This is a genomic window from Bacteroides sp. AF32-8BH (genome assembly GCF_003435205.1).
Taxonomy (GTDB): domain Bacteria; phylum Bacteroidota; class Bacteroidia; order Bacteroidales; family Bacteroidaceae; genus Bacteroides; species Bacteroides ovatus.
In genome coordinates, this window is the sequence record NZ_QVLZ01000022.1 from 1 (window position 1) to 113,647 (window position 113,647).

85 protein-coding genes and 1 pseudogene are annotated in these 113,647 nt (G+C 44.6%); 33 read left to right on the forward strand and 53 right to left on the reverse strand.

The annotated features are described in order from the left end of the window. Nucleotides 1–116: 116 nt before the first annotated feature. Together DWZ47_RS16285 and DWZ47_RS16290 are read right to left on the reverse strand one after the other, a co-directional pair. Nucleotides 117–656: a GNAT family N-acetyltransferase gene (locus tag DWZ47_RS16285; RefSeq protein WP_008650303.1), complete on the reverse strand. Its 540-nt coding sequence runs from the start codon at nt 654–656 to the stop codon at nt 117–119. A gap of 43 nt (nt 657–699) precedes the next feature. Next, entirely contained in the window at nt 700–1,977 is a 1,278-nt protein-coding gene (locus tag DWZ47_RS16290) for an IgA Peptidase M64 (protein ID WP_004311693.1), read from the reverse strand. A 152-nt stretch (nt 1,978–2,129) separates the two neighbouring features. Between DWZ47_RS16290 and DWZ47_RS16295 the strand changes: the two genes are divergently transcribed. After that, nucleotides 2,130–2,609 (forward strand): Lrp/AsnC family transcriptional regulator, encoded by a 480-nt coding sequence (locus DWZ47_RS16295; protein WP_004297952.1) that lies wholly within the window; start codon nt 2,130–2,132, stop codon nt 2,607–2,609. Nucleotides 2,610–2,612: 3 nt separating this feature from the next. Here the strand turns inward: DWZ47_RS16295 and DWZ47_RS16300 are convergent, their stop codons facing one another. From DWZ47_RS16300 to DWZ47_RS16325, 6 genes are all read right to left on the reverse strand, one after another. Beyond that, complete coding sequence (locus DWZ47_RS16300) at nt 2,613–3,107, reverse strand: dihydrofolate reductase (RefSeq protein ID WP_117513794.1); 495 nt, start codon at nt 3,105–3,107, stop codon at nt 2,613–2,615. A gap of 4 nt (nt 3,108–3,111) precedes the next feature. Next, nucleotides 3,112–3,906: a thymidylate synthase gene (locus DWZ47_RS16305; protein ID WP_117513795.1), complete on the reverse strand. Its 795-nt coding sequence runs from the start codon at nt 3,904–3,906 to the stop codon at nt 3,112–3,114. 39 nt (nt 3,907–3,945) lie between these two features. Then, entirely contained in the window at nt 3,946–5,217 is a 1,272-nt protein-coding gene (gene cls, locus DWZ47_RS16310) for a cardiolipin synthase (RefSeq protein ID WP_004311690.1), read from the reverse strand. Between the two features lie 120 nt (nt 5,218–5,337). Next, nucleotides 5,338–5,667: a DUF5056 domain-containing protein gene (locus tag DWZ47_RS16315; protein WP_004297958.1), complete on the reverse strand. Its 330-nt coding sequence runs from the start codon at nt 5,665–5,667 to the stop codon at nt 5,338–5,340. Then, entirely contained in the window at nt 5,648–6,199 is a 552-nt protein-coding gene (locus DWZ47_RS16320; RefSeq protein WP_004297960.1) for an RNA polymerase sigma factor, read from the reverse strand. The genes DWZ47_RS16315 and DWZ47_RS16320 overlap by 20 nt, the downstream gene beginning before the upstream one ends. Continuing rightward, complete coding sequence (locus DWZ47_RS16325) at nt 6,196–6,975, reverse strand: DUF6249 domain-containing protein (RefSeq protein ID WP_004306807.1); 780 nt, start codon at nt 6,973–6,975, stop codon at nt 6,196–6,198. Before DWZ47_RS16325 ends, DWZ47_RS16320 begins: the two co-directional genes overlap by 4 nt. 109 nt (nt 6,976–7,084) lie before the next feature. On the opposite strand from DWZ47_RS16325, the gene DWZ47_RS16330 reads away from it, so the two are divergent. Next, a complete protein-coding gene (locus tag DWZ47_RS16330; RefSeq protein WP_032849566.1) occupies nt 7,085–8,548 on the forward strand; it encodes a methyltransferase RsmF C-terminal domain-like protein in 1,464 nt (487 codons plus the stop codon). On the opposite strand, the gene DWZ47_RS16335 is transcribed toward DWZ47_RS16330, so the two are convergent. The 6 genes from DWZ47_RS16335 to DWZ47_RS16360 all read right to left on the reverse strand — a co-directional run bounded on the left by DWZ47_RS16335 (nt 8,545) and on the right by DWZ47_RS16360 (nt 17,622). After that, entirely contained in the window at nt 8,545–9,375 is an 831-nt protein-coding gene (locus DWZ47_RS16335; RefSeq protein WP_008776305.1) for a hypothetical protein, read from the reverse strand. The two genes, DWZ47_RS16330 and DWZ47_RS16335, sit on opposite strands and share 4 nt — an antisense overlap. Before the next feature lie 257 nt (nt 9,376–9,632). Then, a complete protein-coding gene (locus tag DWZ47_RS16340) occupies nt 9,633–10,817 on the reverse strand; it encodes a TolC family protein (RefSeq protein WP_117513797.1) in 1,185 nt (394 codons plus the stop codon). 157 nt (nt 10,818–10,974) lie between these two features. Beyond that, the gene (locus DWZ47_RS16345; protein ID WP_117513799.1) at nt 10,975–14,073 is read right to left on the reverse strand and encodes an efflux RND transporter permease subunit; all 3,099 of its coding nucleotides are present in this window, start codon (nt 14,071–14,073) and stop codon (nt 10,975–10,977) included. Nucleotides 14,074–14,151: 78 nt separating this feature from the next. Further along, nucleotides 14,152–15,387 (reverse strand): efflux RND transporter periplasmic adaptor subunit, encoded by a 1,236-nt coding sequence (locus tag DWZ47_RS16350; protein WP_117513801.1) that lies wholly within the window; start codon nt 15,385–15,387, stop codon nt 14,152–14,154. Between the two features lie 88 nt (nt 15,388–15,475). Beyond that, nucleotides 15,476–15,886 (reverse strand): DUF6769 family protein, encoded by a 411-nt coding sequence (locus DWZ47_RS16355; protein WP_004306814.1) that lies wholly within the window; start codon nt 15,884–15,886, stop codon nt 15,476–15,478. 98 nt (nt 15,887–15,984) lie between these two features. Further along, a complete protein-coding gene (locus DWZ47_RS16360; protein WP_004311684.1) occupies nt 15,985–17,622 on the reverse strand; it encodes an ABC-F family ATP-binding cassette domain-containing protein in 1,638 nt (545 codons plus the stop codon). A gap of 119 nt (nt 17,623–17,741) precedes the next feature. Between DWZ47_RS16360 and DWZ47_RS16365 the strand changes: the two genes are divergently transcribed. Further along, nucleotides 17,742–18,140 carry a response regulator gene (locus DWZ47_RS16365; RefSeq protein WP_004297972.1) on the forward strand — a complete coding sequence of 133 codons (399 nt, stop codon included), beginning with the start codon at nt 17,742–17,744 and terminating at the stop codon, nt 18,138–18,140. 244 nt (nt 18,141–18,384) lie between these two features. Here DWZ47_RS16365 and DWZ47_RS16370 read toward each other — a convergent pair whose 3' ends face one another. Next, nucleotides 18,385–19,998 (reverse strand): SusD/RagB family nutrient-binding outer membrane lipoprotein, encoded by a 1,614-nt coding sequence (locus DWZ47_RS16370; protein ID WP_004306816.1) that lies wholly within the window; start codon nt 19,996–19,998, stop codon nt 18,385–18,387. Nucleotides 19,999–20,009: 11 nt separating this feature from the next. Beyond that, complete coding sequence (locus DWZ47_RS16375) at nt 20,010–22,988, reverse strand: SusC/RagA family TonB-linked outer membrane protein (RefSeq protein ID WP_225483732.1); 2,979 nt, start codon at nt 22,986–22,988, stop codon at nt 20,010–20,012. A 333-nt stretch (nt 22,989–23,321) separates the two neighbouring features. Between DWZ47_RS16375 and DWZ47_RS16380 the strand changes: the two genes are divergently transcribed. Then, a complete protein-coding gene (locus DWZ47_RS16380) occupies nt 23,322–23,543 on the forward strand; it encodes a carboxypeptidase-like regulatory domain-containing protein (RefSeq protein ID WP_004297975.1) in 222 nt (73 codons plus the stop codon). Nucleotides 23,544–24,076: 533 nt separating this feature from the next. On the opposite strand, the gene rpiA is transcribed toward DWZ47_RS16380, so the two are convergent. From rpiA to DWZ47_RS16410, 5 genes are all read right to left on the reverse strand, one after another. Then, complete coding sequence (rpiA, locus tag DWZ47_RS16385) at nt 24,077–24,778, reverse strand: ribose 5-phosphate isomerase A (protein WP_117513803.1); 702 nt, start codon at nt 24,776–24,778, stop codon at nt 24,077–24,079. A gap of 353 nt (nt 24,779–25,131) precedes the next feature. Continuing rightward, complete coding sequence (gene trhA / locus DWZ47_RS16395) at nt 25,132–25,782, reverse strand: PAQR family membrane homeostasis protein TrhA (RefSeq protein WP_004297979.1); 651 nt, start codon at nt 25,780–25,782, stop codon at nt 25,132–25,134. Between the two features lie 80 nt (nt 25,783–25,862). Next, complete coding sequence (locus tag DWZ47_RS16400; protein ID WP_117513805.1) at nt 25,863–27,782, reverse strand: transglutaminase-like domain-containing protein; 1,920 nt, start codon at nt 27,780–27,782, stop codon at nt 25,863–25,865. A 19-nt stretch (nt 27,783–27,801) separates the two neighbouring features. Beyond that, on the reverse strand, nt 27,802–29,844 hold the full coding sequence (locus tag DWZ47_RS16405; RefSeq protein ID WP_117513806.1) for a DUF3857 domain-containing protein: 2,043 nt from the start codon (nt 29,842–29,844) through the stop codon (nt 27,802–27,804). A 96-nt stretch (nt 29,845–29,940) separates the two neighbouring features. Beyond that, complete coding sequence (locus tag DWZ47_RS16410) at nt 29,941–30,840, reverse strand: diaminopimelate dehydrogenase (protein WP_117513847.1); 900 nt, start codon at nt 30,838–30,840, stop codon at nt 29,941–29,943. Nucleotides 30,841–31,027: 187 nt separating this feature from the next. Between DWZ47_RS16410 and ruvA the strand changes: the two genes are divergently transcribed. Together ruvA and DWZ47_RS16420 are read left to right on the forward strand one after the other, a co-directional pair. Beyond that, nucleotides 31,028–31,630, forward strand: coding sequence for a Holliday junction branch migration protein RuvA (ruvA, locus tag DWZ47_RS16415; RefSeq protein ID WP_117513809.1), 603 nt, complete (start codon nt 31,028–31,030; stop codon nt 31,628–31,630). 1 nt (nt 31,631) lies between these two features. After that, nucleotides 31,632–32,624, forward strand: a complete 993-nt coding sequence (locus DWZ47_RS16420; RefSeq protein WP_117513811.1) for a DUF3843 family protein — start codon at nt 31,632–31,634, stop codon at nt 32,622–32,624. Nucleotides 32,625–33,024: 400 nt separating this feature from the next. Here DWZ47_RS16420 and DWZ47_RS16425 read toward each other — a convergent pair whose 3' ends face one another. Further along, a complete protein-coding gene (locus DWZ47_RS16425; protein ID WP_004297988.1) occupies nt 33,025–33,861 on the reverse strand; it encodes a hypothetical protein in 837 nt (278 codons plus the stop codon). Nucleotides 33,862–33,956: 95 nt separating this feature from the next. On the opposite strand from DWZ47_RS16425, the gene DWZ47_RS16430 reads away from it, so the two are divergent. Continuing rightward, a complete protein-coding gene (locus DWZ47_RS16430; RefSeq protein ID WP_117513813.1) occupies nt 33,957–35,390 on the forward strand; it encodes a CCA tRNA nucleotidyltransferase in 1,434 nt (477 codons plus the stop codon). Nucleotides 35,391–35,790: 400 nt separating this feature from the next. Here DWZ47_RS16430 and DWZ47_RS16435 read toward each other — a convergent pair whose 3' ends face one another. The 5 genes from DWZ47_RS16435 to DWZ47_RS16455 form a co-directional block, all read right to left on the reverse strand. Continuing rightward, a complete protein-coding gene (locus DWZ47_RS16435) occupies nt 35,791–37,317 on the reverse strand; it encodes an arylsulfatase (protein WP_004326066.1) in 1,527 nt (508 codons plus the stop codon). Nucleotides 37,318–37,366: 49 nt separating this feature from the next. After that, nucleotides 37,367–38,929, reverse strand: a complete 1,563-nt coding sequence (locus DWZ47_RS16440; RefSeq protein WP_117513814.1) for a sulfatase family protein — start codon at nt 38,927–38,929, stop codon at nt 37,367–37,369. Nucleotides 38,930–39,011: 82 nt separating this feature from the next. After that, complete coding sequence (locus tag DWZ47_RS16445; RefSeq protein WP_117513816.1) at nt 39,012–40,175, reverse strand: M24 family metallopeptidase; 1,164 nt, start codon at nt 40,173–40,175, stop codon at nt 39,012–39,014. Between the two features lie 232 nt (nt 40,176–40,407). Then, the gene (gdhA, locus tag DWZ47_RS16450; protein ID WP_004310063.1) at nt 40,408–41,745 is read right to left on the reverse strand and encodes an NADP-specific glutamate dehydrogenase; all 1,338 of its coding nucleotides are present in this window, start codon (nt 41,743–41,745) and stop codon (nt 40,408–40,410) included. A gap of 199 nt (nt 41,746–41,944) precedes the next feature. Beyond that, on the reverse strand, nt 41,945–44,062 hold the full coding sequence (locus DWZ47_RS16455) for a prolyl oligopeptidase family serine peptidase (protein ID WP_117513817.1): 2,118 nt from the start codon (nt 44,060–44,062) through the stop codon (nt 41,945–41,947). Nucleotides 44,063–44,233: 171 nt separating this feature from the next. Between DWZ47_RS16455 and DWZ47_RS16460 the strand changes: the two genes are divergently transcribed. Beyond that, on the forward strand, nt 44,234–47,203 hold the full coding sequence (locus DWZ47_RS16460) for a PEP/pyruvate-binding domain-containing protein (protein ID WP_117513819.1): 2,970 nt from the start codon (nt 44,234–44,236) through the stop codon (nt 47,201–47,203). A 22-nt stretch (nt 47,204–47,225) separates the two neighbouring features. On the opposite strand, the gene DWZ47_RS16465 is transcribed toward DWZ47_RS16460, so the two are convergent. Then, the gene (locus tag DWZ47_RS16465; protein WP_004310069.1) at nt 47,226–48,071 is read right to left on the reverse strand and encodes a helix-turn-helix domain-containing protein; all 846 of its coding nucleotides are present in this window, start codon (nt 48,069–48,071) and stop codon (nt 47,226–47,228) included. 263 nt (nt 48,072–48,334) lie between these two features. On the opposite strand from DWZ47_RS16465, the gene DWZ47_RS16470 reads away from it, so the two are divergent. Beyond that, entirely contained in the window at nt 48,335–49,915 is a 1,581-nt protein-coding gene (locus DWZ47_RS16470) for a PCMD domain-containing protein (RefSeq protein ID WP_117513821.1), read from the forward strand. Between the two features lie 123 nt (nt 49,916–50,038). On the opposite strand, the gene DWZ47_RS16475 is transcribed toward DWZ47_RS16470, so the two are convergent. The 9 genes from DWZ47_RS16475 to DWZ47_RS16515 all read right to left on the reverse strand — a co-directional run bounded on the left by DWZ47_RS16475 (nt 50,039) and on the right by DWZ47_RS16515 (nt 59,732). Beyond that, nucleotides 50,039–50,833 (reverse strand): porin family protein, encoded by a 795-nt coding sequence (locus DWZ47_RS16475; RefSeq protein ID WP_117513823.1) that lies wholly within the window; start codon nt 50,831–50,833, stop codon nt 50,039–50,041. 27 nt (nt 50,834–50,860) lie between these two features. Further along, nucleotides 50,861–52,006: a PCMD domain-containing protein gene (locus DWZ47_RS16480; RefSeq protein ID WP_004310075.1), complete on the reverse strand. Its 1,146-nt coding sequence runs from the start codon at nt 52,004–52,006 to the stop codon at nt 50,861–50,863. A 257-nt stretch (nt 52,007–52,263) separates the two neighbouring features. Next, complete coding sequence (locus tag DWZ47_RS16485; protein ID WP_032855996.1) at nt 52,264–53,214, reverse strand: HipA domain-containing protein; 951 nt, start codon at nt 53,212–53,214, stop codon at nt 52,264–52,266. A 2-nt stretch (nt 53,215–53,216) separates the two neighbouring features. Further along, on the reverse strand, nt 53,217–53,543 hold the full coding sequence (locus DWZ47_RS16490; RefSeq protein WP_004297663.1) for a HipA N-terminal domain-containing protein: 327 nt from the start codon (nt 53,541–53,543) through the stop codon (nt 53,217–53,219). Next, on the reverse strand, nt 53,540–53,758 hold the full coding sequence (locus tag DWZ47_RS16495; protein WP_004297664.1) for a helix-turn-helix transcriptional regulator: 219 nt from the start codon (nt 53,756–53,758) through the stop codon (nt 53,540–53,542). The genes DWZ47_RS16490 and DWZ47_RS16495 overlap by 4 nt, the downstream gene beginning before the upstream one ends. A gap of 162 nt (nt 53,759–53,920) precedes the next feature. Then, nucleotides 53,921–55,381 carry a catalase gene (locus DWZ47_RS16500; RefSeq protein ID WP_004297668.1) on the reverse strand — a complete coding sequence of 487 codons (1,461 nt, stop codon included), beginning with the start codon at nt 55,379–55,381 and terminating at the stop codon, nt 53,921–53,923. 304 nt (nt 55,382–55,685) lie between these two features. Then, nucleotides 55,686–57,020, reverse strand: a complete 1,335-nt coding sequence (locus tag DWZ47_RS16505; RefSeq protein WP_004297671.1) for an NADP-specific glutamate dehydrogenase — start codon at nt 57,018–57,020, stop codon at nt 55,686–55,688. 247 nt (nt 57,021–57,267) lie between these two features. Next, a complete protein-coding gene (locus DWZ47_RS16510) occupies nt 57,268–57,444 on the reverse strand; it encodes a hypothetical protein (RefSeq protein WP_004297674.1) in 177 nt (58 codons plus the stop codon). After that, nucleotides 57,441–59,732, reverse strand: coding sequence for an NADP-dependent malic enzyme (locus tag DWZ47_RS16515; RefSeq protein WP_004306858.1), 2,292 nt, complete (start codon nt 59,730–59,732; stop codon nt 57,441–57,443). The genes DWZ47_RS16510 and DWZ47_RS16515 overlap by 4 nt, the downstream gene beginning before the upstream one ends. A gap of 269 nt (nt 59,733–60,001) precedes the next feature. Here DWZ47_RS16515 and DWZ47_RS16520 point away from each other — a divergent pair, with 269 nt between their 5' ends. The 8 genes from DWZ47_RS16520 to DWZ47_RS16555 all read left to right on the forward strand — a co-directional run bounded on the left by DWZ47_RS16520 (nt 60,002) and on the right by DWZ47_RS16555 (nt 73,368). After that, entirely contained in the window at nt 60,002–60,568 is a 567-nt protein-coding gene (locus tag DWZ47_RS16520; RefSeq protein WP_117513825.1) for an RNA polymerase sigma factor, read from the forward strand. Nucleotides 60,569–60,665: 97 nt separating this feature from the next. Beyond that, on the forward strand, nt 60,666–61,661 hold the full coding sequence (locus tag DWZ47_RS16525; protein ID WP_008776325.1) for a FecR family protein: 996 nt from the start codon (nt 60,666–60,668) through the stop codon (nt 61,659–61,661). A 226-nt stretch (nt 61,662–61,887) separates the two neighbouring features. Continuing rightward, a complete protein-coding gene (locus tag DWZ47_RS16530; RefSeq protein ID WP_032849568.1) occupies nt 61,888–65,130 on the forward strand; it encodes a TonB-dependent receptor in 3,243 nt (1,080 codons plus the stop codon). Between the two features lie 11 nt (nt 65,131–65,141). Continuing rightward, nucleotides 65,142–66,617 (forward strand): RagB/SusD family nutrient uptake outer membrane protein, encoded by a 1,476-nt coding sequence (locus tag DWZ47_RS16535; protein WP_004297680.1) that lies wholly within the window; start codon nt 65,142–65,144, stop codon nt 66,615–66,617. 33 nt (nt 66,618–66,650) lie between these two features. After that, nucleotides 66,651–68,033: a DUF5016 domain-containing protein gene (locus DWZ47_RS16540; protein ID WP_008776328.1), complete on the forward strand. Its 1,383-nt coding sequence runs from the start codon at nt 66,651–66,653 to the stop codon at nt 68,031–68,033. 38 nt (nt 68,034–68,071) lie between these two features. After that, nucleotides 68,072–70,582 carry a family 20 glycosylhydrolase gene (locus tag DWZ47_RS16545; RefSeq protein WP_004310093.1) on the forward strand — a complete coding sequence of 837 codons (2,511 nt, stop codon included), beginning with the start codon at nt 68,072–68,074 and terminating at the stop codon, nt 70,580–70,582. 20 nt (nt 70,583–70,602) lie between these two features. Continuing rightward, complete coding sequence (locus DWZ47_RS16550) at nt 70,603–72,231, forward strand: beta-N-acetylhexosaminidase (protein WP_004306862.1); 1,629 nt, start codon at nt 70,603–70,605, stop codon at nt 72,229–72,231. A gap of 21 nt (nt 72,232–72,252) precedes the next feature. Beyond that, nucleotides 72,253–73,368, forward strand: coding sequence for an acyltransferase family protein (locus DWZ47_RS16555; protein ID WP_117513827.1), 1,116 nt, complete (start codon nt 72,253–72,255; stop codon nt 73,366–73,368). Between the two features lie 126 nt (nt 73,369–73,494). On the opposite strand, the gene DWZ47_RS16560 is transcribed toward DWZ47_RS16555, so the two are convergent. The 3 genes from DWZ47_RS16560 to DWZ47_RS16570 all read right to left on the reverse strand — a co-directional run bounded on the left by DWZ47_RS16560 (nt 73,495) and on the right by DWZ47_RS16570 (nt 77,629). Beyond that, a complete protein-coding gene (locus DWZ47_RS16560) occupies nt 73,495–75,108 on the reverse strand; it encodes a hypothetical protein (RefSeq protein WP_117513829.1) in 1,614 nt (537 codons plus the stop codon). 87 nt (nt 75,109–75,195) lie between these two features. Further along, on the reverse strand, nt 75,196–76,230 hold the full coding sequence (locus DWZ47_RS16565) for an HlyD family secretion protein (protein ID WP_004296729.1): 1,035 nt from the start codon (nt 76,228–76,230) through the stop codon (nt 75,196–75,198). A gap of 79 nt (nt 76,231–76,309) precedes the next feature. Further along, nucleotides 76,310–77,629 (reverse strand): TolC family protein, encoded by a 1,320-nt coding sequence (locus tag DWZ47_RS16570; protein WP_004296730.1) that lies wholly within the window; start codon nt 77,627–77,629, stop codon nt 76,310–76,312. A 452-nt stretch (nt 77,630–78,081) separates the two neighbouring features. On the opposite strand from DWZ47_RS16570, the pseudogene DWZ47_RS16575 reads away from it, so the two are divergent. Then, nucleotides 78,082–78,525 (forward strand): annotated as a pseudogene (locus DWZ47_RS16575) (Bcr/CflA family drug resistance efflux transporter); the annotation flags it as partial. 121 nt (nt 78,526–78,646) lie between these two features. On the opposite strand, the gene DWZ47_RS16580 reads toward DWZ47_RS16575, so the two are convergent. The 5 genes from DWZ47_RS16580 to DWZ47_RS16600 all read right to left on the reverse strand — a co-directional run bounded on the left by DWZ47_RS16580 (nt 78,647) and on the right by DWZ47_RS16600 (nt 86,556). Next, nucleotides 78,647–80,083: a calcineurin-like phosphoesterase C-terminal domain-containing protein gene (locus DWZ47_RS16580; protein ID WP_004310100.1), complete on the reverse strand. Its 1,437-nt coding sequence runs from the start codon at nt 80,081–80,083 to the stop codon at nt 78,647–78,649. Between the two features lie 3 nt (nt 80,084–80,086). Continuing rightward, on the reverse strand, nt 80,087–80,644 hold the full coding sequence (locus DWZ47_RS16585) for a hypothetical protein (RefSeq protein ID WP_182281611.1): 558 nt from the start codon (nt 80,642–80,644) through the stop codon (nt 80,087–80,089). A gap of 69 nt (nt 80,645–80,713) precedes the next feature. Further along, nucleotides 80,714–82,192 (reverse strand): SusD/RagB family nutrient-binding outer membrane lipoprotein, encoded by a 1,479-nt coding sequence (locus DWZ47_RS16590; RefSeq protein WP_117513833.1) that lies wholly within the window; start codon nt 82,190–82,192, stop codon nt 80,714–80,716. A gap of 10 nt (nt 82,193–82,202) precedes the next feature. Beyond that, nucleotides 82,203–85,460 carry a SusC/RagA family TonB-linked outer membrane protein gene (locus DWZ47_RS16595; protein WP_004321754.1) on the reverse strand — a complete coding sequence of 1,086 codons (3,258 nt, stop codon included), beginning with the start codon at nt 85,458–85,460 and terminating at the stop codon, nt 82,203–82,205. A 247-nt stretch (nt 85,461–85,707) separates the two neighbouring features. Beyond that, nucleotides 85,708–86,556 (reverse strand): helix-turn-helix domain-containing protein, encoded by an 849-nt coding sequence (locus DWZ47_RS16600; RefSeq protein WP_004296739.1) that lies wholly within the window; start codon nt 86,554–86,556, stop codon nt 85,708–85,710. Nucleotides 86,557–86,714: 158 nt separating this feature from the next. Between DWZ47_RS16600 and DWZ47_RS16605 the strand changes: the two genes are divergently transcribed. From DWZ47_RS16605 to DWZ47_RS16620, 4 genes are read left to right on the forward strand one after another with little or no spacing between them, the layout of a single operon-like run. Next, the gene (locus DWZ47_RS16605) at nt 86,715–87,917 is read left to right on the forward strand and encodes an efflux RND transporter periplasmic adaptor subunit (RefSeq protein ID WP_004296740.1); all 1,203 of its coding nucleotides are present in this window, start codon (nt 86,715–86,717) and stop codon (nt 87,915–87,917) included. Nucleotides 87,918–87,935: 18 nt separating this feature from the next. Further along, a complete protein-coding gene (locus tag DWZ47_RS16610) occupies nt 87,936–91,133 on the forward strand; it encodes an efflux RND transporter permease subunit (RefSeq protein WP_004306872.1) in 3,198 nt (1,065 codons plus the stop codon). 42 nt (nt 91,134–91,175) lie between these two features. Then, nucleotides 91,176–92,540: a TolC family protein gene (locus DWZ47_RS16615; RefSeq protein ID WP_117513835.1), complete on the forward strand. Its 1,365-nt coding sequence runs from the start codon at nt 91,176–91,178 to the stop codon at nt 92,538–92,540. Nucleotides 92,541–92,550: 10 nt separating this feature from the next. Beyond that, a complete protein-coding gene (locus tag DWZ47_RS16620; RefSeq protein ID WP_004321749.1) occupies nt 92,551–93,159 on the forward strand; it encodes a TetR/AcrR family transcriptional regulator in 609 nt (202 codons plus the stop codon). Nucleotides 93,160–93,262: 103 nt separating this feature from the next. Here the strand turns inward: DWZ47_RS16620 and DWZ47_RS16625 are convergent, their stop codons facing one another. The 6 genes from DWZ47_RS16625 to DWZ47_RS16650 all read right to left on the reverse strand — a co-directional run bounded on the left by DWZ47_RS16625 (nt 93,263) and on the right by DWZ47_RS16650 (nt 97,224). After that, nucleotides 93,263–94,186 carry an Rpn family recombination-promoting nuclease/putative transposase gene (locus DWZ47_RS16625; protein ID WP_083793666.1) on the reverse strand — a complete coding sequence of 308 codons (924 nt, stop codon included), beginning with the start codon at nt 94,184–94,186 and terminating at the stop codon, nt 93,263–93,265. Between the two features lie 109 nt (nt 94,187–94,295). Further along, complete coding sequence (locus DWZ47_RS16630) at nt 94,296–95,300, reverse strand: DUF4373 domain-containing protein (protein WP_008650360.1); 1,005 nt, start codon at nt 95,298–95,300, stop codon at nt 94,296–94,298. Nucleotides 95,301–95,333: 33 nt separating this feature from the next. After that, complete coding sequence (locus tag DWZ47_RS16635; RefSeq protein ID WP_004296748.1) at nt 95,334–95,777, reverse strand: N-acetylmuramoyl-L-alanine amidase; 444 nt, start codon at nt 95,775–95,777, stop codon at nt 95,334–95,336. Continuing rightward, nucleotides 95,774–96,535 carry an HNH endonuclease gene (locus tag DWZ47_RS16640; protein WP_004296749.1) on the reverse strand — a complete coding sequence of 254 codons (762 nt, stop codon included), beginning with the start codon at nt 96,533–96,535 and terminating at the stop codon, nt 95,774–95,776. Before DWZ47_RS16640 ends, DWZ47_RS16635 begins: the two co-directional genes overlap by 4 nt. A gap of 93 nt (nt 96,536–96,628) precedes the next feature. After that, on the reverse strand, nt 96,629–96,859 hold the full coding sequence (locus tag DWZ47_RS16645) for a hypothetical protein (RefSeq protein ID WP_004296750.1): 231 nt from the start codon (nt 96,857–96,859) through the stop codon (nt 96,629–96,631). A gap of 2 nt (nt 96,860–96,861) precedes the next feature. Next, on the reverse strand, nt 96,862–97,224 hold the full coding sequence (locus tag DWZ47_RS16650; RefSeq protein ID WP_004296751.1) for an SH3 beta-barrel fold-containing protein: 363 nt from the start codon (nt 97,222–97,224) through the stop codon (nt 96,862–96,864). A 357-nt stretch (nt 97,225–97,581) separates the two neighbouring features. Between DWZ47_RS16650 and DWZ47_RS16655 the strand changes: the two genes are divergently transcribed. Beyond that, a complete protein-coding gene (locus DWZ47_RS16655; RefSeq protein ID WP_004296754.1) occupies nt 97,582–98,052 on the forward strand; it encodes a hypothetical protein in 471 nt (156 codons plus the stop codon). Between the two features lie 18 nt (nt 98,053–98,070). On the opposite strand, the gene DWZ47_RS31315 is transcribed toward DWZ47_RS16655, so the two are convergent. Next, entirely contained in the window at nt 98,071–98,295 is a 225-nt protein-coding gene (locus tag DWZ47_RS31315; protein WP_004310107.1) for a carboxypeptidase-like regulatory domain-containing protein, read from the reverse strand. Nucleotides 98,296–98,867: 572 nt separating this feature from the next. Between DWZ47_RS31315 and DWZ47_RS16670 the strand changes: the two genes are divergently transcribed. The 8 genes from DWZ47_RS16670 to DWZ47_RS16705 all read left to right on the forward strand — a co-directional run bounded on the left by DWZ47_RS16670 (nt 98,868) and on the right by DWZ47_RS16705 (nt 110,895). Beyond that, the gene (locus DWZ47_RS16670; RefSeq protein WP_117513837.1) at nt 98,868–101,996 is read left to right on the forward strand and encodes a SusC/RagA family TonB-linked outer membrane protein; all 3,129 of its coding nucleotides are present in this window, start codon (nt 98,868–98,870) and stop codon (nt 101,994–101,996) included. 40 nt (nt 101,997–102,036) lie between these two features. After that, a complete protein-coding gene (locus DWZ47_RS16675; protein ID WP_117513839.1) occupies nt 102,037–103,590 on the forward strand; it encodes a RagB/SusD family nutrient uptake outer membrane protein in 1,554 nt (517 codons plus the stop codon). Between the two features lie 20 nt (nt 103,591–103,610). After that, nucleotides 103,611–104,522 carry a putative zinc-binding metallopeptidase gene (locus DWZ47_RS16680; protein WP_004326042.1) on the forward strand — a complete coding sequence of 304 codons (912 nt, stop codon included), beginning with the start codon at nt 103,611–103,613 and terminating at the stop codon, nt 104,520–104,522. A gap of 61 nt (nt 104,523–104,583) precedes the next feature. After that, on the forward strand, nt 104,584–105,894 hold the full coding sequence (locus tag DWZ47_RS16685; RefSeq protein ID WP_117513840.1) for a DUF4302 domain-containing protein: 1,311 nt from the start codon (nt 104,584–104,586) through the stop codon (nt 105,892–105,894). A gap of 1 nt (nt 105,895) precedes the next feature. Beyond that, the gene (locus DWZ47_RS16690; protein WP_117513842.1) at nt 105,896–107,065 is read left to right on the forward strand and encodes a BACON domain-containing protein; all 1,170 of its coding nucleotides are present in this window, start codon (nt 105,896–105,898) and stop codon (nt 107,063–107,065) included. 217 nt (nt 107,066–107,282) lie between these two features. Beyond that, nucleotides 107,283–108,482, forward strand: coding sequence for a hypothetical protein (locus DWZ47_RS16695; RefSeq protein ID WP_117513843.1), 1,200 nt, complete (start codon nt 107,283–107,285; stop codon nt 108,480–108,482). A 65-nt stretch (nt 108,483–108,547) separates the two neighbouring features. Beyond that, nucleotides 108,548–110,347, forward strand: coding sequence for a hypothetical protein (locus DWZ47_RS16700; RefSeq protein ID WP_022200250.1), 1,800 nt, complete (start codon nt 108,548–108,550; stop codon nt 110,345–110,347). A 20-nt stretch (nt 110,348–110,367) separates the two neighbouring features. Next, entirely contained in the window at nt 110,368–110,895 is a 528-nt protein-coding gene (locus tag DWZ47_RS16705; protein ID WP_004296771.1) for a hypothetical protein, read from the forward strand. Nucleotides 110,896–111,091: 196 nt separating this feature from the next. Here DWZ47_RS16705 and DWZ47_RS16710 read toward each other — a convergent pair whose 3' ends face one another. Continuing rightward, nucleotides 111,092–111,343 carry a DUF4248 domain-containing protein gene (locus DWZ47_RS16710; RefSeq protein ID WP_004296773.1) on the reverse strand — a complete coding sequence of 84 codons (252 nt, stop codon included), beginning with the start codon at nt 111,341–111,343 and terminating at the stop codon, nt 111,092–111,094. A gap of 250 nt (nt 111,344–111,593) precedes the next feature. On the opposite strand from DWZ47_RS16710, the gene DWZ47_RS16715 reads away from it, so the two are divergent. Together DWZ47_RS16715 and DWZ47_RS16720 are read left to right on the forward strand one after the other, a co-directional pair. Continuing rightward, on the forward strand, nt 111,594–112,106 hold the full coding sequence (locus DWZ47_RS16715) for an HU family DNA-binding protein (protein ID WP_117513845.1): 513 nt from the start codon (nt 111,594–111,596) through the stop codon (nt 112,104–112,106). A 499-nt stretch (nt 112,107–112,605) separates the two neighbouring features. Beyond that, nucleotides 112,606–113,430 (forward strand): Rpn family recombination-promoting nuclease/putative transposase, encoded by an 825-nt coding sequence (locus DWZ47_RS16720; RefSeq protein ID WP_004310114.1) that lies wholly within the window; start codon nt 112,606–112,608, stop codon nt 113,428–113,430. Nucleotides 113,431–113,647: the final 217 nt, after the last annotated feature.

Genomic DNA, 113,647 nt, shown 5'->3' on the forward strand with positions numbered 1-113,647 from the left:
CTGTAAAATATAAAAGAGGTTGTGCCAACGTTTTGACACAACCTCTTTTTATATATACGTAGCTGGAGTAAGGTTTTCCATTTGTGAAACTAATTTCGAGCTGCTACCTAATTTAATTAGTTGTCTTTTACTCCATATACTTCTTTATGTATTCTCTTTTTGATTGTTTCAAAATCCTTTTCACAATCCAATTCTCCGTGTACCATTAAATACATGGGCAGAAAATCATCTCCGGGCTTGTAAGGAGGTTGGCTATAGTCTTTTTCCCACAGCGTAAAGCCTTGACGTTGATAAAAGCTGATACGTCGTTTTGCCATTTCCTCTATCGGACGTTCTACTTCCAATACGATCGGGCGTTTCAAATAATTGCATAAGTATTCCAGCGTGCGTTTTCCATAGCCTCCATTTCGCAGGGCAGGATTGGTTGCAAAGTGTTCTACATAGTAGAAACTGTCAAAATCCCAATAGGTAATGAAGCCGACTGGCAGGTCATCATCAAAGATGATGTTATTATGAAAGTTGCCCGTACGATCAGTGTACTCGCGCAGTTGTTCCAACTGACGGTACTCTTCCGGTGGAAACGAATCAATTAGAAGCTCTTCCATGAATTTGTAATGTTGCAGATCCGACGTACTAATTGGTTGAAGTCTAATCATGAGGTTTGGGTTTTAAGTTTGACAATAATATAATTGTATTCCATTAAGGAACATAAAATTCAATCATTCGACGGATGGCACGTTGACAAACCGGACAAAACTCCGGATATTCGTTTGTTTTCATGCGACAGTCATAAGCCGGACGATAAATGCCTTTGGCAGAGTAGCCACCTCCTTCATATACTCCTACGGGATATTTCTTTTTTTCAGCAATGGGGGTCGGGATCGGGGTACCTGACGGAAGCATATCTTTCCATTTGGAAGCGAAGTTCACACGTGTTGAAATATTCTGTTCCCATGGTTCGACATCCAGCGGATAAGTATCTGTCATCACATCATCATCATAGAAATATTCGTCAGCTAATCCACCGAAACTGTGTCCGAATTCGTGTACGACTACCGGCTTGAACATCGGGTGATGGGCCGTGGTCAGCGTATACGAATTGTATATTCCTCCACCACCATATACATCCGTGTTAGCCAGGATAATGATATGTTCGTAGGGGATGCCTGCCAATGCATTATGGATAGACTTTACCCGGCTGGTAGTCAGATAACGGTCCGAGTAAAAAGTATCGAAATGGGAGTGAACCGCCGTTTGTTTCCACTGATTTTTGCGGGGAACACTGACACCACTGTCCGTAGAAGGACTGGCTACGGCAACAATATTAAATTTACCCTTCATGGAGCGGAACGGCTCATACGAAAACAAACTTTCGCAGGTACGTTGGGCATCCTGGTAGAAAATATCCATTTCTTTTTCTGTGTATCCTTCTGCAAGGATGGCAACATCTATGCAGTCTTTTTCGTTACCACTTTGAAGCATATACCGATGCGGAGTGACATGTGATACCCCCCGTTTATGAATCAATATATCATCCGGACGCACGATATGTTTATAGGTAGCCAATCTTTTTTTTCGCGGAGAATATAAAGTGACTTCTACCTCCACAGGCTGTTTAGGATAAGGAAGAAGGAAAGTATTCTCAAATCCTTTGGCTGTTTCTTTAGCTTCGTCTGTGGACAGCCACTCTTGAAACAAAGAAGAGAATGACGTTTTGTAGATACACTGTTTGCTGGCAAGGTCTTTCACTATAATTTGTCCGTTGCCTTCCAATGGAAGTTCCGAAAGATGATGTTGACGTCCTGCCCAGGTAGGAAGTTGTGATAGCTCATCCAGATAAATAGCCTGTTGTGTAGCATCCCCGGTAAAGATATAATCCACTCGCAATGTTTTGTTCTGAAAATAATCAGCAAAATTCTGTGCATAACTTCCTATAGAAGTACAGAAACACAGAATAATACAGCAAATATGTTTCATATTAATGGTATATTTATGTTTTTCGCAAAGGTACGAACTATTGTTGACTTATCCGCTTTCTGCAAATAAAAGTAATAGATTATAGTATTTGTTGTCGAAAAATCGCTAACTTTGCATAAAAGATTCATTGATAAAAACAATTTGATTCAAAAATGGGACATCATCAATTAGATGCTTTAGATGAGCAAATTCTGAAACTGATTGCAGGGAATGCGCGTATTCCTTTTTTGGAAGTAGCACGAGCATGTAATGTTTCCGGCGCTGCAATCCATCAGCGTATTCAGAAGCTTACTAATTTAGGTATATTAAAAGGTTCGGAATATGTCATCGACCCCGAGAAAATCGGATATGAGACTTGCGCTTATATTGGTATATATCTGAAAGATCCCGAATCCTTTGATTCGGTAACAAAAGCTTTAGAAGCTATCCCCGAAGTGGTGGAATGTCATTTCACTACCGGAAAATACGATATGTTTATCAAAATTTACGCAAAGAATAACCATCACTTATTGAGTATTATTCACGATAAGTTACAACCATTGGGTTTGGCGCGTACCGAGACATTAATCTCCTTCCATGAAGCCATTAAGCGGCAGATGCCAATCATGGTCGACATAGAAGATGAAGATTAATCGTTATTTTCTCATGTAATCAACAAAAGCATAGGAGCAGAGATGTTTCTCATCCGCAGGATGAGCTTCTCTGCTTTTTTCTTGCCACATCTCTGGCGATACTTCCGGAAAATAGGCGTCGGCTTCGGGAGCCATATCATCTATTTCTGTCAGGCAAAGTTCGTCAGCGAAAGAAATAGCCTGCTGATAAATACTTGCTCCTCCTATAATATAAATGTGTTCCTCCTCTTTACAACTTTGCAAAGCTGCTTCGAGTGAAGGGAAAACTTCCGCACCGGGACATTCTGTAGCCGGGTTGGAAGATAAAACGATGTTTCTGCGATTGGGTAATACGCCTTTCGGTAGTGACTCGAAAGTTTTGCGTCCCATCAGTATGGTGTTTCCGGTAGTTAATGCTTTGAAACGTTTCAAATCATTGGGTAACCAGAAAAGAAGTTTGTTCTCGAAGCCGATAGCCATACGGCGGTCTACGGCAGCAATGATAGATATTTTACTCATAAAGTTACACGGCTACTGCTCCCGCAATATGCGGATGCGGGTCATAGTTCATTAATTCAAAGTCCTCAAATTTGAAGTCGAAGATACTCTTCACATCCGGATTGATCTTCATTTGTGGCAATGGACGAGGTTCACGTGATAATTGGAGCTTCACTTGTCCCAAGTGGTTCAGGTAGATATGTGCATCACCGAAGGTATGAACAAAATCTCCGGCTTTCAGTCCCGTCACTTGTGCCATCATTTGCAGCAATAATGCGTATGATGCAATATTAAAAGGAACACCCAGAAAAATATCTGCACTGCGTTGATACAGTTGCAGGCTCAACCGTCCGTCTGCTACATAAAACTGAAAGAAAGCATGGCAGGGAGGCAAATTCATATTATTCAAATCTGCTACGTTCCAGGCGCTTACAATGATACGGCGTGAATCCGGATTATGTTTGATTGTTTCCACCACTTCACTGATCTGGTCGATAAATCCACCGTTATAGTCAGGCCATGAACGCCATTGATAACCATAAACATGTCCTAAGTCGCCGTTCTCATCCGCCCATTCGTTCCAGATGCGCACTCCATGTTCCTGAAGATATTTCACATTAGTATCACCTTGCAGAAACCAAAGTAATTCGTATATGATTGATTTCAGATGTAGTTTCTTGGTTGTCAGGCACGGGAAACCGTCATCAAGATTAAAACGCATTTGGTGACCGAAAACGCTGATGGTTCCGGTTCCGGTACGGTCACTTTTTTCTGTACCTTCGGTTAGTACACGATTGAGTAAATCCAGGTATTGTTTCATAATGAATAAGTTGTGGTGAAAATGATTCTCCGCACAAAATTACAAAAATGGAGTGAATAAATTAGCAAACCAGCCGACGAACTTCTTCCACGGGGAGCGCTTTTTCCAGAATTCAGGCGTTAGTTGCGTGCAATGCTCGATATCGTTCCGGAACATTGTATTTAATTCACCCGTTATTTTGGTATCAAAGATAAAGGCATTTGTTTCGTAATCATAGCGCAAGCTGCGGCTGTTCAGGTTGGCAGTGCCAACTGTACAGAACAAATCATCCACCATCATTATTTTAGAGTGATGAAATCCACCGTTATACATATAGACAGTAGCTCCTCTTTTCATCAGTTTGTGCAACTTATAAAGTGCGGCATCCGGAGTAAACGGGATATCGGAGGCAGAAGAAACCATGATTGTAACATTTACGCCTCGGTCGATTGTCCGATTCAACGCCTTTTTGATAGAAGAAGTCGGTACAAAATAAGGATTGACGATATGAACATTCTTTTGGGCCGAATAGATGCTCATGGCATAAGCGTGGCTTAACATACGGCTATTCTTTTTCGGGGTACGGTCTACGATTGCTACCACAATATTCGTACTGTCCGTTTGTTCCTCATGTTGGGGGAAATAAGCGGCTCCACCTACATTCTGCTTGGTTTCCTTATTCCAGATCGTTAGGAATATCTCCTGCAGATCATTGACGGCATCCCCTTCAATGCGTGTGTGCATATCACGCCAGGTTCCGATTTTGGGTAGTCCGTTAATGTAGTAATCGGCGATATTCATACCACCGGTATAAGCCACTTTTCCATCGATGACAGCTATTTTCCGGTGATCGCGATGGGCGGCGTGATTGATATAAGGAAAAGTGAATGGATCGAACTTGACAATCTCGATTCCTTGTTCACGTATTTTCTTGAGATGTTTCTTTTTAAGTGGTTTGTTGTTCGACCAGTTTCCGAATGCATCGAACATAGCTCGTACTTCGACCCCTTCTTTCACTTTTTCGGCCAGCAGAGCAAATAAAGCATTGGCGATGGAGTCATTTCGGAAGTTGAAATATTCCAGATGGACGTGGTGTTTAGCTTCCCGGATGGCTTCAAACAAATCGATAAACTTCTCCCGTCCGCTTTTTAGCAGTTTTACCTTATTATTATCAGATATAGGGATTCCCGATTCTTGTAAATAGCGTAGCACAAGGGAATCGCTGGTTAATCCGATTGAGTCCCTGGGATGTATCATCAGACTGTCGATGATACCTGCCTGAACACTCAATATAGGCAGGAACAGAAATAAAATAAATATACGTAATTTCAAAACTCTTCTCACTCTTTTAGTTTACAGAAGAACAAAGATACGATATCTAAGTTTGGGCTCCTTTGCTAACAAGGGCAAATTTATCATTCTTTAACGAAATAACTTCTTTCTAGGAGTTAATTATGCCATCGAAGCAACCTTTCGTGTAGCCATGAATAATAGTACAACAGCTGCGATAATAATTGACTTCGGATCAAGGCTTGAAGTGCCATGATTAATCATACCGATAAATACTTCTCTTATGGTTCCCCAAGTTGCTTCCAATCCACCTAACCATACAAAAAGTGCGGCCGCCACAGTCATCACGAAAGCGCTCCAGATACGAGCCAGGCGATTACTACGATCGGGTAAGTGGTGCATGACACGGCGACTGAATCCGTTATCTGCTATTTCCTGCTTGTTTTCTGCGAAGAAATCGCGCAAGAGCTTATCATTGTCTATTTCTGTCATAACCGTTTTGTTTTAAATACGTTGCTAATTTTTCTTTCCCGCGTGACAGATGGCTTTTCACTGTCCCTGACGGTACTCCTACAATCCCTGCAATTTTGTCGATACTAATGTCCTCCATGTAGAACAACGTGATGCAGGTTCTTTCCACTTCTTTAAGCATTTTGAGTGACTGGTAGACATCCATTTTTTGCCCGATATTCTCCTGTTCGGTGCTGTTGATGGCGTCTATTTCTCTTGTATCCAAGTCGGCTGTCTCTTTCCGGCTGCGAATATAATCATAAAAAACATTATAAGCAATACGATACAGCCACGTAGAGAAACTTGACAAGTTCCGGAAAGAGGCAATGTTCGTATATGCTTTGATAAATGTATCTTGCGCAAGGTCGTCACTCAATTCGCTGTCGCCGCAAGTCAGGTTCAGGAAGAATCGCCGGATGGGCGACTGATACTCCTTCACCAACTGGTCAAAGGCCCTGGTGTTCTTGAACACCACGACCTGTGCGACTAACGATATATCATTGAGTTGGCTCATTTATTCTCGTCGTTCTTTTCTTCGTTTACTCCTTTGTCTTTCTCTTCGGATTCAGAAGGGATGATTTCGAAACTATCGGTTCTAACGTTATTCGGGTTCTTTTTTTCATCCTTATTACCCGTATACATCCGGGTAGCATTTGCGTCTTGAGTCTGTTGTTTACTACCGATAATCCATTGTCCGATACCCATGAATGTAACGAGTAAGCCGATAGCTCCAATTCCGAATTCGCCGGTGATTGCCCAGAGGAAGATGAAAAGACCGATACCCGTAAAGGTGTTCTTGATGCCTTGTGAACGCGAATCGACTGTTTTGTTTTCGCGGATAAACTCTGCCGGAAGCGGTTGGCCGGCAGCAAGTGCCTGTTCGGCAAGGCGATAACGTGCTTTCCGGTTTTTATAACGGAAGAAGAAGATTACAAATAGAATGAATACCGGAAATCCGAATACAGCAATGATTGCAATGATTGCTACCAGAATACCTCCGCCGGCACTAACATTGTGGAAGGGGAAATCGCTGTCATCCGAATCGAATGTGAAGCTGGCTTTGCCATGAGTGGTGCTAACATTACTTGAGTTTGCATTTACGTCTGCAGAATCAGCATCTGCTGTGTCTACACCAATCACTGTGACAGCAGTATTGTTCGTATTTGCTTTATTGTCTTTGGTCACAGTTACTTTTACTTTCCCGATGGAATCACGAACAACGGTGGTCTGGGCAACAGCCAGTGTGCAAGTGGTCAGTACAACCATCAATGCTAATAGAAAATTTTTCATATCAATAGTTTTTTAATTTATTTCTTTATCTGTTAGACGTAGTTAATATCATAGAAAGTTGCAAAGAGACGAAATATTTTTGATATTTGCGGAAATTAATAAACGAAAGATGGAATTACCTGCTTCTTTTATAGACTACACCCGCGCTCTATTGGGCGATGAAGAATACGACAAACTGGCTGTTGCCCTCCAACAGGAACCACCGGTTAGCATCCGGTTGAATCAATTGAAAATCAATCATTCTTTATCGGATAAAGTACCTTGGTCTTCCGAAGGATTCTATTTGGAGGAGCGTCTCACTTTCACGTTCGATCCCTTATTCCATGCAGGCTGTTATTATGTTCAGGAAGCTTCTTCCATGTTTGTGGAGCAGGTACTCCGGCAATATATCACGGGACCGATGAAGATGTTGGATCTTTGTGCGGCTCCCGGTGGAAAATCGACTCATGCCCGTAGTGTACTTCCCGAAGGGAGCCTGTTGGTAGCCAATGAGGTAATCCGGAATCGTTCGCAGATTCTTGCTGAAAACCTGACGAAGTGGGGACATCCGGATGTGGTAGTGACCAATAATGATCCGGCAGATTTTTCGGCTTTACTCTCTTTCTTTGATGTGATTCTTACAGATGTTCCCTGTTCCGGTGAAGGTATGTTCCGTAAAGACCCGGTAGCTGTGGAAGAGTGGAGCCCCGAGAATGTGGAAATCTGTTGGCAGCGCCAGCGACGGATTATTGCAGATATCTGGGATGCGTTGAAGCCCGGAGGTATTCTTATATATAGTACGTGTACATTTAATACAAAAGAGGATGAAGAGAATGCACGTTGGATTCAACAAGAGTATGGGGGCGAACCATTAACTGTGCAGGTGCAGGAGAATTGGAATATAACAGGAGATCTTTTGTCAGATAAAGGGGATCATTCTAAATCTTCTATTCCCGTCTATCATTTTTTCCCTCATAAGACGAAAGGTGAAGGCTTTTTTCTGGTGGCTTTTCGTAAGCCGGAGACGGAAGAAGAGATCCCAGTATCTTCTTCCGCCAAAGAGAAAGCTTTCAAGAAGAAGGATAAGAAAGGAACAGCAGCATCTTCTCCTGTATCGAAAGAATATCTGAATATGGCTAAAAGTTGGTTGAATGATGAAAATTCGGACAAGTATATTTTATTGGCGGAAGGAACAAATATCCGAGCTTTCTCACAGTACTATACTAATGAATTGGCGACGATGAAACAAAGCCTGAAAATTGTGTCGGCAGGGATTGAGATAGGCGAGGTGAAAGGAAAGGATTTGATCCCTAACCATGCGTTGGCAATGTGTACCTCACTTTTATGCCGGGAAGCATTCGCTACGGAAGAAATAAGTTATGAACAGGCCATCACATATTTACGAAAAGAGGCCATTACCTTACCGGTAACAGCCCCTCGTGGATATGTTTTGCTTACTTATCGGCATATTCCTCTCGGATTTGTGAAGAACATCGGCAATCGTGCCAATAATCTTTATCCGCAAGAATGGCGCATCCGTAGTGGATACTTACCGGAAAATATACGCATCTTATCAGAATACGTTACTGATTAAGGCAGTATTCCCGCAGGTATTTCCTGTTGGGAAAGACTAAAGCTAAGCTGTCTGCCTTTTCCGATTTCTGTGCCTTCAGCTATTTCTTCCAGCGTGTAGGAAGGAGGAGGTGCAGGTGATGTCCGCGTTTCTCCAATAGGCGGAGTGTTCCAGTTCAGATTTAGGCTTTTATCCAACCGATGAAATAAGTACGAGTTTCCCCATATTATGAATTTATGATCGGAAACAGGTGTTGCCATATCTTCCGAAAAAGTGAGGGTTAGTGTCATTTTCTTATCGTCTCCTTCTTCTTTTTCCAGTTTGTAACTTCCTTGGGTTATTAATTCAAGTCCGGATGAAAAGGCGGTCTGTTCTCCTTGTTTGAAAAAATAAGCATCCCGTGCGTGGTTGTTAATCAGAAAAATGTCGGAAATACCGGGTAGAAGATTCGCATCTCCGTTGGGTAAGTTAGACAAGTAGCTGCGTAGCAACTCCATATTTTCGTAATTATCGACCACCTTGATTGGTAAAGTGCAGGTTTCTTGTGTGGCGTTGTCTGTTACTGTCAGATAAGTCGTTCCGGTGAGGATACCGGTTACATAAATCATATGTCCGGCAGGTACTCCACTCCAGCCAGTTTCAGTTCCGGCACTTGCGATGCGTGTGTCTTTCACTGCAAGTGAGTAGTCACCATTTCCGCTTTCCAGGCCGAGGTAACGTCTGCCACCCATAGGTACTTCGTATTCACTGTTGTAAAAACGCAGTGGATTGTCGTCATCATCTTTACAGCCACTTAGTAGCGTAAGGATGCAGCATAACATGAATAAATAGAAATGTTTAGGTCTCATAATTCAGATTTTATGTTCGTTGCAAATGTAATGTATTGTTTTGAAATATCCAGTCGGAATTTGAAGAAAAAGAGAGGAGATATATTTAGGCACGAATTACACGGATTAACACTGTTGCTTTATAGTTATGACAATACTAAAGACCGTGAATTCTGTGTAATCCGTGCCTAATTTATTATATAAACATACTTATATAACTTAAAAATAGAAATTAGTATGTTCAGCGTAACCCATACCTAAAGGGTTTTATGTACTATTTATAGCTTGCTTTTGTAAATCCGTGCCATTGCCTTTTGGTACTGATTTTCCAATTGCAGATAATTTTGATGACTTTGATAGATCACCGATACTTCAACGAAGTACTCGATCATACTAATTTGTCCACCTGTCAAAGCTTGTTTCAGCAATGCCAAATCTTGTTGAGACTGGAAAGTCTTGCTATATTCTTCCATTGAAGCATGCAGCGTTTTCGCTTCCCGGTAAAGTTGTGCCAATTCAGATTCCACTTGCAGTGTAGCATTATCCTTTTGCAAGTCGATGTTGAGTGCCTGCGCTTTAGCAATTTTCACCTTATTCCGATTTTCGAAAAGCGGGAAGGAAAAGCCCACCACTACACCGTTGAAAGGCACACCAGTCTCTGTATTCCGACGGTAGCCGAGTTCTAGCTTTGGCAGCCATTGGGATTTATTGACAGCAATCTGTTTACGGGCAACGAGGCTCTCGTTGCCTAGTGCCATTAAGGTACGGTCTGTAGCCATGACTTCTGATTTCAACATTTGGTAATCGCTTGGGAACGGTATAGTCGGATATTGATTTTCTTCGAAAACCACTGGAATATTACCATTCAGCGTATTCAGTTCCTGCTGCTTATTGCGAAGTGCCGTTTCGTTCAGAGACGCTTCCGTTTTGACATTCAACAGTTCCAAGTTGATTTTATTGGTTTCGAGAGCATTTGCATCCCCTGTTTGGAGACGCTTGGCGTACATTTTAGCAAGTTCTTCCGCATTGCGGAGACGTTCCTCCAAAATATGCTTTTGCTGACGAAGCATGATAATGTCCAGGCAAAGTTCTTTTGCCTGTAACAGTTTCTCCTGACGAAAAACATCCGACTGACTGTTAAGAGTTCCGGCTTTCAGACGGTTTAACTTGTTACGTGTGGCGTATAAACTAGGGAAATCAAAGCTTTGTGAAACAACCAGCTCACCGATTGTTTCGCTTTTATCTTTTGCTCCCCATAGATGCGCGTAAGAGAGAGTAGGGTCAGGCAAGTTATTATCCGTTTTGGCTTCCAGCTTCTGCGAGGTAATCAGTTGCTCGTTTGCCTGCAACTCCTTATTGTTCGTTTCGATATTCTTCAATACCTGTTCAATTCCGTTTTGGGCTTGCACTTCACCTATGGTTAAGAAAAGAAGTGCAGCGCTTATGGTCATGATTTGTTTCATTTCTAATTTCTTTATTTATTACAAGCTATTGTTGATAGATACTTTATGATAAGGCATCTATTTGTTTGACACCGAGGAACGACCCGTTCCTCACCGAGAAACACTTGTTTCCTCACCGGGGAACGATGGTTTTCTCACCGAGGAAAAATATCCCTCTCTACAGGCTTTTCTGGGCCTTTTTCCGATGCATCATCAGATAAACAATCGGAACGATAAAACCGTTCAAAAAAGTAGACGTTAATAATCCTCCTAGAATCACTTTTGCCATCGGACTTTGAATTTCGTTACCGGGCAAGTCGCCGGCAAGTGCCAATGGAATCAGTGCCAGTGCAGAAGACAATGCCGTCATTAAAATCGGATTCAGGCGGTCGAGAGAACCTTGAATCACACTATCATATACATTCAAACCTTCTTCCTTTTGCAAATGATTGTAGTGACTGATGAGCAACATACCGTTACGCGTTGCAATACCGAACAAGGAAATGAAACCGATGATAGCCGGAATACTGACTTCTCCTGTTGTAATCACCAAAGCAAATACACCACCGATCAGTGCCAGCGGAAGATTCAGCAAGATAACCCCGGATTCTTTCACACTGCGGAACTCATTGTACAGCAACAGGAAGATAACCACGATACTGATAAATGAAGTCAACGCTAATGTCCGGCTGGCAGCCTGCTCGCTTTCAAACTGTCCACCATACTCGATATGATAACCTTCGGGTAATTGTACCGATGTGTCGATACGTTTCTGAATATCATTCACAACACTGCGCAAGTCACGATCGGCCACATTGGCGGAAATGACAATTTTACGTTTCACATTCTCGCGGTTGATCGTATTCGGACCCATGGCCGATACCACTTCCGCTACATAGCTCAAAGGAACTTTGCGGCCGTCGTTCGTGTCTACCATCAGGTTACGGATTTTCTCTATTTCATCCCAGGCATCATCCTTCACTTTTACGATCAGGTCAAAACTCTTGCCCTGTTCATACACTTGTGAGATCACTTTTCCAGCCAAAGCTACATTCACATATTCCGAAAATTCCGGCAGGGTAATACCGAACTTAGCCAGCATTTCCCGTTTAGGCTGTATTTTCAGCTGCGGACGTTCAATCTGTTGTTCCACGTTCAGGTCGGCAACACCGGGAATGTCACTGATCGCTCCTTTGATTTGATTACCGAGTGAAAACATTTTATTCAGGTCATCACCGAATAATTTGATAGCAATATTCGCTTTCGTACCCGATAGCATTGCGTCGATACGGTGGCTGATCGGTTGTCCGATTTCTATGTTTGCTCCGGTGATCGTACCTAATTTTTCACGTACATCAGCTACCAGTTCACTGCGCGAGCGGTCTTTCAATTCGAACGGAGCTTCTATTTCAGAAACATTGACTCCTAACGCATGTTCATCCAATTCAGCACGTCCCGTTTTCCGGGCTACCGTTTGTATTTCGGGAATTGTCATCAATAACTCTTCGGCACGATGTCCCATTTTGTTGCTTTCTTCCAGCGAAATACCCGGCAGAGAACTGATATTGATAGTAAATGATCCTTCATTGAACGAAGGAAGGAAACTGCGTCCAAGTGTGAAAAACACTCCGAGGGCAACTACAAAAAGTCCGATTGTACTTCCGAGAGTTACACGTTTATGTGCCAGTACCCAAGTCAGTGTTTTTTCATAAATCCCTTTCATCCAGCGGGCAACAGGAGCTTCTTTCAGTTCCTTGTTCGTCTTATTGCTTCCTAATAGATAAGAGCAGAGTACCGGAGTTAGTGTCAGGGCAACTATCGTAGACGCAAACAGGGCCACGATAAAAGCAACACCTAGTGGAACCAACATTCTGCCTTCCATGCCGCTCAAGAAAAATAACGGAACAAAACTGACTACGATAATCAACGTTGAATTAAGGATAGGCATGCGCACCTCTTTCGACGCATTGAATACCACTTCGAGCGTACTTAGTCTTTCTGCTTCCGCTTTCAGGCGGTTCTCCCGCAGTCGTTTATATACGTTTTCCACATCGACAATGGCGTCGTCTACCAATGAACCGATAGCTATCGCCATACCTCCAAGACTCATGGTGTTGATTGTCAGCCCCATGTAGTGTAAAGTCAGGATCGAAACGAGCAGGGAAAGAGGCAGTGTCACCAATGAGATCAGCGTAGTACGTACATTTGCCAGGAACAGGAAAAGCACGATGACAACGAAAATACCTCCTTCAAAGAGTGATTTTTTCACATTGCCGATGGAGCTTTCGATAAAGCGGCTTTGACGGAATATGTCCGTTGAAACTTTTACGTCCGGCGGCAGATTTTTCTGGAGGTCTTTCAGAGATGCTTCCAGTTTGTCCGTCAGTTCCAGTGTGCTGGTAGCCGGTTGCTTGGTAACAGTCATCAGGACGGCAGATTTGCCGCGTTCTGAAGCAGTACCCAGTTTCGGAGCCTTCGGGCCGATGGTTACGTTTGCAATATCTTCCAGCGTGACAGGGAAGTTATTCACTGTCTTTACTACCGCTTTGCCAAGTTGCTCTGTTTTCGAAGTGGAGAGTACACCACGTACAATATATTCATTTCCGAATTCATAGAGCACACCTCCATTGGCATTTAGGTTCATATCCTGTGTTACAGCCATCACTTCTCCCATCGAGATGCCGTAATGACGCATCCGTTCGGGATCTAGCTGAATCTGATATTCTTTGATATCTCCTCCGAGCACAGCCACTTGTGCCACTCCTCCGGTAGACAGCAGGCGTGGACGGATGGTCCAGTCCGCAATCGTGCGAAGATCGAGCATGGAAGTGGAGTCGGCAGTCAGACCGACGATGAGCATTTCGCCTAAGATAGAAGACTGTGGTCCAAGAGTCGGTTTGCCGACATTGACCGGCAGCGATTCGCTGACCACCGCTAATTTCTCACTAACAATCTGACGAGCGAGATAAATATCCGTTCCCCAATCAAATTCTACCCAAACAACGGAAAATCCGTTAGTAGAGGAAGAGCGGACACGGCGCACACCCGTAGCTCCGTTTACGGCAGTTTCAACAGGAAAAGTAACGAGTTGTTCAACTTCTTCTGCAGCCATACCGTTCGCTTCGGTCATGATTACTACCGTAGGTGCATTTAGGTCGGGGAATACGTCTACTTCCGTATGCATGGCGGTATACGTTCCCGCAATAAGCAGGAGGATGGTCGCACAAACTACCACCAGCCGGTTGTGTAGGGAGTAATGTATAATTTTATTAAGCATGATATTTCATTAATTGAGAGTTATAAATAACTTGATAGATGCGCCGCACAAAAAAAACGGTTGCGACGCCTAGTCTCTTTAGTGTTCGTGGCTGTGTGCCGGGATTGCATTGCTTGCGCTTGCCAGTCGAACCTGATAAGCACCCTCGGTCACTACACGGTCGCCAGCCTTTACACCAGTTAGGATTTGAACGCTTTTGCCGTTGTCGGCTCCTATCGTTACTTCCTGTTTTTTATAACCCTCTTCGTCCAGTTGCAGATATATGAAGAATATGCCTTGTTCCTCTGTCAGCGCGGTGCGCGGAAGAGAAATCACGTTTTCCATTGCTGAAGAAAGCAGGAATACCTCCACAAATGAGCCGGGAATCACTTCCCCTTTGTTGTCGAACTCAAAAGTGACAGGCACATAAAAAGAATTGTCTCCGGCAGCTTTTCCGAAAGAGAGAAGTTTACCGTTCAATGCTTTCAACTCGTACACCTGATTATTATAAGGAGTCTGGAAATTGGCGGAACTGATGGTGCGGAGATACGGGTAATACTTTTCCGACACTTCGGCACGGAGGAAAAGACGACGGTTCTGCGTCACGCTTACCAGCGGTTGTCCGATTGTCACATAGTCACCTTCTTTCACGAGAATACTTTTCACATATCCGGCAATAGGAGCCGTAATGCTTTGGCCGATAGCTGAATGATTCTTGGAAAGAGCTTCGTAACTAAGACGGGCGTTTTCGTAACTTTGCTCCGCTTGTGCAAAATCCTTGTCGGATACGATTTTGTTTTTAACAAGCTCCTTCATACGTTCGTATTCCTTCTTGGATACCTCGTAGGCAATGCGGGCACGTTGCACCGGATCACCATCGGCGATATTCTTTGAAGAAATAGTGACTAGCGGAGTGCCGCTGCCGACGCTCATACCTTCCGTTACTTTTCCACGGAAAGATACCACGCCGGCTACTGTAGCTACGGCAACCGATTCATCCCCTTGAGCAGCCAGCACCTGTCCGCTGGTTTTAATCACTTGCTGGAAAGGTGCAGGTTCAATAACGCTCACCTTTACACCGGCTGCTTCAGCTTTCGCTTTCGGAAGAATGATTTCATCACTGTGGGCTTCGGCAGCTTCGTTGTATTCATCGGCTGCTTCATGATTGTGTTCTCCGCTACATTCGCCTTCATGGGAATGATCGGGTCCTTCTGCCTCGTAATTATGTCCTTCCGCGGCATGATCGTGTTCATCGTGTGTGTGTGTGACGGTACTATTATTACAGGATCCCAGCACGAATAAGCCCAGGATTCCCACGAAAATAAGTTTTTTCATAATGATATTTTCCTACTAAATTTTACTGTTTTCTTTTTACGCTACAAAGATAAGGTAGCGCAGATGTAACTAATTTGCATTTACGCTTTTACGCAAAAACAGAGTAGGGAGGGGCACGAAGAGAAGTGGTACGATGAGTATCCGTACCATGCAGAGAGTCTCGGTAAACGTAATAGTTTTTAATCCGTTTCTCTTGCGGTCGTAATAAATGCTCGATGATTACATCCGTGAATAAGGTAGCGATGAATACGTAATCCGGTCCGCTATCCGTATGTATGGATGGAGTGGGAGAGTAGAAACGAGTCATACATTCGCTGCTGCAACATGAGTCGTTTCCCGGGTGATGATGATGCGTGGGACATTGCTGTTCTACAGGCAAGTCCTGCTTCATGCAAATCATTCCGTTGGGGTGATGATGATGGGGAATAACCGCTGCCACCAACATAATAATGTTGATAAAAAACAGCAGAGTTACTATAATTCGTTTCTTCCCTTTCATCCTTTCTTTTAGAGGTTATCCGCTTTTCAGAGCTTCAAAGTGCAAATATACAAATACTTTTATTTCGCCTGTAGCCGATACCCTCTTTTTATTATTTATTATTTCTTTTCCAGTTCTTGCAACGAATCCATTTTCTTCTTTTCGAGGAACTCATAGATACCGCAAAGATGTTCCGTCACCTTTTGATTACCGAACTCATACACCTTGGTAACCAGCCCGTCAAGGAAGTCACGGTCGTGTGAAACGACGATCAGCGTACCATCAAAATCCAGCAATGCCTGTTTTAGAATATCTTTCGTTTTCATGTCCAGATGATTCGTCGGCTCATCTAAAATCAGGAGGTTGACAGGTTCCAGCAATAATTTAATCATAGCCAGACGGGTACGCTCTCCACCCGAAAGCACTTTGACCTTTTTCATCGATTCCTCGGGACCGCCAAACATAAACGCTCCCAGCAAATCACGAATCTTGTTCCGGATATCCCCTTTGGCTACATCGTCAATCGTTTGGAAAACCGTTAGGTTTTCATCCATCAGCGAAGCCTGATTTTGAGCGAAATATCCAATTTGCACATTATGTCCGAGAGTCAATGTACCGTCATGCTCAATCTCCTTCATGATACACTTCACGAGCGTAGACTTACCCTCACCGTTCTTACCAACGAAAGCTACCTTATCACCACGCTCAATCGTCAGATTAGCATTGCGGAATACCACTTTGTCTCCGTATGTCTTTCCAACACCCTCCATGATGACCGGGTAACTGCCCGAACGGGGTGAAGGCGGGAATTTCAGTCGCAATGCAGAAGTATCCTCCTCGTCCACTTCGAGCAATTCCAGCTTCTCCAGCATTTTGACACGGCTCTGCACCTGCAACGTCTTTGAATAAGTCCCCTTGAACCGTTCGATAAACTCCTTCGTTTCAGCAATAAACTTCTGCTGCTCGTCATAAGCCTTCTGTTGCTGTTCGCGGCGGTCCTTGCGCAGCTGCAAATATTGCGAGTAATTTACCTTGTAATCATAGATACGTCCCATCGTCACTTCGATGGTGCGTGTTGTAATATTATCCACGAATTTACGGTCGTGACTAATTACAATGACCGCTTTTCCATTATTAATAAGAAAATCCTCCAGCCATTGAATAGATTCGATATCCAGATGATTCGTCGGCTCATCGAGCAAGAGCACATCCGGTTTCTGCAACAGCAATTTGGCGAGTTCGATACGCATTCGCCATCCACCGCTGAAATCACTCGTCTGGCGTTGGAAATCTCCTCGGGTGAATCCTAATCCAAGCAATGCCTTTTCCACATCCTCTTCATAATTAGTAGCATCGATTGAATAAAACTTCTCGCTCAAGCTGGACACTTCCTCGATCAGCGCCATGTAACTGTCGCTCTCGTAGTCCGTCCGTGTTTCAAGCTCCTTGTTCAACTTTTCGATCTGCGCTTCCATCTCATGAAGATGTGAAAAAGCCTGTGCCGTTTCGCCAAACACTGTTCTTCCGTCTTCCGTCATCAGATGTTGAGGCAGGTATGCTACTACGCAATCTTTGGGTGCGGAAACTTTTCCACGTGTCGGTTGCCGTGCGCCTGCCAAAATCTTTAGCAGCGTACTTTTTCCAGCCCCGTTTTTGCCCATCAGAGCGATGCGGTCTTTTTCATTAATTACGAAAGAAATATCACTAAATAAAGCAGTGCCGCCAAACTCTACGGCTAGTCCGTCAACAGAAATCATACTATTCTTTTAAATTGAGGCGCAAAGATAGCGAAATATATGAATATTTTTTATACCTTGCGGGCTGAAAAGGAAGATAGCTCTAAAAAAACAGATAAAAAAAACAATATATAAGCGATATGGAAAGCGAACAAATGAATGAATTCAGACCTTTAATTTTGGTAGCTGAAGACGATGACAGCAACTTTAAATTAATCAAGGCTATCATAGGCAAAAAGTGTGATATCGAGTGGGCTAAAAATGGCCAGGAAATGGTGGAGTTGTTTCAGCAACACCAGCAAAGAGCCAAAGCAATGCTGATGGATATTAAGATGCCGGTGATGAACGGATTGGAAGCAACGAAGATAATTCGTGAATCTAACACAGAAATTCCTATTATCATGCAGACGGCTTATGCTTTTAGCTCGGATAAGGAAAATGCAATGAATGCAGGAGCAACTGAAGTATTAGTGAAACCTATCACCTTGGGTATTCTCCGCACTACGTTGAGTAAATATTTACCCGATTTGCAGTGGTAAGATTGATTCTTACGAGATTTTTTTTAGTTTATTAAAAAAGTGCTTAAGCGTTAAAAACGTAAAAGCATGGAAAAGAAGTATGATTGGGTAGAAAAATGGTATTACTCTAACTTCATCTAATGCATTTGGATAAAATAAAATAGGCGAACCTCACGGTTGGCCTATTTTTGTTCGTCTCTGTTAATTTGTTAGAGTACAGAAACGACTCTATGTAAAGTCTCTCTTTTGAGAGATTTTAAGTTCATTATTTGTTTCCGCCAGCCCACCATACGGCCTCGCTATATACGTACTGTCCATCACCGAAAGCAGCTTTCACTTCAGGATTTGCCAATACATCGTCTGCTCCATAACCGAAGCGCAATGGGAATTTACTGCTGTTCTGCGGGTTTTTCAGTACAATGAAGTTTTCTCCTGCACCTTTCAGACGGCGGTAGTCATTATAGGCTTCCAGTGATTCGCCGGATGCGCCGAAGAAAGCAAGATACTTCTGTATCATTGTCTCTTGCAGAGGGTTGGCATCGAATAACGGTTCCACTTCATCCGTGAAATAGGCTTCTGCCACATCTGCACCCAAATCGCTGTCACCATCATATATCCAAGTGTCTGCAGCATCTATAATTGAATTTCCCAGATTCTCGAATCCGGCAGTGACTGCATCTTTCAAAGCAGTCTTAGCTTCGCCCAGTCTGCCTCCCAAACGGCACAATGCTTCTGCTTCAAGGAATTTCACTTCGTGATAGCTGATTAAAAGAGTAGGAGCCGACATAGCCCATGATATCATCGACATACCATAATTATTCTGCAACTCTTGCGGAGTTCCGTTAGGAGCCGCTTTGATGCCTGCGATGTCCGTAGCTTGCGTAGCTCCGTATCCATAAGTGATATATCCGGTAGGATCAGGTTCCAGGAACGCTTGCGGTGCTCTGGGGTCATTGCGCTCAACGAACTTTTCAATCAGACTTGCACTAGCTGCTAAACTGTTGCGGCTGTAGCTGAAGGACCAAAGCGGATTCAATTGCGAATCAGCATCGTAAACGGCCAACTTACATTCTTCACTTGCGTTGGCAAATGATTTGCTCACATAAGTAAGAATATTCTGAAGATCTGTAGTCTTGTTGGCACTTTTATTGAGCAGACGCATTGTATAACGTGCTTTTAACGCATAGGCCGTTTTAAGCCACATACTTGCCTGTGTACTGGTGTTTGAACCATAGATCAAGTCTTTAGAACCGACTGCACCGGATAAGCCCGTATCTTTGGCAGTACCGTTATTCAGTAGAGTGATGGCATCATCCAGGTTCTGCATTACTTCCTGATAGATACTTTCCTGTGTATCCATTTTAGGTTGCATATACATCGGTGTACCGTCCGGATTGAGGATACCTGTCTGGCTATACGGTGTGTTTCCAAACACATCGGCTGCCACAGCTCCATTGTAGGCGAGCAGGATTTTAGCAATCGCTTCCGTCACTACGTTTCCTTTTTCCGAAGGATCTTCTTCGCATTTCTTGATAACGATTTTAGCATTCTTGATATTTGAGTACACGTTGATCCATGCATTGTTGTAGGTAGTAGCCGTTGTGGGCTCTCCGCTGCGTACTTCCGCGCGGTAAAGCTGGTTGGATATACCCGTTTCATGTTCTATGTAAACAGAAGAATAGAGCGAGAAATCCCCTCCTACAGTGCTGAATGCAGTACTTACGCCTAAGTCCGTAATTAAGAACTTAGCGGGCGCATCCAACGGATTGTTAGGGTTTTCATTGATTTTATCCATTGCGTCTTCCGTACAAGCAGAAGCAATGGTAGCAGTCAAGAAAGAAACTGCCAGCAATTTTCCTATTGATTTATATTTTTTCATTGTCTTGCAGATTAAAATTTAATGTTGAAACCAAAGCCGAAACTAGCTGTTTGCGGCATTGAATAATCTTCAAATGCTCCTGCCATGTTGTTGTTACCCTGACTGGCTTCCGGATCGAGGTCAGGCAATTGTGCCCAGATCAGAATGTTTCTGGCAAATGCGTTTACAGAAAGTTCAATCGAACGTTTTTGAAGAATTTTGTAGTTGACAGCCACTTCACGCAGTTTGATGAAAGAGTTGTCATATACAGAAGATTCGTCGATGTCGTTCAAACGGCTGTAATATACCTGTTGTGCGTTTGCACCTGTGATGGCGATATCGTTTTTAGTTCCATCAGTTTTGTAGCCGTCAAAGATGATAGTACCATCACGGTTTTCCGTTCTCTTGCTGACACCATAGTAGTCTGCCAGTCCGGTTGTCCTACTATACATCTGACCACCCTGTTTCCAATCGAGCACTGCGCTGATTGTACACTTCCATAAGCGTAATGTGGTGTTGAAGCCCATCAGGAAGTCCGGAGAAACCTTACCGATAACCTGTGCTTCACCAGCGATAGGTAAACCGTTTTCGTCTACCAGACGATTACCATTCGCATCTCTCTTGAAGCCTACACCGTAGATGACAGGGAATTTCTCACCTGCTGAAGCGCGTACCTGCGGAGTAACGTATCCTCCCAGAGAGATATTCTCCACACCCGGTGCCAGTTCATCTACGTAGTTGTCGATCTTCGTCCAGTTGAATGCAAAATCCCAGTTGATATTCTTCGTCCGGATTGGATTGAAGCCAAGAGTGAATTCATGCGTGTTGGTATGAATCTTACCACCGTTGGTGAGCAGTTTGCTAGCACCGGTAGAAGAAGCCAAAGGCACTTCAAAAATCTGGTCTTTAACGTTCTGGCGTGAGTACGTATAACTGAATGTGATTAAGTTATCGAGGAAGTTCACGTCAGCGCCCACTTCATACGAACGTGTATTCTGCGGTTTCAGTTTCGGGTCGAAAATCGTGTAGTACGGAGTATAGGCGGTAGTACCTTTCATCGGGTACATGATTGGAGTCAACGTATAGAATCCACCTCCATACGTAGGAGTAGAGTAGTAGTTTTCAAGGAAATCCCCTGCTTGTCCTACTTCCGCATACGATACTCTCAATTTGGCGTGATTAACTATATTGTTTTTCAATGCATCTAATTCCGTCAGGATAAAACCAGCCGAAATAGAAGGATAGAAGAAAGAGCGGTTGTTACGTGGCATATTGGATACATAGTCCTGACGTCCGGTGAGGGTCAGATAAAGCATATTTCTGTAAGAAGCCGATACGTTACCGAAGAATCCCACCGTACGGTTTTTCCATGTCTCTTCCTCTGTCTGTTGAGTAGTGGCGTTGTTGATGTGGTTCCATCCCGGGAAGTTGTAGTTCGTACCATATTCATAATACTTCTTTCTGTTGCTTTGGATAATTTCGTTACCCACTACCGCGTTCAGTCCCCAGTCTTCATTGATATGCCAGTCGTAGTTGATGGTCAGCAATGAGTTGTATGTAGCATTTGTCCAGCCGTAGTTCTCGATCTGTCCGCGACCGCCACCGGTGTTGCTACCATATCCGTAGCTGTCTACATAGTGAGTGGTGTAAGCATCCACACCAACCATGTATTTCGCGTTCAACTTGTGGTTCGTTGTGCCGAAATCAGTCTGATAGCTTGCATACACATTTCCGAAGAAGCGGTTGGTATCTTCCGTAAATTTGTTGTTTTCCATCGCCCAGTAAGCGTTGTCAAAGCTGCCACGGAAAGAATTCTGTGTGTACGGGTTACCGTCTACGTGACTTGGAATACCGGCCAGATCATAGCTGGGAGGAGCTGCGTAAACCGTTCTCAACAGACCGTTACCGGAAGTCACTGCCTTGTCGATAGAAGTAGTGATATAGTTAGCTGTAAATCCGGAACTCCAGTTGTTAGTCAGTTTCGTGTCAGCACTAACCTTTACATTATATCTGTCCATACCAGTGCTTGAGATAATACCGTCCTGATGTGTATTTCCCAATGAGATAGAGTAGGAGCTTTTGTCGAGCATCTGCGCTACATTCAATGAATTGCTCCAGGTGATTCCTGTGTCGAAGAAGTCTTTTGCATTGTCATACGCCTGTGGAGTAGCCCACGGGTCAAGACCGGCTGCTGCACGCTGGGGAACATAATATTTTCCCTGTTGCTTACCGAACTTCTGCGTGTATTCGTTATCTGTGTTACCTCCATACGTTGCGTCGTTTGGAAGTTCGGAAATCTTAGGTCCCCAAGACGTTCCCGAAGTAGTACTGAATACTCCACCCGAACCTTGTGCGTATGTTTTCTGGAACTCCGGCAGACGACCGACTACATCGAAGCTGACATTAGAAGAGAAGCTAACCTGCGGTTTGCCTTTTTCCAGTCCTTTACCACTCTTGGTTGTGATGATAATCACACCATTGGAAGCGCGGATACCATAAAGTGCAGATGCAGCCTGTCCTTTCAAAATGTTGATACTTTCAATATCATTAGGGTCGATATCTACCGCACGGTTGGCGAAGTCCGCTCCGCTCACACTACCATTGTTCTGAATGTCTGTGCTAACATCCGGCGTACTGGTCACCGGCATTCCGTCAATAACGTAAAGCGGAGTGTTGTCACCCGAGAAAGAACGTGCACCACGGATAGTGATCTGTGAAGAAGCTCCCGGCATACCACTTGAAGGCTTCACGTCCAAACCGGACACCTTACCTTGCAACGCTCCCGCCAGATTAGAGTTGGCAGCTTGCGTCAGTTGATCCGATTTTACGTCCTGAACGGCGTAACCCAGTGCTTTTTTCTCGCGTGAGATACCCATGGCTGTCACCACAACCTCATCCAGTGCTTTCGCGTCGCTTTTCAAAACAACTTTTATCACTCCCGGTTTGATGGAAACGTCCTGCGAAATCATTCCTACATAAGAAACGCGCAAAGTTTTAGCAGAACTTGGTATGTAGAAGTTTCTGCCTTTATCATTGTTAATAGTTCTTTAACCCTTTTGAAGGTGCAAAATGATAAAAAGATACCGTTTGGGAGGTAATAATGTTCTCTTTTTCTTGAAAAGCCTGATTTTGGTGCTATCTTTATGACAGAAACTGTCTTTTAAAAGATGCTAAATTCAAAAGAAGTTGTTTTAACCTATCAGTTTTTAGAAACTTATTGCTTTCAAAACGATACTTTTTAGTTAAATACGTAACACTTTTTTCGATTTGTCATAATTCGTGTTATCTTTGCAACCTGTTAGAGACAAAAAATCTGTTTATAGGTTAAATTTAAGAGAGAATTTATGAAAAGAAAATTGATGTTCTTAATGACCTTCCTTTTTATAGGTATAGGTCTGGTGACAGCTCAAACATCCAGAGTTACCGGTTTGGTTACCTCTGAAGAAGATGGGCAACCTGTCGTAGGTGCTTCAATATTGGTGAATGGCACTACCCTTGGTACTATCACTGATATTGACGGTAAGTTTACAATCACGAATGTACCAAGTTCTGCTAAGACTTATTGATTTTTCTTTCCTCCTTTCCTTCTGCTTTTTTTCTCCTATCTTGTTGTTTTTCAATGTTTTTGTTTCGGATTTTAAAAATTAACCTATTCTTCCGGTTTCTTTTATTGAAACTTCCTTTATCAATTCTTATCAATTTAGTAGTCTTTGCTTCTCATTGATTTTTGAGAAGGGATTAATATTCTACCCAAATTTTTAATAAATTTCCCGGTGTTTTTCTTTATCTAGGCGTTTTTAATATTCGTGTTTTGGAGGTATGAGTTAAATGTTACAATCTAATAGTGATTGAAATTATGAGTGATAGTAAAGGAGAATATGAAGCACTGCAAGTATAAGTTGTCTGACACCCGGGTCTCATGATGCCTGACATCCGGGTGTCAGCATACCCAACATCCGGGTGTCGGTATGTCTGAGACCCGGGTGTCAGATAACCTAGTTCTACTAACTAAAATAAAGGTAAAGCTATACTATTTAATTTGTATTAGAACAAATCAAATTTACGTCTCTACAAAATGGGATTTTCAGCTTGTGTTATTTTATTCCGCCACGATCACTTCGATGTCATAACCTATGAAAAGTCCGCTCTCTATAACACCGGTGATTGTCTTCAGTTGTTCTTCGAGCGAAGAGTCGATGTAGTTGAAACGGGTGTCGAGGATAAAGTTGCCGTTTTCTGTAAAGATAGGTCCATCTTTGCCACGAGCGGGACGAAGAACAATCTCCGAGGCATCCAGTCGCTGCAACTCATGCTCTACATAAGTCAGTGAGTCCGGAAAGACCTCTACAGGGATGGGAAATTTGCTTCCCAACTGATTTACACGCTTGCTGGGGTCGATGATGATGAACGTTTTATGGCTGCTTCTAATCAGTAGTTTCTCTTTGAACATCGCTCCGCCACGTCCCTTAATCAAGTTCTGTTGCGGATCTACTTCGTCCGCTCCGTCGAATGTCCAGTCGGGTCGTTGGTTCCAGAGGGTAGTTTGGGGGATGTCTAGCTGTATGCAGGTCATCGAGATTTCTTGTGAGGCGGGAATCACTTCGATATGCAAGTGCTCTTCACGAATTCGTCGTGAGAGTTCGAACAGAGTCAGGTAGACTGTAGAGCCGGAGCCGGCTCCTATCACATCTCCGTCTTTTGCCGTGGCGGCAATTTCACGGGCTACATGTTCTTTTGCCTCTCGGTTGATGATGGAGTCCGACCATTGCAGGTGTTTTATCAGGTGATTCTCCCAATCCATAAGTTTACGTTCTAAATCGTTTTCGTTTTTAAGTTCCTCTTTTCTATATAACGAATTTGTGAATCTGTTTGTTTGTTCGTTTCAAATTCAGAAGGAAAAAAACTCATTAGCGGCAATTCAATCATTTAAATCGTTAATAAACGATTCGTTAATTTTTAACTTTATTGCGTTAAACGTTAACGAACCTCTGCTTTTTATTAAACCGTGTTATAAGTTAGGTTGCTTTGGCCTGAAAATTTGGAGATGACCGAAAAGTCCGTATCTTTGTACTGTGTTTTTCATAGTATTAGATTTAAGGTTAACAAAGATTGGCTGTCTGGGATAGATAGCCTTTTTTTTGTCCCTACCATTCCTTACAGAATCAGCCAGATCGCAATGATATGTCCGATGCTGCCTCCCAGGCAAAACAAATGGAAAGTGGCATGCATATACGGTTTGCGTAATGAATAAAAGACAGCTCCCACGATGTATGAGACTCCGCCGCCGATCAGCCACCAGAAAGCAGTAGTGGCTCCCAGTTCTCCCAGATGATCTAGCAAAGGCTTCATGGCCACTAATATGCACGCACCCATACCCACATAACAGGCCGTTTCGAGGTTGCTGTGTTCTTTCAGCTTTTTGAAGCTAAGAATGAAACCGGCAATAGCCGACAGCCAGACGAAAGCGAAGATTCCCCATCCCCATCCTCCGGCATGCCGCAGGACAAGTAGCGTGAAAGGAGTGTAGGTGCCCGCGATGTGCAGGTAGATAGCTCCATGATCGAATTTGCGGAGCAACTCTTTCAGTTTCCCCGGACGGCTGCCGTGATACCACGTAGAACTGATATAAGAGGAAAGCATCCCCGCCAGATAGACGGATACACAAGCAACTGCCCACTGCGGTTCCATATTCTCGGAAGCCTTTTCCAATAGGAAATATCCGGCCACGATTCCAAGCAGGATGCCTATTCCGTGGCTAAGGGTATTTGCCCATTCTTCTATATGATTGTATCGTTTGTTCTTCAATGTTCCTTTTTTTGAATGGTTAAGTCACAAAAAATATTGAGTCGCAAAGATACTTTATTTTCCGTAAAGCGTTTCCCCCCTTATTCTTTTTTTAAAATGATTTTTCCTCCATATTGTCCTGCCACTTGCTTGCGGAAATCAATGAATGCCGCATATTCATCCGGACTGTAACCCCCTTTGCGCATAAACAATCGGTGAGTGATGTAGATTTCCTTATCTTTCACCTGAATACCGGAATGGAAACTGCCGAACTTGCTTTTCACGTCAAGCGGTTTCGGAAGTCCTTCGATTACATATCCTTCCGGCAGTTGGATGTGGATGCTGTCGGTATCTGTGTATCCGTAGTTGATGTAAATGGGATAGGTGCGCTTCGTCACAGGAGGAACACTGAATTCTTTTCGGAACACATTGGTGGGGATAAACAGACGGTTGCCCGTTTTATGCCCGTATTGATTGCTGGTGGCAGTGTAGTCGAAGGTGATAGACGGATTGGCCTCCTTGCACTCGCTGATTTGCAGGTTCTGAATATCGGCTTGGGATAAGTTGATGCTTGAACGGATGCGGTCTTTCTGTTTGTTAGGCTCCAGATAGACGATGCCTGCTTCATTCTCATATTGGAAAATCCGGGAGATTTCGTTCACCTCTATCCGTGCCTCGGCTGTGGGGGAGAGGGTGATGTTGGCAACGATGTGCTGCGTGTTCAGTGAGTCGGGATAGGTGGGTAGGCGACACATCTGGCCGCCGGTCGGTTCGATGAGTAAGGCGTCGTGTCCCGCAATGTCTTGGTGGACATAACCGAAGGGAAGCGATGGGTTTGTACATTCCAGCCAGAGCGTATCTTGGGGAAGTGGAACTTGCAGGATGACGTGATTCATCTGGTTGGCACTGGAGAAGTCCGGTAGTAGACGCTCGTTGGTGGTGCTGATGACTGTATAAGTGGAAGCAATTCCCAACTCTTTCAGCATGGCGCGGGTGTAATTGGACAATCCTTTACAGTCGCCGAATCCCGTGCGGCAAACATCGGCGGCGGCAATGGGCTGTAAACCTCCGATGCCTAGTTGGATGCTCACGTAACGGGTGGTTTTGGCCAGATAATCGTAGATTGCTTTCACCTTGTCCCGGTCGGTAGTGCAGCTGGTTGTCAGTTCGTGCAGTTTGGCGCGGAAAGGTTCGGTGAGCAGGTCGCGCCCGTCGAGCAATCGGTATTGCCATTCTCCGTACTTTTGCCAGTTGCTCATATCGCCTTCCGACTTGTCGTACTTGAAGGCGGAAGGCGCAAAATAGACACGTGGAAACAGTTCAGTAAAATCCGGTCCGAAAGGTTCTTTAATGATGGGAGAGAGTTTGGAGGCGGTGGCTTCAAGCACTTGCTGTCCGTTGGCTCCGGTGGATTCTTTTACCTGGATTCCTTTTCCTTGCGTGTTCAGTTCACGATATCTGCATCCTTGTCCTGCGGGCAGTTCGATCCGGTAAGTCGCTTTTTCCACACCTTGGTTGAAGTCTGCCAGCGGTATAAAGGGGGGATAGCCGATCAGACCGTTGTTGCACTTCACTTCCCATTCGTATTTCACCGTGAAAGGGAGAGAAGGATAATTGCATTCGTAAAAATAAAAATAATCATCCGTGCTAAGCGAGGAGCTGTATTCACTTTTCTGTAGTTCAGATTTCTTTATCTTACGTACACTTTGTCCATCGGCATTGATGATTTCCCCGGAGAATTTCTGCAAAGAACGGAACATATCACATCCGCAGAAGAAATGTGCAGCTTCCAACCCCTTACGGTTGAGGATGGTGATTGTCAGGCTCTCTTTTTCTATGGATTGGGTCATAGATTTGCAGAGAACCTCTGTGCGTGCTTCAACGATAACGGAATTGGCATCCTTGAGAATATCCTGTGCACATGCCGGCTGTATGTGCAGACTTAGGCAGATAAGGACACAGGACAGGCTGAATGCCCGATGTGTCATTTGCTTCAGGATGAGATAGCTGGAACGGATCATCGGTATAGATAGGTAAAGTTTATATTTTCTTGAGTACGATCAGCGCATTATTTTTCTCGATCACTTTAGTCCACAGTTCTTGTAGTTGTTTATATTGTTCGGAAAGGAATATATATCCCTTTAAGTGGAATACATAATTGAGCAGGATTGTATTTCCCTGTTTCTGAATCATATATTTGCATTGCAGGCCGTCTCCTTCCGACCGGATGGCTTGTAATTGGGGGAGTTCTTCCACTTCGTAGCCTTCGGGGAGAGTCAGGGTAGACAACATTGTGAACTTGTACGGATACGGAAGTTCGATGGGGAGCACCCGTTCCGTCTGGATAAACGGATTACTCTTTAGTTGCGGAAAGAGCATCGGATTGATATAAAGATGATTGTCCGTCCGGTTGACTTGCAAGACGAAATCGAATTCTTCTTCTATCAGTGCCCAGTCATTTTCTTGTTTTTTCACTTTCAGGTTGGCGACAGTGAGTTGCTCTTTCTGACTACTGATCTTGTTTTCGGGATTCGAGACGAGGCTGTCCTGCTTATGTTTTGCATTTGCCTGATACTCTACAGCTTCTTGTCCGTAAAGAACTGTGCTGCGATGTCCTTTCACCTGATCTCCTTCTATTCGGGCATCGATTTTCATGAAACTTTTGTTGTTGGAAAGAGCCATCACATTCACCCATTTATTCTCTTCTTTCTCTTTCCGGGAAAGGATGCGTGCTTTGTTTACAGACAATTCAAGCGGTAATATATTAAAGGCAGGTACGTCCATAGAACTGTCTAAAAATACATATTTTTGTTTGTTTATATCGTGGATAGCAACAAAGAACGTATTTAGTTTTTGCAGAGAAGGAAAGTTGTACGGCAGCATACCTGATGAACGTCGGCTCATAACCACCGGATAGGCCTCCAGTCCAAAGTCTTTCAGGATGCTGATAAGGATGAAATTCAGGTCGGCATTACTGCCGCTTCCTTTTTTGATTACTTTTTCGAGCTCTTTGCTGTAGAGCTGATACCGTCCGTTCCAGGCCATTTTCTTTTTGAGCACCTGGAAGGCGCAGATGATTTTCTCCTCGAAATTCATTTCGCTGTTGTAGGCTTGTTTGGTTTCAGGGCGGAAAGGGTTGGTGAGTGAGAGGTGTTCGCCGAACTGTGTATTTTCCGGTTTGAGCAACTGCTTGTCTACATCTTCCCATTTCTGGCTGTATGGTTTGTATTCATTGGGGGTGAATTGAGTGCCTTGCAGATCGAAGCTCACTTGCACCTTATAGTCTTCCGGACACCAGCAGTAGGATTCGTCCTGACGGATAGCCGGAAGGTTGCGTGAGATAAAGGTGGTTTCTTGTGCCGAAACGGTGAAGTCTTTGCTGACTCCACCCGCACCGGAGCCTTCACGTTCCGTGGCATGAATGGAGGAGTCTCTTTGCTTCACTTGTATGTAGTCCTTTCCCCGGAGTTCGATGTTGTAGACAAATACATGAGGGATGGTGATTTTATACTGGTTGTAGAGCATCGGGAGTTCTTCCTGCATCATCCAGTTGTCGATGTGTGAGAAATAGTCGGAGTAGAGTTTGTAGTGATATTCGATGATAGTGCCCTCTTTGACAGCAGGCAAAGAGAATTTTAGTATTTTATACAGGTTATTGAACCGTTCGAAAGAGATGGATTCCCGCTTCATGGGTGTTTTTATGCATTTCCCGTTTTCCATATTGTAGGAGCAGCCTTCTATCTCACTGGCTCTTTCCTGTCCTTCATCTTTATCGGTAGGAGAGTAGTAGGGAACGGACACGTCGGCGTATGACACTCCTTGTGGTTTCAGGATTTTGATGCGTACCCAGTGCTCGGTAGTTAGTTGAAAACCGTCATGGTAGATGAAGTCACTTTGTCCCTGATGGAAGAGATAAATAGCCGTAGCGGTGGTGTCCGGGGCATAAGAGGTGAGAGACAGTTCTTCTTTGGAGGGTTTTCCGTATTTCAGATTGGGCTCTATGGTGGCTGTTGTGGCTTGCTGTGGGTAGACAGGCGACAGGAGCTGTAATAGAAATGCGCAGAGAATGAATAGTTTTCTCATAATTGTGTTTTTTGTAGTATGCTCACAAAGATAAAAAAAATAGAGAAAGGTGTACCGCCTTTCTCTATTTTAATTTTGTTTTATGTATAAAATATATTATACCAAATGTCTGATCCATTCTTCGCGGTCGCCGGGGAGAAGGTCGATAACGGGAACTTCTACCATCGTGTAGCATCCCGGTTGTTGCTTCATGGAAGCACGTGCCACGCATACCAGTACTTGTGCGGTCAGTGCGGGGTTATTGATACGCATATTAAATTCGAACAACTGGTTCTGTGTTTTGCCGGATACACCTTTGCGAGTCAGATTTACACCATGACCCATGTCCAGCAGGGCGTCTACACTCGGAACGAGTTTCACGTGTGTTTCATCGTTCACGAAGTAAGGATCTGCTTTGATGGCAGCGGCTACTTCTTCAAATTTATATCCGTCTTTCAGTTCGATGTATACCATGCGGCGATGGATTCCCGTGCCGGTCGGAATGGTCATGGAAAGGGCAGCTTTCACTCCGTCAATGGCTTTTACGGCTACTGTGTGTCCCATGCTCATACCGGGACCGAAGTTGGTGTAGGTGATGCCTTTCGGAGCAATTGCTTCCAGCATGGTGCGTACGATGGAGTCGCTTCCCGGATCCCATCCGGCAGAGATGATCGATACGGCTTTATGTTCTTTGGCGGTAGCATTCAAGGTACGGCGCAGGTCTACGATACTGGTGTGGATATCGAAACTGTCTACCGTGTTAATACCCATCGCCAGATATTCTTTTGCATATTTTTCTACGCTGCGGGTCGGCGTGCAAAGAATAGCTACGTCTACTTCTCCCAGCTCTTTTATGTCCTTCACTACTGCGTAGTTTACTAACTCTTCCGGTTTGTTCTCTGCTCCTGCACGACGAACGACTCCGGCTATTTCGAAATCAGGTGCCGCCTGAAGCGCTTCAAGTACATAATGTCCAATGTTGCCATAACCAACGATGGCAGCTCTTACTTTTTTCATTCTTTTCTTGGTTTTAATGAACAAATTTCTTTCTTTTGCTTGCAAAAGTAAACAAATTACTACTAACTTTGGTTCATCTGCTTTAATATTTTTATTTTTTTCATATTCTTCATATCTAATGTACAAAAGAATAATCTGTGAAAATCAGTGTAATCTGTGGTGAGAAAGTTTTATCTTTGTCCCTGTTATGATAGAATATATTAGAGGCGAACTTGCCGAACTAAGTCCGGCAACCGCGGTGATCGACTGTAACGGGGTGGGATATGCCGCCAATATATCTTTGAATACCTATTCGGCTATTCAGGGAAAGAAAAGTTGTAAGCTATATATTTACGAGGCGATCCGTGAAGATGCGTATGTGCTCTACGGATTTGCCGAGAAACAGGAACGGGAGATTTTTCTATTATTGATTTCCGTTCCCGGAATCGGTGGGAACACGGCTCGTATGATTCTTTCGGCTCTCTCGCCTGCCGAACTGGTGAACGTAATCAGCACCGAAAATGCGAACATGTTGAAAACGGTGAAAGGCATCGGGCTGAAGACTGCGCAACGCGTGATCGTCGACCTGAAAGATAAGATAAAAACAATGGGTATGTCTGCTGCCGGAGGGGCTTCCGCAGGTTTGTTGTTACAACCTGCCAATGCGGAAGTGCAGGAAGAGGCGGTGTCTGCATTGACGATGCTAGGCTTTGCTGCTGCGCCTTCACAGAAGGTGGTGTTGGCTATCTTGAAGGAGGAGCCGGATGCTCCGGTAGAAAAGGTTATCAAACTGGCTTTGAAACGTTTGTAGTATGAAGCAACAGAAGATATATATGAAAGCATGGCTGGACGCTCACGGTCGTGTAAAGGCGGTGAATACCGATGAGTGGTATCTGGATTTCGCTAACCAGCTATTGCCGTTGGTGGCAGATTCTTTTATATACGGTGGGAGAGAGTGGGAGGAAGACCAGAAGCGAGTGGCTTTGACGTGTGCCTTGTATTTGGAAGATTGCGTAGCAGACGGAGGAAATTGGCGTCAGTTTATTCATTGGCACCGGAAAAGCTACGGACGTTATTTGCCTTTTTACGCACTGACGGAGGAATATTTGCCGGACGAAATTAACCGTGAAGATGTTGTTTTCCTTTTGTGGGCCATCAATTCTCCGGTTGGCGATGATTTTGATGGAGTAGAGAACCCGATGGATGCGGATTTGCTGGAGTTTGCGGATACGCTTTACAACCGTTTGGATGCTGCGTTCGAATTGGCTCCTATCAGCGATTATCTGGCAACGGACTGGCTGATGGAAACGGAGCTGATGCAAAAGAAGCGGATGCCTCTGCCGGTAGCTTTGCCGGGAGAAAAGATGCCTACGAACGTAGAACGTTTCCTTGAAGCGAGCAAAGGTGAACCGCTTTTATACTTTGACTCTTACGAAGCGCTGAAATATTTCTTTGTGCAGTCGTTGAAGTGGGAAGATGAAGAGGATTCTTTGTTGCCTGACTTAAAGGAGTTCGGTAACTTTGTGGTTTTTGCCAATCCGAAAGGGTTGTTGATCGGTCCTGATGTAGCCGAATATTTTGCAGACAAACGTAATCCGCTCTACAATGCCGAACTGGCTGAAGAGGAAGCATACGAGCTGTTTTGTGAAGAAGGTTTGTGTCCGTTCGATCTGCTGAAATATGGAATGGAACACGATTTGTTGCCGGAAGCACAGTTCCCGTTTGAGAACGGAAAGGAGTTATTGCAGGAAAACTGGGATTTTGTGGCTCGCTGGTTTTTGGGTGAGTATTACGAAGGAGAATAAGAATTATAAGAAATAAGTACTGTTTATATAAGTGCTGTCTATGTTAATCAAAAAAAGTAACAATCCTTTTGCCGGAAAGACAAAGTCTGCAGTCGGTAAAAAGAAGACGACCGGAAAACGGGTCGGAAAATCAAAGCAGGAAAAGGCTAATAATCAGTTGAATAGAAGGATAAAATAAAGGCGTGTAGACCACGCCGTTTTTGGTTATCAGGCTACGCCGTTTGATGATGGCAGACTACGCCTTTTCTCCCTACCAGGAAACGCCTTTTCTCTCACGCAGAGGATTAAGAGTCTCATTATGCATTTGACGGGAATAGTTGTCGTTTATGAAAAATAACAACTATTCCCGTCTATTTTATTATTAACCAATGGCTTTTTCTGGTGGATGGCTTTCCTTTTACTAATCGGTAATTTCTTCCTGTGCTTTCCGTTCTTTCTTCTTATTGATGAATCCGATTTTCAGGTTGGCTTCCTCTTGTTCTTTTTTAATCTGTTCCATGGCCGAGAGGATTTGTGCTAATTCGTAAACACCTGCTGCGGCCTGGCGGTCGGTTGGACTCATTGTCGTTTTATAGGTGCGGTCACCTATATATTCCACACGGATATTTTTGTCTTTATTGAGATTCAGGAATTCGATCACATTTCCGTCTTCCCCTAGTTTGTAGTCAGCTTTTTCTATTTTCTCGTTCATGTCCGTTGTCTCGTAGCTGTCTTTGGAGCTTGGAGTTTCTGCAAAACTGCCGTCAGGAGCAATCACTTTCACTTTTGTATGGTGAATATTGCCGGCACCACAGTAGATGGAAGTCATACTCATTATACCTTGCTCGTTCACTTGGAAGCGGAGGTACGAACGGTGCATATTTTTTTCAATGGTCTGTGTAGGCCAGAGGTAGTTGCCGACTTGTTGATATTCGGCATCTTTTTCTAGTTTGAATTTGTCCTTGATGGCATTGAATTCTTCTGTCTTTGCCTGAAAGGCGCTATCCAGGTAAGCAAGCGTTTTTTGCTGTGCCTTTGTTTCAACATCGAGCATCAGTGCCTGTCCCGCCTTACGTGCTTCGAACGCTTTGGGATAGAGAATCTTGATACTGTCAATTTGTAACTTAGCTTCTTCATAGTCGCCACGTTCGTAGGCAGCCTTGGCAACCATCAGTTTTTCATTGGCTTTTTTCTCAAGGCCATTTCCGCAGGCAGCTAATGCCAGCGTACCACAAAAGAGGATAATCAGTTTTTTCATCACAAATTCTATTTACTGGTTTTATTAGCGGCAAAAATACAAATATATCCCTTATTTTTGTAATTTTGTCCCCTCAAAACTTATAACTAAAAAGAATGATAGAGTTGACTCAAGAGGAATTGAAGCAGCATTTTAGCGAACCCATCTTCGGACAGATAGCCGAAACGGCTGATACACTCGGTATGGAGTGTTATGTGGTAGGTGGTTATGTTCGTGATATTTTTCTGCAACGTCCCTCTAAAGATATAGATGTAGTAGTTGTAGGAAGTGGAATTGCAATGGCGGAAGCCCTTGGAAAACAGTTGGGACGTGGTGCTCATGTTTCTGTTTTCAAGAATTTCGGAACAGCACAAGTAAAATATAGAGGCACGGAAGTAGAGTTTGTTGGTGCACGTAAAGAATCTTATCAACGGGATTCGCGTAAACCTATTGTTGAAGACGGCACGCTGGAAGACGATCAGAATCGTCGCGATTTCACGATCAATGCTCTGGCCGTATGTCTCAATAAAGCACGTTTTGGTGAATTGGTAGATCCGTTTGGAGGTTTGGAGGATATGAAGGAAAAGACAATCCGCACTCCCCTCGACCCGGATATTACTTTCAGCGATGATCCCTTGCGCATGATGCGTTGCATCCGTTTTGCTACGCAATTGGGTTTTTACATTGACGATGATACTTTCGAATCGCTTTGCCGGAATAAGGAACGGATTGAAATTATATCCCGTGAACGTATTGCGGACGAATTGAATAAGATTATTCTTTCTCCAATCCCCTCAAAAGGATTTATTGATTTGGAGCGTAGCGGTTTGCTGTCGTTGATTTTTCCGGAATTTGCCGCCTTGCAGGGTGTGGAAACACGGAACGGACGTTCCCATAAGGATAATTTTTATCATACGTTGGAAGTGCTGGATAATATCAGCAAGAAGACTGATAACCTTTGGCTGCGTTGGGCTGCTGTGTTGCACGACATTGCCAAACCTGCCACGAAACGTTGGGAGCCTAAAGCGGGATGGACGTTCCATAATCATAACTTTATCGGTGAAAAGATGATTCCGCATATCTTCCGCAAGATGAAGTTGCCGATGAATGAGAAGATGAAGTATGTACAAAAGCTGGTCAGCCTGCACATGCGCCCGATCGTTATCGCAGATGATGTGGTGACAGACTCGGCTGTACGCCGTCTGCTCTTCGAAGCGGGTGATGACATTGACGACTTGATGATGCTTTGTGAAGCGGATATTACTTCCAAGAATATGGAACGTAAACAGCGTTTCCTGAATAACTTCCAGTTGGTTCGACAGAAACTGAAGGATTTGGAAGAGAAAGACCGTGTCCGTAATTTCCAGCCACCTGTGAGCGGAGAAGAAATTATGGAGATTTTCGGCTTGGAACCTTGTCGTGAGGTCGGAGTCTTGAAGAGTGCTATCAAAGATGCAATCTTGGATGGAGTGATTCCGAATGAATATGAGGCGGCTCATGCTTTCATGCTGGAACGGGCAAAGAAGATGGGAATGACGCCTATTCGCTGATAGAAGGACGGAACATATATAAAATCAGGCATCGTAATCCTATAGTATTCAGACACTGATTTATGCGAATCAGTAGTTGAATTGGAGTAAAACAAGGCAGGAATGAACTAATCTTAGTTCTTCTAAGATTTAATTGGTAATATGCGATGATTTAATATTCATTATACATAGATTTATTCGTCTGACAATTGTCAGACGAATAAATCTATATATCATTAGCCATAACCCCATTAGGTATCAAAAATAAATCTGCACAAGCTCGAAATTAGTTCATTTCAGTACCGGCATGAACAAGATTCACCTCTGTACCCTCCGTGTCCTCTGTGGTGAAAACCGTATAGGAATGAATGATAACTTGCTTTCCAATTGCTGATTACTCATTGTTTCTTTATCCGTGCGTTTACCGTTTGGGCAACGTCACCGAAAAATGAGGATTCGGAGTATGTTGTTCAAAGATGATAGCCTTCATCTTTTCCACGATATCTGGATGTTGGAGTGTTATGTCATGATCCTCATGAATATCTGTTTTTAGATTATAGAGGAACGGTGTTCCTTTTTTCACTACCATTTTCCAATCATCCATGCGTACGGCAATCTGGTCTGTTTCATCAAATTCCCAATACAGAAAATCATGCTTCTTTTGCTTTTTATTACCCAGGAGTGTGGGGGCGAAAGAAATCCCATCGAAATAATCGACTTCTTTTTCCTTATTGCGGTATTTCTTTTCGTAGTCTTTGATACCAATAACTTCGCAGAACGTCGGCATTAAATCATAAAATGCACAGATGTGATCGTTTACTTCGCCTGCAGGTATGTGTCCCGGCCAACGGGCGATAAATGGAATGCGTATTCCTCCTTCGTGACATTGACGTTTCAGTCCGCGTAGTTTTCCGTCTCTGCCGAAGAAAGTAGGATCAGCTCCGCCTTCCTCGTGAGGGCCGTTGTCACTGGAGAAAATAACCAATGTGTTTTCGTCCAGTCCTTTTTCTTTCAGTTTTTTCAAAACTTCGCCCACGTAATAGTCCAGGCGGGTAATCATTCCGGCAAATTGGGCGTGTGTATGCGTGATGGCGTTGTATCGTGAGCCTTCGCTTCCCTTAAATTCTTTATCCGGGTTGAATTTAGCTTTGTATTCATTCAGGATAGAATCTTCCGGCTGAACGAGTTCCGCATGAGGTAAGGTGTAAGTCAATACGCCGAAAAACGGTTGTTTGCCGTCTTGCTGATCCAGCCACTCCAATGCTTTCTGGTGAATCATGTCGGCCGAATATTGCGGACGTTTCAGGTAGTCGGGACCATACATCGGATATTGGATGTTTTCATCCATCACTACACGTACCACTCCGGTGTCACCCAATGCTTTACTATAACGGTTCAGGAAATTGGGATAATAAAGATGAGCCTGAAACTGACAGATATAACCGTAGTATTCGTCTATCCCCCGTTTGTCGGGAGTGGAACAGGAACCTTCGTAACCTCCGGCCCATTTACCGAACATACCTGTGGTATAGCCGTTATCTTTCATTATCTCCGGCAGGATTACGTGGTCGGGATCATAAGGGTGTTGCCCCACTATTGAGTATTCTTTATTCTGTCCATATTCCACGATCGGTGCATTTTTCCAGTACTCCTTGTTACCTCGTACTTCACAATGGCCTGAATGTTGTCCTGTCATGAATGAAGCTCTGGAAGGGGCGCTGACGGGACTTCCTGCGTATGCTTGCGTAAAACGCATTCCTTCACCGGCCATGGCGTCTATATGAGGGGTACGGATAAATGGTTGACCGTAGCATCCTAAGTCTCCATATCCCATATCGTCACAAAGGATGAAGAGGATATTGGGCTGGGTATTTTTTTTCTGTCCGTTGGCAGATAGGGTAGATAGGAGCAGGGCACTGCCTATCAACGGGATTGATTGATAATTCATGATATTGTTGTCATTAAAATAAAAGCGTTTCAGTGTTTCATATCTGGAATTATTTCCCGATTAAGTCCTTTCCTTCGCGTACGCTTTGAAGGATACTTTGCAGTTCTGCCACTTTCTCCGGCATATTCTTTGCATAGTTGGTTACCTCTTTCACTTCTTTCATCTTATAAAGCTGGGGTGCTTTAGAGTTTCCGGTTTCTATCTTCGGTCCCCATTGAATCATTTTCGGTCCGTCATTCGGTTCGATGTATTTCCAGTCTTTGGTGCGGACAGAAAGCGTGTGATTAGAAGCCTGCTCTATTACCCACGGGCGGTCTGTCTTTTCTTTACCCAGCCAACTTCCCAGATAGTTGTAACTATCCGGTGCGGTATTCTTAGGCATCGTAGCTCCGGTCAGGGAAGCGAGAGAGGCGAGCCAGTCCACTTGTGAAACCAATAAGTCTGAAGTCATTCCTTTTTTTACTCCTGCAGGCCAGCTGACGATGGCAGGAATACGGGTTCCTCCTTCAAAGGCACTATATTTGTTGCCCCGTAGTGGTCCCGCAGGACTATGACCGTTGAGTAGTTCTTCTGCTTTGTCATCGTATCCGTCGTCTACTACCGGGCCGTTGTCACTTGAAAGAATAATGAGTGTATTTTCTCTTAATCCCAGTTTTTCGAGTGTATTCAGGATTTCACCGACACAATAATCGAACTGTACGATAGCATCGCCTCTTAATCCCATCGGATTTTTTCCTCTGAAACGGTCGTGAGGAAAGCGGGGCACATGTACGTCATTGGTGGCAAAGTAGAGAAAGAAAGGTTTGTTTTGGTTTTCCTCGATGAATTGAATGGCGTGTGTGGTAAGTGAATCAGCAATGTTTTCGTCTTTCCAGAGCGCCTTTCCACCGCCTTTCATAAAACCGATGCGTGAAATTCCATTAACGATCGACATGTCGTGACCGTGACTTGGCTTGAGGTTATAAAGTAATTCAGGATTACTTTTTCCGGTAGGTTCACCCTCGAAGTTCTTTTGATAACTGACTTCGATGGGAGCACTCGGATCATAGTTGGCTACTTTCCCGTTTTCGATGTATACACAGGGTACACGGTCGGCTGTGGCTGCCATAATGTAATGATAGTCGAAACCTAAATCGCCCAGTGCGCACGGTAACGGAGCATTCCAGTCTTGAGTGGCGGTTTGATCTCCGAGTCCCAGATGCCATTTGCCTACTGCGGCAGTGGTGTAACCGACACTTTTGAACATATCTGCCATGGTGTATTGTTCGGGACGGATAATCATTCCGGCATTTCCTGCCGCTACATCCGTTCCTTCTTTGCGCCATGCGTATTCTCCGGTTAGCATGGAGTAGCGGGAAGGGGTGCTGGTGGCGGCTGTTGCGTGAGCATTGGTGAAAAGGATTCCCGATTTTGCCAGTCGGTTGACGTTGGGTGTCTGTACGTTTTTAGCTCCGTAACATTCCAGATCGCCGTAGCCGAGATCGTCGGCATAGATAAATACAACGTTGGGTGTTTTTGACTTTGTCGGTGTGGTGTTTTCCGGTGCTTTGTTGGCGGCTGTTACAGCACAGGCAACAGAGGATACAAGGGTTAGAATGAAAGGTTGTTTCATTGGTTTTGGGGGTTAAGTGTGTTATTATTAGTAGAAAAAGATGTGCCTGTTCTTTGCCGGACACATCTTTTTCATCGTCTGTTTAACTTAATTCAATGATTTCTTCATTGCAGTTCGTCAGTTTTTCTATTCCTTCGTTGGTCACTACCCAAGAGTTCTCGATACCTACGGGACCTACACCCGGAATAACGATTTTCGGTTCGAGGGCAAAGACCATACCCGGTTCTAATTGTTGCTTTATGCGGGGAGCCAGTACCGGAGCTTCGTTAATTTCAAGCCCGATGCCGTGACCGATAAATTTAGCTTGTTGTCCTGTTCCCATAAATTTGTCGGCAAATCCGGCTGCTTTGACCACTTCGACTGCTGTGTCGTAAAGCACTTCACAGGCAATACCCGGTCTGGCAATGGAAGCAATTTTTTCTTGGATATCCAGACAAACCTGATGGGCGGTGTAAGCTTCTTCGGGCAGTTTGCCGATGGAGAATACACGGCTCATATCGTTCATGTAACCGTTGAAGTTGCCACCTAAGTCCACCATAACGCTTTGTCCCTCTTTTAACGGAGTTTTATTTGCTCCTCCCGGCAAGGCAGGATCAAGTCCCTGACCGCCTAAGGCAAAATCATAAGGAGAGGGGTAACCGGCATTATCTCCGGTCAGTACGCTACCCATGAATATTTCCATACTGCGTCCGAATACCCGGAAAATCCCGAGGCAACCTTGCAGGCGCATCAGGCGTTCTATTTCGATGGAAAATTCAATGTCCGTCATACCGGGACGATAAACACCAGGAATCTGCTCATAAGCCTTTGCATGAGCAATGCCGGAGCGGCGGAACATTTCAATTTCTACAGGTGTTTTCACGCTGCGTGCCTGGCGAATCAACGGGGTACCATTTACCACTTCCGCTTCCGGGAAGAGACCGGCCAGACGACAATATTCCGTATAAGGAAGTTCGTCACCTTCTAACATCAGTTTGGTTGGCATCGGTAATCCTTGTTCTTTCAGCAGATCAACAATTTGTTCCGGTTTGCGGATAGAGAATGAGTGCTCTCCTGTGATGTTATTAGGACGTTTAAAAAATAATAGTGCAGGCGAATGAATGGGGAGGTAAAGATAGCCACTGACTACACAGCCATACGTGTAAATTAAATTTGCATTACACGTGATAAGTGCGGCGTCAATGCCCTGCGACACCATCAGACTGCGAATTTTGTCACGGCGAAATTTCAATTCGGGTTGTAGCATTTTTTATTTATTACTTGATTATTAATTACAAAACCAATAATGGTAAATTATTAGTTGTGAGTTATTTATCGCATATAACAAATTCACAAACTATTATTTAACCTATCATGCTACAAAGATAATTAATTCCAGCGAAAATAATGTTAATCTCAAAAAAATAGCGCTACCCGCGTCCTGTCACAGGAGACGAGCAGCGCAAACCACAAATACAAATACAACTAAACAAAGTCTTCTAAATAACGCCTTGCCCCATCATTGCGTGAGCTACTTTCATAAATCCGGCAATGTTGGCACCCTTCACATAATTAATGTATCCGTCGGGTTCCGTGCCGTATTTCACGCATTGTGCATGGATGCCGTGCATGATTGCATGGAGTTTTTCGTCCACTTCGGCAGCACTCCAGCTAAGGTGCATTGCGTTTTGAGACATTTCCAGACCGGAAGTGGCTACACCACCTGCGTTGACCGCTTTACCGGGAGCATACATCGTCTTATGTTCAATGAAAAGATCGATAGCTTCAGGGGTACATCCCATATTGGAAATTTCTCCGACGCAAAGTACGTCATTTTTTATGAGATTTTGAGCATCTTCTCCATTTAATTCGTTCTGGGTGGCGCAAGGAAGTGCGATGTCTGCTTTCACTTCCCACGGGCGTTTTCCTTCTACGAAGGTTGCGTTCGGATACTGTTCAGCATAAGGAGCCACAATATCGTTACCCGAAGAACGAAGTTCGAGCATATAGTCTATCTTCTCGCCGCTGATACCATCCGGATCGTAGATATATCCGTCCGGACCGGAAATCGTAATCACTTTTGCACCCAGTTCGGTAGCTTTAGTAGCTGCTCCCCAGGCAACGTTGCCGAAACCGGAGATTGCCACTGTCTTACCTTTTATATCAATCCCTTTTGCCTGAAGCATCTGGTTGACAAAATACAGTCCTCCGAAACCAGTAGCTTCCGGACGAATCAATGAACCGCCGAATTCTAATCCTTTACCAGTGAATGTACCGGTAAATTCACGAGTCAGTTTCTTGTACATGCCGAACATATAGCCCACTTCACGTCCTCCTACGCCGATGTCACCGGCAGGCACATCCATGTCCGGTCCGAGATGACGCCACAACTCCAGCATAAATGCCTGGCAGAAACGCATGATTTCAGCATCACTCTTTCCGCGTGGAGAGAAATCGGAACCGCCTTTACCGCCACCCATAGGCAAGGTAGTCAGTGCATTCTTGAATGTTTGTTCGAAACCGAGGAACTTCAAAATGGAAAGATTAACGGATGCATGGAAACGGATACCACCTTTATATGGGCCTATCGCATTATTGAATTGTACACGATAGCCGAGATTGGTCTGTACCTCGCCTCTATCGTCCACCCATGTCACACGGAAAGTGAAGATACGGTCAGGTTCTACCAATCTTTCTATGATTTTAGCTTTTTCAAATTCAGGATGTTGATTGTATATATCTTCGATAGAAAGAAGAACTTCCTTCACTGCCTGAAGATATTCAGATTCACCGGGATGCTTAGCCTCCAAAGAGGACATGATTTTCTGGATGTTCATGATACTATATTTTAAAAGGTTAATTCTGATAAAATGTCAACTAACTCACTGCAAATATAGGAAAATTTTTCAGATGTGATTGATTTTATGCCATTATTTTGATTAAATAATGATAAAATGATAGTAGAAAAAGCATTAGGTATCAAGTATTCAGTGCTAATACTTAATACTTGATACCTGAATTTAATACTTTGTACTTTTACTTCTTAAAATCCGGCTTCATGTCCAAATTGTACATGATGAAACCGTAGATGTCTGCCTGTTCTTCAAGTACTTTTGCCATCGGTTTGCCTGCACCGTGACCTGCTTTGCTGTCGATGCGGATCAGTGTCGGGTTTGTACCGTCGTTGTCTGCTTGCAGCGTAGCGGCAAACTTGAATGAATGGGCGGGAACCACACGGTCGTCATGGTCGGCAGTGGTCACTAGTGTTGCCGGATATTTCGTGCCCGGTTTCAGGTTGTGCAATGGAGAATAGCCTTTGAGGTATTCAAACATTTCTTTGCTGTCTTCGCTTGTTCCGTAATCGCTTGCCCAGTTCCAACCGATAGTAAATTTATGATAGCGAAGCATATCCATCACGCCTACCTGCGGAATTGCTACACGGAACAGGTCCGGACGCTGTGTCATGCAGGCACCTACTAGCAGACCACCGTTGGAGCCACCTACAATGGCGATTTTGTCTTTATTCGTATATTTTTCGTTGATAAGATATTCGGCAGCAGAGATGAAGTCGTCGAATACATTCTGCTTCTGCATCTTAGTTCCGGCTACGTGCCAGTCTTCACCGTATTCGCTGCCACCACGCAGGTTGACTTGTGCGTAGATACCGCCATTTTCGAGGAATGGGATGCGCATTGCACTGAAACCCGGGTTGAGGCTGATGCCGAAACCACCGTATCCGTAGAGGAATACAGGATTTTTGCCGTCTTTCTTCAGATCTTTCTTATAGGTAAGGAACATCGGGACTTTTACACCGTCTTTGCTGGCAAAGAATACTTGTTCCGTCACAAAATCATCCGAGTTGAACTGTACTTTCGGTGCACGGTATAGTTCGTAGGTGTTCTGGTCCATATCATATTTGTAAGTGGCACCCGGAATGGTGAATGAAGTGAATCCGAAGAAACATTCTTTATCGTCTTTGTTGCCGCTAAAGCCTACGGAACCGAGTGACGGCAGTTGAATCTCCTGAATTTGTTTGCCGTCGAGGCCGTAAACGTATGCATGGTTCGAAGCATCTTTGTCGTAAGTAAGGAACAGTTTGCCACCGATCACTTCTGCGTTTGAAAGAACGGCTTCCGATTCGGGAACGAGTTCTTTCCAGTCCTCCAGTTTCGGACGGTTGATGTTGGCTACCATGATCCGGTTTTTCGGTGCGCCATAGTTGGTATAAATATAAATCTGGTCGCCGATCACTTCAATCGGGTAGTATTGGTAGTCGAGGTCGGTAGTCAGCTGGATAAAAGGAGAATTCGGCTTTTTCAGGTCCCTTATAAATAAGTTGTTGCCTCTTCCGGCACCGGATTCTGTGAGGAAGAGAATACGTTCGTCTTCGCTGGTGCTGGCTGTATAGAAACGTTTCGGATAAGCCGGATTCTGATAAATCAGTTTATCTTTCGATTGCGGTTCACCTATTTTGTGATAATAGATTTTGTGCTTTTCGTTTACGTTGGAGAATTCTTTTCCTTTGGCGGGAGCATCGTAGGCGCTGTAGTAGAAGCCGTCTCCCTGCCAGGCGGCACCGGTAAATTTGGCCCATTCGATGTGCTCTTCCAATAACTTGCCACTTTCAGTGTCCATGACAAATATTTCAGACCAATCCGATCCGCTGCGTGAGATACTGTAAGCGGTATATTTGCCGTCGTTTGAGAAGTAAAGACCGGTCAGTGCCACTGTGCCATCGTCCGAGAGCTTGTTCGGGTCGAGGAAAACGCGAGGCTCGCCGTCCAGTGAATCCTGTACGTAGAATACACTCTGGTTTTGCAGGCCATCATTTTTACTGAAGTAATATTTGCCATGTTTCTTGATTGGCGCACTGATCTTCTCGTAATCGGCCAGTGTGGTCAATCGTTTCAACAAGTTTTCCCGGAATGGAATCTGACTTAGATACTCATTCGTTACTTTGTTTTGTGCTTCTACCCAGGCAGTAGTAGCTGCACTGGTGTCATTTTCCAGCCATCTGTAAGGGTCGGGAACTTGTGTACCGAAGTACACGTCTACGGTGTCTACCTTTGCCGTCTCGGGGTAGACTAGCTTTTTCTGTTGGGGAGCGCATGACATCACCATGATTCCACTCATTAATAAAGTTACTTTTTTCATGTGAATAAAAAGTCTTTTTGAATAAACTTAAAGTTACAAATCTACAAAATAATAAGAGATAAACAAGTAAACTTTATAAAGAAGATGGTGGAAAATGAGATTTAAAGAATTAACTTTGCAAAATGTGATTCTGCAGATAGACGATTTGAAATAAGAAAGGAGAATGACTTTATGCTTAGTAAATATAAATTAAACCAGCTTTACTTCAAAGATACGCAATTCGCTAACTTGATGACAAGGCGGATTTTTAACGTGTTATTAATCGCTAATCCTTACGATGCTTTCATGTTGGAGGATGACGGGCGCATTGATGAGAAGATTTTCAATGAATACACTTCTTTGTCTCTGCGCTATCCACCTCGTTTCTCGCAGGTATCTACGGAGGAGGAAGCATTGTCACAGTTGGAAAATATGTCGTTCGACCTGGTGATTTGTATGCCGAGCACGGGGGATAATGACAGTTTCGATATCGGCCGTCACATCAAAGAGAAATACGAGCATATTCCTATCGTCATACTGACTCCTTTTAGCCATGGTATTACCAAACGGATTATCAATGAAGATTTAAGTGCGTTCGAATATGTGTTCTGCTGGTTGGGTAATACCGACCTGTTGGTGTCTATCATTAAGTTGATAGAGGACAAGATGAATCTGGAACACGATGTACAGGAGGTCGGTGTGCAGCTGATTCTTTTGGTGGAAGATGGCATTCGTTTCTATTCTTCCATTTTGCCGAATCTGTATAAGTTCGTGTTGAAGCAGAGTCAGGAATTCTCTACCGAAGCCTTGAATGCACACCAGCGTACGCTCCGTATGCGCGGACGTCCTAAAATAGTGTTGGCACGTACGTATCAGGAGGCGATGGAGATCTATCATAAGTATCAGAATAATATATTGGGGGTAATCACTGACGTCCGTTTCCCGAAAGTGGAACGGGGAGAGAAAGACGGTCTGGCAGGTATCAAGCTGTGTGCGGAGATACGTAAGAATGATCCGTTTGTTCCTTTGATTATTCAGTCTTCCGAATCTGAAAATTCGTCTTATGCAGTCAAGTATGGTGCTAGCTTTATCGATAAGAACTCCAAGAAGATGGACGTTGATTTGCGCCGTATCGTCTCCGATAATTTTGGTTTTGGTGATTTTATTTTCCGCAATCCGGATACCGGGGAGGAGATTGCCCGCGTCCGGAATTTGAAGGAGCTGCAAAACATTCTTTTTGCCGTACCTGCGGAATCTTTCTTATATCATATCAGCAGGAATCACGTGTCGCGTTGGTTTTATTCACGTGCCATGTTCCCGGTGGCTGAATTTTTGAAACCGATAACCTGGAATAGTCTTCAGGATGTGGATGCTCACCGTAAAATCATCTTTGAGGCGATTGTGAAATATCGTAAGATGAAGAACCAGGGAGTTGTGGCGGTCTTTAAGCGCGATCGCTTCGACCGTTATTCTAACTTTGCCCGTATCGGGGATGGCTCTCTCGGAGGAAAAGGGCGTGGACTGGCATTTATTGATAATATGGTGAAGCGTCATCCGGAGTTTGACGAGTTTGAAAATGCGCGTATTGCTATTCCTAAAACAGTGGTGCTTTGTACGGATGTCTTTGATGAGTTCATGGACACCAACAACTTGTATCAGATTGCACTGTCGGATGCGGATGATGCTACGATTTTGAAATACTTCCTGAAGGCTAAATTACCGGACCGGTTGATAGAGGACTTTTTCACTTTCTTCGATGTCGTGAAGTCTCCGATTGCCATTCGGTCTTCTTCCTTGTTGGAGGATTCTCACTATCAACCGTTTGCCGGAATTTACAACACTTACATGATTCCTTATCTGGACGACCGCTATGAAATGTTGCGGATGCTTTCCGATGCCATCAAAGGGGTGTATGCTTCGGTTTATTTCCGTGACAGCAAAGCGTATATGCAAGCTACGTCGAATGTAATCGATCAGGAGAAAATGGCTGTTATCTTACAGGAAGTAGTTGGCAATCAGTATGGTGACCGTTATTATCCTTCCATGTCCGGTGTGGCACGCTCGCTCAATTATTATCCGTTGGGGAATGAAAAGGCAGAAGAGGGAACGGTGAATCTGGCTTTGGGATTAGGAAAATATATTGTTGACGGTGGCATGACCCTTCGTTTTTCTCCTTATCATCCTAATCAGGTGTTACAGACCAGCGAAATGGAAATTGCTCTCAAGGAGACTCAAACCCGTTTCTATGCATTGGATTTGAAAAATGCCGGACATGATTTTTCTATCGACGATGGCTTTAATTTGCTGAAACTTCATGTCAAAGAGGCAGAAAGTGACGGTGCTCTGCGTTATATTGCTTCTACCTACGATCCGTACGATCAGATCATTCGTGATGGTTTATATCCGGGAGGACGTAAGGTGATTACTTTTGCCAATATCCTGCAACATGATGTTTTCCCGTTGGCTCGTATTCTGCAGTTAGTATTGAAATATGGTGAACAGGAGATGCGCCGTCCGGTTGAAATTGAATTTGCAGCAACGTTAAGTCGCGAACATGATAAATCCGGAACTTTCTATCTATTGCAGATCCGTCCTATCGTAGACAGCAAAGAAATGCTGGACGAGGATTTGAACGAGATTCCTGATGAAGATGTGATTCTCCGCTCGTATAATTCATTGGGACATGGTATCATGAATGATATTTATGATGTGGTCTATGTAAAGACCGATAATTATAGTGCCTCCAACAATCAGACAATTGCCTGGGAGATAGAAAAGATTAACCAACAATTCTTGAATGAAGGAAAGAATTATGTGCTTGTCGGTCCGGGACGTTGGGGAAGCAGTGATACATGGCTTGGTATTCCGGTGAAGTGGCCGCATATCTCGGCTGCCCGTGTGATTGTGGAAGCCGGTCTGACTAATTACCGGGTAGATCCCAGTCAGGGGACACACTTTTTCCAGAACCTGACTTCTTTCGGGGTAGGGTATTTCACGATCAACGCCTTTATGAATGATGGAGTGTATAATCAGGATTTCCTCAATGCGCAACCGGCAGTGCAGGAAACGAACTATCTCCGTCACGTTCGCTTTGAAAAGCCTGTGGTAGTCAAGATGGACGGTAAGAAGAAGCTGGGAGTAGTCTTGATGCCGGAGGCTTAAGGTGGTGTATGGTTTATTCTATTTATCCGTTATTTCTATAGGTTAATGGGCTCATGCCGACATATCGTTTAAAGTATTTGCCAAAAAACGATGTGTTGGCAAAATTGAGTGAATTAGAAATTTCTTGAATGGAAAGATGGGTGGACTTTAATTGTGATTTGGCATCCATGATGACCATGTGTGCAATGATTTCTGCACATGTATTCCCAGTGACTTTCTTAACTGTTGTACATAGGTGAATATTTGAGATTTTGAGTTTTTTGGCGTACCATGCTACATTTCGGGTATGATTGTAATTCTGCATCACCAGTTGAGTGAAGTTTTTGTAGATTAATTCACCTTTAGATAAAAATTCTTTGGTGTTTTGTAGTTGGGTGTTATACATGGCAGCTATCCCTGCGTGTATGTTGTTGTACAAGTGCGGAGTAATACCTTTACGGGTTGATTCATTGAAAAAGGCATATAATTTTATCAAGAATTGAAAGTACTCCGCCAATAACTTGGCTCCTTCCGGTTTTAATGAAATGACAGGTCGTCCTATCGTTATAAATAAAGTCTTGATAGATGAAGGTGTCAAATTGGCTTGTTCTATGTATTTTGATGAGAATCCTCCAAAATAAAGTATTGGTTCTCCGCTTACACTGTGTATCTGAAGAATGCTTCCCGGCATGATAGTAACAAAATCGTTAGCTCGTACTGTGATACGGTTTAGATTGACTGAAGCCTCAATTTCTCCATCCATACATAATACGAATATTTCCGATTTCAACCGGCAGGGAAAGTTTGTATATAAATTGAGCAATTCTTTGTTAACTCCTGTACCTATAAGCCATTCTTCAGGTAAGTCTATTTTGGGTAATTCTTCCATGTTTCGTACTTCTTACTTTATAACAAAGATATGTAGATTTAGGGAAATAGGCTCTCTTTTCTTTTCTTAAATTATAATTTTGACTTGAAAAATGGTATATTACAAGGGGTTTTGAGTATATTTCTTTAAAAATAGAACAGAAACAAGAAAAATAGACCTTGCGGAGATGTGGAAATAGTAGTTACTTTGCAGCTGTGAAATTTTGGATCTATGCGATGGTATATCGCGTATTTGCTTTTATTAATTAAAAAGAGAATTTAGAAATGAAAAAGAAATTATTTTATTATCTGTTTGCAGTATTGTGTACTGCGACATTGTTTACGTCTTGTAGTGACGATGATGATAATGGAAAGAATGGTGATGATCAGACAGAAGTTACTGATATTAGTGGTAGCTATAAAGGTAATTTGGTAGTATCCATTGATGGAAGTGCAGCTGATCCTGTCTCTCAAGTGATATCTATTGCTAAATCAGGTGATCAAACATCACAAGTCATATTGTCTTTGAAAAAATTTTCATTTGCAGGTCGGTTGGTAGGTGATATTGAAGTGCCTTGTACGGTGGAAGAAAAAGATGGAGTACAATCTTTTAGTGGACAGAAAGATCTGAAGTTTACTACAGAGTTTGGTCAAATGTTAGGAACGCTTCCTACGTCGGTAAGTGGAACTGTGAGAGACGGGAAAGTTAGTATGAAAATAGGTGTAACAGTTGCAGCTTTAGGCCAAACAGTGGATGTTGCTTTTGAGGGAGATAAGATGAGCGGTAATGAAAGTGGCGAAGCGAAAATTCTTTCTTTTACTTTTGATTTAGAGAATGAGGCTAATGCCTGTGTTATAGGACATCCTGTGATTAATGAGGATAATACAATAACTTTTGATGTTGATCAAGCTATGGTGGATGCTAATCCTGATTTGTTAAAAGGGTTAGTGCCTACGTTTGCTTATTCTGAAAAAGCAACTTGTGTTTTACAAAGTGGAGTTGCTATCGATTTTTCTTCGGATGTGGTTATTATGATTGTAGCAGAGAATGGAACTTCGGTAGAGTATGTGGTAAAGACTCCTGCGAGAGTAACTACTTCTGTATTGGCTTTTGGATTCGAGGGTTGGGAATCTGTGGCAGGTAGTCTTTTAAGTTATGCTTATGATAAACCTAAACCTACAGAGGTATTAGCTACAAGTACGGAGGGAGTTGCTATGTTAAAGATTATGCAAGTTTCTTTGACAGAAATGCCAGTTTCTAAGAGTACAGATGCGAAATCGGGATCTTATGCTGCCAAGTTAGTGACTTTGGATACTAGTTCAAAAACATCATCTTTGATCCCCGCATTAACAGCCGGTTCTTTATATACAGGGACATTTGAGTTAAATTTGACAGAAGGTGTTGATAGACTTGCTGCAACAAAATTTGGAGTTCCTTATGATAAAGAACCATTATATTTGAAAGGATGGTACAAATATATTCCGGGAGAAAAATTTATTAATGGCGAAGGAGCAACTAAACCTGAAGAGGTAAAAGTAGTAGAAGGCGCTATAGATGAGTGTTCTATAATGGCTGTATTGTATGAGACGACTTTGGATGAGAAAGGAAATAATATTCCTCTTACAGGGCATGATATAAATACCTCAGATCGCCGTGTTGCAGTAGCTCAATTGGCAGATGGTAGTGCAAAAGCTGATTGGGAATCGTTTAAGATTCCATTTCAAAATTTGGAAGGTAAAAAGTATGAGGCAGGTAAAGATTATCAGATAGCTATTGTATGTTCTTCAAGTAAAAAAGGTGATCTCTTTGTCGGTGCTGGTGGTAGTACACTTTTTATAGATGATTTGGAGGTGATAGGTAAGTAAAATCCTTGTTATGGAAATAAAAAGAGAGCTTCATTATAAAAGCTCTCTTTTTATTTCCATAATTTAAGTTGTTGGAATTAGACAATTATGAAAGTTTTAGATAAAATTATTATGTAATAAGCTTTAGAACGCATATCCAAACCCAATATTCAAATAGATAGGATACATCGCAAACGTGATGGTATCAAAGTCTTTCTTAAAGATGTCGTTTAGCCCCCATGTCAGATCTGCATAAACATTAAGGTGTTTGAAAGCTTTCCACTCACCGCCTAATTGGGCTCCCCATTGAAACTTGCGTAAATTATCAGAGAAGTCGTAAGTTGCAACACTTTCACCGCTGAAATCTACCCGTTGACCGGTTTCATCAGGCGTACGTAAATGTCCTTCATATACATGGCCGGAGAAGTTGCTTTCAGTCATATAAGAAACATAAGGACCAAGTGATACTTTCCAACGGTCACTTATCTTATAATTAGCCAATACAGGAATGGTGAGATATGAATTTTTCACTTTTGTCTTTACACCACCAGTCCAAAGACCTTGTAGCTCGCCGCCATTAGTGTTGATGATCTTCATTCCGTAATTTTTTACGGTAGCTTCGGTTGTCATAGTTTTGTTTTCGAGACGTATACCCGCAGTCATTCCCCATTTCTTGTCATTACCGAACCACTTTGTAGCATTTCCTTCAATAGCGATAGCTATGTTGGGAGAGTAGCTATCAATATTACGTATTTCTTTAGGTAAGGGTAGAGGAGAAGTACCTCCAATGCTTAATCCTGCTTTGATACTATACTCCCATCCATGTAAGTATGAGTAGATAAGAGCTTTGTTACGTTCGTTTTGGGCATATGCCACATGTGAAAAAAGTATTGTGAGGAATACAATCCCTACTACTTTATAATATATTGTTTTCTTCATTATTTTATCAATTGATTGGGTTTATTATTAATTTGCGGGATATTCATTCGGGTCAGAAGTTTGAACAATTTTAACTTTGTCTACATAAAGGGTGCTACCTACAGCTCCCTCAAACTTCGCGCCGTCTACACTGGATGAGAATACGATGGCAAGTTTGTAGATACCTTTTTCTAATTTGTCGGAATCAATAGATTTGCCGTTTTTTGGCTCGAATTTGAAGCTAAACTCTGTCCAACTGTCTGTTTCAGGAAGCTTTTCAAGATTCCGTGCCAAAGCTACAATATTTGGTGAATTGAGTGAGGTTGAACCGTCGAGAAATTGTACATTGGCATCTGTTTCGTATAATACTCCATAAATATCACATTTATCCTTTTTCCCTTCCACTGGTACTCCTTTTGATGAGAAAATAGGACCTGCCTTGTATTTATACGATCCTTTCAGTTCAAGTGGATAGTAGAAGAATGGAAATCCGAAATGGGTGGCTTTCATTGCATCGCTTAATGCTTGCCCTACTTCAAATGAACCAATGAAAAGATTACCAGCTGCAATATGCATATTTACCATGCTTCCAAAACTGCCGGTATTCTTAGTCTCTAATTTTACACATTTACCGCCATCAACTCCTCCATTTACTTGTACTGTCGGATAGTCTTCTGGTGTTTTTGCCATTTTAGTCAGTTCGAATCCAGGATTTCCGCTAGCTAATTCCAATCTACGAATGATAGCTCCTGCGGAGGGATTCTCTTCAGTAAACTTATGGTAAGGATTGTCTGAACTTAGCGTTTCGAAGTTGTATGTGATAGGCATTTCTGTTTGCCAAAGTCTGATTGTATAGGTAGCAGAAAAGTCGCTATCTTCTGATGTAACCTTAAATTCTCTAGGGTTATTTTCATCTTTGAAATTATAAGTATTAACTCCGTCTTCGGCTAGCTGTTTGACAGGCGCTATGGAAGCTCCGGCAGGAAGGTCAAAATTGATGTTTATCTTAGACGGATCGGCAGCTCTTGATACATATAGCTGAACAGTGAACTCGTTTGGATCAATCAAACATTGTTGAATATCGTTTCCGCTGCATCCGTCTATAGCTGCTTCAACGTTTAGAGCTTCATCCTGAATGCAGGAAGCAACTGCCAGACATAATATCATTCCGGCGAATAAATTTTTTAGTTTCATCAGTCTGTTATAAATATTAAGGGGTTATACAGGGGACAAAGATAGTTAAAATAGTTGAGTGGCTATTTCTGTAGAATGTTAAAAGAAAAATCAGAGTTGTCGGTAATGATATATAAAAGAGGCTGTCCGCTTCTTTTCGGAAGCCCTCTTTCTTAAAGCGAGAGGAAAGGAACTATTAAATATCTAATTAATAGATCCTTATGTTTAGAATTTTATCCTCTCTAAGTTTCATGTCATTTCGTTGTATTAGCCTGTTTTTATATTTGCGCATCAAAGAAGGATTGATACTTTCTTGTTATAATCAGCTTGTACTGTTGCTTCATTTCTTTAGGCAAGAAAGAAATATCTATGAACTCTAACCATTTTTCGGCAACTTTGGTAAATTTAGAAAATAGGTTGTCTATGATCTTTTTCTCTAAACTGCAACTATTCATGGCAACTTCAAAATCAGAACGCTTGATTTTGCGTCTTTTTCCATAAAGTGTCAAAGCCAATTCTTCAGTGTCCTCCGGCATGAGGAGTGCCGTAGAGATCATGTCATATCCCGGGGTCAGTGAATAATAGCCTTTACGCTGACTATAAAGTGAAAAGTTTTTCAGATGCATATCCGCATTTCCGGTCAGCCATGAGAAAACGACTTGTTCCCAGAAATTTATTACGTCAAGTTTTGGCACAGAGGAATATTGCATAATTATCTTTGCTATCTTTTCATAAGAACCCTTATATTTATACTCTGTGAGGCGTTCCGAGAGCTGGCACATATCCTCCATTGGCAACTTTTCACCCTTTGCGGTTCTATCTATGCGTTTAGTGATATAGGCCAATTCGCCATCGGCAAAACGAATCAATGAATGAGGGACAACGTTCACTTTAGCCAATTCGGCAAGATGCATCGTTAAATCCTCAACTTCAGGCATGTATTTAAATTGTTCCGTTTGCGGTTTGAGAATATAACGTCCCCATAAACCAACGATAGTAAAGCGTTGCGGTTGGTTGGGGGACGATGATATATCGAGAGACAATTTTGCTTGCACTCCTGTAAGTGTGGTTTGTGAGCGTATGACTTGTTCGGCAAGTTGCTTAATATCCGCTTTTGTATAAGGTAGGAGAGGAACTGTTTTGCTCCCAAATATTTTCTTTCCGCATTGAGGGTGAAAATCAGTTTCTCCCTCGCCAAGTTCCTGATAACAATATAGGCATCTGCTCATCATTATTCTTTATTTAAGATGGGAATCACACTAACTGCACCGATACAATCTTTGCAACAGGCAAGCAGTAGTGACATACGGTCACGTCGATTTATCTTCCAACTTTTTTCAGCAATATCTAAAAGCCAGCCTTCAGGAATAAGACCGTCAAAGAATGGGAATAATATTAGACTTGTATATGGCTTTTCCGAGATTGGCAGTGTGAGGCTGATAGATTCCGCATCGCTGGATTTAATGTAGGCTGTATCATATTGAAAGGTATAGCCATTTTCATCTTCTGTAAGCAATCCTGCCAACTGGTCTTGGTTGTATATGAGTGCTTGTCTCATAGCTTGTTGAATTTACTTATTGGTACAACACCCACTTCCGTTCCAAAGAGACTAAGCACTTGATTTACTTTATCAAGACGCAAAGTCTGTTTCCCCTGTTCGAGTTCGCGTACAAAACGTAACCCGACTCCTGATTTTTCGGACAGCTCTACTTGGGTCAAGTTATGTTCTTTACGCATTTGCTTGACGTATTCTGATAATGATTTATCGTTCATATTATACCCTTTTGGGTACAAAGATAATGTAAATTTTCTATTTTACACCCTTTAGGGTATAAATTTAGTTGTAGATTTATGAATTATACCTTATGGGGTATAAGAAAACAGGTACTCTTTCTTTGGGAAGAAGGAGTACCTGTAGAGGAAAGTGATAGCAGATTATTCTTTCAAAGCCTCTTGTAAGTCAATACCCAGCGCTTTGGCAACTCCTGTTCCATATGCAGGATCGGCTTTGTAGCAGTTGCGCACATGACGTTGTTTGATAAACAATTCGGAGTCTCCCATGGCACGGGCTGTATTTTCGAACAATAATTGTTGTTCTTCAGCCGGCATCAATCGGAATAAGTCGCCCGGTTGGCTATAATAATCGTCGTCATATTCCCGTTCATTGTAGTTGTAAACTTCACCGGTAACTTTAAGAGGCGGTTCTTTCATGTCAGGAGAATCCTGCCATTCGCCGTAACTGTTCGGTTCATACCCTTTGGTAGCACCGTAGTTACCGTCTACGCGCATAGCACCGTCACGATGATAGGCGTGGAAAGGACAACGAGGCTTGTTGACCGGGATTTGTTCAGCATTCACCCCTAGACGATAACGTTGTGCGTCGCCATAAGAGAATAAACGACCTTGTAACATTTTGTCGGGAGACAGACCGATACCGTCTACAATATTCATCGGGTTGAAAGCAGCTTGTTCCACTTCAGCAAAATAATTTTCCGGGTTGCGGTTCAGTTCAAGGACACCAACATCTTGTAGAGGGAAATCTTTGTGCGGCCATACTTTAGTCAGGTCAAACGGGTTGATACGATAGTTGTCCGCTTCTTCCTCCGTCATTAACTGAATCTGGAATAACCATTTCGGATAATCGCCCTTTTCGATGCTCTCGAAGAGATCACGTTGATGAGATTCGCGATCTTTAGCAACTATTGCTTCTGCTTCCTGGTCTGTCAGATTCTTGATACCCTGCAAGGTACGCAGATGGAATTTAACCCAAATACGTTGATTTTCTGCATTGATAAAACTATAAGTATGACTGCCGAATCCGTGCATGTGGCGATATGAATAAGGAATACCACGCGGACTCATAGTGATAGTAACTTGATGTAATGCTTCCGGTAAAAGCGTCCAGAAGTCCCAGTTACTGTTCGGGCTACGCATATTGGTTTTCGGATCTCGTTTGATGGCATGATTCAGATCCGGAAATTTAAGCGGATCACGTAAGAAGAATACAGGAGTGTTGTTACCCACCAAATCCCAGTTACCTTCTTCCGTATAGAATTTCATAGCAAAACCACGGATGTCACGTTCTGCATCAGCAGCTCCACGTTCTCCGGCTACGGTGGAGAAACGGACAAAACATTCTGTTTGTTTTCCGACTTTACTGAAAATAGCAGCACGGGTGTACTTTGTAATGTCATGGGTGACAGTAAACGTACCGTAAGCTCCCGAACCTTTAGCGTGCATACGTCTTTCAGGAATTACTTCACGATCAAAATGGGCAAGCTTCTCTATAAGCCAGGGATCTTGTAACATTACAGGTCCGCGTTGACCTGCGGTTTGCGAGTTTTGATTGTCAGCGATAGGACGACCGTTCGCTGCAGTAAGTTTTTTCTTTTCCATAAATAGATTTTTTAGTCGGATACAAGTATAAGCAGACTGTTTCCTTTTATTCTTTCATCCGGGGTTTATAATATATAACAAAGATAGGCTTCTTTTGCTCGCTTGTCAAACAGATAATTTCTATCTAAAGATAGAGAATAACTATGAATTGTGTGTGTATTGTCTGCTATTTATTTTTCTACAAAGATTATTGTGCTGACACCCGGGTGTCGTACATCTTTTTATTGCATAAAAAAACTCCCGCACTTCCTTCACGGAAGACGGGAGCTTTTAAATAAACTATAGCTTATATATCTTTTGCTGATTATACGATACCTTGTGCCATCATTGCTTTAGCAACCTTCATGAATCCGGCTACGTTAGCACCCTTCACATAGTTTACGTATCCGTCAGCTTCTGTACCGTACTGAACGCAAGCTTCGTGGATATTCTTCATGATACTCTTCAGCTTTTCGTCTACTTCTTCAGCGCTCCAGCTTAATTTGATAGAGTTTTGAGTCATTTCAAGACCTGATACTGATACACCACCGGCGTTAGCAGCTTTACCCGGAGCATAAAGGATTTTTGCATCCTGGAATACTTTGATAGCTTCTGGAGTAGAAGGCATGTTAGCTCCTTCAGATACAGCGATACAACCGTTTGCTACCAACTGACGAGCGTGGTCACCGTTCAATTCATTTTGAGTAGCAGAAGGAAGAGCGATATCACATTTTTCACCCCAAGGTTTAGCTCCTTCTACATATTTGCAACCATATTTTTCTGCGTATTCACGGATACGGCCACGGTACAGATTCTTCAGTTCCATGATATAATCCAGTTTTTCGCGGTCGATACCGTCCGGATCGTAGATATAACCGTCAGAGTCAGAGCAAGTAACTACTTTACCACCCAGTTCGATTACTTTTTCGATTGTATATTGAGCAACGTTACCAGAACCAGAAACCAGACAAACTTTACCTTTCAAGTCAGTTCCTTTTCTCTTCAACATTTCCATCAGGAAGTAGATGTTACCGTAACCTGTAGCTTCCGGACGAATCAGTGAACCACCGAATTCGCGGCCTTTACCTGTAAATGTTCCGGTAAATTCATGAGCCAGTTTTTTATACATACCGAACATGAAACCTACTTCGCGGCCACCAACACCGATGTCACCAGCAGGAACGTCAGTTTCAGGACCGATGTGACGCCACAGTTCCAGCATGAATGCCTGTACGAAGCGCATTACTTCAGCATTTGACTTTCCACGAGGAGAGAAGTCGGAACCACCTTTACCACCACCCATTGGCAGAGTAGTCAGTGAGTTTTTGAATGTTTGTTCAAAGGCAAGGAACTTCAAGATAGAAAGGTTTACAGATGCGTGGAAACGGATACCGCCTTTGTAAGGGCCGATCGCGTTGTTGTGCTGAACACGGTAACCCATATTGGTCTGAATATTACCTTTATCATCCATCCAAGTCACGCGGAACTGATATACTCTATCAGGAATACACAAACGTTCGATCAAGTTTACTTTATCAAACTCCGGATGTTTGTTGTATTCTTCTTCAATAGTAGAAAGTACTTCTTCTACTGCTTGATGATACTCCGGTTCATTGGGAAATCTTCTTTTCAGATCGTCTAATACCTTTGCTGCATTCATAATCTTTTTTTTCTTTAATTGGTTGATATAAATAAAGTGCTAATTTGACAATTTGCTAATATACCGTTTGACTATGTGCTTTTGTGCTATATAGCAGATTTGCACATCTGCGTATGGGTACATCGGATATTTATTTTCGGTTGCAAAAGTAAAGATAAAAATTGAACTAGCAAACATTTTATAAAGAAAAATGCGATAAAACATCAAATTTGATATTTTATCGCATTAAAAATAGGAAAAAAGATATTTATTTGTTCTTTTTGATCGACTTATAGACAGGAATAAACACTAATGCTGCCGAAATGCCAAGCATTACCACCGTCATCCCGTCAATTCGTTCGGCTTTTGTCAGAACTAGATAGCAAAGCGCCAACCAAAGTAGGCTGATGCAAACTATTTGTGATTTGGATAACGGACGTTTCATTTACCTCCTCTTTTCTTTTTGTCAACGATGGCGTCGATCACGGCTACAGCTGTGATATTGACAATGTCGCGGACAGAGCTTTCGAAATCGGTGAAATGAATAGGTTTGTTCAATCCCATCTGGATAGGGCCGATGAATTCCGTATCCGGGTCCATTGCCTGCAACAGTTTGTAACCGGCGTTTGCTGAACTCAAGTTCGGGAAAATCAATGTATTTACATCTTTTCCTTTCAGGCGGGTAAACGGATATTTGGTATCACGCAATTCGCGGTTCATGGCAAAGTTTACCTGCATTTCACCGTCAATAGCCAGTTCCGGATATTCTTCCTGCATGTGGGCAACAGCTTCGTGCACTTTCACAGGGCTACCTGCAGTATCAGCACCGAAGTTGGAGTATGACAACATTGAGATAACCGGCGTGTGATTGAAGAAGCGAACTGTTTTATCAGACAATTTAGCGATGTCAATCAATGTTTCCGTATCCGGGTGGCGGTTAATCAGTGTGTCTGCCAGGAAGTAAGTACCTTTCTTGGAGTTCAGGATATGCATTGTTCCGAAGTGTTTGAAGCCCGGTTGGATACCGATTACTTCTTTGGCCACTTTGATCGTATTGCTATATCTTGTATAAAGTCCGGTGATGAAAGCATCCGCATCTCCTGTTTCCACCATCATCATACCGAAGTAGTTGCGTTCGAACATTTTATCGTTGGCTTCTTCATAAGTAAAGCCTTCGCGTGCACGTTTTTCTGCAAGAATGCGTGAGTAACGTTCGCGGCGTTCCGATTCGTCCGGGTGACGGAGATTGACGATTTCAATACCTTCCAGGCTAAGATCCATTTCTTCTGCCAGTTTTCCGATAGCCTCGTCATTTCCTAATAAGATAGGATGACAGATACCTTCGGCTTTCGCTTCAACGGCAGCTTTCAGCATATTCGGATGGATACCTTCGGCAAATACGACACGTTGCGGTGAACGGCGGGCTGTATCATACAGTTGGCGGGTCAGCTTGGATTCATAACCCATCAATTCGCGCAGGTGAACACAGTAAGCATCCCAGTCTTTGATTTCAGTGCGGGCCACTCCGCTTTCCATAGCAGCTTTTGCCACTGCGCAGGAAACTTCGGTGATGAGGCGTGGATCTACCGGTTTCGGGATAAAGTATTCCGCACCGAAAGAGAGGTTGTTCACGTGGTATGCCGCATTAACTACATCGGGTACCGGCTGTTTTGCCAGATTAGCGATAGCGTGTACGGCTGCAATCTTCATTTCTTCGTTGATAGCTTTAGCGTGAGTATCCAAAGCACCGCGGAAGATATACGGGAAACCGATTACATTATTAATCTGGTTCGGATAGTCAGAACGTCCGGTAGCCATCAGTACGTCAGGACGTGCTGCCATGGCATCTTCGTAAGAGATTTCCGGTGTCGGGTTAGCCAATGCGAACACAATCGGCATCGGAGCCATGCTGCGCACCATATCCTGGCTTAACACATTTCCTTTCGACAGGCCGAGGAATACATCTGCACCTTTGATTGCTTCTTCCAGCGTGTGAATATCCGTGCGGTCGGTTGCAAAAAATCTTTTCTGTTCGTTCAGATCCGTGCGCGCCTTGCTGATAACGCCTTTACTATCCAGCATGACGATGTTTTCGAGACGTGCACCCAGTGACACATACAATTTAGTACAAGATACGGCAGATGCACCTGCACCGTTCACAACGATTTTTACATCTTCGATTTTCTTTCCGGCCACTTGCAGGGCATTCACCAAACCGGCACTGGAGATAATAGCAGTACCGTGCTGATCGTCGTGCATGACAGGTATATCCAGTTCTTCTTTCAGGCGACGTTCGATTTCAAAACATTCGGGAGCTTTGATGTCTTCCAGGTTGATACCTCCGAAAGTAGGAGCAATAGCCTTTACTGCAGCAATAAATTTCTCTGGATCTTTTTCATCCACTTCGATGTCGAAAACGTCGATGCCCGCGTAAATTTTGAAAAGCAGACCTTTACCTTCCATTACAGGTTTACCGCTCAATGCACCTATATCACCCAGTCCGAGTACGGCTGTACCGTTGGAAATAACGGCTACCAGATTACCTTTAGCCGTATATTTATACGCATCTTGCGGATTCTTCTCAATTTCGAGACAAGGTTCTGCTACACCGGGAGAATATGCGAGTGATAAGTCGGTTTGTGTACTGTAAGGTTTGGTAGGCACTACCTCAATCTTACCGGGTTTGCCCTGTGAATGATAGAGCAAAGCGGCTTCTTTCGTTATTTTAGCCATGGTATTTATGAAATTTGTTAATAAGTTATCATTTGACCGCAAATGTAGGAATAAAAGTTCGAAATTGTAGCTGTTGATTAATAATTTCTATTAATTTTATAGCAAAATGGCTGAATTTATGATATGATATGTCAAGGATGTGTTTTTGTATTCTATTCCCTTTTAAATGCTATGATATTGATTTATTGAAATTTTAACAAGTGCTTTGGTTGTCGGCTTTAGTTATTTCGCTATTTTTGAATCGATATATGATTTAACCTTATTTTATAATGATTACCACCCAGCAACTTCAATTATTGAAAGAAGGAAATAAAAATGTTTTTGAGGCATTGTATCGTGGATACAATGCTCGCATTTATAATTTTGTCCTTTCTATGGTGAGCAATGCCGGGGTGGCGAAAGATATCACACAAGATATTTTTCTCCATATCTGGGAGAAGCGGCTTAATATCGATCTGGAAGGGAATTTTGACGGCTATCTTTTTAAAATATCCCAAAACATGGTATATCATTATGTAAGACGCGAACTCCTGCTTCAAAATTATGTAGACAGGCTTGCGAATGAGTCATCTGACGAATCCGTAGAGATAGATGAAGAACTGGATTATTTGTTTTTGGAAGAATATATCCTGAAACTTTTAGAAGAACTGCCTCCAGCGCGCCGGGAAGTTTTTATGCTTTATTGGAAATCAGGGTTGAACTATCGTGAGATAGCCGACCAGTTGAATATCTCGGAAAAGACTGTTGCCACACAGGTACACCGTTCTTTGGATTTCTTGCGTGACAAACTGGGAATAATTGCCTTTTCAGTCTCTCTCTTCTTACATGATATCTAATATAGAAGTTTTAATAAAAGTTAATATCTGAACTATTTCGATTTCTCTGTAGTCCTTTTCTGTCTCTCAAGACTAGTATAAATAGAACAGGAAAATTATGGAGCAACACGATTACATAGTACTATTGGAAAAATTCTTCAAAAAGGAGGCCTCTTCTGAAGAAAGAAGGATACTTATTGAATGGATTCGTAAACCCGGAATTCGTAATGAGTTTAATCTGCTTTGCGAGCAAATGTGGAAAGAAGCAGCCGTCGAAATCGATAAGACAGTGGAAGAAGAAATGTGGAACCATCTGCAGAGGAATCTGGATGAGCCCAAGATACTATCTCCGAAGAAACGGCGCTGGCAACCTATTATATATAAGGTGGCAGCCACTATCTTATTACCGGTTTGTTTGGGACTGGCCACTTACTTTGGGGTAGAACACATGAATAAGGTGTCACAGGACCCTTTCATGGTGGCTGTCGATTATGGACAGAAAGCGAATCTGACTTTGCCCGATGGAACGAAAGTCTGGTTAAATTCGGCTACTCATCTTTCTTATGATGCGGAGTACAACAAATCCGACCGGAAAATCTATTTGGACGGAGAAGCCTATTTCGAAGTGGCGAAAAACAAAGATAAACGTTTTATCGTCTGCTGCAATGATCTGGAGATAGAAGCGTTGGGAACCACCTTTGATGTGAAAGGCTATTGTGACGATCATTCTGTCACAACACTGCTGGCAGAAGGAAGCGTCAAGGTTTCTAATAAAACGGACGTAACCTTGTTGAAACCCGGGGAGAAGGTAGAATACCATAAGAACAAGCAGACATTTACTAAATCGCCCATCTCGGATATGCGTGAAATCGACTTTTGGCGGAACAATATGTTGATTTTTAATTCATCCTCTTTAGCGGAGATCGCGACTACGCTGGAGCGGATGTACGGAGTGAAAGTCGTGTTTGACTCCGAGAAACTGAAGAACGTGCCATTTTCCGGAACCATCCGGAACAGCAGCTTGCATAATGTATTTTACATTATAAGCCTTACTTATCCTTTAACCTATGAGTTAGAAGGAGATACGGTGAGAATAGGAAGTAGTATTAACTAAAAAGGACGATTTATGGAAGACACCTCATAATAAAATAAAGAGGGTAGAATTATGTAGCAGCATAATTCTACCCCGAAATCAAATACGGTTTATACATGATAGTAAAAAAGAAATTTTCCTTATGCGGATAAGGGAAAGGGAATCCTTTTTGCTTCACGATTTTACAAAGATAATAAAAAGTCTAATTTTCAGACTTATATTTTAAAGAATTTAAAGCTAATTACTAATGAGAAAACAATTACATATCATATTCAGGCTTGTTATGTTCAGTTGTATCTTGTTGTTTGTGTCTCAAGAGGCAAGTGCGCAGATCACTTTCTCTGTGAAGAATCAGACGATACGCCAGACGATACGAGTGATTGAAAAGAAGGCTGATTACAGCTTTTTTTATACGGATAAGCTTCCCGGATTAGATCAAAAAATTTCATTGACAGTGAGTAATGAAAGTATTGATGCGGTTTTAGAAAAAGTTTTCAAAGGATCATCTATTAGTTATAAAATAGAATCGGGTAAGCAAGTGGTGCTTACTCTGAAAAGTGAACAGAACGCCCCCCAGAAAGGCGATAAGAAAACAATCACCGGTGTTGTGGCCGACCGGAGGGGAGAACCCTTGATTGGTGTCACAGTGAGAGTGGAGGGAGAGAATATTGGAACCGCTACCGATATAGACGGTCGTTTCTCTTTGGAAGCTCCTGTGGGGGCAAAAATCAGTTTCTCCTATATCGGTTATGTTTCCCAATCTCATACGGTCAATAAGCAGAACATATACAATGTGTCATTGAGCGAAGATTCGCAGGTACTGGAAGAGGTAGTCGTAGTGGGATACGGGTTTATGAAACGGAAAGATATTACGACTGCGGTATCTGTCGTTTCCACGGCAGATATTGAAGAACGTCCGATTATGACAGCTGCACAGGCTATTCAGGGAAAGGCAGCCGGTATTCAGGTTGTGCAGCCGTCGGGTATGCCGGGTTCCGGAGTGACAATCCGGGTGAGAGGAGCCACTTCGGTACAGGCATCCAATGAACCGTTGTATGTGGTGGACGGTTTGCCGTCGGATGACATTTCGAATATCAGTCCGAATGATATTGAAAGCATGCAAATTCTGAAAGATGCCTCATCGGCAGCTATTTACGGAGCACGTGCGGCAAACGGAGTAGTGTTGATTACGACTAAAAGAGGAAAGATCGGTGCACCACAAGTGAAAATGAGTGCTTATGTGGGTTTCTCTAAATTAGGGAAAAAAATAGATGCGTTGAATACAGAACAATATAAAGACTTGATGAAAGACTTGAAAGCAGTTTCGGATGTTGCCCCCAATATCCCCGAAAGTGAAACGCGCTATGTGGACTGGACTGATTTATTCTTCGGTACGGGTGTCAATCAGAACTATCAGTTGTCTGTGGCAAATGGAACCGAGAAACTGCAATATTTTGTTTCCGGAGGTTATTCCGACGAACAGGGTATCGTGGAAAAAGCACATTTCAATCGGTATAATTTCCGTGCAAACCTGGATAGTGAGCAGACCAAATGGCTAAAGATGGCACTCAATTTTGCATATTCGCATACAGGCGGACAATGGGTGAACGAAAGCCGTAGTTCTTTGCGTGCCGGTTCCATCTTATCCGTTGTGAATACTCCTCCGTTTATGCAGAAGCGGAATCCGTATGATCCGAACGAATATGATGAACAGGCTTACGGTGCACGTATTCTGAATCCGCTGGCTGCCAATGCCGCAGACAGTAACACGAATACAGACCATATAAATGGCTCACTCGGCTTCACGGTTGACATACTCAAAGGACTGAAGTTTAAAACCACTTTTGGCATTGAACTGACCAATGAACATTGGGACTACTATCTGGACCCGATTTCAACTTCGGACGGACGGGGTACAAAAGGGCGTGTGGAAGAGAGTTTCTCACGAAACTTCGAATGGCTTTTTGAAAATTTGCTGACCTATGATTGTTCATTCAACAAACATAACCTTTCTATTTTGGGAGGGGCTACCCAGCAGCGTGCACAATATAACGGTTCGTGGATGGCAGGTTTCGACCTGGCAGAGTCTTATCCCGATATTCATTCCATCAGTGCCGCCAATCAACTGGATAAGGATGCTTGCGGTTCTTCTGCTTCCGCATGGACGCTGGCCTCTTTTCTGGGTCGTGTAGCCTACAATTACGACAGCCGTTATTTGCTGACAGTTAACTTCCGTGCAGACGGTTCTTCTCGTTTTGCCCCGGGACATCGTTGGGGTACTTTCCCTTCTGTTTCTGCAGGTTGGAGAATTTCAGGCGAAAAGTTCATGCAACCTTTACAAGACATTGTTACCGACCTGAAATTACGTGCCGGATGGGGTATGAATGGTAACCAAGGCGGTTTTGGAAACTACGCTTACATGGCTTCCATGAGCGTCAGTAAACTGCCCGTTTCGGAGGGAAACTTATATCCGGGACTTGCCATTAAACCCGGCTCGGCAGCCAATAAAGAACTGACCTGGGAAAAAACAAGCCAATGGAATCTGGGACTCGACCTGACCATGTTTGATTCCCGCTTATCCTTCTCGGTTGATGCTTACTACAAAAAGACCACCGATTTACTATTGACAGTCAGCCTGCCGGAGAATGTGGTGCCGAGCAGTGTGACAAGAAACGACGGTGAGATGGTGAATAAAGGTATGGAGTTCACTCTCTCTTCCCAGAATTTTAAAGGTAACTTTCAGTGGAATACCGATTTCAATATATCTTTCAACCGGAATAAGCTGACGAAGCTCGGTTTGAATAAAGTTTATTATTATGCTGAAATGTACGAATCCAAGGAGAAAGCCGTCATCCTGAAAGAAGGTCTTCCGTTAGGCACATTCTTTGGTTACATATCAGAAGGCGTTGATCCGGAAACCGGAGATATTATCTATCGTGACTTGAATGGTAACGGTTTTATCGATCCGGAAGATCGCACTACTTTGGGAAATGCCCAGCCCAAGTTCATTTACGGTATGACGAATACATTTTCGTATGCCGGTTTCGACCTGTCTGTATTCTTGCAGGGAAGTCAGGGCAATAAGATTTTTAATGCATCGCGTATTGATATGGAAGGCATGACAGACTTTAGAAACCAGTCGGTTCGTGTGTTGGATCGTTGGAAACGACCGGGTATGATTACCAATGTCCCCCGCGTTGGTAATACAGAGAATAATCATAACTCCTCCCGTTTTGTAGAAGATGGATCTTACCTGCGCCTGAAAACAGTCACTTTATCCTATAATTTTCCTAAGAAATGGTTGAATAAGATACATCTGTCCAGATTGCAGGCTTACGTCACCGGACAGAATCTCTTCACACTGACTAAATACAAAGGATACGATCCTGAAGTAAATGCTTTTGGCGGAGACTCCGTTGCTCAAGGGGTGGACTATGGTACTTATCCTCAATCGAGGGCGGTAATTTTTGGTTTGAATGTTGAATTTTAATAGCTGCGAAAATGAAAAATATAATAAAGTTAGCGTATGTCGTACTCTGTACATTAGTCGTTTCATGCAGTAGTTTCCTAGATGAGAAACCGCAATCGGATTTTATGCAGGAAGGTACCGGAACGGAAGATCAGGAGTCTAAATATGGAAGTCTGGCAGATGCACAGGCCGAGTTGCAGGGTGCGTATGAGAGTTTTAAAGCAGATATATTCCAGTCGGAAAATTATACTATTGGAGATGTGCAGTCCGATAATTGTTATATCGGCGGAGATGGTGTGGCCGAACAGGAGTTTGATTTGTTGAAACTGACCTCTACCAATTATAAAGTAGAACTGGTCTGGTCACAGTATTATTCGATGGCGGGCACTGCAACCAGTGTGATTGAAAATACGAAGATGATGGATCCTACTTCTACCGTAGCAGAAGAACGTAATCGTGTTATTGCAGAAGCCAAGTTCTTGCGGGCATGGGCGTATTTTGATATTGTCCGTTTATGGGGTGATGCCCCGATGGTGCTGGATTTGATTCCGACCATTACAGCCGAAAACCTCGATAAATGGTATCCGGTGATGTATCCGGAACGTTCTGCCACAGATAAAATATATGACCAGATCCTGGACGACCTGAATGAAGAAAATACCATTCGTTACCTGGTAAGCAAGAATAAAGGAATTTTCCAGGCAACCAAGGGAGCAGCCTATGCTTTACGTGCCAAAGTGTTAGCAACGAGAGGGGAGAAATCAACACGCGACTATACCAAAGTGGTTGAGGCTTGTGACAAAGTAATAGCAGAAGGCTATACGCTGGTCAGCAATTTTGACGAGTTGTGGCAACCCGATAAGAAATTTTCTTCAGAAAGCATCTTTGAAGTCTATTACACCTCCGATGCACCCAACTGGGCTTACTGGGTATTGCTGAAAGAAGATGACGGATCAGTAACCTGGCGACGTTATTGTACACCTACTCATGATCTGGTTGCTAAATTTGACAAAGAGAAAGATACCCGTTATGCATCCAGTATTCTTTGGAAATCAGTGCCTTATGATACCTATTGGCCGGCAGACAGTTACCCGTTGTCTTATAAGATTCGCGAGAAGACTTCCAATATCATTTTGATGCGGTTGGCAGATATACTGCTGTTGAAAGCCGAAGCACTGGTAGAGTTGGACCGCACCCCGGAAGCCATCCGGATTGTAAACAGCATTAGAGAGCGTGCCGGTTTTGCTCCTTCTTCTTTAGATGAAAATATGGGGCAGGCCAGAGGACGCCTGGCGGTAGAGAACGAACGCCAATTAGAGTTGTATATGGAAGGTCAGCGCTGGTTCGACCTGGTACGCAATAATCGTTTGCTGGAAGTGATGCAGAAGCATAAAGACAAAGACGGCAGATTGCTGTTTGCAGGTTTGCAGGCTTTTCGGCAGTTGTGGCCGATTCCTCAAGGAGAGAAAGATAAGAACACCAATCTGACTCAAAATGAAGGCTATTAATGAAAAGAGGAACGTAAAACTTTAAAAGAAAAAATGATGAAACACAATAATCTGTTTTTATGGCTGCTGGGGCTGACTGTTTGTTGGCTGGCTTCATGCAGCGAAGAAGATGGCCGGGTGACGTATCCATATTCGTGTCCCGAAATATCGGAACTGCAATTCTCAACTACCGATCAGACACCTGCTGCCGATTCTCTTTATTTTTCTGTGAAGATTCACGATCCGCAGACTCCTTTGTCTACGCTGGAAGTGAAATTGATGACAGGTGAAACTTTGGTCAGTTCGCAGTCGATCCGTACGAAAGGCACTGATGTTTCGATTGTTGAAAAAGGGATTTATATCCCGTTTGAAGCCGGACTTGAAGAGAATCAGGAAGCGAAGGTGATTCTGACAGCCATTAATGTGGAAGGTAGTGAAGTCACTCAAACATTTGATTTCCATATCACCCGTCCGCAGATTCCCGAAGTGCTTTATCTTCACTATAACGGTGAGGTGGTAGAAATGACCCGGAGTGAGGACAATCCTTACCTGTACCTTACGGAAGTTTCCGATTCGGAAGAGGGTTATCCGATGGAGCTATCCGGAAAGATCTCAACCACAGCATCATTGGATGATGCAAAACTGATTTGGGGAGCTGCCGAAGCAAGCAATACGGCAGTCCTTATTGAAGCGTCGGGCCCTAGCTTTGCTTTTGATTACCGGGATTGGTTTGTCGAACAAATCACTTTCAATGTGATGACTTTTGAACTGGGAGTAGTCGGCTACCAAAAGAACCTGAAAATTAAAGAAACCGAGTTGATAGCCAGTGAGGGATTTTTCCGTGCACAGATTAGCTTTACGCAGGGGGAAGAGTTCGAAATGAGTGGATTTGAAGATGTGGAACACGCTTACAATCGCGACTTCTTTAGCTATAATCCGGATAATGGCAAGTTTACCTTCTTGCGCAAATCAGGAACCTGGGAGATCTATTATTCTTCTAAGTATAATTATATCTGGGTGGCACGGATGGGTGATACGGCTCCCACTTGCTTCTGGCTGGTAGGACACGGATTTACATGCGCACCCGTCTGGAATGAAGCATATAATAGTGGAGGCTGGAATTTGGAAGACATATCACAGTTAGGATATATTGTGCCAATCGGTGAACAGAAATACCAGACCACCGTGTATTTGAGTAACACTCATGAATGGGAATCCTTCGAAATTGAAATTTACAGCGATTTGCAATGGAATAAAGATAAAGGCATGCTACTGCAAGAGGGTTCATTGTCCGGCGATACGGATGGAATTGAACTATCTGGTTCCAATGGAATAACGAGTGGCGACGGTTTCGTTCCCGGCTATTATCGTCTGACTTTCGACGCCTCGCAGGGAGTAGGCAAAGAAACTTTGCACATCGAACGATTGAGTGATTAATACCTAAAAGAATGATATATAGAAAAACAGGAAAGCCTATGAGAAATATGCTATATATAATATGGGGAAGTCTGTGCCTCCTGCTGGTCATTTCCGGTTGTAAATCGACTGACGGGGCGAAAGCCCCCGTGTCATTGACTTGGAAGATGGGAGCTGTGGAAGTACAGCCCGGTTACTATGAGAATTCATTTGTCCTGAAGAACATCTCAGATGTTCCTTTAGAAAAGGATTGGATCATCTATTATTCGCAGCTGCCTCGTGAGATTCTGCAGGAAGAGTCTGCTCCGGTCAAAGTGGAAGTGGTGAATGCGAACTTCTTCCGGATGTATCCGGCAGAAAATTTTCAACCACTGGCTCCGGGAGATTCGTTGACCGTCAAATTCTGTTGTACCAACGGATTGAAAAAAATGTCACATGCTCCCGAAGGCACTTACTGGGTGAGTCAGTCAGGCAGTAAGCAAGGTATTCCCTTGCCTGTCGGACTGACCATACAGCCGCTGAAAGGAATGGAGACAGAAGACTGGTATCCCGCACCTGATAAGATATATGCTTCGAATTTGGCGTTGGAGACTACAGCCCAGTTGCAGCAAACTGATATTTTTCCGTCAGTGAAAGAAGCGGTGCCGGCTACCGGCAAAGAGGGTTTTGCTATAGAAAATAAAGTAAAACTGACTTTCCATCCCGATTTTGCCAACGAAGCTGAATTACTGAAAGAAAAGCTGGCAACCATCCATGGCCTGGAAGTTGTATCCGAAGCACCGGTAACAGTTCATCTGGATTATTTGCCGGAACGGGAAACAGCAGTGAACGGCGAATATTATCGGATTGATACGGGAAACGGGCTAATAAATATTTCAGCTTCCACTTCACATGGCATATTCAATGGGACGCAAACCTTGCTCTCCCTGTTGAAAGGTCAGGAAAAGCTGTTCCGTTTGGAAGCTCTCTCCATCCGCGATTATCCCGATTTGCCGTATCGCGGGCAAATGCTCGATATTGCCAGGAACTTTACGACTGTTGAACATCTGAAAAAGCTGGTAGATGTAATATCTTCTTATAAACTGAACGTACTGCATTTCCATTTTTCGGATGATGAAGGCTGGCGTCTGGAGATTCCCGGCTTGGAAGAATTGACCTCGGTTGGCGCACGCCGGGGACATACCACGGATGAACTGGAATGTTTATATCCGGGCTACGATGGCAACTATGATCCGTCTGCAGCTACCTCCGGCAACGGATATTACACCCGTGAAGAATTTATCGATTTATTGCGTTATGCAGCTCAAAGACATGTGCGTGTGATTCCGGAGATTGAGTCTCCGGGACATGCCCGTGCGGCAATCGTGTCCATGAAAGCGCGCTATCATAAGTATGTGAATACTGCCCCTGAAAAGGCCAACGAATATTTATTAAGTGACGCACAAGACACTTCCCGTTATGTTTCCGCGCAGTCTTATACGGATAATGTCATGAATGTAGCATTGCCTTCTACATACCGGTTTATGGAAAAAGTGATTCGTGAGTTGATAGCCATGTATGAGGAAGCGGAGGTACCTTTGACTACGATTCATTTAGGTGGCGATGAAGTACCCGAAGGAGCCTGGATGGGTTCTCCTGTCTGCCGGACGTTTATGGATGAAAACGGGATGACAAGTGCCCACGAACTGTCTGAATACTATATTACGAAGATGGCAGACTATCTGCAACAACATAATTTGCAATTCAGCGGCTGGCAGGAAGTAGCGTTGGGACATCCGGAAACAACCGATCGTCATTTGAACCAACTTGCAGCAGGAGTGTATTGCTGGAATACGGTTCCTGAATGGGAAGCGGATGAAATACCTTACCAGATAGCCAACAAAGGATATCCGGTGATTCTCTGCAACGTGAACAATTTCTATCTGGATTTGGCCTATGACGCTCATCCCGACGAAAGAGGTCTCTCGTGGGCGGGATATGTTGACGAGTCCAAAGGTTTCTCCATGCTTCCATATAGCATTTATCGTTCTTCGCGTACCGATATGGCAGGCAATCCGGTCGATCCGGACATCGCAGGAAAGGGAAAAACGACTTTGACCGCTTCCGGAAAGGAACATATCCAGGGAGTGCAGGCACAATTATTTGCTGAAACCATCCGTGATTTTGAATGGGTGGAATATTACACCTTCCCCAAAATCCTCGGATTGGTGGAACGCGGTTGGAACGCTTTTCCCGCCTGGAGCACTTTAACAGGAGAGAAAGAACGTCAGGCTTTCAATAAAGAACTGGGCCTGTTCTACTCCAAAGTGAGTGAGAAAGAAATGCCTCACTGGGCGTCCCGAAGTATCAATTTCCGTTTACCTCATCCCGGACTTTGCATCAAAGAAGGGCAACTCCATGCCAGTACCCCTATCCGGGGAGGTGAAATACGCTATACGACCGATGGCACGGAACCGACCCTTCGTTCGGAACTTTGGAAAGCTCCCGTAGCCTGTGATGCTTCCGTTGTGAAAGCGAAACTGTTTTATTTAAATAAAGAGAGTGTAACAAGCACTCTCAAAGTAGATTAATCCACAAAAGTAGATAAGTTATGAACTATGATAAGATAAAAAGAACCGGAATATTATTCTTGTTGGGAATAGGTGCGATCACATCGTTGTCGTGCAATGATAATGATAACGCGAACTACCCGGAGCGAGTGCCCACCCGCCTGTCGGTGATGCCTTTGCCGGAAAGAGTCGATTATAAAGAATCGGTTGTCTCTCTTCCGCAGAATGTGACTGTCAGCCAGAACATTCCGGCTTCCACGTCGCAACTGTTGAAATCCACCCTGGAAGAGAAACTTTCTCTTTCCGTCAGTGATGCCTCCAACGATCGTGCCTTTATCCGTGTGAAACAGGAAGCGGATCTGGCTAAAGAGGCTTACCGGCTCACCGTTACCAAAGAGGGAGCCTGCGTCTATTATTCAACGGAAACCGGACTTCTCTGGGGAATCCAGACATTGAGACAAGCGCTCGAACAAGCAAATTTCTTCACTTCCGGAAGTGCTAAATATCTTCCGATGGTCGATATAAAAGATGCTCCCAAATATGATTGGCGCGGATTTCATATCGATGTAGTCCGCCACATGTTTACGGTTGATTATCTGAAAAAGGTGATAGACTGTTTGTCTTTCTACAAGATAAACAAGCTTCACTTGCATCTGACGGACGATCAGGGTTGGCGCATTGAAGTGAAAAAATATCCGTTGCTGACGCAGGAAGGCAGCTGGCGCGACTTTGACGAATATGACAAGAGATGCGTAGAACTTTCCCAACAGGATTATAACTATGAGATAGATCCCCGTTTCGTGAGAAACGGTTCTCAATATGGTGGTCATTATACGCAGGAAGAGATGAAAGGTTTGGTAAGTTATGCGTTGGAAAGAGGGATCGATATTGTACCCGAAATTGACATGCCAGGTCATTTCTCGGCGGCTATCAAAGTCTATCCCGAGTTGTCGTGCACGGGAGAAGCCGGATGGGGAGAAGAATTCTCTTATCCTATCTGTCCCTCGCGTCCGGAGAACTATCAGTTCGTGCAGTCCATCATTGATGAGATGGTCGAGATTTTCCCTTCGGAATATTTCCATATCGGAGCAGATGAAGTGGAGAAAGATAACTGGGAACAGTGTGAAGTTTGTCAGCGATTGATGCAGCAGGAAGGTTATCAGAAAGTGGATGAACTGCAAAACCGTTTTGTGAAGATTATGACGAACTATGTGAAGGGTAAAGGCAAGAAAGTGATGGGATGGGACGATGCTTTTCTTGAAAAAGAGCCACAGGATTTGATTTATACTTATTGGCGTGACTGGCTGCCCGATCAGCCGGGAAAGATTACCCAGAAAGGGTATCCGATTATATTCATGGAATGGTCCCGTTTCTATTTGAGTGCAACGCCTTCAGACGAAGGATTAAGCTCTTTGTATAACTTCGAGTTCGAACCCCAGTTTCCCGGCATCGTGAAGCAAAATGTGTTAGGCTTCCAGGCTTGTGTATGGACGGAGATGATTCCTAATGAACGGAAGTTTGGCCAGCACGTGTTTCCCTCTCTTCAAGCATTTTCGGAGTTGGCGTGGGGAAGTAGCCGTAACTGGATTGATTTTACCAATCGCCTGAAATGGCATGTTAAATGGTTGAATGCGAATGGATTCTATTTCACCAAACCGGGATTTCTTTAATCCCGGTACACTAAGAACAATATGAAATCAGAACGTTTACTTTCATTAGATATACTCCGGGGAATCACCATTGTCGGAATGATTTTGGTGAACAACCCCGGAACATGGGAATCCATTTACGCACCCTTGCGACATGCCGAATGGAACGGACTGACTCCGACTGATTTGGTCTTCCCGTTCTTCATGTTTATAATGGGCGTTTCCATGAGTTTTGCCTTATCCCGGTTCGATCATCATTTCAGTCGCGGTTTTATCATCAAACTGGTACGGCGCACGGTGATCTTGTTTTTGTTGGGACTTTTTCTTTCCTGGTTCTCGTTGGTGTGCACAGGAGTAGAACAACCTTTCTCGCACATACGTATTCTGGGAGTGTTGCAGCGGTTGGCATTGGCTTATTTCTTTGGTTCCTTGCTGATTGTGAGTGTCCGGCGTCCGGCAAATCTGGCATGGATCTCCGGGATCATTCTGGCAGGTTATTCCATCTTGCTGGCTTTGGGACACGGATTTGAACTTTCCGAACAGAATATTATTGCCGTTACAGATCGCACACTATTCGGAGAAGCCCGTTTGTATCGGGAGTGGTTGCCGGATGGCGGGCGTATCTTTTTCGACCCGGAAGGCCTGTTGAGTACCTTGCCGTGCATTGCGCAAGTGATTATCGGTTATTTCTGCGGAAATATTTTGCGGGAGAAGACTGAAATCCATCACCGGCTGTTGCAGATCTCCATACTGGGTATTGCTCTTTTGTTTACAGGATGGTTGTTGAGTTACGGCTGCCCGTTGAATAAGAAAGTATGGAGTCCGACTTTTGTGCTGGTGACTTGTGGTTTTGCTTCCTTGTTGCTTGTGTTTCTCACCTGGCTGATTGATATTCGTAAAAAGCAGAAATGGGGATATCCTTTCCATGTTTTTGGTACGAATCCATTGTTTATTTATATAGTGGCCGGTGTGTTAGCTACTTTGCTGGAGGTAATTACAGTTGGGGAGAGTAGCTTGCAGGAGAAGATTTACACTTCCATTTGGAGCGTTCTTCCCGATGCTCATCTGGCCTCTCTGATTTACGGCCTTCTGTTTATCGGATTCAATTATCTGATTGTATGGGGGCTGTACAAAAAGCAACTATTTATAAAGATATAGAAGGTAAGTGACTAGTTAGAAAAAGGTAGAGTTTATGCCGGATAGCTACGGCAGTTTGTTTTCGTAGCCGGATGGCATAAACTCTATTGATTATCAGTTCAATAAATATACAGGTAAACAGTCTTCCTATTTTTCTTTCTCCGACGGCGTGTGTGTTGTCCGCCAGAACGTATTTTTCACCTCCCTTGCCACCTCTTTCCAGCTTGGTATACTTTTTAGTGAGCGTCGAGCCGGGAAATCGTAAAGCAATAACAATAGGAAGAGGAAAATGCAGGCATAAGCCACCCAGCCGTAAATCTGCTTGATGCTTATCTCCATCATCTGACTGATAAACTCTTCCATATAGTGACCCAGATTGAACGGACTACTGCTGAAAGCTACATGATCGATGGCTGAACCGTAACGGGCCAGATTGTCGGGAACATAATACGCCAATCCCTGTGCATAGACTGCGGCTCCCACTACGCCGCCTACTACCATGTGCAGCATATTGAACACACTTAATCCCTGGAAGAAATGCTGGAAAGTCATGATTTCCTCCAGACACACCATAAAAATAGCACTCAATATGGCATAAGCGAAGCCCCGACATACGGTCGGCAGGTAAAGCTGTGAAATATGGATGTCGGTGGATAAAGTTAGGTAGAAACCGATCAGGTAACCGATCAACCCGATAAAGCCGACAATGACCAGGCGTACATAATTATACTGCTTGACGTGCATCCACCAATACGAAAACACACAACCGCATACGATACCGACAATGGCAAGCCAATCGAGTTGGGAACTGACCAGTTCTTCATATTTCATTACTTCCTCGTAAAAGACTTCCTCCAGCACGTGCTCCGTGGCGAGGAACGCTTCCACTAAAGTGACTAATCCCAATAAAGGCAAAAAATGGCGGTACGTCCACATCTTTGGTTCGAGAAATGGGTGTCGAATGGTCATCATGCGCCAAATACAAATTCCTAAAGTGATGAAAATCACGATGGTCAGTTGGCGGATGACCGGGCTGTTCCACCAGTCGTACCAGTCTCCGTAGTTGAAGAGGAAGGCGATTTCCGCTAATAAGGCAGCCCATAGTATCCCGCCCAGCCAGTCGATACCAAACAGAGGAAATTTGCGCATGAACCGGAAATGCTTCACACAAGTGAACTGTATCAATAAGACAATCAGCATCAGACCGGCAACGAACAGGTTCATGTATGTCCAGTGATAATGATACATCAAACGGGTCGTAATCAGGTCGGATAGCTGGATGCTTCCCAAAATAACAATATGAAGCCAGGGAAAGAAAACGGTGAACTCCCGTTTAGGAGTCATCCACAGCTGAATGTTTGACATACACTCGAAAGTTCCCTGTATTTTGCACATACCTTCGATGAAGCAGACCAACCACAATAGAGGGAGAAAGGTGATATGCGGTGCTATCAGGTTGCAGAGTAATACTCCCAGTGCGGCCGATGTAAGCAGGGTTTTATTGGTAAAACGAAACTTCATGCGGAACAGTAACGGAAAGTAGATCGCCATACCGGCCAGGTTGGCATACATGCACATTAAAATATCCTCCCGCATCAGTGACATGCTGCCGATCATCTGATTCAATGCACCCAAATAGACACCTCCCGAAAGTTGGAAGGTGACGGCTATGAAAAGATAAATCCACGGTTGCATCTTCCGCGGCACGAAACTGCGGAACATCGGCAAAACAAAAGGACCGTTCAGAACAGGAGCACTCATAAGAATTGAAAATTAAGAATTGAAAATTAAAAAATTAAAGCAATTGATAATTAAAACAATGATTAAAACGATAAAGGGTTAAAGCGGTTAATACTTCACTTCACATTCCACGTTAAAACCGGCACGCATACGTTTCAAATCTTCCGGTTTGTTTCCTTTCAGACTGATACGTACGGGAATACGTTGCTCCACTTTCACGAAGTTTCCGGTGGCGTTGTCTTGCGGAATCATTGAGAAGGCGGCTCCTGTTGCATCGGAGATGGATTCTACTACTCCTTTGAATGTGACGTTCGGCACGGCGTCTGCGGTTATTTCCACTTCTGCACCTTCTTTGATATTCGGAAGCTGGGTTTCGCGGTAATTGGCGATTACCCACAAATCACTGCTGTCTACGATATCAACTATAGTCTGTCCCGGTTGCACCAGTTGCCCTTCCAGGATTTCTTTCTTTCCTGTCGTGCCGTCACACGGAGCAATGATGACTGTATAAGAGAGATTCAGACGGGCAAGTTCCAACGCAGCTTCTGCCAGGCGGACACCTGCTTCATTCTGTCCCAGGCGATGAGTCTGCTCACTTTTCACTAGAGAAGTAGACATTTTAGCCCGTGACACCTGTTCATAACGGGCTTTGGCAGCTTCGTATGCTGTATGTACGTTGTCATATTGCTGTTTCGTCACTGCGTCTTCCTGCAACAGTTTCTCAAAACGGTTCAGTTCCCGTTTGGCATTTTCCATCTGTACACGTACTTCTTCAATACTTGCGTCGCTCACACTTAAATTGTTTTGCGTAGTGGCGATACCGATGGTAGTGGCCTGGCGTCCTGCGGTGGCATTCGCCAAATCCGCTTCTGCCTGTGCCACACGGAGACGGAATTCCGCATCTTCGATGATAAGAAGCGTGTCGCCTTTGCGCACTTGCTGATACTCGTCAAAGTAGATTTTCTTGATGAATCCCGGTACACGGGTATTGATCGGTGTGATATGTTGTTTCACCTGCGCATTATCCGTATATTCGATATTTCCCAAGTGGATAAACCGGGAACAAACATAAGTGACACCACCGATAAGTAAACAGATAATTACAATGTTGTATATTATCTTCTGGGTTTTTCTAGCTATCATAATCTGTTCTATTTTAAGAGAGATGAGAATTTGATTCTGTTATAAATTGGATTCTTTTTGATAAGTCATTACTTCTCTGTTAGAGAGTGTGTGTGATATATTTCATTTTGTAATAACTGTATATCAAGTTAATACGCGCATTGACCAGACCGAGGTCGGCACTTAGTTTCATATTGCTGGCATCGAGCATATCGGTGAGCAGGGCAAGGTCGTTTTTATAACGGTTGCTGGTTACGTTATAGTTCTGGTCGGCAAGTTCCACGCTTTTCTCCTGTGTACGCAGGTCTGTGAAAGAGGTGAGAAAGTTGACGTAGTTCGCCTGTACACCGTTTTCTATTTGTTCCTGTGCCAGTGAATATTCCTCCTGTGCTCTGCAGACGTTCAGTTTTGCCTGGCGCACTTTCTTGTTGTTTTTAAATAAAGAAGAAAGATTGTATTTGATACCGACCCCCACATACCAGTAATTGAAGTTATTGTCGAGCACCGGGACTTCGATGGTGATAGGACCATCTAAATGTTCACCGGCCACAAGTGCAATTTTCGGAAGCAGTTCCGAGCGTTCCAATTTCACTTTCTGCTCGTTCATTTTCATAGCCAGCTGGGCTTGTTGCAGTCCGACATTGCTTTGACTGGCCATCATTTGCCAGTCGTTTTCGGCTAATGCTGTCACTTCCTCGTTCAGCAAGGTAGAATCGGGAACGATTTCTGTTCCGGCAGGCAGATGTAAGGTAGTCACCAGTTGGTGATTCATTATTTTGCGGGCATCCTGCACCTTTGCCAGTTGCAGTTTCAGCGTCTCTTTCTGTAGCTCATAGCGGGTGATGTCATTTTTTAAGGCCGTTCCCTGTGTGCGGCGTGATTCCATGTTGCGGATCACCTGTTCCGTCAAATCCAGATTCTTCTGTAACACTTGCAGCTGGTTATTCAACTTGTATAAATCCAGGTAATAGCCGGTCAGGAGAAAGCGGATTTCCTGACGGTTCTTCTGCCAGTCCAATGCAGCCATTTGCTGACCGAGTTCAGCCAGAGTAATACTGCTGTTGATGGCTCCTCCGGCGTAAATCACTTGTTGCGCTTCCAACGCAAAGTTATTGCCGAAGTGTGGCATAGGGATATTCTGCCCGTTTTTGAAGTCACGGTCCCATATATATCCGTCGCCCAGGTAACTAAATGAGAGTGAGGCACCTATGTCCGGCAAACGTTGTGACTTGGCAGCCTTCAAAGCTTCATCGGCTGCTTCCTTTCCGGTTTTATACGTTTGAATACTCTGACTGTTCTCGTCTGCCAGACGGAACATTTCGTCAATGCCCAACACTCTCCTGTCAAGCGTCTGGGCAAACAGTCCCTGACTGCATAGCACGGCACATAGCGGCACTATGAGCCATCTTTTTTTGCTCATAAAGTGAAAAGAAATTTAATTAATAGTAGAATTTTGAATTTTCTTCACCACGGAATAATACAGAGTAACACAGAGTTTTTTTCTTTTGAAATATGTCAGTTGACACAAGTTAATGAAGATTATTTGAACGCTGTGTCCTCTGGCGTTCTCTGTAGTGAAAATAGGAGGGTTATCAAATCTGCGCTGCTACACCCCAACCGTGAAAGTCATGCATTTTGTTCTTGTAACGAATGGCGATTTGATAATATCTTAGTTTCATCTTGATACCTATTTTTCTATTTTTGGTTTGCAAAATTATGAAAAAAAACAAGTAAGTTGTAACCCTATATAGGCTCAAATATAATGTTTTTTAACGAATGGCAGCTAGCATATCAAATAGGAGAAAGAATAGAAAGAAGCACAACCACTCCTGAAGTAAAGATACGATATAATATGTACCGTAAGGTGAAGCTTGCTTCGCGGTGAATGCGGTAGCTATCGGGGTGGCAGCAGCTATCTCCGTGAAATTCCGCCAACCTGAAACTGGGACGCTGACCGGATGCATCGGTATGTTGTGTCTGTCCGTCTGTGTGATGATTGCCTTGTATAACGGATGCGGCTTCTGGACCTATGAACTGCTGATGTTCGCATTACTTTTCACAATGGGACTGACCTTTACTTCCTCCACCACCTTGGCGATGGATAGCGAACGCCGTTACGCCGGAGCAGCTTCCGCCCTGTTGGGAGCACTCTGTTTTGCTTCCGGAGGTATTGTTTCTCCGTTGGTCGGCTTGGGAAATATCCTTGTATCTACCGGAGTTACGTTTGTGGTCTGCGCCATCTGTTCCCTGCTTTGTGCACTATGGGCGATGAGGAAAGTACCGATGAAAGTAGCAATGTGCCGGATTTTCCGTTAAAGTGAGATTGTTTCAAAAATAAAAGTCATGAGGAAGTTAAAGCTTAAACTCCCTCATGACTTTTATAATTTACTACCAGTATAATTATAATTACTACCAGTATAAACAGACCGAAATAAAACTAGAGTTTTATCTCTTCCGTGAATATCTCCCCGAAACGATTCTTAACCACCACCTTGACAGATTTTGCATCTTTAGAAGGCTGTGCACGGAAAAGATGACGTGTGCGATAACCCGTTTTCTTTCCCTTTACCATATTGATATAATCCTGATCCTCATCGTCAAAAGCCTGCATAGCACCTTTCAACACTCCATCCTCGTACCAGTTTACCGTATACGTCCAGTCCCAATCCCAGATATTGGCTACCACATAGTCTTTCTGGCTTTCAAACTCTCCCGGTTGGTAAAGCCGGAACTGATAGTCCGGCGAACACCCTGTTGCCTTGTAACGCCATTTCACATCATCACCTTTCACTTGTACCACCAGATAACCGTTTGGTGCTCCGCAACGATTCACGTGTCCTGCCCACCATGCGCCGCAGGCCGCTCCGATATTATGTTCGTAAATGGTAGGGGCGGGCAACTGATTTTCATAAAAGTGCGTGTGTCCGGAGAAAATATGTACTTGGTAAGGCCTCAACAGTTGGAAAAGCGCATTGGCGTTGCGCGCATTTCCCCCCGCAGCTACCGTGTTATTAGCTACTGGAGCGTGAACGTTCAGGAACACGATATTTCCTTTAGGCACATAACTTAAATCTTTTCTCAACCAGTCCAAATCTTCCGGCGTGAAGCGTTCCGTGTATTTCTTGTTGCCGTCGTAATCAATATCCTTCATTGCTATCACATGCACTTTACCGATATTGAATGAATAGTTAGCCGGGCCGAATGACTGATAATAATTCTGTTCCCCATAACCATCCGCCGGATGATCCGTCTGCGTTATAGATTTGTAGAGCAGGTTGAAGTCGTGGTTTCCCATCAGTTGGAACATCGTCATTCCCAAGTTGGACACCGCTTGCCGGTAAGGAGCGTACAGGTTCATGGCATCCCACACCAGATCCCCCAGTCCCATGCCGATGATTTCGAAGTTCTTTAGTGAGTCGGCAGTCTGTTTCAGATCGGGCACTGTTTCCGTGCGGAAGCGGTCCAGTTGCTTTTCGTTTCTCACTTGCGGGTCGGAAAGGACGATGTAGACAAATTCATCCACCGGCTTCTGCCGTTTAGTCAATACGAAGTCACATTGGTTTTCGCTTTTCCCGGCATCCAGATATTGATAGAAACCATCTGCTACCCCCTCTTTGGAAGGAAGCTCATACGCTGCCGGAGTAGAGATGTAAACCATTGGATAACGTGTCGGATCAGTGTTCAGAACATAATTTCCTTCTGCATCAGTCGTATTGAAATGTGCCCCGTCTGTCACCACTACACCGCTGATGGGTTTACCTGTATTATCTTTCACACTACCTTTCACCACCGTCTGACCAAAGGCGGCAATAGCGTTCAGCTGGAAAAGCAAAACCGCTGCAAACAGCGTTTTTCTAAAATTGATCTTTTTCATTGCTTATAACTTTCTTAAAGTAACCTGATTGAATAATGCGATAATTTCTTCCGGTTCATCTGCCGACTTGAGAGCCTCCTCAAAAGACTTGCTGTTATCATCGAAACACATCACATTGGCGCAATCCAGAATATGACCCATGTTGAATGTAGCAACTTCCCGGCTCACCTCTTCTTTCTTCAATGCCTTCTTATAATATTTATTCACCTTATTAACCGCCTTGTAAATAGAAGGCTTCAAAATTTCGACCGAAGAATCCGTAAATCCGATTGTTACATCATACTCATGCGTATAATTCTGGATGAAAGTATTCCATTTTCCGGTAATGTCACTCCCCAGATAATGTTCCGCTTCAAACACTGGTTTGGTAGTCGGGATTTCTCCATACACGTCGAATATAAACACCGCTTTCGGCTTTTTGCCTACGGGAGTAGCTTCTTTTTCGTTTTTGGAAACATGGTCTTTTCCGGAGATATTCTCGTTCATGGCGAGCTCTCCTTTTTGCGCCATTGCTGCCATCGTTATAACTAACACAACAGCCATACTGATTATTCTTTTCATATTCATTGAATTTTAAAGATTGATTGAAATGATGATTATTGCCGCAATCTTGGTGACCGACACATTCATTTATTGCTGCCACATCAGTCGGATATGGAAGTCATCGCCTCCCATGTTCGCTTTAGCCGCTTGATAATTCTTCAGATTAGTACGCTGCAGAGCAGATGGATATTTAAAGCGTTTCGGCATTTTGTTATTGGCATTTGCGATGCCGGGCCCCACAGGTAACACAGGAAAACCGGTACGGTTATATTCAAACCACTGCTGATAATCGCAGAAGAACAGTGCGACAAACTTCTGGTTCATGATTCGTTCCAGCGTATCATCATAAGCAGCTTCCGGATTTTCAAAATAATGGTCAGGCATTTTCTGTCCCCACTGTTCGATAGCCGCCTGCACTCCCTTCTGATAAGCCTCTTTGGCAGCGCTACTTCCTCCGTCGATCACTCCTTTTTTCAGTAATTCCGCTTTGATGAATTCCACTTCGGCATAAGGCATCATGGCAAGTTTCATAGGTGCCTTCGCCATTTCCTGATTCAGTCCCGAAGCAGTGATTGAAGGCAACGTCTGATAACCGCTGGGCAAACCCACATAATCTTTAGTCTGGTCGGGGAGAGTGACCTGTGTTGCATACACCTGCAGACGGGGATCGTTCCAACCTTTCAGCAGATTAACAAAGAACTCTGAAATCTGAACATAAGAAGTGAAATCCTGTGGACGGGTGAGCGGAGCTTCCTCTGGATAAGTTCCGCTGATGGCAAGCAGGGCAGCATCATCGTTCGATTCGAATACCGGATAAGTGGCGGGATCGGTCAGCATGGTACGCAGCTCCTGTTTCGCGTTGAATTCCGGCACGTCGATCACCCGGAGCAGTGCACGCAGACGGAGCGAGTTGCAGAACTTCTTCCATTTCAAAATACCGGTTGCATCCCCTTTGGACGTCTTGTACAACATTTCGTCCGATTGGTTGTAGATCAACCCGTTAGCTTTGTCGAACAACTCGTTAGCTGTTTTCAGGTTGTCGATAATCTGTTGGTACACCTGCTGCTGGGTGTCGAACTTCGGTGCAAGTATTCCCTCGTCGGCGGAGCAGGCTTCGCTCATCGGAATATCACCGAAGGCATCCGTCAGAATCTGGTATAGCCAACATTGCAAAGTCAGCGATATAGCATCGTAGTTGGGTTGTTTGGAGGCTTCCGGCAATTTTCCGGTGAGGCGCATCATCTCTTTGGCGTTGTTGATCCATTTATAATAAGTAGTCCATGTGCCGTCTCCTTCGCTGTCCGTCATATACCACCATCCCACACCGTTGGTGCTGCTGGTAGATACGGCGCATTGCATCAGGTCGTAGGTATAGCTGTTGTAGCGTTTCCAGTTGTAGACCGATGTTTCGTATAAAATCGGGTTGAGCAGCGTGCCGGGATTCACCTCATCCATGCGGGTGGGGTCTGTATTGAGTTCGTCGAAGCTGGTGCAGGAAGTCGTGCAGAGAGCTCCGCACAAAGTCATTCCCCATACTATATTTTTGAAAAGTTTATTGGTTTTCATAAGTCAGTGTTTAAAAAGATACGTTAATATTCAGTCCGAAAGTACGTGCCGTAGGCAGTGAGCCCGTCTCCACACCGGTCACCATCGAACTTCCGTTGAGGGCGGCAGATTCGGGGTCGAACAGAGGATAGTCGGTGATACAGAACAGGTTGCGTGCGTAGAGTGCCACCGATGCTTTGCTGAACGGTGTTTTCTTCAGTGTGCTGTTCGGCAACTTGTACTCCAGTCTCATTTCGCGCAACTTGAGGAATGAAGTGTCGAACGTGTTAGTTTCCACATTGGCCATCCGGTAATATTCCTTATAATAACTTTCCACGGTCACCACTTTGGTGTTTGGCGAGTAAGTTCCGTCATCGTTCTTCACTGTTCCCGGAGCAATCATGTACATCCCGTCTTGTGGTGAAAGTCCGGCGGCAGCGATGCGCGGGTCGTCTTTCGACATATAAAATTCCGTTCCCGGCAGACGTCCGTTCAGGGTATGTTGCAGTTTTCCCTGTTCCGTCATTTTGTGGTGCGAGTGCGAGTACATTTTACCTCCCACCTGTCCGTCGAGCAGGACGCTAAGCGTGAAGTTCTTGTAAGAAAATTCATTGTACAGTCCGGCTTTCCATTTCGGATAGGCCGTGCCGACGTATTCGATCTCTCCCGAACGTTCGGGCAATCCGTTGTCGTTGATGACCACATTTCCTTCCGGGTCGCGTACCAGTTTATATCCCCAGAGATCGCCCGTAGTTCCACCCACACGTCCGATGATAGACACACTACCGATACTGCTGATTAACTGGTTCTCATCCGCCCCTTCCGCCAGTGAGAGAATCCGGTTCTCGTTCTTAGACCAGGTGAAAGTAGCATTCCATCGGAAATCCCTGCTGACTACCGGAGTAACGTCCAACTGGATTTCGTAACCGCGGTTGCGGACGCATCCCGAATTGATGGTAGCTTTGCTGTAACCTGTGGTCGGGTCCATCGGAGCATCCAGAATCTGGTTTTTGGTGCGGTTATAATAGAATGTGAAATCGAGTCCGATGCGGTTGTGAAACATACGGAAGTCGAATCCCGTTTCGTAATTGGTCGAAATCTCCGGTTTGAAATCCTGATTATAGAGCGTAGAAGATACGATGGCCGATCCGGGGAAATCGCTCGTGCCATAATAGGGCGATGTCTTGTAAGGGTCTGTGTCATTGCCCACCTGTGCCAGCGAACCTCTCACTTTCAACAGACTGATCTGTTCCGGCAACGTGAACCACTCGTTCATCACTGCACTGACGCTGACCGACGGATAGAAGAAAGAACGGTTACTTTTCGGCAGGGTAGACGACCAGTCATTGCGCCCGGTGACATCGAGAAACAGTTTATCCTTATACGAGAAATTGGCCGTGAAATAAAGACTGTTCAGCGCTTTCTTTTTGATAACCGTCTGCACGTTCGGGTTGGAAACACCGTTTGCCAGTTTGTATACTCCCGGCGTAATCAATCCTACCACCGAGGCAGCCAACATATCGTAGCTTTGTTGCATCATGTTTCCACCTGCCGAAGCGTTGACACGCAATCCGTTGGCGAATGAATCATGGTAAGTAAATAAAGCATCGCTGTTTAATTCATAATCGAACACATTCTGTTTCTTGAAAAACCCGTTTCCGAAAACCACGTCACTGATAGGACGATGCTGTTCGCGTTGGTCGGCTGACAACTGGATACCGGACCGGATCATGAAATCGAATTTACTGTTGATGCGCAGATTGGCAGAAATGGATGATACATTACTGTGTTTCTCCGAAGGATTTTCAGATTCGTATAGAATGACATACGGGTTTCCGATAAAGGAACTGTACGGTTGGAGCTGTTTCACATTTTCCTGTCCGGTACGCCACATCGGACGCAACCAGTCGAGGTTGACATTCGGATTCTGGAAGATAAGGAAGTAGGAGATAGAGTTACTGTTATATCCCAGTGCAGGCGTGTTGTTGAGCTTGCGGTACGTATAACTCGACTTGAAATTAATGCGCAGTGCCCTCGAAATCTGCTGTTGGGCGGAAACCATGGCGGTGATACGCTGGAAACCTGTATTGGGGAGAATCCATTCGTTCTTAGTGTGGGTGATGGACGCCCGTACGCTGCCCCGGTCGGATTTTCCGGTCAAGGCTACCGAGTTGGTCAGGGTGTATCCTGTCTGGAACAAATCTTTGCGGTTGTTTTTGTACGCTACCCAAGGGGTGGCAACAGAAGCGCGTCCCTGCGTTACGGGGTCATATTGGTAGAACAACCTGTTGGCGTCGAAACGTGCTCCGTAGGCGCTACTGGTTCCGCTAGTGCTTGCGTAACTGCCGTCTTCCGCTTTCCCGTAAGAGTAATAGGGCTGGCCTTCGTAGATAGAACCTGCCGGACCGATATTGCTCGGCAATCCCTGTCCGAATTCATACTGGTAATCGGGCCATCTCATCACATCGTCAATACTGAAGTTACCGCTGTAAGACACACCGATACCTTTGGGTGCACCCGCTCCCGATTTGGTAGTCACCATAATCACGCCATTGGCTGCACGCGTACCGTACAAGGCTGTCGCACTGGCCCCTTTTAATACTTGGATGCTTTCGATATCATCCGGATTGATGTCGGAGAATCCGTTACCATAGTCCACGGAAAGTTCGCTGTTTGAACCTGCACCGTAGGCAACACCCGGATTGGTCATCGGACTACTCATCGGTACACCGTCCACTACCACCAATGCGTCGTTTCCGTTCTGGTTCAGCGAGACGTCCCCCCGCAGCGAGATACGGCTCGAATTAAGCGGACCACCGGAAGAGATAACACTCAATCCGGCTACCTTGCCGTTCAGTGCCGTCGACCAGTTGGTGGGCAGGGCACTCGTAATCATATCCCCTTTCACGGTTTCCGTGGCATATCCCAATCCTTTTTCTTCACGTTTGATCCCCAGGGCAGTCACCACCACATCATTCAGTTGTTGCGACTCTTCCGCCAGTTTTACGTTCATCGTATTGCCTGCATAGTTCTTCTGTAGCGTTTTATATCCCACATAACTGAATACAAGCAAATCCTTTTGAGTCAATGTTTTCTTAGTCTTCAGGGAGTAGTTTCCGTCGATGTCGGTCACCGTGCCGTCTGTCGAGTTTTTCACAGCTACGGTAGCCCCGATTAACGGTTCCCCGCCTTCACTTGTGATTTTTCCTTTCACTGTTGTCTGTGCGTATGCAGAGCCACAGCACAAGAGCCCAATCGACAGAGAAAGCAGCCATTTGTTTCTTTTCATAATCTTTTACCTTGCTTCTTTTAATTTATTAAATGAAATAAAGTTATTCACACCCGTGTTTTTGTTTCACGGTGCAAAGGAATGCAAGGCAGATTAAGATAGTATTACAGATCTGTTAACAATCTGTGTTGTGCGATAAATACAAATTAATAAAATAAATGGAGGCACGGATTACACGGTTTTAGTTAATAAAAGAACCGCGTAATCCGTGCCTAATAATCTAATAATAAAAGATTATTTTACTTGATTAGATAGAATACTTACTCTGATACTCTTTCGGCGACATTCCCTCGTGCCGTTTGAAGTACCTTCCTAAATACGACTGATCGGGAAAACCAAGTCGGTCGGCTATTTCCTGAATCGTCAGTCCGGTGGATTGAAGCAACACTTTTATCTCCAGGATGGCAAAGTCGTCGATAATCTTTTTGGCAGCCTCGCCCGTCACGCTTTTGCAAATACCTGTCAGGTATTTGGTGGAGATACACAGTTTGCTGGCGTAGAAAGTCACTTCCCGTTGTGAGATACAGTTTTCATGTACCAGTGCGATGAAATTCTTAAAGATTTCATCCTGCCGGCTTCCTCCTTCGATTTCCTGTCGGTCGAAGTAGCGGTAACACTTATCATAAATATCCAGCATAAACGACTGGAGATGATTTTTGGCGATCTGGTTGCGGAAACGGTTTTCACGATCGTTGTATATAGCTGTTGTGGCACGCATTAACCCGTTGATTGCTCCTGTGCTTTCATCCTTGAGTGTATAGCACGGTTTTTCTTTGATGAACCGGAAGAAGATCGGCTCGAAACGGAGGCAGGCTTCGCGAAACATTTCTTTGGGAAATCCGAAGAAAGAAGCTGTGAAATCGCTGCTGTTGCCATTGATGCGGATAATCGTTCCCGGCAAGAGCACGATTTGAGTGTTTTCTACTATTTCATAGTCTTTCAGGTCGATTGTGACGTGTGCCCATCCGCTTCTGCAAAAATAGATGGCACCCCCTTCCAGTTTCCACAGGCGTTGCATAATTGGAGACAGGTTTTCGTCCATTCCGGCAACGAACGGTTCATGAAGTATGGCTAGGCTAGAGTTTTTTGATTCCATTGTTGTTCTTATTTTGGGTACAAAAATAGGACTTTTTCACTAAATATCGGTTTTAATGTTCCTAAAATGAACAAAACTGAAGATACTAAGTCCAGTTTCCTATGAAGAAAACAGTCTACCTTTGCCGCGTTCAAAAATAGTTAAATAGGTAACAGAAAATGAGTAAAAAGGTATGTAAAGTGAAGCAAGGGCTATTGTTGCTCTGCTGTATGGTAGCTGCTACGGGCTGTAAACAAGCTCCTCCGGCACAAATGGAAACAGAATACGAAGTGATGACCGTTTCTCCGGCCGACCGGATGATTTCAAGCGCCTACTCGGCGACCATCCGCGGACGTCAGGATATTGATATTTACCCCCAGGTAAGTGGTACGCTGACTAAAGTCTGTGTAACGGAAGGGCAGCGTGTAAAGAACGGACAGACATTGTTCATCATCGACCAAGTGCCGTATGAAGCTGCTTTGCAGACGGCAGTGGCAAACGTTGAATCGGCCAAAGCCTCTCTGGCTACAGCGCAACTGACGTATGACAGTAAAGAGGAACTGTATAAAGAGAACGTAATTTCCTCTTTCGATTTGAGTACGGCAAAAAACTCCCTGTTGGCTGCCAAAGCACAGTTGGCACAGGCCAAGGCGCAGGAAGTGAGTGCCCGCAATAATCTTTCTTATACGGTTGTGAAAAGTCCGGCCGACGGAGTGGTAGGCACGTTGCCTTACCGTGTAGGAGCTTTGGTTAGTTCCGCTCTTGCCCAGCCGTTGACTACCGTTTCCGACAATTCGGATATGTACGTCTACTTCTCCATGACGGAAAACCAATTACTGGGACTGATCCGCCAATACGGTTCTAAAGAGGAAGCATTGAAAAATATGCCTGCTATCGACCTGCAACTGAACGATAAGTCAGCCTACTCCGAACGGGGACAGATTGAATCTATCAGCGGAGTGATCGACCGTTCGACGGGTACGGTCAGCCTGCGTGCAGTTTTCCCGAACAAGGAAGGATTGCTGCATAGCGGTGGTGCGGGTAATGTGATTGTTCCTGTTCAAAAAACAGCTGCGCTGACCATTCCACAGGCTGCCACTTTCGAAATACAAGATAAGAGATATGTCTATAAGGTAGTGGACGGCAAGGCTCAATCCAGCCAGGTACAAGTGACCCGTGTCAATGGCGGTCGGGAATTTATTGTAGATGAAGGATTGGCACCGGGAGATGTGATCGTGGCAGAAGGAGTAGGTTTGCTTCGTGAAGGTACTCCGGTCAAGGCAAAGGCTGCTCAAACTCCAGTGGCAGGAGTGACAAATGCTAATCAATCCTCATCAACAGAGACAACAACGAAGTCTCCGGCAACTACTACTGAAAATTAAACCAAGGAGGAATCATTCATGAATTTAAGAACCTTTATAGAACGCCCCGTATTATCGGCAGTCATCTCTATCACGATTGTCGTAGTGGGTATCATCGGGCTGTTCAGCTTGCCCGTTGAGCAGTATCCCGATATTGCTCCGCCTACCATTATGGTGAGTACCACCTATTATGGCGCCAGTGCGGAAACATTGCAGAAGAGTGTTATTGCGCCTTTGGAAGAGGCGATCAACGGAGTGGAAGACATGACCTACATGACTTCCTCCGCCACCAATTCCGGTTCGGTGAGCATCACCGTCTATTTTAAGCAGGGCACAGACCCCGATATGGCGGCTGTCAACGTGCAGAACCGTGTATCACGTGCTACGGGACAACTTCCGGCGGAGGTAACCCAGGTCGGTGTGACCACTTCCAAGCGTCAGACGAGTATTCTGCAGATGTTCTCATTGTATAGTCCGGACGACAGTTACGACGAGAACTTCCTGTCCAACTATATCAGCATCAACCTGAAACCGCAGATTCTTCGTATCTCCGGTGTGGGCGACCTGATGATTATGGGCGGTGAATATAGTATGCGTGTATGGATGAAACCGGACGTGATGGCGCAGTACAAACTGATTCCGTCCGATATCACCGGTGTGCTTGCCGAGCAGAATATCGAATCGGCTACCGGTTCGTTCGGTGAAAATTCCGATGAGACTTATCAGTATACGATGAAGTACACCGGACGTCTCATTACTCCCGAAGAATTCGGGGATATCGTCATCCGTTCCACCGACAATGGCGAAGTCTTGAAACTGAAAGACGTTGCCGATATCCAACTGGGACAGGACAGCTACGCTTACCACGGTGGTATGGACGGTCATCCGGGGGTATCCTGTATGGTGTTCCAGACGGCAGGTTCCAATGCGACCGAAGTAAATCAGAATATCGACAAACTCCTCGAAGAGGCAAGTAAAGACCTTCCGAAAGGCGTGGAACTGACGCAGATGATGAGCTCCAACGACTTCCTGTTCGCTTCCATTCATGAGGTGGTGAAAACGTTGATCGAGGCTATCATTCTGGTTATCCTTGTGGTGTACGTCTTCTTGCAGGACTTCCGTTCTACATTGATTCCGCTGGTCGGAATTGTGGTTTCCCTGGTGGGTACGTTTGCTTTCATGGCGATAGCCGGATTCAGTATCAACCTGCTGACCCTGTTTGCGCTAGTGCTCGTTATCGGTACGGTGGTGGATGATGCCATTATTGTCGTCGAGGCGGTGCAGGCGCGGTTCGATGTGGGCTACAGGTCGTCATATATGGCAAGTATCGACGCTATGAAAGGTATCAGTAATGCCGTTATCACCTCTTCGCTGGTATTTATGGCGGTGTTCATTCCGGTGTCCTTCATGGGCGGCACTTCCGGTACGTTCTATACCCAGTTCGGTTTGACGATGGCGGTTGCGGTAGGTATCTCCGCTATTAACGCGTTGACTTTGAGTCCGGCTTTGTGCGCATTGCTGCTGAAACCTTATATTAATGAAGACGGAACGCAGAAGAACAACTTTGCGGCACGCTTCCGTAAGGCTTTCAATTCGGCTTTCGATGTGATGGTGGATAAATATAAGACGATTGTATTGTTCTTTATCAAGCGCAGATGGTTGACATGGTCGTTGCTGGCTTGTTCCGTGGTATTGCTTGTGTTACTGATGAATAACACGAAGACCAGTCTGGTACCCGACGAAGATCAGGGTGTTATTTTCGTGAATGTAAGTACGGCGGCAGGCAGTTCGCTGACAACGACGGATAAGGTGATGGAACGTATTGAAAAACGCCTGATAGAAATACCTCAACTGAAACACGTGCAGAAAGTGGCCGGTTACGGATTGTTGGCAGGACAGGGTAGTTCGTTCGGTATGTTGATTCTCAAACTGAAACCGTGGGACGAACGTCCGGGTGATGAGGACAATGTGCAGTCGGTGATCGGTCAGGTATATGCGCGTACGGCTGATATCAAGGATGCCAGTGTGTTCGCCATCTCTCCGGGTATGATTCCGGGTTACGGTATGGGTAATGCGCTCGAACTCCACATGCAAGATAAGATGGGCGGTGATATGAACGAGTTCTTCACCACCACCCAGCAATACTTGGGAGCTTTGAACCAGCGGCCTGAAATATCGATGGCTTATTCGACGTTCGACGTTCGCTATCCGCAGTGGACGGTAGAGGTGGATGCGGCTAAATGTAAGCGTGCAGGTATCACGCCCGATGCAGTGTTGAGTACGCTGTCCGGTTATTACGGTGGACAGTATGTGTCCAATTTCAACCGTTTTTCTAAAGTGTACCGTGTCATGATTCAGGCCGATCCGGTGTTCCGTTTGGACGAAACTTCCCTCGATAATGCTTTTGTGCGTATGTCGAATGGAGAGATGGCGCCATTGAGCCAGTTCGTTACGCTGACCCGTAGCTACGGTGCGGAATCGTTGAGCCGTTTCAATATGTATAACTCCATTGCGGTAAATGCGATGCCGGCCGACGGATATAGTACGGGAGACGCCATCAAGGCTGTGCAGGAAACTGCCGAACAGTCTCTTCCGAAAGGCTATGGCTATGATTACGGAGGTATCACCCGTGAGGAAAACCAGCAGAGCGGTACGACGATCATTATTTTCGGTATCTGCTTCCTGATGATTTACCTTATTTTGAGTGCACTTTATGAGAGCTTCATTATTCCGTTCGCTGTGCTTTTGAGTGTGCCTTGCGGATTGATGGGTAGCTTCCTTTTCGCCTGGATGTTCGGACTGGAGAATAATATTTATCTGCAAACAGGTTTGATTATGTTGATCGGTCTGCTGGCGAAGACGGCTATTTTGCTGACGGAATATGCTGCCGAACGTCGTAAAGCAGGTATGGGGCTGATTGCTTCTGCGGTCAGTGCGGCTAAAGCCCGTCTGCGTCCGATTCTGATGACGGCATTGACGATGATTTTCGGTCTGTTCCCGTTGATGATGTCAAGTGGAGTGGGAGCCAACGGTAACCGTTCATTGGGTACGGGTGTAGTAGGTGGTATGACCATCGGTACATTGGCGTTGCTCTTCATCGTGCCTACTTTGTTTATTGCTTTCCAGTGGTTGCAGGAACGTTTGCGTCCCGTGCAGAGCGTCCCGACGCATGACTGGCAGATTGAAGAAGAAATCAAAGTGAGCGAGGAAGAAAAATCTAAAGCTGGAAAAGAATAATTGATGATTAAAGGTTTTAGACCTGAATTAAAATAAGAACTAATGAGAAAAATAATCATTCTGTCCGCAGCAACGCTTATATTGAGTAGTTGCGGTATCTACAATAAATACAAACCGGTATCGGAAGTTCCCGAAGGACTTTACGGCAGCGAGTCTGTTGCTGCCACCGATACGGCAAACTTCGGTAACCTCTCGTGGCGGGAGGTCTTTACCGACCCTTATCTGCAGAATTTGGTGGATTCGGCACTCTTGCGCAACACCGATATGCAGACTGCCCATTTGCGTGTGAAAGAAGCGGAAGCCACGCTGTTGACGTCCAAACTGTCTTATCTGCCTTCTTTGTTTCTGGCACCGGAAGGAGCTGTCAGCAGCTTCGACCGTGGAAAGGCTACACAAACTTATTCGCTGCCCGTGACTGCTTCGTGGGAACTGGATATTTTTGGAAAGGTGACAACAGCAAAGCGTCGTGTGAAAGCTGCCTACGAACAGAGCAAGGAATATGAACAGGCTGTCAAGACGCAGTTGGTAGCATCCGTTGCCAATACGTATTACACCTTGCTGATGCTCGATTCGCAGTATGAGATAGCTGTGGCTACCGAAGCTGCCTGGAAAGAAAGTGTGAATGCCACCCGTGCCATGAAAAAGGCCGGGATGGTGAATGAGGCCGGACTGGCGCAGACGGAGGCTACCTACTTCAATATATGTACCACCGTACTCGACCTGAAAGAGCAAATCAATCAGGCGGAAAATTCACTGGCACTTTTACTGGCAGAAACTCCCCACCAAATACAGCGTGGCAAACTGGGAAATCAACAGTTGCCGGAAAACTTCTCCGTGGGTGTTCCCTTACAGATGCTTGCCAACCGTCCTGACGTGCGTAGCGCAGAATTTTCGTTGGCACAGGCTTTCTATACCACGAATGCCGCCCGTGCCGCTTTCTATCCTTCCATCACGTTGAGCGGCAGCGCAGGGTGGACAAACAGTGCAGGGAGCATGATTGTCAACCCGGGTAAGTTCCTGGCCTCCGCCGTGGCTTCCCTGACGCAGCCTTTGTTTAATAAAGGAGCGAACATCGCCCAACTGAAAATAGCGAAAGCCCAACAGGAGGAAGCCCGCCTTAGTTTCGAACAGACCTTGCTGAACGCAGGCGTGGAAGTGAACGAGGCACTGGTGCAGTACCAGACTGCCCGCGAGAAAGCCGACTACTACAACAAGCAGGTGGCTTCCCTGCAAACAGCAGCCAAAAGCACAAGCCTGTTGATGAAACATGGCAACACCACTTATCTGGAAGTATTGACCGCCCAACAGACGTTGCTCAACGCGCAACTGTCACAAGTAGCGAACCGCTTTACCGAAATCCAGGGCGTAATCACTTTGTATCAGGCATTGGGTGGCGGCCGTATGTAGGGAGGTATGTATGAATCCAGAAACACTGCGTTGCCGGATACTCGACTACACCAAGCGGGAAATGTACCAGCATGGTGCCGACGGGTTGACGATGGATGATATAGCCAGGGGAATGAAGATGTCGAAGCGGACACTCTACAAGCTCTTTCCCAGCAAAACGAGTCTGTTCCGTGTCTGTCTTTCTGATTTTGCCAACGGAATCAGAAGCCGGATCCAGCAAAAACAGATACGGATGGACAGCTCGTGCATGGAGGCACTTTTCATCACAGTGGATGGCTATCTCACCCTGCTTCATTCGCTGGGGAAGAAGTTGCTGATGGATATTGCTACCGACAGGGAATACCGTGCTGCTTTCGAGCGGGAGGAAGCTTTCTGGTTGCAGCAGTTGATTGATGTCTTGACGCATTGTAAGATTTGCGGTTATTTACTTCCCGGAGTCGATCCCGACCGTTTTGCACCGGATTTGCAGGAGGTCATCTACCAGAGCAGCTTGCAAGGCACCCCGTACCTGGTGCAGCGTATGTTGAACTATACGCTTCTGCGGGGGCTTTTTAAGATGGACGGTATCCGTTATATTGACGAACACCTGAAACCTGATAATTTGAATGTTTGTGTATGAAGAGAAAGAGGTGGACTACCCTGCAAAGGGAGCTCACCTCTTTTTATTTTCTTCGTTCGTAAACGGTTGGTTACAAGATAGTGCCTTTATGAATCCGATTACTTTATAACCCTTCGATTATGCTTAAAGGTAAATCGGTACATTCGGCGATAGACTCATTGTCTATCCCTTTGGCTTTCATGTTCCGGGCTATTTTCAGCTGGGCTCTTTGTGTACCTTCTTTCATTCCTTTCTCTATACCTTTCTCCAACCCTTCTTTTATTCCTTTTTGTTCAGCTGCATCCATTGTCACCAAATAATCTCGGTACACTTTGACGCTATTGTCGTATCGCTCCCTGTCTTCCGGAGACATAGAAGCCACATCAGCGATATCTTCCAATTTCTCGAAGACAGCTTTTCGTGCCTTGAACGGCATGCGTTTTAAAGTTTCCATATTATTTAATATATAAATCCAACGTTCAAAATTCGTTTCGCATTCCTCTTCGTTTTTGTTGAAGAGAGGGAGAGCGATAAAGATTTCCCGGAACTTATCCGAGAAGAGTTCTCCTGTTTCCCTGTCACTTAGAATAACATCCGTGCGGAGTTTTATGTTCTTGTCGATAATGAAATTCATCAAGAAAACTCCGTATACGGCTTTTATTTCAAACTTCCATTCATTGCCTACCCTTCCTTGATTGATGATGGCACGCGATAAATAATAAATCGAGCGTTCTTTGAAGTTGCTTTGCATACGGTTCTGCATTTCAACGATGATTTTTTCGCCTGTGTCCGTGGTGCAATATACATCATAGATAATACCTCGTCCTTCCGGATAGAGCGGCAATTGCTCATTATTCAAAAACTGTAAGTCCGTTATCACTCGTTCACCTTCGAGCAGGTCGTTCAGAAATTCGATTAGTAAATCCTTAGACACTTCTCTGCCGAATATTAGTTTGAATCCGTAGTCGGTGAACGGATTGATAAATTTACTCATTGTTTTGGGTCGCTTCTTTTTATGTTTTGCAAAGAGACGTTTCTCTTTATACATAAAAAAGAGGCTTTTTCTTCGTACTACAAAGGTACGATAATTCTTGGTTTTCCATCCCTTTTGCAGTAAAAATAAAAAGGTTCCTTGTTTATAGGCAGACTTTTCCGCTTTATCTTCCCCTGATTAGCTTTTTCAGTGTCCCGTTGTAGGTGTTTTCAAATTCCGTCGGATGATTGAGTGCCCAAAGAATGTAATCACCCGGTTCATTCTTTTTGAGTAGGGTAGGGCGGTATTGGGAACTAAGAATTTTCCATAAAATACCGCCGGGGCCTCCCAATTCTTTACGTCGGGCAAGGGCGACAATCGCTTTTACGGTCTGTTCGTTCCGGATGCCGATAGTTTGCATATTAAGTAGAAGTATAGCTTCCGAGCCTCCTCCCGCTTGCATCCCTTCCGAAACCGTTTCTTTTCCAATCGATTTATCCAAAGACAAACCCTCTACAACGACAGGCGAAGCCTGAAAAACGCTGTTTGACGGAACGGGCGGCATGCTCCTCTCATTCTCCTTTCCGTCTTTTCCTTCCCTCTCTGTCTCTATGTCTTTTTTTATTTCAGGTTTGATTTCATTTTCCATATTCCTTTCCTGTTTACCTTTGATATCTGTATCCGTTTCTTCTTTTGTTTGTGGCATTGTTGTAGCAAATTCATGGGGTTTTGTAACATCTTTGCCGGAGTTGGCACTGGAGTCATCCGTATTTTCCGGTTCTATTTCACTACTCTCCTCCTTGATATTCCAGAAATGTTCCAGGGGTAATTTATATTTTCTCCGGCTGTCGGTGATGATTTTATGATATTGTTCCTGAATCGCCTGTGAAGTCAGTACGCCATACTCCTTATATATAAGATCATCGAACAGCCCCACTGACAGGCAATCATCAATGATGGCCTGCATTTCCTCCTCCCCGCAACACGCTTCCTGGGCGATGTCGAAAAGAGTGTCTTTGTTCCACAAAATATAATAACCTTTTTCTTTATAGATGAGGCAGAGCAGCGAAGTGAGTGCGGCAATCCCTGCCGCGTGGTGGCGACAGGAGATGCGGCGTACTTTTCTGTCCTGCAGAAAATTGACATCGAGGGGGAAATAATCTAATCCGGGTTTGGAAATGCGGGCCATGATGATAAAATGCTGGTTGTAAATGGTTGATTATTACTGAATAAATTCTGCTTTTACATCGAAGCAGGGGCAAGATTTTATATACTCGTCAGGTGAGATAATGCCGTCTCCATTGAGGTCAGGACTGGTGTCCCGATGCCCTATCACCTGCTTCAGAGAAGGGAAGACAAGGCGCAAATCTTCTACCAGCCGGACGAGCGCTTCACGTTGCGCTTCCGTTCGTGTGTCGGCAGGCCGGCCGTTCCTGTCCAATCCGCCAATGTAGCAGATGCCGATAGACCGATGGTTCCAACCTGTACAATGCGCTCCGTCGAGAGCAACATCTCTTCCCGGTTCTATCGTACCGTCGAGACGGATGACGAAATGATAACCGATAGAACGAAAACCACGTTGACGATGCCAGCGGTCGATGTCGGTAGCGGTAAAATCCTGTCCCGCACGAGTGGCGGAACAGTGGATGATGATCGTGTCTTTCATGGCAGAATCCTCCTTTCCTGTTTGCAGACGGCACGTGAGATAACCCCGAACGCAATAGCCTCCTCTTTGGACAGTTGGCGGTAATATTGCTTTGTTACTGAATGGAGCACCGGAGAGAAGGGAGCATCCATCGGCGGCGTTGTCGTTTGATTAGGCATGGTGGGCCGATTAGGTATTGTCGTCCGATTAAGCACTGTGGTCTGGTTAGGCCTTGTCTGAACCATAATAAAAGCATCTCCCCGATGATGTTGCACACGCAAGGCGTGTTGTTTCACGCGGTCCGGATGCTTTAGTTGGAGGATAAGCCAGTTTCGGTGCGCAGGCTTCAGACGTTCCTCTCTGACCATTTCTTTCATAGACGGGTAGGCACGCAATACTTTCCCCGTTGCATCCGTAACGGCGAAAGGTGTTTGATGAGATCCCACTCCCGTACGTCGTAATCCCGTCCGGATGGCGTGCATCATATTGGTGTATGCATCGCACCATTCGAGGTTTGACACGTGGTTGTTCATCGTATTGCCATCGAGGTGGTTAATCTGTGGCAGCTGCTCCGGGTTGGGGATGAATGCTTTGGCAACCAAACGATGAATTTTGTATTCGATACAAACACCTTTATTCGGCAGTATGACAGTTTCGTAACCGGTCCCCATGATTTTGGCACAAAGGATCAACTTTGATCTGCCCTTGAAACTCAATACCCGTCCGTGATCTGAAATCATATAGTCGGGGTTTTCTTCAATAAATCTCCAATTTTCCATACTTGATATTGATAATGTTAATAAAATTATACTCTGTTAAAAAATAATCGTTTTTCTGAATCATGCGGGGAGAAACGGCGTTTCCTCCATCTGTTAAACGGCGCTTTCTGGTGCGGAGAAACGCTGTGGTCTGTATGTGTTAAACGGCGTTTCTTCCTCCTCCTCCGTATGAGGTTCGAGCCGTTCGGCACAATGAATCAGAAACTCCAGTTCTTCCCGGCAGCCTTGAATGGCCTCGTATAGCGAATCTACGTTATACTGTCTGCAAAGCGCCTCCCATTCTTTTCGTTCCTGCCCGTTCATTCCGTTCTTTTGCAGATTCATTTTTACTTGTTGCTGTCTTGCCCGTCCGTTTCGATATCCAGAAAATTTTCAGCGTGAAAGGTGCGCCAGCCTTTGGCTTCGATATCATAGTAGACAACGAACGTATTTTCCGGTTTGGGTAGATACGGACGGTGGAAACTATGTTCATATCCGGTGAGGGTGCCGGTGGCATGTCGGATGGTTCCATCCTGTTTGGTGTAGCGGAAACAGACATTTCCGTGATGCATCTGCCGGATGAGAGCCCCTATCCGGTGAGCCGTGACGAGTGCATCGTGCCGGTTCATACCGTTGTTTTGCCGGATGACGGCAGCTTGCTTCATTAGCTGTACCCGTTGGAAGGAATGATTTTTTTCAGTTTCAGTCATTTTGATTCGTTTTAATGATTTGATTATGGGGACAAAGGTAGAGAGCAGGTAATGCAAAGGCTGTCCAAGCTTGAACCATAATGAAACGTTGAAACTTTTAGTGCAGGAATGCTTTCTCTTTTTTAGCGCAAATCACAGCTTTTGGAACGAGTGATTTCTTTCCTCTTTGGCAGATTTTATTTCATCTATTTTCTTGATAATACCGGTAAGGTAGAAAATGGGTACCCCAAACCCTCTTTCTTTGTGAAAATATGGATGAAAAATATAGAATGTGTCATGCTTGAACATATATGTTAAAATAAGCATTGTACTTTTGTCGTGAATTTTATATGTAAATATTAAATAAAATGTAAAAAAATGACTAAGGTAGAAAGAGAAGTGGTTTTTAACAGTGAAAATGGTCAGAAAGAAATGACCGGTGTACGTCACAGCGACGATGATGTTAAGAAGAAAGTAATTGATTGTGTTTTTAAGTTGGGGCAACTGAATAATATTCCAGAAAAATATGTTGAAAAGAATTCGGATTGTTCGCGTTCGTCCGTGGGGCGTGTGTACAGGTGTAATTTCGACGGTCGGAGTCCTATACCAAATTGGACAACTATCTTTAATTTTTTCTCTTGTGTGATTGGAAAGGCAACGATTATTGTCAATATTCCGGAGGTGTTGTGCTGGATTCTGAAGCTTTTTCTAGGAGATTCTGCGGATGTAGGCTATACAGTTGATGATAGTCATCATATTCGTATAGATATTCAGTTTCATGACGATAAAACACTGTTCCTGGAGACTGGTGAAAAGGAAGGAAAGGTGAAGAAAAAAGATGGAAAATAGAAGAAAGCGGGAGGGGAGTTACCAAGTTCTTGATGAACTTGGTACATTATTGATAACGAACTTTCCATCGAGGTCGGTGGTGGTTCCTATAGATGTACCTTTAACTAAAACGGATGCTCCTATGACGGGCTGGTTGTCTTCCTCGGAGAAGACAACGCCCATTACCTTTCTGGAGGTTTGAGCGATTGCCAGGCTAATGCCTGCTAGCAGGCAGGTTAATAACAGCGTTAGTTTTCTTTTCATATAGTTTTTATATAGTAGAATAGTCTGTTTTGCTATCTTACGATTCGCAAAAGTAACCACTTTTTTAGAAAAACAAAGAAAAATATGAAAAAAAATATAAATTTGTGCTGTCGATACAAAATACTTGTAGCAAAAGGACTTAAATACAAGATAAGTACATGAAAGGCGGTTTCTTATTTCTTTTTGGTGATTAATAAACGAAAATAAGTATCTTTTTGATAAATAAATGTGGATAAATTCGTAGATAAGATGTTTAATAACACATAATAATCTGCAAATAAATAATTGCAGGTAGAAAAAAGATAGTTTATTGGACAAAGAAAGAAATTCTATCCGTAGTCTCTTATATTAATACCCTAATTGGGGAGACGAGAGTTGCTGCCGGACTTGAAGTTTGCTACATGAAAGATATTTTCTACCTTTTCAGTAAGTAGATAAAAAGCAAAAAAGGACGATTTATTTTGCGTTTCACTTCCTTTTTTGCTTTTCTTATTCCCCTTTCTGTATTTTCTTTTTTATATTTATTAAATATTTTGTGCTCAAGCACTTATGGAAGGAGGGGCAGAAAATGCATGAGTTCATCAAGAACTTTGCAAATCACCTATGTCGGCATGAAGTCGCAGGATGTTCCCATCAAGTCCGGGACCATCAAGGTAATGATGAAATCCGATTCCGAAGTATTACAGGAAGTGGTAGTGACCGGTATGCAGAAAATGGATAAACGTCTTTTTACCGGAGCCACCAAACAATTAAATGCCGATAATGTGAAGCTGGACGGTTTGCCCGACATTAGTCGCGGACTGGAAGGTCGTGCGGCAGGAGTTTCCGTTCAGAATGTTTCGGGCACTTTTGGAACTGCCCCCAAGATTCGTGTGCGTGGAGCCACTTCCATTTACGGAAGTTCCAAACCGTTGTGGGTTGTTGACGGCGTGATTCTGGAAGACGCCATCGACGTAGGTCCCGATGATCTTTCCTCCGGTGATGCCGAGACACTGATTAGTTCCGCCATAGCCGGACTGAATTCCGACGATATCGAGAGTTTCCAAATTTTGAAAGACGGTTCGGCAACCTCCATTTACGGTGCACGTGCGATGGCAGGCGTTATCGTAGTCACCACTAAGAAAGGACGTGCCGGAGTCAGCAAGATCAGTTATACGGGCGAGTTCACCACCCGTGCTATCCCCAGCTACAAAGAATTCAATATCATGAATTCGCAGGAACAGATGGGAATCTACAAAGAAATGGAACAGAAAGGCTGGTTGAACAGTGCCGACCTTTTCCGCACCAGAGACACCGGAGTGTACGGTCGTATGTACCGCCTCATCGACGAATACAACAACAGTAACGGCCAACGCGGACTGCTCAACACCACCGAAGCCCGTAACGCTTACCTCCGCGAAGCGGAAATGCGCAACACTGACTGGTTCGACGTGCTTTTCACCAATGCCGTTTCGCAGAACCATTCCGTCAGCATCACCGCCGGAACGGAAAAATCCTCTTTCTATGCCTCCTTGAGTGCCATGCTCGATCCGGGTTGGTACAAGCAGAGCAAGGTGAAACGCTACACGGCCAATGTGAACACAACCTATAATATATATAAAAATCTGTCGCTCAACCTCATATCCAACGCCTCCTACCGCCAGCAGAACGCGCCGGGAACGATGAACTCCACCCTCGACATCGCATCAGGAAAGATGTCCCGCGGATTCGACATCAACCCTTATTCATACGCGCTCAACACAAGCCGCACACTCGACCCCTCTGTGGACTATATCAGCAACTACGCCCCATTCAATATTCTCCACGAACTCGACAATAACTACATCGAAATCAATATGGTCGATGTGAAATTTCAAGGCGAGATGAAGTGGAAAGTGGTTCAGGGACTCGAATTGAGTGCCCTCGGAGCCGTTAGATACCAGACTTCATCGCAGGAACACAACGTGCTCGACGACGCCAATCAGGCAATCGCCTACCGCACCGGTATGGACGACGCCACCATCCGCGAGCAAAACAAATTGCTCTATACCGACCCCGACAACCCATACGCCCTGCCTATCACCCTGCTGCCCGAAGGCGGTATCTACCAGCGTCAGGACCGCCGTATGCTGGGACTCGATTTCCGTGGAACACTCTCATGGAATCATCTTTTCGCCGAAAAGCACATCGCCAACTTCTTTGCCGGAATGGAAGTGAACAGCCTTCAAAAAACATATTCCTCTTTCCAAGGCTGGGGAATGCAATATTCGATGGGGGAAATTCCGTCCTACATCTACCAGTTCTTCAAGAACGGTATCGAATCCGGTTCGCGCTATTACAGCCTGGGACACTCCGAAACCCGGAGTATAGCCAGCTTCTTCAACGCCACGTATTCTTACGACGGACGCTACACCCTCAACGGCACTTTCCGCTATGAAGGAACCAACCGCATGGGACGCAGCCGTTCATCCCGCTGGCTACCCACATGGAACCTGTCCGGTGCCTGGAACGTGCATGAAGAATCTTTCTTCAAAGCGCTGCAACCCACCCTTTCCAACCTGACACTGAAAGCCTCATACTCCCTCACCGCCGACCGCGGCCCGGCGGAAGTGACCAACTCGCAAGCCATCATCCGCAGCTTCTCGCCCTACCGCCCCTTTACCGACATTCAGGAAACGGGACTTTATATCGATGACATCGAGAACAGCGAACTCACTTACGAGAAAAAGCATGAGCTGAACATCGGCATCGACCTCGGCCTGCTCGAAAATCGCATCAACTTCTCCGCCGACTGGTACCAGCGTAACAACTACGACCTGATCGGTGTAGTCCCCACACAGGGAGTAGGCGGCGTCATCAACAAATATGCCAACGTAGCCACCATGAAATCTCACGGTGTGGAATTTACGCTCTCCACCCGCAACATCCGCACGAATGATTTTTCATGGAACACAGACTTTATCTTCTCCTATGCCAAGAACGAAGTCACCCAGCTGAAAGGACTCACAAGTATGATGGAACTCGTTTCCGGCAACGGCTTTGCCCGCGAAGGATACCCCGTGCGCGGACTCTTCTCCATCCCTTTTGCGGGACTTGATGAAGACGGTATTCCGCAATACCTCATCGACGGAAAAGTGACTAGCACCAGCATCAACTTCCAGGAACGCGAAAAACTGGATTACCTGAAATACGAAGGTCCTACCGATCCCACCGTCACGGGAAGTTTCGGTAATGTATTCACCTATAAAGGCTTCAAACTAAATGTCTTTATGACTTACTCTTTCGGCAACGTAGTCCGCCTCAACCCGGTGTTCAACTACAAATATTCCGACCTTACCGCCATGCCGCGTGAATTCAAAAACCGCTGGACTGTTTCCGGCGACGAAGCGAGAACGAATATCCCGGTGATACTTAGCGACCCGCAATATAGGACGAATACATCGCTTTATCTTGCCTACAACGCCTACAACTATTCTACGGAGCGCATCGCCAAAGGCGATTTTATCCGCATGAAAGAAATATCACTGATGTATGAGTTCCCGAGAAGCTGGATCGCTCCTGCCAAAATATCCAACCTGTCGCTCAAGTTGCAGGCTACCAACCTCTTCCTGATCTACGCCGACAAGAAGTTGAACGGGCAGGACCCCGAATTTGTGAACACCGGAGGGGTGGCATCCCCCGTTCTGCGTCAGTTTACCCTCACCCTGCGTCTGGGACTGTGATTGTAACCCCCAATAGAGAACCCGAAAAAATATACGATAGATGAAGACGAAAATAAACCATATACTCCCTGTGCTGCTGCTCACCGCAGCTTCCGGTCTGACTACCGTTTCCTGCAATGATTTTCTGGACAAAACACCGGACAACCGCACGGAACTGAACACCGACCAGAAAATAGCCAAACTGCTTGTATCGGCCTATCCCGACGTATCACCCAACGAACTGTTCGAACTCTACAGCGACAACTCCGATGATAGCGGCCCCACCTACGGTTACTACCAGCTTTCCGAAAAGGAATGTTACAACTGGGAAGATACCAAAGAGGAATATCAGGACACACCCAATTCCCTTTGGGGAGGTTATTACGGTGCAATTTCAGCCGCCAACATGGCACTCAAGGCGATAGAGGAGAAAGGAAGTCCGGCATCGCTCAACCCGCAGCGCGGTGAAGCACTGGTGTGCCGTGCCTACTGCCATTTCATGCTGGCAACTATCTTCTGCAATGCTTATGACACTCATGCCTCCGAATCGTTGGGAATCCCCTATATGGAAGACGTGGAAACCACCGTGTCTCCCCGTTACGAGCGCGGCACGCTGGAAGAAGTGTACCGGAAAGTGGAGCGTGACCTCCTGGAGGGAGTGGAACTGATTTCGGACGACGGATATTCCGTCCCCAAATACCATTTCACCCGCAAGGCCGCCTATGCCTTTGCCGCCCGTTTCTACCTTTATTATATGAAACCCGATTTCTCCAACTGCGACCGGGTGATTGACTTTGCCACCCGTGTGTTGGGCAGCAACCCCGACGACCTGCTCCGCGACTGGGAAGCATTGAGCAATCTTTCCGTGAACGGAAATGTGCAGGCAGATGCGTATATTGCTTCTTCCAATGAGGCCAACCTGCTGATAAGCAGCACCGTCTCCAACTGGGGCGCACTCGGAAGCGACTACCTGGTAGGCCCGCGTTACTTCCACAACCAAACGCTCGCCACCAGCGAAACCTGTCTTTCTGCAGGACTGTGGGGCAGCTCGGATTATTTGTATCTGAAACCTTTCTCTACCACCGGATTTGTAGCCAGCATCCTGCGCAAGAGCGGACTTTATGATGGCGGCTACCTTTATTATATGCCGGTATTGTTTTCAACGGACGAAACCCTGCTTTGCCGTGCCGAAGCATACGCGTTGAAGAAAATGTACCCCCAGTCGGCTGCCGACATCACGAGCTGGCAACGTGCCTACACCCGCAACAAATCGGCCCTGACACCCGACCAGATCAATGCGTATTATGATAAAATGAATTTCTACACGCCTTTCACGCAACAGACGCCCAAGAAACAGCTAGCTCCCGATTTCACTATTGAGGAAGGGATGCAGGAAAATATTCTTCACTGTATTCTGCACATACGCCGTGTCACTACCCTGCACGAGGGGATGCGCTGGCCCGATATCAAACGGTACGGTATTATGATTTACCGTCGCAACATGGCTACTCAACGTGTCACCGACGAAATGCCGCCGAACGACCTGCGCCGTGCCATCCAGATTCCGCGAAACGTGATCGTGGCGGGAATGCAACCTAACCCGAGAAGAAACTAACAGAGAAAAAAGTGAAAATTATGAAGAAACAGATCATTTACTCTTTGCTTGCTCTCACCACAGTCTGCCTGGGGGCTTGCAACAATAACGACGAGATAGACACCGCGAACAGCATCTTCTCTACCGAACCTCTGGAGAGAAATGCTTTCGATTACTGGCTGCTCGACAACTACACCTATCCTTATAACATCGACTTCATGTACCGCATGAAGGATATCGAGAGCGATCATAAATACAACCTCGTGCCCGCCGACTATGACAAAGCGGTGGCACTGTCGAAAATCATCAAACACGTCTGGATGGACGCTTACGTCGAACTGGCAGGAATGGATTTTCTCCGTGTCTACGTACCCAAGACATTCCACCTCATCGGATCGCCCGCCTACGAAAGTAGCGGTAACATGGTGCTCGGCACGGCAGAAGGCGGGAAGAAAATCACCCTCTACAACGTGAACGACCTCAACATAAAGAAGATCAATATCGAAAAGCTCAACGAGTATTATTTTGAAACGATGCATCATGAATTTGCCCATATCCTGCATCAGAAACGGAATTTCGACCCTTCTTTCAACCGCATCTCGGAAGGAAAATACGTGGGAGCCGACTGGTATTACTACATGACCGCCCAGGGTGCCATGCCCCGCACGGACGATGTGGCCTGGTCCGACGGTTTCGTGACGGCTTATGCCATGAGCCAGTCCAACGAGGATTTTGTGGAAAATATAGCCATGTACGTCACGCATACGCAGGCCTACTGGGACAATATGATGACGGCAGCCGGAGAATCGGGCGCTGCCATCATCAACAAGAAATTCACGATTGTCTATAACTATATGCGCGACACATGGGGGATCGACCTCAACGAACTTCGTAAAATCGTGCTGCGCCGCCAGCAGGAGATTACCGAAATTGACTTGAGCACTATTCAATAAGTGCCGGTCACCTCTTGTTTTTTTGATTGACGATTGGATGATTATTTAATTACACATTATTATGATGAAGAAAAATAGAACGATATATTTCCTGTTGGCCCTTGTCTGCCTGGGTTTGCAGTCGTGCCTCTTTCAGGAAGAAGATTATTTTGACGATTCGTCTGCCAACCGTGCCACGGCCGATGTGAAGCGTTGCAGCGAACTGCTGGAAGCAGCACCCAACGGATGGGTGATGGAATATTACGTCGGTAAGGACTACTCGCTGGGAGGTATTACCCTGCTTTGCAAGTTCGACGGCCAGCGGGTGACGATGGCTTCGCAGATAGCGGGAGCGGATGAGACGGTCAGTTCGCTTTATAGCGTCAAGTCCGAGCAGGCGACGATGTTGTCTTTCGATACCTACAATTACCTGGTGCATTATTTCGGGCAACCGCAGGGAAGTATGGCCGACGACCCGAACGGAACGCTCGGAGGCGACTACGAATTCGTGATCTCCGATGCCACCGCCGACCGTATCGAACTGAAAGGCAAGAAATATGGCAACCGCATCGTGATGAAGGCTTTTTCTGCCGACCAGACGTGGAAGCAATATCTCACCCGGATAAAGAAAGTGGAAGACGATGCTTTCTTTTATGAATACGACCTGCGGATGGACGGACTCTACACCGGGCAAATGCTACGCAGCAACTATACGTTCATTGTGACCTATTATGACGAAGTTGGAAAGGTGCATCAGAAAACCGTACCTTTTATGTTTACCACCGACGGAATGCGTTTTCACGAACCGGTGACGATAGACGGACAAACCATGCAGAATTTTGTCTGGAAGAACGAGGAAATCAGCTTTGTCTGTACCGACGAAGGAGCTACAGGAGTGAAGATGAAAGGCATCTACATTGACGGATATCAGAGCTACGACTATTATCCGGGCACTTATTTGATGGATTTCTACCGTCTGAACGGTGCGACGAACCAACTGGAAGTGGCTTCGCAGGAGATTCAACTGGTGAAGAACGAGGACGGCAAGAGCTACTGGCTTAAAGGACTCGAATATGACATTCTGGTAACTTACGACAAGCCGCGTGGCGGACTTTCCATCCTGCCGCAATTCTTGAAGAAAGTACAGGGAGGTTACGTATATCTGGCTATGTGGGATTTGATGAATGATTACGTTTTGCGCAGTCCGGCAATCGGTCTTATCAGTTATCCTACCACCGACGGCATTTATCTGGTGGACAATGGAGTGTGGATAGGTGAAATCTCCGGATTTATCTTCGGTGTGTACAACTCGCAGGATGAGGAGGCCTCTTTCATGGGATACACGGATGCAGTTGCAGCAATCAGGTTGGTTAAAAAAACAATAGAAGAATGATATGATGAATAAGTTTTTTATACTGTTATTATCTGCGTGCTGTCTGCTGACGACAGCGTGCGACAAGGAAAACGATGAAACGGCACAAGGCTTTCGCATCATGAAGGCGGACGTCGATCTGGTAGCCGGAGGCGGAACAGTGGAAGTGGCTTTGCAGGCTACCGGAGAACTAACTGCCGTTTCGGGTGCGGACTGGTGCAGGGTAATCGAAGTGACAAACGAAAAGATAACTTTGCTTGTCAGAGCCAATTATGAATATACGTCACGTGCCACGCAGGTGACCGTGAGCGATGGCAATAGCGAACAGAAAATTGTAGTGACGCAGGAGGGAAATATTTTTGCTCCCGACTCCGACCAGCAGGTGATACGCCTCGGAAATGCTCCTTCACAGACGATTGTACGGGTGAATAGTTCGTTTGATTTCAAAGTGAGCGTGCAGCGGGGAATCGACTGGCTGGAAGTGCCGGCTGCTTCAAAAGAAGATGGTTTCTTGCTTGTGTTGAAAGAGAATAAAACCGGAAATCCCCGTGCCTGCCAGTTGTTGGTCAGCACCAATGAAGGGCGGAAGTTCCTTTACTACGTATATCAGTATGAAGTGACAGACTTGCTCGGAGCGTGGGGAAACAGCCGGATTTATGTGAAATGGGACACGAAGGATATCGAAGACGCCTATCCCTTGTCGGCTACTGAAATTTCGAAGAATGTCGATGGCGAGGGATATACCATTAAGATGTCGTTGGCAAATACTCCGGCGGCACAATATCTGAAAGACCCCGCAAAGGCTACGGTTTCATTGCAGGCTACCTATAAGAATGGATCGTTTGTGGTACCTATCGGTGCGGCACAGAAAGACTTTACAGTCGTGGAAGAGGTTGCGGATGAGGCGGCAGAAGGCGCATCGGACGGAACATCGGATGATGGGGCAGGTGTTGTTTTGCAAACCCTGTACGGTTTTTCTGTAGCGGCTTCTTCCAATATTTATTCGAAAGGAAATTTCGGTTTCGCTCCTGTGCTCTATCAGGACGGTTCTGTCGGAATCAGTTTTCAGGACGTGGCCGGAGCACCGGAAAGCGGATGCTACCTGGCGATAGCATTGTTTGACGGACAGCAGTTCCTGACCGGAACGCTGAAAGATTATATCCTTTTCCCGGATATTGCACTTTTCAGATAAAACGAACATTACCTTGATGAATAAAGAAAAGAACTACCGTTGTGAAACGGAATGAGAATTTACTAATTCTCTCTTAATTTAACTTTACTATATGACAGGCGGGGATACTCGCGCGAAGAATGGGAATCCTTTTCCCGGGCTTACTCCGCCTTTTTTATGATTCCCGGTCGCTACGGAAGTTCTTTTCAATGATGTAAAATATATAAATCAGTCTGATATGGATAAGAAAATAATGAAGTTGTTGGGTGTCTGCCTGTTCGCTGTTGCGTCTGTGGGGGTGTTGACCGCTTGCAGTGACAATGACACCGAAAATCCGGAGGGAGGAAAACCCGGTGGAGAAGACGTAAACCCGGCGCCGGAAGTGGTGGAGTTTGTCAACTCCAACCTGGTGTACTGGGGAGATAAAGACGGAGTGGGAACGGATCATTTTGTATTGACGCTTTATACGGATATGGAAGTGGATGCTACTGGTAATCCGATAGGACCGGGCAAGATCATGGCGTTCAGCCTGAATGTCCCGCCATTTGCTTCGGAAGCTACGGAATTTCCGCTCCCTGAAGGCACTTTTGATGCAGCATTGAACGGATATACGTTTGATGAATGGACATTCAACCTCGGATATATGAATCAAATCGATCTCCCGACCGGAAAGGTGGATATTCCTGCCGGAACTTTCTACGGTGATGTGAAATCTTACTCTACGAGTGTCGATGCCGATTTGCTTTCCGGTGGTAAAATAACGGTGAAACGGCTGTCCGGTGGTGGATATTCGATTAGCGGAACATTGGTGGGCGATCTTTCCTTGAAACGTTATTTCACCTATACGGGAAAAGTAATCACCATCGACCGTCACGAAAGCAAGGATGAAACTCCTAATTCTACGCTGACCACCGATATTGCACTGAATGGATGGACGCAAGCCCGCCTGCAGGATAAGGGCGATTCTTATTATCTGCAAGATGAGTCGTGCCGGGTAGTCGAGCTTTATCTGGCGGAAGAGAGTATAAGTCTTGTCGACACTTGGCCGGCCGGTAATGGAAGAGTATTGAAGGTGGAATTTTTCGTGGAATGGGCTACGGATGTAACACAGGGTATTCCGGCAGGTACTTATACGGTGGTGGCGCGTGATAAGGAATCATATGGTATCCCGCGCGAGTTGCTGAAACCGGGAAACATAGCTTCGGGCTATCCTAACGGCTTTACTTATCCGGGAGGAACCTGGTATGAGAAACTTCAGAACGGAGCCATGAAAGAATATGCACGCATAGACGGCGGAACCATGACTGTGGCACGCGACGGTGACAAACACACGCTGACGATAGATTTTATTGACTGTGATAAGGAACACCCGAATCATGTACGTACCACTTATTCGCAGGATGCTCCTATTACCGTATTTGATTATCGTCCGCAGTAAACACGGGTGGATGGCATCATTTTACTAATAACGCGATTTTATAATTAACCCAAAAAACGAGAAATATGAAAACTAGATTTATTTCCTTTTTCTTATTCATGTTGGCAATGAGTTGTTTTGTGGCATGTAGTGACGATGATCCGGCCACTGATCCCGAACCGGAGCCGGAACTGGAACCTGTGGAAACAGTGAATACGTATACGTATAAGGATAAGACGATACAAGCTAAATCGGTGTCTTGTTTTGAACAGGATGGCATTGTGTATGTGTGTATGAGTCCGTTGCAGAGTTTGGAAACGCTTGAAGACTTTATGAATAGCGGAAAGGAATATGTGATGCTGGGAGTGGATAAGAGTCTGGTGGGCAGTCCGGTTACGGTAGGCAGCTCTGAAGGTGACGATTATGTGCTTTATTACATGGATGCCGATGGTGAGGCTATTGTAGCCGTGGACCCTTACGAATGGGAAGAGGTGCTGACGCAAGGCAAGATCACTTTGACGATGACTCCGGGTGAGAATGAGATATCGGCTGTGAAAGCTACTTTTGATTGTACGCTGAAAAGTGGCGGTAAGTTTACAGGGGAGGCTGGTTGTAGCTACAAGGCTCCTGCAAAGTTGCCCAGTGAATTTTCTTTCGGAAGTGAAGTGCGTCCGTTGAAATCGGCGGTGGCTACTGTCATCGGAGGGATTCAATACCTTTATCTTAGTCCGGACGCGGGAGTGACAACGGTGGAAGATATGTCGGACACGGAGTTCCTGATGATCGGAATCAATCCGGATATGTTGGGACAGGTATTGGATATCACGTCTTATGACGGTACGGATTATGCTTTCTATAATATGACAGAATTGGGAGCTGACGATCTGGGTGCGGTGGAGCCTTATGGATGGTCTGAAATATGTTCGGCAGGTAAGTTCAAAGTAGAAAAGACGGACGATCATGTGAAAGTAACTTTTAGCTTTACTTTGCTTTCGGGTGAAAAGTTCGAAGGTTCTTATGAGGGTGCTTATTCTGAAATTAAGCAGAGTACGACGAATATATTAACGTTGAACGGAGAAAAAACGCGTGACATCAAAGCTACTTTCTATGAAAAGACAGATGCAGGAGTAGCGTTGTATCTCACTCCGTCGGGAATTTCATCTGCTGCGGACTTGGAAAATGTAAACTCGTATTATGTGCGCCTTTTTGTTCCGAATGCAGGACTTAACGGGCAGGAGGTGGATATTACAGATACCAATCTGGCTTTTGAGTTTACTTATTATAGCCCGTATGACGAAGAAAGAATACAAATATCCAAAGGTCACCTGGAGGATGCGGCAGGTACGTTCAGTGTATCGAAATCAGCGGATAATGAATATTCATTGACGCTTAACCTCAAATATTTGGGTGATAATAGCCTTAAAATATCAGGTAACTATAACGGTGCTTTCGCGGTGTATGATACGACGATCCCGAATGAATATCGCTTAGGGGCGGACGGTACTCCGGTCACTATCCAGTCTGTGGTGATAGATAAGACGGATGCGGATATTTGTGTTATTTACCTTTCACGACAACCAGGTATCACTACTGTGGCGGGAATGTCGGCAGCGGATGCAGTGGTGCGTCTTTCGAAAACAATGCTGGATGGAGTGCTCCGCGGATTCTCCGGTGATGATGAAAATGTGAAAATCTCGATTACGTATGAAGGAGTGACTTACAGTCGGGCTAATACCACATTGGGCAATCTGGCTCTGGGAGGCCGGACTTCGGTGTCTCTTCAGGGCAATGAAGTTGAAATGACTTTTGAAGTGGTAGGTATTAAGAAATATGGCGATGCCAGTTTGTCCGGCTACTATAAAGGTGCGGTGACAGTAATAGAGTGACGATTTAATGAAGTGTATTCATGAAGAAAATCTTATTGAAATATTTAAATTTATATGTTTTATCGGGATTGCTTCTGGTGGGTTTTGCCGGATGTAGTGACGATAAAGATAATGATCCGGTAAATCCCGGTCCGGATGTGGAGGAATTGCCTTCCATCGGTACTTATTCATTCCGGGGGGAAGCGAACAGGATCGTGTCCGGTGAGGCTACTATGGACGGTGGTTATTTTACCTGTATCTTTTCTCCGGAAAAGATACAGGACGGGAAAACTAGTACTTATTTTTTGTTTTCTCTGGGTATGTATTGGGAGGGGCAAGTGGTGGATGCATCGACCTTGTACCAAAACGACCAGTATTTCTTTATTTACGAAGATCCGTTCTATTATTATTCCCAATATAAAAGGGTGACGGGAACGTTTTATGTGAAGCGTAACAACGATGAGAATGTTACTGTCAAATTGAATCTGCGGCTTCACGACGGTGTCCGTTTTAAAGCGGAGGTTACAGCCGATTTGATGAAGCCGTCGGGAGAAGGTACTCCGGAATGATATAATCCTTTTTTTATATAATGAGCGGACAGTTCGTTACAGATTATCTTGGACTCTTTATAACAGCAATCAGCAAGTTATAATTTGATTCGCGTGATCTGTGATGAAATGTCCGCTTTGCTTTGGCTTGCCTTTTTTCTTGCCTTGTTTGGCTTTATCTTTCTCCGAATGATATTTTCTTTGTAAAAGAGTCGTTTCAGGGCTCTCCTAAAAACTTGAAGAACAGCCTTACTTGTGCCGGAGTGAGCAGGATGGCTTTTTCACTATATCCGGTTTGAGCGAGTGCGGCTTGCAGTGCAGTGTTCTTGGCAATCCAACTACGGAGGGTGCGTCGTGCCGAGGCGGACTGTATGTGAGGTAGGTAAAGTCCGGCCAACTGGCTTTTGCTATAGGCTTGTATGCGGGTACGGCTCTCTGTTTCTGCTTTTGGAGTTGTTTCTGTTTTCATATTGACTGTTTTTTAGAGGTTTATTTTGTATGAACTCATGCAAAGGTACGCCTTTTTATGTCGGTTGGTTCTGTTTTGTACAGAAGCCTTTGTAGGCATGAATCGTATCAAATTGTGTTTGTCTGTTCTCTCTTGCGACGGGTTGTAACATCGTGTTTCCCTGCTTTTTTCTCTTCGTGTACTTTTGTCTTCGTAATCGGTTACAAACAGTAGTTATTTATTCATCAATCAAAAAAGAAAGGAAAACAGTATGCCATTAATTTACAAACCTTATCAGGCAACACTTGCCAACAAGGAAGGACAGAAACTTTATTATCCCCGTCTGGTGAAATTCGGGAAAATGGTCAATACGCAGAAAATGGCGGAATTGATTGCAGAAAAAGCCTCGCTGACGGCGGGTGATGTTCATAACGTGATTCGTAACCTGATGTCGGTGATGCGCGAACAGTTGCTCAACAGCCGCACGGTGCGCCTCGAAGGCTTGGGAACATTTACAATGATTGCCAAAGCAGGAGGAAAAGGAGTGGAGTTGGAGAGTAAAGTCAGCAGTTCGCAGATCACTTCATTGCGTTGTCAGTTTACCCCTGAATACACCCGTGCCGCTAACAGAAGTGCTACCCGCGCATTGACCACCGGAGTGGAGTTTGTGCACATCAAGGATGTAGCGGGTTCGTTTGTGGCCGACGATGTCGTTGACAAAGACCCGGATGACGGCGACGAACCCGGTGGCGGAGGAGGAGAAGCGCCGGACCCGGCCGCTTGACCGGAAGTGCAGCTGGCAGCTGAATCCGTAGGGATTAACTGATAAGTTTGTCAGGCAAACTAAAGCTTATTGATAGACTTATCAGTAGCCGCGAATCGGGTATAGCTGATGGTTGCACTTCGACCGATATAAAATAGATTATCAACCTTAATAGAAAAGCGAATGAAATTATTACTGGAAAAGTTGTTAGACATTCTTGAGGCTGTTCTGCGGTTCCGTCATCGGAGAAGCAGTAAGACGGAAAAAGATTAGTGTACGTGTAAAAAAATGATCCTGAAAAAAAACGAAACGTGCCGCCCGCACATAGCTCACGGAACCGGTAACAAACGTGGAGCAACTCATAAAGTGAAAGTAAAGTAAGGCTCAAGGTTCAAATGAAGAAGCTGTCTCCCGATGAATGAGGCAGCTTCTTTTTTTGTACCCATTTATTTTTTTCTATTCTTGACCGTATTCAACAAAAAAACTCTATCTTTGTTTTGTAATTGAGACACAGCATATAATGGGAAGATTTATCAATCCCTTTACCGATTTTGGCTTTAAGTTTTTATTCGGCAGAGAGGTAGAAAAGGAGTTGTTAATCGACTTCTTGAACGATTTGCTCGTAGGAGAGCATGTGATTACCGACATTCAGTTCCTTAACAGTGAACAGCAGCCGGAAGTAAAAACAGAACGAGGTCTTATCTACGACATCTATTGCGTAACCGATACCGGTGAACGTATTATCGTAGAAATGCAGAACCGGGAACAGCCTTACTTTAAAGATCGTGCCCTCTTCTATCTTTCTAGGGCCATTACGCAGCAGGCGAAAAGGGGAGTTTGGAACTTTCAATTGGATGCCGTGTACGGAGTGTTCTTCATGAATTTCGTGATGGACAAGGATATGCCCTCTAAAATCAGAACGGATATCGTTCTTTCTGACAGGGATACGGGGAAGCTCTTCAGCAACAAGTTCCGGCAGATTTTTATCGAACTGCCGAACTTCAACAAAGAGGAGGATGAATGTGAAAATGATTTTGAACGCTGGATTTATATACTAAAGCATATGGATACACTTGACCGGATGCCTTTCAAGGCTCGCAAGGCCGTCTTCGAGCGACTTGAAAAGTTGGCTTCCAAAGCAAATATGACCCAGGAGGAAAGAGCCCAGTATGAAGAAGAATGGAAAGTTTATAACGATTATTTTAATACGTTGGACTTTGCTGAACAGAAAGGCTTGCAAAAAGGTAAAGAAGAAACAGCTCGTAATTTGAAAGAATTAGGAGTGGCTGACGATATTATCATAAAATCTACCGGGCTTTCGAAAGAAGAAATCGAAAAATTATAATTTCTTTCATTTTATCGGAAAGAAAGGTTTGGTCGAAAGTGAAAAATAGTCTGTAACTTATGAAGCAAAAGATAGTTGTGGAGACTTTTAACACATTCTTTTTTCGCTAAGAGTGAAGTAGCTAAAAACTATATATGTCTTTTGGGTGAAATAAACGGAATTGGAAGGTTCTTCGTCAAATTTGGTGGTAATCTCTTTTTTATTTCAACTGTCTTCT

Bases quoted from the DNA above. Each gene is read 5' to 3' on its own strand.
- DWZ47_RS16285 (WP_008650303.1), bottom strand. From the start codon at position 656: ATGATTAGACTTCAACCAATTAGTACGTCGGATCTGCAACATTACAAA.
- DWZ47_RS16290 (WP_004311693.1), bottom strand. From the start codon at position 1,977: ATGAAACATATTTGCTGTATTATTCTGTGTTTCTGTACTTCTATAGGA.
- DWZ47_RS16295 (WP_004297952.1), top strand. From the start codon at position 2,130: ATGGGACATCATCAATTAGATGCTTTAGATGAGCAAATTCTGAAACTG.
- DWZ47_RS16300 (WP_117513794.1), bottom strand. From the start codon at position 3,107: ATGAGTAAAATATCTATCATTGCTGCCGTAGACCGCCGTATGGCTATC.
- DWZ47_RS16305 (WP_117513795.1), bottom strand. From the start codon at position 3,906: ATGAAACAATACCTGGATTTACTCAATCGTGTACTAACCGAAGGTACA.
- DWZ47_RS16315 (WP_004297958.1), bottom strand. From the start codon at position 5,667: ATGACAGAAATAGACAATGATAAGCTCTTGCGCGATTTCTTCGCAGAA.
- DWZ47_RS16320 (WP_004297960.1), bottom strand. From the start codon at position 6,199: ATGAGCCAACTCAATGATATATCGTTAGTCGCACAGGTCGTGGTGTTC.
- DWZ47_RS16325 (WP_004306807.1), bottom strand. From the start codon at position 6,975: ATGAAAAATTTTCTATTAGCATTGATGGTTGTACTGACCACTTGCACA.
- DWZ47_RS16330 (WP_032849566.1), top strand. From the start codon at position 7,085: ATGGAATTACCTGCTTCTTTTATAGACTACACCCGCGCTCTATTGGGC.
- DWZ47_RS16335 (WP_008776305.1), bottom strand. From the start codon at position 9,375: ATGAGACCTAAACATTTCTATTTATTCATGTTATGCTGCATCCTTACG.
- DWZ47_RS16340 (WP_117513797.1), bottom strand. From the start codon at position 10,817: ATGAAACAAATCATGACCATAAGCGCTGCACTTCTTTTCTTAACCATA.
- DWZ47_RS16345 (WP_117513799.1), bottom strand. From the start codon at position 14,073: ATGCTTAATAAAATTATACATTACTCCCTACACAACCGGCTGGTGGTA.
- DWZ47_RS16350 (WP_117513801.1), bottom strand. From the start codon at position 15,387: ATGAAAAAACTTATTTTCGTGGGAATCCTGGGCTTATTCGTGCTGGGA.
- DWZ47_RS16355 (WP_004306814.1), bottom strand. From the start codon at position 15,886: ATGAAAGGGAAGAAACGAATTATAGTAACTCTGCTGTTTTTTATCAAC.
- DWZ47_RS16360 (WP_004311684.1), bottom strand. From the start codon at position 17,622: ATGATTTCTGTTGACGGACTAGCCGTAGAGTTTGGCGGCACTGCTTTA.
- DWZ47_RS16365 (WP_004297972.1), top strand. From the start codon at position 17,742: ATGGAAAGCGAACAAATGAATGAATTCAGACCTTTAATTTTGGTAGCT.
- DWZ47_RS16370 (WP_004306816.1), bottom strand. From the start codon at position 19,998: ATGAAAAAATATAAATCAATAGGAAAATTGCTGGCAGTTTCTTTCTTG.
- DWZ47_RS16380 (WP_004297975.1), top strand. From the start codon at position 23,322: ATGAAAAGAAAATTGATGTTCTTAATGACCTTCCTTTTTATAGGTATA.
- rpiA (WP_117513803.1), bottom strand. From the start codon at position 24,778: ATGGATTGGGAGAATCACCTGATAAAACACCTGCAATGGTCGGACTCC.
- DWZ47_RS16400 (WP_117513805.1), bottom strand. From the start codon at position 27,782: ATGATCCGTTCCAGCTATCTCATCCTGAAGCAAATGACACATCGGGCA.
- DWZ47_RS16405 (WP_117513806.1), bottom strand. From the start codon at position 29,844: ATGAGAAAACTATTCATTCTCTGCGCATTTCTATTACAGCTCCTGTCG.
- DWZ47_RS16410 (WP_117513847.1), bottom strand. From the start codon at position 30,840: ATGAAAAAAGTAAGAGCTGCCATCGTTGGTTATGGCAACATTGGACAT.
- ruvA (WP_117513809.1), top strand. From the start codon at position 31,028: ATGATAGAATATATTAGAGGCGAACTTGCCGAACTAAGTCCGGCAACC.
- DWZ47_RS16420 (WP_117513811.1), top strand. From the start codon at position 31,632: ATGAAGCAACAGAAGATATATATGAAAGCATGGCTGGACGCTCACGGT.
- DWZ47_RS16425 (WP_004297988.1), bottom strand. From the start codon at position 33,861: ATGAAAAAACTGATTATCCTCTTTTGTGGTACGCTGGCATTAGCTGCC.
- DWZ47_RS16430 (WP_117513813.1), top strand. From the start codon at position 33,957: ATGATAGAGTTGACTCAAGAGGAATTGAAGCAGCATTTTAGCGAACCC.
- DWZ47_RS16435 (WP_004326066.1), bottom strand. From the start codon at position 37,317: ATGAATTATCAATCAATCCCGTTGATAGGCAGTGCCCTGCTCCTATCT.
- DWZ47_RS16440 (WP_117513814.1), bottom strand. From the start codon at position 38,929: ATGAAACAACCTTTCATTCTAACCCTTGTATCCTCTGTTGCCTGTGCT.
- DWZ47_RS16445 (WP_117513816.1), bottom strand. From the start codon at position 40,175: ATGCTACAACCCGAATTGAAATTTCGCCGTGACAAAATTCGCAGTCTG.
- gdhA (WP_004310063.1), bottom strand. From the start codon at position 41,745: ATGAACATCCAGAAAATCATGTCCTCTTTGGAGGCTAAGCATCCCGGT.
- DWZ47_RS16455 (WP_117513817.1), bottom strand. From the start codon at position 44,062: ATGAAAAAAGTAACTTTATTAATGAGTGGAATCATGGTGATGTCATGC.
- DWZ47_RS16460 (WP_117513819.1), top strand. From the start codon at position 44,234: ATGCTTAGTAAATATAAATTAAACCAGCTTTACTTCAAAGATACGCAA.
- DWZ47_RS16465 (WP_004310069.1), bottom strand. From the start codon at position 48,071: ATGGAAGAATTACCCAAAATAGACTTACCTGAAGAATGGCTTATAGGT.
- DWZ47_RS16470 (WP_117513821.1), top strand. From the start codon at position 48,335: ATGAAAAAGAAATTATTTTATTATCTGTTTGCAGTATTGTGTACTGCG.
- DWZ47_RS16475 (WP_117513823.1), bottom strand. From the start codon at position 50,833: ATGAAGAAAACAATATATTATAAAGTAGTAGGGATTGTATTCCTCACA.
- DWZ47_RS16480 (WP_004310075.1), bottom strand. From the start codon at position 52,006: ATGAAACTAAAAAATTTATTCGCCGGAATGATATTATGTCTGGCAGTT.
- DWZ47_RS16485 (WP_032855996.1), bottom strand. From the start codon at position 53,214: ATGAGCAGATGCCTATATTGTTATCAGGAACTTGGCGAGGGAGAAACT.
- DWZ47_RS16490 (WP_004297663.1), bottom strand. From the start codon at position 53,543: ATGAGACAAGCACTCATATACAACCAAGACCAGTTGGCAGGATTGCTT.
- DWZ47_RS16495 (WP_004297664.1), bottom strand. From the start codon at position 53,758: ATGAACGATAAATCATTATCAGAATACGTCAAGCAAATGCGTAAAGAA.
- DWZ47_RS16500 (WP_004297668.1), bottom strand. From the start codon at position 55,381: ATGGAAAAGAAAAAACTTACTGCAGCGAACGGTCGTCCTATCGCTGAC.
- DWZ47_RS16505 (WP_004297671.1), bottom strand. From the start codon at position 57,020: ATGAATGCAGCAAAGGTATTAGACGATCTGAAAAGAAGATTTCCCAAT.
- DWZ47_RS16510 (WP_004297674.1), bottom strand. From the start codon at position 57,444: ATGAAACGTCCGTTATCCAAATCACAAATAGTTTGCATCAGCCTACTT.
- DWZ47_RS16515 (WP_004306858.1), bottom strand. From the start codon at position 59,732: ATGGCTAAAATAACGAAAGAAGCCGCTTTGCTCTATCATTCACAGGGC.
- DWZ47_RS16520 (WP_117513825.1), top strand. From the start codon at position 60,002: ATGATTACCACCCAGCAACTTCAATTATTGAAAGAAGGAAATAAAAAT.
- DWZ47_RS16525 (WP_008776325.1), top strand. From the start codon at position 60,666: ATGGAGCAACACGATTACATAGTACTATTGGAAAAATTCTTCAAAAAG.
- DWZ47_RS16530 (WP_032849568.1), top strand. From the start codon at position 61,888: ATGAGAAAACAATTACATATCATATTCAGGCTTGTTATGTTCAGTTGT.
- DWZ47_RS16535 (WP_004297680.1), top strand. From the start codon at position 65,142: ATGAAAAATATAATAAAGTTAGCGTATGTCGTACTCTGTACATTAGTC.
- DWZ47_RS16540 (WP_008776328.1), top strand. From the start codon at position 66,651: ATGATGAAACACAATAATCTGTTTTTATGGCTGCTGGGGCTGACTGTT.
- DWZ47_RS16545 (WP_004310093.1), top strand. From the start codon at position 68,072: ATGAGAAATATGCTATATATAATATGGGGAAGTCTGTGCCTCCTGCTG.
- DWZ47_RS16550 (WP_004306862.1), top strand. From the start codon at position 70,603: ATGAACTATGATAAGATAAAAAGAACCGGAATATTATTCTTGTTGGGA.
- DWZ47_RS16555 (WP_117513827.1), top strand. From the start codon at position 72,253: ATGAAATCAGAACGTTTACTTTCATTAGATATACTCCGGGGAATCACC.
- DWZ47_RS16560 (WP_117513829.1), bottom strand. From the start codon at position 75,108: ATGAGTGCTCCTGTTCTGAACGGTCCTTTTGTTTTGCCGATGTTCCGC.
- DWZ47_RS16565 (WP_004296729.1), bottom strand. From the start codon at position 76,230: ATGATAGCTAGAAAAACCCAGAAGATAATATACAACATTGTAATTATC.
- DWZ47_RS16570 (WP_004296730.1), bottom strand. From the start codon at position 77,629: ATGAGCAAAAAAAGATGGCTCATAGTGCCGCTATGTGCCGTGCTATGC.
- DWZ47_RS16580 (WP_004310100.1), bottom strand. From the start codon at position 80,083: ATGAAAAAGATCAATTTTAGAAAAACGCTGTTTGCAGCGGTTTTGCTT.
- DWZ47_RS16585 (WP_182281611.1), bottom strand. From the start codon at position 80,644: ATGAAAAGAATAATCAGTATGGCTGTTGTGTTAGTTATAACGATGGCA.
- DWZ47_RS16590 (WP_117513833.1), bottom strand. From the start codon at position 82,192: ATGAAAACCAATAAACTTTTCAAAAATATAGTATGGGGAATGACTTTG.
- DWZ47_RS16595 (WP_004321754.1), bottom strand. From the start codon at position 85,460: ATGAAAAGAAACAAATGGCTGCTTTCTCTGTCGATTGGGCTCTTGTGC.
- DWZ47_RS16600 (WP_004296739.1), bottom strand. From the start codon at position 86,556: ATGGAATCAAAAAACTCTAGCCTAGCCATACTTCATGAACCGTTCGTT.
- DWZ47_RS16605 (WP_004296740.1), top strand. From the start codon at position 86,715: ATGAGTAAAAAGGTATGTAAAGTGAAGCAAGGGCTATTGTTGCTCTGC.
- DWZ47_RS16610 (WP_004306872.1), top strand. From the start codon at position 87,936: ATGAATTTAAGAACCTTTATAGAACGCCCCGTATTATCGGCAGTCATC.
- DWZ47_RS16615 (WP_117513835.1), top strand. From the start codon at position 91,176: ATGAGAAAAATAATCATTCTGTCCGCAGCAACGCTTATATTGAGTAGT.
- DWZ47_RS16620 (WP_004321749.1), top strand. From the start codon at position 92,551: ATGAATCCAGAAACACTGCGTTGCCGGATACTCGACTACACCAAGCGG.
- DWZ47_RS16625 (WP_083793666.1), bottom strand. From the start codon at position 94,186: ATGTATAAAGAGAAACGTCTCTTTGCAAAACATAAAAAGAAGCGACCC.
- DWZ47_RS16630 (WP_008650360.1), bottom strand. From the start codon at position 95,300: ATGGCCCGCATTTCCAAACCCGGATTAGATTATTTCCCCCTCGATGTC.
- DWZ47_RS16635 (WP_004296748.1), bottom strand. From the start codon at position 95,777: ATGAAAGACACGATCATCATCCACTGTTCCGCCACTCGTGCGGGACAG.
- DWZ47_RS16640 (WP_004296749.1), bottom strand. From the start codon at position 96,535: ATGGAAAATTGGAGATTTATTGAAGAAAACCCCGACTATATGATTTCA.
- DWZ47_RS16645 (WP_004296750.1), bottom strand. From the start codon at position 96,859: ATGAATCTGCAAAAGAACGGAATGAACGGGCAGGAACGAAAAGAATGG.
- DWZ47_RS16650 (WP_004296751.1), bottom strand. From the start codon at position 97,224: ATGACTGAAACTGAAAAAAATCATTCCTTCCAACGGGTACAGCTAATG.
- DWZ47_RS16655 (WP_004296754.1), top strand. From the start codon at position 97,582: ATGACTAAGGTAGAAAGAGAAGTGGTTTTTAACAGTGAAAATGGTCAG.
- DWZ47_RS31315 (WP_004310107.1), bottom strand. From the start codon at position 98,295: ATGAAAAGAAAACTAACGCTGTTATTAACCTGCCTGCTAGCAGGCATT.
- DWZ47_RS16670 (WP_117513837.1), top strand. From the start codon at position 98,868: ATGAGTTCATCAAGAACTTTGCAAATCACCTATGTCGGCATGAAGTCG.
- DWZ47_RS16675 (WP_117513839.1), top strand. From the start codon at position 102,037: ATGAAGACGAAAATAAACCATATACTCCCTGTGCTGCTGCTCACCGCA.
- DWZ47_RS16680 (WP_004326042.1), top strand. From the start codon at position 103,611: ATGAAGAAACAGATCATTTACTCTTTGCTTGCTCTCACCACAGTCTGC.
- DWZ47_RS16685 (WP_117513840.1), top strand. From the start codon at position 104,584: ATGATGAAGAAAAATAGAACGATATATTTCCTGTTGGCCCTTGTCTGC.
- DWZ47_RS16690 (WP_117513842.1), top strand. From the start codon at position 105,896: ATGATGAATAAGTTTTTTATACTGTTATTATCTGCGTGCTGTCTGCTG.
- DWZ47_RS16695 (WP_117513843.1), top strand. From the start codon at position 107,283: ATGGATAAGAAAATAATGAAGTTGTTGGGTGTCTGCCTGTTCGCTGTT.
- DWZ47_RS16700 (WP_022200250.1), top strand. From the start codon at position 108,548: ATGAAAACTAGATTTATTTCCTTTTTCTTATTCATGTTGGCAATGAGT.
- DWZ47_RS16705 (WP_004296771.1), top strand. From the start codon at position 110,368: ATGAAGAAAATCTTATTGAAATATTTAAATTTATATGTTTTATCGGGA.
- DWZ47_RS16710 (WP_004296773.1), bottom strand. From the start codon at position 111,343: ATGAAAACAGAAACAACTCCAAAAGCAGAAACAGAGAGCCGTACCCGC.
- DWZ47_RS16715 (WP_117513845.1), top strand. From the start codon at position 111,594: ATGCCATTAATTTACAAACCTTATCAGGCAACACTTGCCAACAAGGAA.
- DWZ47_RS16720 (WP_004310114.1), top strand. From the start codon at position 112,606: ATGGGAAGATTTATCAATCCCTTTACCGATTTTGGCTTTAAGTTTTTA.